The 110,563-nt window shown below is 61.1% G+C and carries 115 protein-coding genes, 2 pseudogenes and 1 riboswitch (1 of these 118 cut by a window edge); of the genes and pseudogenes, 35 read left to right on the top strand and 82 right to left on the bottom strand.

The features are described 5' to 3' along the window. Nucleotides 1-95, bottom strand: partial view of a DMT family transporter gene (locus V6S97_RS00585; protein ID WP_020809591.1) — the start only. 841 nt of this gene lie to the left of the window's left edge; only the first 95 of its 936 coding nucleotides appear in the window; it begins with the start codon at nucleotides 93-95; the stop codon falls past the left edge of the window. A gap of 407 nt (nucleotides 96-502) precedes the next feature. Here V6S97_RS00585 and V6S97_RS00580 point away from each other — a divergent pair, with 407 nt between their 5' ends. The 4 genes from V6S97_RS00580 (at nucleotide 503) to V6S97_RS00565 (ending at nucleotide 9,500) form a co-directional block, all read left to right on the top strand. Then, nucleotides 503-3,334: a beta strand repeat-containing protein gene (locus V6S97_RS00580; RefSeq protein ID WP_080866030.1), complete on the top strand. Its 2,832-nt coding sequence runs from the start codon at nucleotides 503-505 to the stop codon at nucleotides 3,332-3,334. Between the two features lie 485 nt (nucleotides 3,335-3,819). After that, nucleotides 3,820-6,468, top strand: coding sequence for an aminopeptidase N (gene pepN / locus V6S97_RS00575; RefSeq protein ID WP_334425879.1), 2,649 nt, complete (start codon nucleotides 3,820-3,822; stop codon nucleotides 6,466-6,468). A 135-nt stretch (nucleotides 6,469-6,603) separates the two neighbouring features. After that, complete coding sequence (locus tag V6S97_RS00570; protein ID WP_113082644.1) at nucleotides 6,604-6,924, top strand: carboxymuconolactone decarboxylase family protein; 321 nt, start codon at nucleotides 6,604-6,606, stop codon at nucleotides 6,922-6,924. Between the two features lie 239 nt (nucleotides 6,925-7,163). Continuing rightward, complete coding sequence (locus V6S97_RS00565; protein ID WP_334425878.1) at nucleotides 7,164-9,500, top strand: PAS domain-containing sensor histidine kinase; 2,337 nt, start codon at nucleotides 7,164-7,166, stop codon at nucleotides 9,498-9,500. 394 nt (nucleotides 9,501-9,894) lie between these two features. Here the strand turns inward: V6S97_RS00565 and V6S97_RS00560 are convergent, their stop codons facing one another. Then, the gene (locus V6S97_RS00560) at nucleotides 9,895-12,864 is read right to left on the bottom strand and encodes a bifunctional [glutamine synthetase] adenylyltransferase/[glutamine synthetase]-adenylyl-L-tyrosine phosphorylase (protein ID WP_334425877.1); all 2,970 of its coding nucleotides are present in this window, start codon (nucleotides 12,862-12,864) and stop codon (nucleotides 9,895-9,897) included. Between the two features lie 291 nt (nucleotides 12,865-13,155). Here V6S97_RS00560 and V6S97_RS00555 point away from each other — a divergent pair, with 291 nt between their 5' ends. Further along, the gene (locus V6S97_RS00555) at nucleotides 13,156-14,019 is read left to right on the top strand and encodes a MipA/OmpV family protein (protein WP_035213545.1); all 864 of its coding nucleotides are present in this window, start codon (nucleotides 13,156-13,158) and stop codon (nucleotides 14,017-14,019) included. A 121-nt stretch (nucleotides 14,020-14,140) separates the two neighbouring features. Here V6S97_RS00555 and V6S97_RS00550 read toward each other — a convergent pair whose 3' ends face one another. The 21 genes from V6S97_RS00550 to V6S97_RS00450 all read right to left on the bottom strand — a co-directional run bounded on the left by V6S97_RS00550 (nucleotide 14,141) and on the right by V6S97_RS00450 (nucleotide 33,900). Further along, nucleotides 14,141-14,566, bottom strand: a complete 426-nt coding sequence (locus tag V6S97_RS00550; protein WP_003509795.1) for a thiol-disulfide oxidoreductase DCC family protein — start codon at nucleotides 14,564-14,566, stop codon at nucleotides 14,141-14,143. Between the two features lie 183 nt (nucleotides 14,567-14,749). Continuing rightward, complete coding sequence (locus V6S97_RS00545) at nucleotides 14,750-16,159, bottom strand: sensor histidine kinase (RefSeq protein WP_003509796.1); 1,410 nt, start codon at nucleotides 16,157-16,159, stop codon at nucleotides 14,750-14,752. 9 nt (nucleotides 16,160-16,168) lie between these two features. Further along, the gene (locus tag V6S97_RS00540; protein ID WP_020009721.1) at nucleotides 16,169-16,927 is read right to left on the bottom strand and encodes a response regulator transcription factor; all 759 of its coding nucleotides are present in this window, start codon (nucleotides 16,925-16,927) and stop codon (nucleotides 16,169-16,171) included. A 205-nt stretch (nucleotides 16,928-17,132) separates the two neighbouring features. Further along, entirely contained in the window at nucleotides 17,133-18,701 is a 1,569-nt protein-coding gene (locus V6S97_RS00535; protein ID WP_020809582.1) for a Do family serine endopeptidase, read from the bottom strand. Nucleotides 18,702-18,857: 156 nt separating this feature from the next. After that, nucleotides 18,858-19,325: a cytochrome c-type biogenesis protein gene (locus tag V6S97_RS00530; protein ID WP_020009719.1), complete on the bottom strand. Its 468-nt coding sequence runs from the start codon at nucleotides 19,323-19,325 to the stop codon at nucleotides 18,858-18,860. Next, the gene (locus V6S97_RS00525) at nucleotides 19,322-21,313 is read right to left on the bottom strand and encodes a heme lyase CcmF/NrfE family subunit (protein ID WP_003509804.1); all 1,992 of its coding nucleotides are present in this window, start codon (nucleotides 21,311-21,313) and stop codon (nucleotides 19,322-19,324) included. The genes V6S97_RS00530 and V6S97_RS00525 overlap by 4 nt, the downstream gene beginning before the upstream one ends. Then, a complete protein-coding gene (gene ccmE, locus V6S97_RS00520) occupies nucleotides 21,310-21,822 on the bottom strand; it encodes a cytochrome c maturation protein CcmE (protein WP_003509807.1) in 513 nt (170 codons plus the stop codon). The genes V6S97_RS00525 and ccmE overlap by 4 nt, the downstream gene beginning before the upstream one ends. Beyond that, nucleotides 21,819-22,982: a c-type cytochrome biogenesis protein CcmI gene (gene ccmI / locus V6S97_RS00515; RefSeq protein ID WP_334425874.1), complete on the bottom strand. Its 1,164-nt coding sequence runs from the start codon at nucleotides 22,980-22,982 to the stop codon at nucleotides 21,819-21,821. The genes ccmE and ccmI overlap by 4 nt, the downstream gene beginning before the upstream one ends. 160 nt (nucleotides 22,983-23,142) lie before the next feature. Further along, a complete protein-coding gene (locus tag V6S97_RS00510; RefSeq protein WP_031233662.1) occupies nucleotides 23,143-23,571 on the bottom strand; it encodes a membrane protein in 429 nt (142 codons plus the stop codon). A gap of 105 nt (nucleotides 23,572-23,676) precedes the next feature. Continuing rightward, nucleotides 23,677-25,077 carry a sensor histidine kinase gene (locus V6S97_RS00505; protein ID WP_003509813.1) on the bottom strand — a complete coding sequence of 467 codons (1,401 nt, stop codon included), beginning with the start codon at nucleotides 25,075-25,077 and terminating at the stop codon, nucleotides 23,677-23,679. Continuing rightward, nucleotides 25,067-25,738, bottom strand: a complete 672-nt coding sequence (locus V6S97_RS00500) for a response regulator transcription factor (RefSeq protein ID WP_003509815.1) — start codon at nucleotides 25,736-25,738, stop codon at nucleotides 25,067-25,069. Before V6S97_RS00500 ends, V6S97_RS00505 begins: the two co-directional genes overlap by 11 nt. Before the next feature lie 93 nt (nucleotides 25,739-25,831). Beyond that, on the bottom strand, nucleotides 25,832-26,086 hold the full coding sequence (locus V6S97_RS00495) for a hypothetical protein (protein ID WP_003497070.1): 255 nt from the start codon (nucleotides 26,084-26,086) through the stop codon (nucleotides 25,832-25,834). A 137-nt stretch (nucleotides 26,087-26,223) separates the two neighbouring features. After that, the gene (locus tag V6S97_RS00490; protein WP_003509816.1) at nucleotides 26,224-26,430 is read right to left on the bottom strand and encodes a hypothetical protein; all 207 of its coding nucleotides are present in this window, start codon (nucleotides 26,428-26,430) and stop codon (nucleotides 26,224-26,226) included. Between the two features lie 34 nt (nucleotides 26,431-26,464). Continuing rightward, the gene (locus V6S97_RS00485) at nucleotides 26,465-30,262 is read right to left on the bottom strand and encodes a baseplate multidomain protein megatron (protein WP_334425871.1); all 3,798 of its coding nucleotides are present in this window, start codon (nucleotides 30,260-30,262) and stop codon (nucleotides 26,465-26,467) included. A gap of 16 nt (nucleotides 30,263-30,278) precedes the next feature. Continuing rightward, the gene (locus V6S97_RS00480; RefSeq protein WP_060723973.1) at nucleotides 30,279-30,713 is read right to left on the bottom strand and encodes a C40 family peptidase; all 435 of its coding nucleotides are present in this window, start codon (nucleotides 30,711-30,713) and stop codon (nucleotides 30,279-30,281) included. Continuing rightward, complete coding sequence (locus V6S97_RS00475) at nucleotides 30,710-31,594, bottom strand: DUF2163 domain-containing protein (protein WP_334425869.1); 885 nt, start codon at nucleotides 31,592-31,594, stop codon at nucleotides 30,710-30,712. Before V6S97_RS00475 ends, V6S97_RS00480 begins: the two co-directional genes overlap by 4 nt. Then, nucleotides 31,591-32,229, bottom strand: a complete 639-nt coding sequence (locus tag V6S97_RS00470; RefSeq protein ID WP_111817284.1) for a TIGR02217 family protein — start codon at nucleotides 32,227-32,229, stop codon at nucleotides 31,591-31,593. The genes V6S97_RS00475 and V6S97_RS00470 overlap by 4 nt, the downstream gene beginning before the upstream one ends. A 48-nt stretch (nucleotides 32,230-32,277) precedes the next feature. Continuing rightward, entirely contained in the window at nucleotides 32,278-32,859 is a 582-nt protein-coding gene (locus V6S97_RS00465) for a phage tail tape measure protein (protein WP_020809574.1), read from the bottom strand. A gap of 68 nt (nucleotides 32,860-32,927) precedes the next feature. After that, nucleotides 32,928-33,137: a rcc01693 family protein gene (locus V6S97_RS00460; protein WP_087743628.1), complete on the bottom strand. Its 210-nt coding sequence runs from the start codon at nucleotides 33,135-33,137 to the stop codon at nucleotides 32,928-32,930. Continuing rightward, nucleotides 33,134-33,493, bottom strand: coding sequence for a gene transfer agent family protein (locus V6S97_RS00455; protein WP_112277700.1), 360 nt, complete (start codon nucleotides 33,491-33,493; stop codon nucleotides 33,134-33,136). Before V6S97_RS00455 ends, V6S97_RS00460 begins: the two co-directional genes overlap by 4 nt. After that, nucleotides 33,493-33,900, bottom strand: a complete 408-nt coding sequence (locus V6S97_RS00450) for a phage major tail protein, TP901-1 family (RefSeq protein ID WP_262514297.1) — start codon at nucleotides 33,898-33,900, stop codon at nucleotides 33,493-33,495. The genes V6S97_RS00455 and V6S97_RS00450 overlap by 1 nt, the downstream gene beginning before the upstream one ends. A gap of 90 nt (nucleotides 33,901-33,990) precedes the next feature. Here V6S97_RS00450 and V6S97_RS00445 point away from each other — a divergent pair, with 90 nt between their 5' ends. Then, on the top strand, nucleotides 33,991-35,190 hold the full coding sequence (locus V6S97_RS00445; RefSeq protein WP_174066931.1) for an MFS transporter: 1,200 nt from the start codon (nucleotides 33,991-33,993) through the stop codon (nucleotides 35,188-35,190). 7 nt (nucleotides 35,191-35,197) lie between these two features. Here V6S97_RS00445 and V6S97_RS00440 read toward each other — a convergent pair whose 3' ends face one another. The 11 genes from V6S97_RS00440 to V6S97_RS00390 form a co-directional block, all read right to left on the bottom strand. Next, the gene (locus V6S97_RS00440; protein ID WP_334425867.1) at nucleotides 35,198-35,593 is read right to left on the bottom strand and encodes a DUF3168 domain-containing protein; all 396 of its coding nucleotides are present in this window, start codon (nucleotides 35,591-35,593) and stop codon (nucleotides 35,198-35,200) included. After that, entirely contained in the window at nucleotides 35,590-35,925 is a 336-nt protein-coding gene (locus V6S97_RS00435; protein ID WP_020809569.1) for a phage head closure protein, read from the bottom strand. Before V6S97_RS00435 ends, V6S97_RS00440 begins: the two co-directional genes overlap by 4 nt. Nucleotides 35,926-35,928: 3 nt before the next feature. Beyond that, nucleotides 35,929-36,498: a head-tail connector protein gene (locus tag V6S97_RS00430; RefSeq protein WP_334425866.1), complete on the bottom strand. Its 570-nt coding sequence runs from the start codon at nucleotides 36,496-36,498 to the stop codon at nucleotides 35,929-35,931. Between the two features lie 188 nt (nucleotides 36,499-36,686). Then, on the bottom strand, nucleotides 36,687-37,955 hold the full coding sequence (locus V6S97_RS00425; RefSeq protein WP_112978024.1) for a phage major capsid protein: 1,269 nt from the start codon (nucleotides 37,953-37,955) through the stop codon (nucleotides 36,687-36,689). 30 nt (nucleotides 37,956-37,985) lie between these two features. After that, entirely contained in the window at nucleotides 37,986-38,594 is a 609-nt protein-coding gene (locus V6S97_RS00420; RefSeq protein WP_113076204.1) for an HK97 family phage prohead protease, read from the bottom strand. 28 nt (nucleotides 38,595-38,622) lie between these two features. Continuing rightward, a complete protein-coding gene (locus V6S97_RS00415; protein WP_003509186.1) occupies nucleotides 38,623-38,943 on the bottom strand; it encodes a DUF6107 family protein in 321 nt (106 codons plus the stop codon). Nucleotides 38,944-39,138: 195 nt separating this feature from the next. Beyond that, nucleotides 39,139-40,305: a phage portal protein gene (locus V6S97_RS00410; RefSeq protein ID WP_334425862.1), complete on the bottom strand. Its 1,167-nt coding sequence runs from the start codon at nucleotides 40,303-40,305 to the stop codon at nucleotides 39,139-39,141. A 255-nt stretch (nucleotides 40,306-40,560) separates the two neighbouring features. Next, the gene (locus tag V6S97_RS00405; protein ID WP_031233658.1) at nucleotides 40,561-40,869 is read right to left on the bottom strand and encodes a Dabb family protein; all 309 of its coding nucleotides are present in this window, start codon (nucleotides 40,867-40,869) and stop codon (nucleotides 40,561-40,563) included. Between the two features lie 59 nt (nucleotides 40,870-40,928). Then, on the bottom strand, nucleotides 40,929-41,567 hold the full coding sequence (locus V6S97_RS00400; protein WP_334425860.1) for a hypothetical protein: 639 nt from the start codon (nucleotides 41,565-41,567) through the stop codon (nucleotides 40,929-40,931). Between the two features lie 446 nt (nucleotides 41,568-42,013). Then, nucleotides 42,014-43,273 carry a DNA-packaging protein gene (locus tag V6S97_RS00395; protein ID WP_162687221.1) on the bottom strand — a complete coding sequence of 420 codons (1,260 nt, stop codon included), beginning with the start codon at nucleotides 43,271-43,273 and terminating at the stop codon, nucleotides 42,014-42,016. Between the two features lie 3 nt (nucleotides 43,274-43,276). Further along, nucleotides 43,277-43,789 carry a hypothetical protein gene (locus V6S97_RS00390; protein WP_129564541.1) on the bottom strand — a complete coding sequence of 171 codons (513 nt, stop codon included), beginning with the start codon at nucleotides 43,787-43,789 and terminating at the stop codon, nucleotides 43,277-43,279. A gap of 448 nt (nucleotides 43,790-44,237) precedes the next feature. Between V6S97_RS00390 and V6S97_RS00385 the strand changes: the two genes are divergently transcribed. Continuing rightward, nucleotides 44,238-45,878, top strand: a complete 1,641-nt coding sequence (locus V6S97_RS00385; protein ID WP_334426546.1) for an alpha/beta hydrolase — start codon at nucleotides 44,238-44,240, stop codon at nucleotides 45,876-45,878. A 23-nt stretch (nucleotides 45,879-45,901) separates the two neighbouring features. On the opposite strand, the gene V6S97_RS00380 is transcribed toward V6S97_RS00385, so the two are convergent. Beyond that, nucleotides 45,902-46,741 carry an SDR family oxidoreductase gene (locus V6S97_RS00380; RefSeq protein WP_060726107.1) on the bottom strand — a complete coding sequence of 280 codons (840 nt, stop codon included), beginning with the start codon at nucleotides 46,739-46,741 and terminating at the stop codon, nucleotides 45,902-45,904. 142 nt (nucleotides 46,742-46,883) lie between these two features. Between V6S97_RS00380 and V6S97_RS00375 the strand changes: the two genes are divergently transcribed. Then, complete coding sequence (locus V6S97_RS00375; protein WP_003509204.1) at nucleotides 46,884-47,252, top strand: winged helix-turn-helix transcriptional regulator; 369 nt, start codon at nucleotides 46,884-46,886, stop codon at nucleotides 47,250-47,252. A 115-nt stretch (nucleotides 47,253-47,367) separates the two neighbouring features. Here the strand turns inward: V6S97_RS00375 and V6S97_RS00370 are convergent, their stop codons facing one another. Further along, nucleotides 47,368-47,799, bottom strand: coding sequence for an Lrp/AsnC family transcriptional regulator (locus V6S97_RS00370; RefSeq protein WP_003509206.1), 432 nt, complete (start codon nucleotides 47,797-47,799; stop codon nucleotides 47,368-47,370). Between the two features lie 145 nt (nucleotides 47,800-47,944). On the opposite strand from V6S97_RS00370, the gene V6S97_RS00365 reads away from it, so the two are divergent. Further along, entirely contained in the window at nucleotides 47,945-49,045 is a 1,101-nt protein-coding gene (locus V6S97_RS00365) for a saccharopine dehydrogenase family protein (protein WP_080866011.1), read from the top strand. 170 nt (nucleotides 49,046-49,215) lie between these two features. Here the strand turns inward: V6S97_RS00365 and V6S97_RS00360 are convergent, their stop codons facing one another. After that, nucleotides 49,216-50,676 (bottom strand): protein adenylyltransferase SelO, encoded by a 1,461-nt coding sequence (locus V6S97_RS00360; protein ID WP_334426545.1) that lies wholly within the window; start codon nucleotides 50,674-50,676, stop codon nucleotides 49,216-49,218. 169 nt (nucleotides 50,677-50,845) lie between these two features. On the opposite strand from V6S97_RS00360, the gene V6S97_RS00355 reads away from it, so the two are divergent. Beyond that, nucleotides 50,846-52,561: a glycoside hydrolase family 32 protein gene (locus tag V6S97_RS00355; protein WP_107675294.1), complete on the top strand. Its 1,716-nt coding sequence runs from the start codon at nucleotides 50,846-50,848 to the stop codon at nucleotides 52,559-52,561. 67 nt (nucleotides 52,562-52,628) lie between these two features. Next, nucleotides 52,629-52,802 (top strand): hypothetical protein, encoded by a 174-nt coding sequence (locus tag V6S97_RS00350; RefSeq protein WP_020009686.1) that lies wholly within the window; start codon nucleotides 52,629-52,631, stop codon nucleotides 52,800-52,802. Between the two features lie 80 nt (nucleotides 52,803-52,882). On the opposite strand, the gene V6S97_RS00345 is transcribed toward V6S97_RS00350, so the two are convergent. After that, nucleotides 52,883-54,271 carry an MFS transporter gene (locus tag V6S97_RS00345; protein ID WP_334426544.1) on the bottom strand — a complete coding sequence of 463 codons (1,389 nt, stop codon included), beginning with the start codon at nucleotides 54,269-54,271 and terminating at the stop codon, nucleotides 52,883-52,885. A 176-nt stretch (nucleotides 54,272-54,447) separates the two neighbouring features. Between V6S97_RS00345 and V6S97_RS00340 the strand changes: the two genes are divergently transcribed. Further along, nucleotides 54,448-54,696, top strand: a complete 249-nt coding sequence (locus tag V6S97_RS00340; RefSeq protein WP_003509215.1) for a hypothetical protein — start codon at nucleotides 54,448-54,450, stop codon at nucleotides 54,694-54,696. Here V6S97_RS00340 and V6S97_RS00335 read toward each other — a convergent pair. From V6S97_RS00335 to V6S97_RS00300, 8 genes are all read right to left on the bottom strand, one after another. Further along, nucleotides 54,693-55,058 carry a hypothetical protein gene (locus tag V6S97_RS00335; RefSeq protein ID WP_003509216.1) on the bottom strand — a complete coding sequence of 122 codons (366 nt, stop codon included), beginning with the start codon at nucleotides 55,056-55,058 and terminating at the stop codon, nucleotides 54,693-54,695. The genes V6S97_RS00340 and V6S97_RS00335 overlap by 4 nt on opposite strands. Further along, a complete protein-coding gene (locus V6S97_RS00330) occupies nucleotides 55,048-55,317 on the bottom strand; it encodes a ribbon-helix-helix domain-containing protein (protein ID WP_003509217.1) in 270 nt (89 codons plus the stop codon). Before V6S97_RS00330 ends, V6S97_RS00335 begins: the two co-directional genes overlap by 11 nt. Before the next feature lie 76 nt (nucleotides 55,318-55,393). Beyond that, nucleotides 55,394-55,594, bottom strand: a complete 201-nt coding sequence (locus tag V6S97_RS00325; RefSeq protein ID WP_003509218.1) for a heavy-metal-associated domain-containing protein — start codon at nucleotides 55,592-55,594, stop codon at nucleotides 55,394-55,396. Between the two features lie 52 nt (nucleotides 55,595-55,646). Continuing rightward, nucleotides 55,647-56,069 (bottom strand): Cu(I)-responsive transcriptional regulator, encoded by a 423-nt coding sequence (gene cueR / locus V6S97_RS00320; RefSeq protein WP_003509219.1) that lies wholly within the window; start codon nucleotides 56,067-56,069, stop codon nucleotides 55,647-55,649. Then, a complete protein-coding gene (locus V6S97_RS00315) occupies nucleotides 56,066-58,645 on the bottom strand; it encodes a heavy metal translocating P-type ATPase (protein ID WP_003509220.1) in 2,580 nt (859 codons plus the stop codon). The genes cueR and V6S97_RS00315 overlap by 4 nt, the downstream gene beginning before the upstream one ends. A 174-nt stretch (nucleotides 58,646-58,819) precedes the next feature. After that, the gene (locus tag V6S97_RS00310) at nucleotides 58,820-59,428 is read right to left on the bottom strand and encodes a class I SAM-dependent DNA methyltransferase (protein WP_003509222.1); all 609 of its coding nucleotides are present in this window, start codon (nucleotides 59,426-59,428) and stop codon (nucleotides 58,820-58,822) included. 41 nt (nucleotides 59,429-59,469) lie between these two features. Further along, on the bottom strand, nucleotides 59,470-60,294 hold the full coding sequence (blaOXA, locus tag V6S97_RS00305) for a class D beta-lactamase (protein WP_003509224.1): 825 nt from the start codon (nucleotides 60,292-60,294) through the stop codon (nucleotides 59,470-59,472). Between the two features lie 168 nt (nucleotides 60,295-60,462). Continuing rightward, nucleotides 60,463-60,942, bottom strand: a complete 480-nt coding sequence (locus V6S97_RS00300) for a YcgN family cysteine cluster protein (RefSeq protein ID WP_003509227.1) — start codon at nucleotides 60,940-60,942, stop codon at nucleotides 60,463-60,465. 254 nt (nucleotides 60,943-61,196) lie between these two features. Between V6S97_RS00300 and V6S97_RS00295 the strand changes: the two genes are divergently transcribed. After that, a complete protein-coding gene (locus V6S97_RS00295; protein ID WP_003509229.1) occupies nucleotides 61,197-63,389 on the top strand; it encodes a transglycosylase domain-containing protein in 2,193 nt (730 codons plus the stop codon). Nucleotides 63,390-63,639: 250 nt separating this feature from the next. On the opposite strand, the gene V6S97_RS00290 is transcribed toward V6S97_RS00295, so the two are convergent. Then, the gene (locus V6S97_RS00290; protein WP_334425853.1) at nucleotides 63,640-64,539 is read right to left on the bottom strand and encodes a LysR family transcriptional regulator ArgP; all 900 of its coding nucleotides are present in this window, start codon (nucleotides 64,537-64,539) and stop codon (nucleotides 63,640-63,642) included. A gap of 373 nt (nucleotides 64,540-64,912) precedes the next feature. On the opposite strand from V6S97_RS00290, the gene V6S97_RS00285 reads away from it, so the two are divergent. The 3 genes from V6S97_RS00285 (at nucleotide 64,913) to V6S97_RS00275 (ending at nucleotide 66,759) form a co-directional block, all read left to right on the top strand. Further along, entirely contained in the window at nucleotides 64,913-65,521 is a 609-nt protein-coding gene (locus V6S97_RS00285) for a LysE/ArgO family amino acid transporter (protein ID WP_334425852.1), read from the top strand. A 109-nt stretch (nucleotides 65,522-65,630) separates the two neighbouring features. Continuing rightward, entirely contained in the window at nucleotides 65,631-66,218 is a 588-nt protein-coding gene (locus V6S97_RS00280) for a DUF1214 domain-containing protein (protein WP_003509240.1), read from the top strand. Further along, nucleotides 66,211-66,759 carry a DUF1254 domain-containing protein gene (locus tag V6S97_RS00275; protein ID WP_003509243.1) on the top strand — a complete coding sequence of 183 codons (549 nt, stop codon included), beginning with the start codon at nucleotides 66,211-66,213 and terminating at the stop codon, nucleotides 66,757-66,759. Before V6S97_RS00280 ends, V6S97_RS00275 begins: the two co-directional genes overlap by 8 nt. 19 nt (nucleotides 66,760-66,778) lie before the next feature. Here the strand turns inward: V6S97_RS00275 and V6S97_RS00270 are convergent, their stop codons facing one another. Continuing rightward, complete coding sequence (locus tag V6S97_RS00270; protein WP_003509245.1) at nucleotides 66,779-66,967, bottom strand: hypothetical protein; 189 nt, start codon at nucleotides 66,965-66,967, stop codon at nucleotides 66,779-66,781. 561 nt (nucleotides 66,968-67,528) lie between these two features. Between V6S97_RS00270 and V6S97_RS00265 the strand changes: the two genes are divergently transcribed. Further along, complete coding sequence (locus tag V6S97_RS00265; protein ID WP_031233926.1) at nucleotides 67,529-68,464, top strand: DUF2336 domain-containing protein; 936 nt, start codon at nucleotides 67,529-67,531, stop codon at nucleotides 68,462-68,464. A 74-nt stretch (nucleotides 68,465-68,538) separates the two neighbouring features. Here V6S97_RS00265 and V6S97_RS00260 read toward each other — a convergent pair whose 3' ends face one another. The 3 genes from V6S97_RS00260 to V6S97_RS00250 form a co-directional block, all read right to left on the bottom strand. Then, nucleotides 68,539-68,892 carry a DUF1491 family protein gene (locus tag V6S97_RS00260; protein WP_003509247.1) on the bottom strand — a complete coding sequence of 118 codons (354 nt, stop codon included), beginning with the start codon at nucleotides 68,890-68,892 and terminating at the stop codon, nucleotides 68,539-68,541. A 260-nt stretch (nucleotides 68,893-69,152) separates the two neighbouring features. Continuing rightward, entirely contained in the window at nucleotides 69,153-70,061 is a 909-nt protein-coding gene (locus V6S97_RS00255) for a peptidoglycan-binding domain-containing protein (protein WP_334425850.1), read from the bottom strand. After that, the gene (locus tag V6S97_RS00250) at nucleotides 70,033-71,565 is read right to left on the bottom strand and encodes a sensor histidine kinase (RefSeq protein WP_087743597.1); all 1,533 of its coding nucleotides are present in this window, start codon (nucleotides 71,563-71,565) and stop codon (nucleotides 70,033-70,035) included. Before V6S97_RS00250 ends, V6S97_RS00255 begins: the two co-directional genes overlap by 29 nt. A 488-nt stretch (nucleotides 71,566-72,053) precedes the next feature. On the opposite strand from V6S97_RS00250, the gene V6S97_RS00245 reads away from it, so the two are divergent. After that, nucleotides 72,054-72,479, top strand: coding sequence for a DUF5330 domain-containing protein (locus V6S97_RS00245; protein ID WP_003509252.1), 426 nt, complete (start codon nucleotides 72,054-72,056; stop codon nucleotides 72,477-72,479). Between the two features lie 197 nt (nucleotides 72,480-72,676). Further along, entirely contained in the window at nucleotides 72,677-73,093 is a 417-nt protein-coding gene (locus V6S97_RS00240; protein ID WP_087743595.1) for a SufE family protein, read from the top strand. A gap of 4 nt (nucleotides 73,094-73,097) precedes the next feature. On the opposite strand, the gene V6S97_RS00235 is transcribed toward V6S97_RS00240, so the two are convergent. The 10 genes from V6S97_RS00235 to V6S97_RS00190 all read right to left on the bottom strand — a co-directional run bounded on the left by V6S97_RS00235 (nucleotide 73,098) and on the right by V6S97_RS00190 (nucleotide 81,512). Beyond that, complete coding sequence (locus tag V6S97_RS00235; protein WP_112355912.1) at nucleotides 73,098-73,952, bottom strand: DUF6456 domain-containing protein; 855 nt, start codon at nucleotides 73,950-73,952, stop codon at nucleotides 73,098-73,100. Further along, nucleotides 73,945-74,367, bottom strand: a complete 423-nt coding sequence (locus V6S97_RS00230) for a helix-turn-helix domain-containing protein (protein WP_087743591.1) — start codon at nucleotides 74,365-74,367, stop codon at nucleotides 73,945-73,947. The genes V6S97_RS00235 and V6S97_RS00230 overlap by 8 nt, the downstream gene beginning before the upstream one ends. Before the next feature lie 335 nt (nucleotides 74,368-74,702). Then, entirely contained in the window at nucleotides 74,703-75,131 is a 429-nt protein-coding gene (gene ros / locus V6S97_RS00225; RefSeq protein WP_003509257.1) for a MucR family transcriptional regulator Ros, read from the bottom strand. Nucleotides 75,132-75,564: 433 nt separating this feature from the next. Continuing rightward, the gene (gene mnhG, locus V6S97_RS00220) at nucleotides 75,565-75,897 is read right to left on the bottom strand and encodes a monovalent cation/H(+) antiporter subunit G (RefSeq protein ID WP_020812975.1); all 333 of its coding nucleotides are present in this window, start codon (nucleotides 75,895-75,897) and stop codon (nucleotides 75,565-75,567) included. Then, complete coding sequence (locus tag V6S97_RS00215; protein ID WP_003509260.1) at nucleotides 75,894-76,280, bottom strand: cation:proton antiporter; 387 nt, start codon at nucleotides 76,278-76,280, stop codon at nucleotides 75,894-75,896. Before V6S97_RS00215 ends, mnhG begins: the two co-directional genes overlap by 4 nt. Next, entirely contained in the window at nucleotides 76,277-76,756 is a 480-nt protein-coding gene (locus V6S97_RS00210) for a Na+/H+ antiporter subunit E (protein ID WP_020812977.1), read from the bottom strand. The genes V6S97_RS00215 and V6S97_RS00210 overlap by 4 nt, the downstream gene beginning before the upstream one ends. Beyond that, on the bottom strand, nucleotides 76,753-78,330 hold the full coding sequence (locus V6S97_RS00205; RefSeq protein ID WP_334425849.1) for a Na+/H+ antiporter subunit D: 1,578 nt from the start codon (nucleotides 78,328-78,330) through the stop codon (nucleotides 76,753-76,755). Before V6S97_RS00205 ends, V6S97_RS00210 begins: the two co-directional genes overlap by 4 nt. A gap of 19 nt (nucleotides 78,331-78,349) precedes the next feature. Continuing rightward, nucleotides 78,350-78,727: a Na+/H+ antiporter subunit C gene (locus tag V6S97_RS00200; RefSeq protein ID WP_003509263.1), complete on the bottom strand. Its 378-nt coding sequence runs from the start codon at nucleotides 78,725-78,727 to the stop codon at nucleotides 78,350-78,352. Beyond that, nucleotides 78,727-79,146, bottom strand: a complete 420-nt coding sequence (locus V6S97_RS00195) for a Na(+)/H(+) antiporter subunit B (RefSeq protein WP_003509264.1) — start codon at nucleotides 79,144-79,146, stop codon at nucleotides 78,727-78,729. Before V6S97_RS00195 ends, V6S97_RS00200 begins: the two co-directional genes overlap by 1 nt. Continuing rightward, entirely contained in the window at nucleotides 79,143-81,512 is a 2,370-nt protein-coding gene (locus tag V6S97_RS00190) for a putative monovalent cation/H+ antiporter subunit A (protein ID WP_003509265.1), read from the bottom strand. Before V6S97_RS00190 ends, V6S97_RS00195 begins: the two co-directional genes overlap by 4 nt. 203 nt (nucleotides 81,513-81,715) lie before the next feature. Between V6S97_RS00190 and msrB the strand changes: the two genes are divergently transcribed. Next, a complete protein-coding gene (gene msrB, locus V6S97_RS00185) occupies nucleotides 81,716-82,123 on the top strand; it encodes a peptide-methionine (R)-S-oxide reductase MsrB (RefSeq protein WP_003509266.1) in 408 nt (135 codons plus the stop codon). A 117-nt stretch (nucleotides 82,124-82,240) separates the two neighbouring features. Continuing rightward, nucleotides 82,241-82,867, top strand: coding sequence for a LysE family translocator (locus tag V6S97_RS00180; protein WP_003509272.1), 627 nt, complete (start codon nucleotides 82,241-82,243; stop codon nucleotides 82,865-82,867). 19 nt (nucleotides 82,868-82,886) lie between these two features. Here the strand turns inward: V6S97_RS00180 and V6S97_RS00175 are convergent, their stop codons facing one another. From V6S97_RS00175 to V6S97_RS00160, 4 genes are all read right to left on the bottom strand, one after another. Beyond that, nucleotides 82,887-83,384, bottom strand: a complete 498-nt coding sequence (locus V6S97_RS00175; protein ID WP_003509274.1) for a GNAT family N-acetyltransferase — start codon at nucleotides 83,382-83,384, stop codon at nucleotides 82,887-82,889. Between the two features lie 118 nt (nucleotides 83,385-83,502). Beyond that, nucleotides 83,503-84,171 (bottom strand): PAQR family membrane homeostasis protein TrhA, encoded by a 669-nt coding sequence (trhA, locus tag V6S97_RS00170; RefSeq protein WP_003509275.1) that lies wholly within the window; start codon nucleotides 84,169-84,171, stop codon nucleotides 83,503-83,505. Between the two features lie 283 nt (nucleotides 84,172-84,454). Next, entirely contained in the window at nucleotides 84,455-84,775 is a 321-nt protein-coding gene (locus tag V6S97_RS00165; protein WP_003509276.1) for a TraR/DksA family transcriptional regulator, read from the bottom strand. 61 nt (nucleotides 84,776-84,836) lie between these two features. Beyond that, nucleotides 84,837-85,247: a universal stress protein gene (locus tag V6S97_RS00160; protein ID WP_003509277.1), complete on the bottom strand. Its 411-nt coding sequence runs from the start codon at nucleotides 85,245-85,247 to the stop codon at nucleotides 84,837-84,839. A gap of 278 nt (nucleotides 85,248-85,525) precedes the next feature. Here V6S97_RS00160 and V6S97_RS00155 point away from each other — a divergent pair, with 278 nt between their 5' ends. Both V6S97_RS00155 and V6S97_RS00150 read left to right on the top strand, forming a co-directional pair. Then, nucleotides 85,526-86,386 carry a VOC family protein gene (locus V6S97_RS00155; RefSeq protein WP_031234474.1) on the top strand — a complete coding sequence of 287 codons (861 nt, stop codon included), beginning with the start codon at nucleotides 85,526-85,528 and terminating at the stop codon, nucleotides 86,384-86,386. An 84-nt stretch (nucleotides 86,387-86,470) separates the two neighbouring features. Continuing rightward, nucleotides 86,471-87,667: an AI-2E family transporter gene (locus V6S97_RS00150; RefSeq protein ID WP_020812983.1), complete on the top strand. Its 1,197-nt coding sequence runs from the start codon at nucleotides 86,471-86,473 to the stop codon at nucleotides 87,665-87,667. Nucleotides 87,668-87,695: 28 nt separating this feature from the next. On the opposite strand, the gene V6S97_RS00145 is transcribed toward V6S97_RS00150, so the two are convergent. The 4 genes from V6S97_RS00145 to V6S97_RS00130 form a co-directional block, all read right to left on the bottom strand. Then, on the bottom strand, nucleotides 87,696-88,775 hold the full coding sequence (locus tag V6S97_RS00145) for a bifunctional transcriptional activator/DNA repair enzyme AdaA (RefSeq protein ID WP_065694908.1): 1,080 nt from the start codon (nucleotides 88,773-88,775) through the stop codon (nucleotides 87,696-87,698). A 198-nt stretch (nucleotides 88,776-88,973) separates the two neighbouring features. After that, a complete protein-coding gene (locus V6S97_RS00140; RefSeq protein ID WP_087743572.1) occupies nucleotides 88,974-89,699 on the bottom strand; it encodes a polysaccharide deacetylase family protein in 726 nt (241 codons plus the stop codon). Nucleotides 89,700-89,750: 51 nt separating this feature from the next. Next, a complete protein-coding gene (locus V6S97_RS00135) occupies nucleotides 89,751-90,659 on the bottom strand; it encodes a dihydrodipicolinate synthase family protein (RefSeq protein WP_334425841.1) in 909 nt (302 codons plus the stop codon). Nucleotides 90,660-90,764: 105 nt separating this feature from the next. Beyond that, nucleotides 90,765-91,166: a DUF930 domain-containing protein gene (locus V6S97_RS00130; protein WP_003509289.1), complete on the bottom strand. Its 402-nt coding sequence runs from the start codon at nucleotides 91,164-91,166 to the stop codon at nucleotides 90,765-90,767. Between the two features lie 223 nt (nucleotides 91,167-91,389). Between V6S97_RS00130 and V6S97_RS00125 the strand changes: the two genes are divergently transcribed. After that, entirely contained in the window at nucleotides 91,390-93,489 is a 2,100-nt protein-coding gene (locus tag V6S97_RS00125; protein ID WP_112355919.1) for a S9 family peptidase, read from the top strand. A 214-nt stretch (nucleotides 93,490-93,703) separates the two neighbouring features. Here V6S97_RS00125 and V6S97_RS00120 read toward each other — a convergent pair whose 3' ends face one another. Further along, the gene (locus V6S97_RS00120) at nucleotides 93,704-93,964 is read right to left on the bottom strand and encodes a hypothetical protein (protein ID WP_162692770.1); all 261 of its coding nucleotides are present in this window, start codon (nucleotides 93,962-93,964) and stop codon (nucleotides 93,704-93,706) included. 18 nt (nucleotides 93,965-93,982) lie between these two features. Between V6S97_RS00120 and V6S97_RS00115 the strand changes: the two genes are divergently transcribed. From V6S97_RS00115 to V6S97_RS00100, 4 genes are all read left to right on the top strand, one after another. Next, nucleotides 93,983-94,993: an ABC transporter substrate-binding protein gene (locus V6S97_RS00115; protein ID WP_334425840.1), complete on the top strand. Its 1,011-nt coding sequence runs from the start codon at nucleotides 93,983-93,985 to the stop codon at nucleotides 94,991-94,993. Between the two features lie 246 nt (nucleotides 94,994-95,239). Then, complete coding sequence (locus V6S97_RS00110; protein ID WP_065694905.1) at nucleotides 95,240-96,148, top strand: ABC transporter permease; 909 nt, start codon at nucleotides 95,240-95,242, stop codon at nucleotides 96,146-96,148. Then, nucleotides 96,141-97,247: a quaternary amine ABC transporter ATP-binding protein gene (locus V6S97_RS00105; RefSeq protein WP_060723933.1), complete on the top strand. Its 1,107-nt coding sequence runs from the start codon at nucleotides 96,141-96,143 to the stop codon at nucleotides 97,245-97,247. The genes V6S97_RS00110 and V6S97_RS00105 overlap by 8 nt, the downstream gene beginning before the upstream one ends. Before the next feature lie 386 nt (nucleotides 97,248-97,633). Next, nucleotides 97,634-97,921 (top strand): hypothetical protein, encoded by a 288-nt coding sequence (locus V6S97_RS00100; protein WP_020009640.1) that lies wholly within the window; start codon nucleotides 97,634-97,636, stop codon nucleotides 97,919-97,921. A gap of 10 nt (nucleotides 97,922-97,931) precedes the next feature. Here the strand turns inward: V6S97_RS00100 and dmeF are convergent, their stop codons facing one another. Together dmeF and dmeR are read right to left on the bottom strand one after the other, a co-directional pair. Then, nucleotides 97,932-98,951, bottom strand: coding sequence for a CDF family Co(II)/Ni(II) efflux transporter DmeF (dmeF, locus tag V6S97_RS00095; RefSeq protein ID WP_060723932.1), 1,020 nt, complete (start codon nucleotides 98,949-98,951; stop codon nucleotides 97,932-97,934). Nucleotides 98,952-99,004: 53 nt separating this feature from the next. Further along, nucleotides 99,005-99,277, bottom strand: a complete 273-nt coding sequence (gene dmeR / locus V6S97_RS00090; protein WP_003509296.1) for a Ni(II)/Co(II)-sensing transcriptional repressor DmeR — start codon at nucleotides 99,275-99,277, stop codon at nucleotides 99,005-99,007. Between the two features lie 129 nt (nucleotides 99,278-99,406). On the opposite strand from dmeR, the gene V6S97_RS00085 reads away from it, so the two are divergent. The 4 genes from V6S97_RS00085 to V6S97_RS00070 all read left to right on the top strand — a co-directional run bounded on the left by V6S97_RS00085 (nucleotide 99,407) and on the right by V6S97_RS00070 (nucleotide 101,562). Further along, nucleotides 99,407-99,757 carry a hypothetical protein gene (locus tag V6S97_RS00085; protein WP_003509302.1) on the top strand — a complete coding sequence of 117 codons (351 nt, stop codon included), beginning with the start codon at nucleotides 99,407-99,409 and terminating at the stop codon, nucleotides 99,755-99,757. Between the two features lie 110 nt (nucleotides 99,758-99,867). Continuing rightward, the gene (locus V6S97_RS00080; RefSeq protein WP_026363493.1) at nucleotides 99,868-100,281 is read left to right on the top strand and encodes a MerR family transcriptional regulator; all 414 of its coding nucleotides are present in this window, start codon (nucleotides 99,868-99,870) and stop codon (nucleotides 100,279-100,281) included. A gap of 204 nt (nucleotides 100,282-100,485) precedes the next feature. Continuing rightward, nucleotides 100,486-100,974, top strand: a complete 489-nt coding sequence (locus V6S97_RS00075) for a GNAT family N-acetyltransferase (RefSeq protein ID WP_111784559.1) — start codon at nucleotides 100,486-100,488, stop codon at nucleotides 100,972-100,974. Nucleotides 100,975-100,995: 21 nt separating this feature from the next. Next, nucleotides 100,996-101,562 (top strand): type 1 glutamine amidotransferase family protein, encoded by a 567-nt coding sequence (locus V6S97_RS00070; protein WP_003509305.1) that lies wholly within the window; start codon nucleotides 100,996-100,998, stop codon nucleotides 101,560-101,562. A 172-nt stretch (nucleotides 101,563-101,734) separates the two neighbouring features. On the opposite strand, the gene V6S97_RS00065 is transcribed toward V6S97_RS00070, so the two are convergent. From V6S97_RS00065 to V6S97_RS00040, 6 genes are all read right to left on the bottom strand, one after another. Further along, a complete protein-coding gene (locus tag V6S97_RS00065) occupies nucleotides 101,735-102,049 on the bottom strand; it encodes a hypothetical protein (RefSeq protein WP_334425834.1) in 315 nt (104 codons plus the stop codon). A 4-nt stretch (nucleotides 102,050-102,053) separates the two neighbouring features. Beyond that, on the bottom strand, nucleotides 102,054-102,767 hold the full coding sequence (locus V6S97_RS00060; RefSeq protein WP_003509307.1) for a CbtA family protein: 714 nt from the start codon (nucleotides 102,765-102,767) through the stop codon (nucleotides 102,054-102,056). A gap of 11 nt (nucleotides 102,768-102,778) precedes the next feature. Further along, nucleotides 102,779-102,961: a CbtB domain-containing protein gene (locus V6S97_RS00055; protein ID WP_111793803.1), complete on the bottom strand. Its 183-nt coding sequence runs from the start codon at nucleotides 102,959-102,961 to the stop codon at nucleotides 102,779-102,781. Between the two features lie 162 nt (nucleotides 102,962-103,123). Continuing rightward, nucleotides 103,124-103,357, bottom strand: a riboswitch (cobalamin riboswitch). Between the two features lie 48 nt (nucleotides 103,358-103,405). Further along, on the bottom strand, nucleotides 103,406-104,326 hold the full coding sequence (locus tag V6S97_RS00050) for a c-type cytochrome (protein WP_080864297.1): 921 nt from the start codon (nucleotides 104,324-104,326) through the stop codon (nucleotides 103,406-103,408). Nucleotides 104,327-104,416: 90 nt separating this feature from the next. Further along, entirely contained in the window at nucleotides 104,417-104,851 is a 435-nt protein-coding gene (locus V6S97_RS00045; protein WP_003509310.1) for a c-type cytochrome, read from the bottom strand. Nucleotides 104,852-104,970: 119 nt separating this feature from the next. After that, complete coding sequence (locus V6S97_RS00040) at nucleotides 104,971-105,600, bottom strand: LysE family translocator (RefSeq protein ID WP_112355923.1); 630 nt, start codon at nucleotides 105,598-105,600, stop codon at nucleotides 104,971-104,973. Between the two features lie 133 nt (nucleotides 105,601-105,733). Here V6S97_RS00040 and V6S97_RS00035 point away from each other — a divergent pair. Beyond that, nucleotides 105,734-106,330: pseudogene (locus tag V6S97_RS00035) on the top strand (helix-turn-helix transcriptional regulator); the annotation flags it as partial. Here V6S97_RS00035 and V6S97_RS00030 read toward each other — a convergent pair. Then, nucleotides 106,292-107,245 (bottom strand): metallophosphoesterase, encoded by a 954-nt coding sequence (locus V6S97_RS00030; RefSeq protein ID WP_334426542.1) that lies wholly within the window; start codon nucleotides 107,243-107,245, stop codon nucleotides 106,292-106,294. The pseudogene V6S97_RS00035 and the gene V6S97_RS00030 overlap by 39 nt on opposite strands. A 111-nt stretch (nucleotides 107,246-107,356) precedes the next feature. Then, nucleotides 107,357-107,959 carry a superoxide dismutase gene (locus tag V6S97_RS00025; protein WP_003509319.1) on the bottom strand — a complete coding sequence of 201 codons (603 nt, stop codon included), beginning with the start codon at nucleotides 107,957-107,959 and terminating at the stop codon, nucleotides 107,357-107,359. A gap of 220 nt (nucleotides 107,960-108,179) precedes the next feature. Here V6S97_RS00025 and V6S97_RS00020 point away from each other — a divergent pair, with 220 nt between their 5' ends. After that, complete coding sequence (locus V6S97_RS00020; protein ID WP_003509321.1) at nucleotides 108,180-108,536, top strand: hypothetical protein; 357 nt, start codon at nucleotides 108,180-108,182, stop codon at nucleotides 108,534-108,536. 53 nt (nucleotides 108,537-108,589) lie between these two features. On the opposite strand, the gene V6S97_RS00015 is transcribed toward V6S97_RS00020, so the two are convergent. Then, entirely contained in the window at nucleotides 108,590-109,132 is a 543-nt protein-coding gene (locus V6S97_RS00015) for a GNAT family N-acetyltransferase (protein ID WP_031234489.1), read from the bottom strand. 96 nt (nucleotides 109,133-109,228) lie between these two features. Here V6S97_RS00015 and V6S97_RS00010 point away from each other — a divergent pair, with 96 nt between their 5' ends. After that, entirely contained in the window at nucleotides 109,229-110,116 is an 888-nt protein-coding gene (locus tag V6S97_RS00010; protein WP_003509324.1) for a LysR family transcriptional regulator, read from the top strand. Between the two features lie 201 nt (nucleotides 110,117-110,317). Here the strand turns inward: V6S97_RS00010 and V6S97_RS00005 are convergent. Next, a pseudogene (locus tag V6S97_RS00005) lies at nucleotides 110,318-110,563 on the bottom strand (methyl-accepting chemotaxis protein); the annotation flags it as partial.

Here is a 110,563-nt window from a genome sequence, read left to right as displayed (position 1 = left end):
GCGGCCTTGATACAGGTCTGCATGACAAGAAAAAAGCCGACCGAAATCAGCTTCATGCTAATCCCGCGAAAGGGATTCATCGGTTCGGCGTTCATTGGCAGTTACTCATATCGGCTGCGCAAACACGCCATCGGGAGATTTTCATGCGGGAGAGGACGACGCACAGAAATTATAAGAAGAAGTGAGTTTTCACAAGGCTAGTGGATTGGATTTGACATTTTGGCACGCATTTGCATCCACCCTTATGGCCAACTGCCAGATTCCCAAAATCCACTACAACACAAGTTGCCCGAAGTCTTAATTGCTCTGGCCGCAACCCCCAAAATCATTGCAAGCAACGGAATACAAAAATCAATACCTTAGCAATAATTAGTAAAATAACAAATTTTACTATAATAAAAAATATTAAAATACAAATGAAATCTGGAAATACATTCGACATAATACCAAACTATACTAATCACACCGTCGATGGATAATTTCCAACTCTCAGGAGGATAACATGCCAACTATTACCGGAACATCCGCAATAGACCGCCTTATCGGAACAAGCGAAGCCGACATCATCTACGGCTTAGAGGGCGATGACGTCTTAATTGGCGGATCAGGCTTCGACAGGTTAATAGGTGGCCCTGGAGCGGATCAGTTGATTGGAGGAGACGGAGGGGCTGAGGCGGATTATTCAGGGTCCGGCGCGGCGGTCAATATCAACCTTGTGGCAACCAAAACGGGGACCGGCACGGGCGGTGATGCACAAGGTGACACCTTGACGGGGATTCATAAGATTATCGGCTCGGCCTTCAACGACACCATCACAGGCGATGCCGGTTTCACCTTCGAAGGCGGCGCAGGCGACGATATTTATATCGTCCCATTCTCCACGGTGATCATCGAAGCACAAAACGGCGGTAATGATGAAATCCGCACCACAAACAATAGTTATTCAATCATCGTCAAGGATAATATCGAGCGTCTGACCTATATCGGTACCGGGAATGCTCGCCTTATCGGCAACGCCCTCGACAATGTCATCACCGGCAGCAGCGGCGACGACCAACTGGATGGAGCCGGTGGCGCGGACCATATTGTTGGGGGGGCCGGGATTGACACCGTAAGTTACGGCTCATCTCCGGTGGGCATTACATTGAACTTTAAAACGGGAATTCACTCAGGATATGCCGCTGGCGATACGTTCGACGGCATCGAAATATTCGCTGGTAGCAGTTATCCAAACACCTTTATTAGTGGGAGTGAAGCCTCTACATTCAGTGGAGGAGACGGTGGTGGCACCGTTGATTATTCCGGTTCACCGGCAGCCGTTAATATCAACCTTGTGGCGACCAAAATGGGGACCGGCACGGGCGGTGATGCTGAAGGTGACAAATATTACAGAATTAACAAAGTCATCGGCTCGGCCTTCAACGACACTATCACGGGCGATGCCGGCTTCACCTTCGAAGGCGGCGCAGGCGACGATATTTATATCGTCCCATTCTCCACGGTGATCATCGAAGCACAAAACGGCGGTAATGATGAAATCCGCACCACAAACAATAGTTATTCAATCATCGTCAAGGATAATATCGAGCGTCTGACCTATATCGGTACCGGGAATGCTCGCCTTATCGGCAACGCCCTCGACAATGTCATCACCGGTGGGCAAAGTAATGATCAGTTATACGGTTATACAGGCGACGACGTACTAGTCGGAAATGGGGGTGGCGACCTACTCGATGGAGGAGAAGGCTTTGACGCCGTTTCTTATATTAACTCAAATGATGGCGTCGCGGTCAACTTAGCTTCGAACACATCGAGCGGTGGTCATGCCACTGGCGACGTGCTGAGAGGAATTGAGAGTCTACTAGGATCCCAATATGTTGATGTTTTGACCGGAAACTCAGACAAGAATCGTTTGGAGGGCTATGCAGGCAACGACATCTTGGATGGAAAAGACGGCAACGATATTTTGGTCGGCGGCGCAGGTGCCGACATACTAAATGGCGGCGACGGATTCGACGCGGCTTCATACGCTACTTCCAGCACAGGGATCGTATTTAATTTTCGCTCCGGAACGTTCACAGGTGATGCAGCCGGAGATGTTTTCAACAGTATTGAGAAATACGTTGGATCTAAATTCGACGATACTTTCTATTCTACCAATACCGCGGACAACTTCGACGGTGGCGATGGAACAGACACGATAAGTTACGCCAATTCCTTATCCGCAATCACTGTCAACCTGCTGAATGGGGTTAACACTGGGGGAGACGCCACTGGTGATGTGCTTACCTCGATCGATCGCATTATAGGCTCAGCTTTCGCTGATCATCTGACCTCTTCCAAATCAGGACAGTTTCTTCAAGGAGAAATGGGAGATGATACTTATGTCGTCGACACTCGATTCGTCACAATAACCGAGACCGTTAACAATGGGATCGACACGGTAAGAACGTCACTATCATCTTATACTCTACCTAGTAATGTCGAAAATTTGACTTTCACAGGAAGTGGTATCTTCTTTGGGACTGGCAACTCGATGGACAATGTCCTGAATGGAGGTAATGGAAACGACACCTTGCGAGGTGGAGCGGGCATGGACATTCTGAACGGCGGCACGGGTATCGATATTGCAAGCTACAGTGATGCCATCAGTGGGGTGACTATCAACATGGCCAACGGCAACCACACCGGTGATGCAACAGGTGATTCTTTTGGCAGTATAGAGGGTGTGCTGGGATCAAACCACGACGATACGTTTGTTGGCGGAAGCGGATTATTTCAATTTTCTGGCGGAGCGGGAAATGATACTTACATAATTGACTCGACTGAGAGTACTATTGTTGAGCTTGCAGACAATGGTATCGATGTGGTTCAAACATCTCTCACCAACTATCGGTTGACCGTGCATGTGGAGAACCTAGTATATACTGGAAATGCTTCGTTCACAGGAATTGGCAATGATGGCGACAATATCATCGTCGGTGGAAATTCGAACGATGTACTGAATGGCGGCGCTGGGATAGACACGCTTTTCGGAGGAGCAGGGAGCGATACATTTGTCTTTGATAGTATCGCAGACAGCCCCTCTTTATTTGCGATTGATGTCATCCAAGATTTCTCAAATCTCCAGAACGATAGGATAGATCTCACCGCTCTGTCTTTGTCTGCCTTCATTGGCACGAATTCTTTTAGCTCTACGGCTGGAGAGGTACGTTTCGAGGCTGCTGAGAATGCGACTTTCATATCGGGAGACGTTGATGGGGACAGTCTCGTCGACTTCCAAATCTTCCTGGCAGGAACAATTTTCATTTCGGAAAACAGTCTGCTGTTGTGATGCAAGTGGCGATCGAAATGAGCAGCTTTTAAAAAGCTTTTTGTTTCAAAATATTCTGCAACACCACAGCGTGTCTCTGTGCATGCTGTGGTCGTTTTTTGTGTATACGATAGTGAAAATTTAAGCTCGACACCCTCGGGCCTTGGTGGTCACGCTATCAACGGCAATATACAGCTCGCATATCTGAATTGCCTTTGACTGCACTGGCCGATGGAGAGTTCCCCATTTTTCCCAGGCAGATGCCAGCTAGCTAAATAAATCTTCAATAAAATTAGAAACACTTCAGCAATCGTTCAACATTTGCTGCCATGGTCCACGGGTCCGGCGGCGGGAGGATTGTCTGCATGGCCGGCAAAGCTTTCCATCGCGGGACAGAACGTCCTCCGACGCGCACATGAACGTGACGAATACTCTACCCATTTTACATCCGGGACTTATGGCGACATGATGCCGGGAAGACCACGCCAAGTTATTCAGGGACAGTCATGCGAACAGACACGGGCCAGATCGTTCACCTGGCAGATTACCGCCCCACCGATTTCGTTCTGGAGCGGGTGGATCTCACCTTCGAACTCGACCCCAAGAATACCAAGGTCGAAGCCCGTTTGATCTTTCACCGGCGCGAACGCGCTGAGCGGCAGGCGCCGCTCGTTCTTGATGGCGACGAGCTGAAGCTCTCCGGCCTGCTGCTCGACCAGGTGGAGCTTCCCGCCGGCCAATATGAGGCGACGCCCGACAGCCTGACCATCCGCGATTTGCCGGCCGAATCTCCCTTCGAGATCTGCGTCACCAATTACATCAATCCGCAGATCAATACGCAGCTGATGGGGCTTTACCGCACCAATGGCGTTTATTGCACGCAATGCGAGGCGGAAGGTTTCCGCCGTATCACCTATTTCCCCGACCGGCCGGATGTTCTGGCGCCCTATACGGTGACGATCATCGCGGCGAAGGAAGGCAATCCGCTGCTGCTCTCGAACGGCAATTTCCTCGGCGGCGGCAATTACGATGAAGGCCGTCACTTCGCAGCCTGGTTCGATCCGCATCCGAAACCCAGCTATCTCTTCGCGCTTGTCGCCGGCGATCTCGGCGTGGTGGAAGATACCTTCACCACCATGTCCGGCCGCGAAGTGGCGCTGAAGATTTATGTCGAGCACGGCAAGGAGCCGCGCGCGGCCTACGCCATGGATGCGCTGAAACGTTCGATGAAATGGGACGAAGAGCGTTTCGGCCGCGAATACGACCTCGATATCTTCATGATCGTCGCCGTGTCCGACTTCAACATGGGCGCGATGGAGAACAAGGGTCTCAACGTCTTCAACGACAAATTCGTGCTGGCCGACCCGGAAACCGCCTCCGATGCTGACTACGCCAACATCGAGCGTATCATCGCCCATGAATATTTCCACAACTGGACGGGCAACCGCATTACCTGCCGCGACTGGTTCCAGCTCTGCCTGAAAGAAGGCCTGACGGTCTATCGCGATCAGGAATTTTCCGCCGACATGCGCTCGCGGCCGGTCAAGCGCATCGCCGATGTGCGCCACCTGAAATCGGAGCAGTTTCCCGAGGATTCCGGCCCGCTGGCGCACCCGCCGCGCCCGGATACCTATCGCGAAATCAACAATTTCTACACGACCACCGTTTATGAAAAGGGCGCCGAAGTCACCCGCATGATCGCCACGATCCTCGGCGCTGATGATTTCAAGAAGGGCATGGACCTCTATTTCGAGCGCCATGACGGCGAAGCCGCAACCGTCGAGGATTTCGTCAAGAGTTTCGCCGATGCGAGCGGCCGCGACCTCTCGCAATTTTCGCTCTGGTACACGGAAGCGGGCACACCGCTCGTCTCCGTCTCATCGGCTTATGATGCGGGCAATGCCACCTTCAGACTGACGCTGGAACAGACCGTGGCGCCGACGCCCGGCCAGCCGGTGAAGCAGCCGCGCCATATTCCGCTGTCGCTGGCGCTGATCCTCGACAATGGCCAGATCGCCGAACCGCAGGCCGTCGAAGGCGGCGAGTATCGCAATGGCGTGCTGCATCTGACCGAACGCAACCAGACCTTCTCCTTTACCGGCATCTCGTCGAGGCCGGTGCTGTCTATCAACCGCAGCTTCTCGGCACCGATCAATCTGGATTTCGAGCAGAATGCGGCCGATCTGGTGCAGATCGCCCGGCATGAGACTGACATGTTCGCCCGTTTCCAGGCGCTGACCGATCTCGCCCTGCCGGCGCTGATTGCCGCCACCAAGGCGGTGCAGAAGGGCGAAGAAATACAAGCGGATGCGGCTCTCTCCGCCACGCTCATCGAAATCATCGGCAACGACGCGCTGGAGCCGGCATTCCGGGCGCAGGCGCTGGCCTTGCCGAGCGAGACGGATATCGCCCGCGAACTCGGCGGCAACACCGATCCCGATGCCATCCACAAGGCGCGCAATGCCACGATCAAGGCGATTGCCACGTCCGGCCTAGAAACGCTGCGGCAGCTTGCCGATAGTGCTGCCAATGGCGAGGCTTACAGCCCCGACGCCGACAGCGCCGGACGCCGTTCACTGCGCAATGGCGCCCTGAGCTTCCTCGCCTTTGCCGAGGGAACACCGGAGCGGGCGGCGAAGGCCTTTGCCGACGCCACCAATATGACCGATCTCGCCCATGCGCTCAGTGTCCTGACCCAGCGTTTCCCGGAAAGCACGGAAACAAAGGAAGCGCTTGCCGCCTTCGAAAAACGCTTTGCCGACAATGCACTCGTTCTCGACAAATGGTTCTCGCTGCAGGCAGCCATTCCGGGCGAAGGCGCGCTGGAGCGTATCAAGGGGCTGATGAAATCGAAACATTTCATCGCCACCAATCCGAACCGGGTGCGCTCGCTGGTCGGCACGCTTGCCTTCTCCAACCCCACCGGCTTCCACCGTGCCGATGGCGCGGCCTATCGTTTCCTTGCGGAACAGATCATCGCCATCGACAAACGCAATCCGCAGCTGGCCGCCCGCATTTTGACCTCCATGCGCTCCTGGCGATCGCTGGAGGCAAGCCGTGCCGAACATGCGAAAGCCGCGCTTTCAACCATTGCCGAGGCGAAGGACCTGTCGACGGATGTAAGCGACATCGTCGGGCGTATCCTCAAGGGCTGATCGTCCGCCGAAGCTCCACCATTCTGATCCATGCCGCGACGCCGTCTTGATTTCCATCAAGGCGGCGTCGCGCATTGCGCAGCATCTTTGTGTGCGAAGGGCCGACGTTGGCTCGGGATCAGATGGGAACTTCAGATGACGGACATGTCCAGAACCAGCGCCTCGTTTCAACGCTTCATGACCGACGCCCCGGCTCACAAGGCGGCATGGCTTCAGGCCGTGCGGGGTCTGGGCGCGGCCTCCACACTCGATGTGAAGACGCAGAGCCTGATCTATATCGGTATTCTGGCCGCCCTGCGTCTGGAAAGCGGCATCGCTTTTCATGTGACGGAAGCCAAGGCGCACGGCGCAAGCCGGGAGGATATCATCAGCGCGGTGCTGACCGGTCTTCCCGCCGCCGGCAATGGCGTGATCAGCGCGCTTGGCCCTGCTCTCGATGCCTTCGATGGAAGCTGAAACCCGTTCCACGCGGCATCTCGAAACCGCCGGAATTGAAGTGCCGGCTCACTGTTTTTCTTCATGAATCCCGCTTTTCCCGAAGCGGCAACAGATTGTCCCGAAAAAATACGGAGTCGGTTCAAGGGGTTAAAATTCTTTTAACTTTTGCCTCTGGACACGGCGAATCGCATTTGATTCATTAGAGATATTCAAGCGGCGGCGCTTCGAATCACTGGGGACATCTAAAAGGCGGGACAATGACGAACGTGCGGCGGGCGACTGCGGGCGATGAGCGGCCGTATGCCAAATTTTCTGATCTTGCGGCCTGGGGCGAAAGGCTTTCCAGCGACCTGATGGGTTTGATGAATGGCTCCGACCGCCCGGCGCCGCAGGTCGAAACCCTGCTGAAACGTCTGATCCCCATTCTCATTCTCGCCTTCCTCGTTGTTGTCGCTGCCTCGCGCATGCTTGGCATCGTTGCCGAATACAGCCGCATGGAAGAGGCCGCCCGCCACTCAACCGCGCTGACGGCGCTGACGGCGAAAGCGGCCCTTGTTAACAACGGTATCGTTTTCACCGGGCAGGACCGGACCCGCGCCGAGGCGAGCCTTGTCGCCGCATTGCCGTCGGGCAGCCTTGCCGATGGCACCATGGTACTGCTGTCAGGCAGCAATGGCCGCATCTTCGCGGGCGCCGGCAAGGAGGCGATGCTTTATATCGGCACCTCGCTGCCCGCCCTGCTTCCCGAAATCGCCATCGTGCAGCGTTTCCCCGGCTCGCCCGGCACCATCGAGACCAACATCGATGGCCAGCAGCATTATGCGACGATGATCCCCTTCGGTGATGATGGCGCCATGGTGATCGCGGCGCGCTCGCTGCAGCCGATCCGCTCCTTCTGGCGTAGCGAAATCGCCATGAACGTGACGCTGTTCGCCGGCATCTCCTCCATCCTGCTCGTCGTGCTCTACGCCTATTATATGCAGGTGAAGCGCGCCCGCGACGCCGACGACATCTTCGCCGAATCCAACCTGCGGGTGGAGACGGCGCTGTCGCGCGGGCGCTGCGGCCTCTGGGATTTCGATCTTTCCAGCCGTCGCATGTTCTGGTCCGGTTCGCTTTACGAAATTCTTGGGCTTCCGCCGAAGGCAGCACCGCTCTCCTTTTCCGATGCGGCCCGCATGATGCATTCTGAAGACGGCAATCTCTACGAGCTTGCCCGCGCCGTCGGCTGCGGCAACCTGCGCCAGATCGACCAGATTTTCCGCATGCGCCATTCCAAGGGTCATTATGTCTGGCTGCGCGCCCGCGCCCAGGTCATCCGCACCAATAACGGCCCGCGCGTCATCGGCATCGCCATGGACGTCACCGAACAGCACCGCCTCGCCCAGCGTTATGCCGAGGCGGACCAGCGCCTTGCCGACGCCATCGAATCCACCTCGGAAGCCTTCGTGCTGTGGGACAAGAACGATCGCCTCGTGATGTGCAACACCCACTACCAGAAGGCCTATGGCCTGCCTGACAGCGTGCTGGTGGCCGGCACGGAAAAAAGTACGGTCCATGCCGCAGCAGCCCGCCCCGTGGTTGAACGCCGCGTTGCCGATCCGGACCAATCCGGCCTGTCGCGCACCATGGAAGTGCAGCTTGCCGATGACCGCTGGCTGCAGATCAACGAGCGCCGCACCCGTGACGGCGGCCTCGTCTCCGTCGGCACCGATATCACCCTTCTGAAGCGCCATCAGGAACGGCTGCGCGATTCCGAACGCCGGCTGATGGCAACGATCGGCGACCTCTCCGCCTCGCAGCACAAGCTGGAACGGCAGAAGACGGAACTTTCCGACGCCAACGCCAATTATCTCGCCGAAAAAGAGCGTGCGCAGGCCGCCAACCGGGCGAAATCCGAATTCCTCGCCAATATGAGCCACGAGCTGCGCACGCCGCTCAACGCCATCCTCGGCTTTTCCGAAATCTTGCAAAACGAGATGTTCGGGCCGGTCGGCTCGCCGAAATATTCCGAATATGCCCGCGATATCCATGACAGCGGCAAACACCTGCTCAACGTCATCAACGATATTCTCGACATGTCGAAGATTGAAGCGGGCCATATGCGCATCAACCGCGAGACGATCGATCTTGCGCCGCTGATCGAGGAGACGCTGCGGCTGACCGCCATTCAGGCCCAGCAGAAGAACATCACCGTGCAGCAGAAGGTCTGCGCCGGGCTGACCATGCAGGGCGACCGCCGCGCCATGAAGCAGATCATGCTCAACCTGCTCTCCAACGCGGTCAAATTCACCGGCGACGGCGGCCGTATCGCGCTGCGCACCCATGTGCATGAGGCCGCGATGATCCTCACCATCGCCGATACCGGCATCGGCATCCCCGCGCAGGCGCTCAACAAGATCGGCCAGCCTTTCGAGCAGGTGCAGAGCCAATATGCCAAGAGCCAGGGCGGCTCCGGCCTCGGACTTGCGATTTCCCGCTCACTGGTGAAGCTGCATGGCGGCACGATGAAGATACGCTCATGTGAGGGTCGTGGGACGGTGGTGACGATCATTATTCCGCATACGGCGGGGGTGTGTGGGACGGTGCATTGAGCGTTGGACGATGTTCGCGCCCAACCGACAAAGGCCTAAATTATAGGGAAATTGGCTCTTCCATCATTTACTTTTGGTCTCAATTCTTAGCAGGGCATATCGCAATATTAGCAATAGCCAGATGAAGAAAAACATCGCCGCGATCAGGGGCACAAAGAACAACAATCGCAGTGCCAATAAGCAGATATCTAGTGCAAAAGCAGCTACAATGGGGACGGAGGCGTCTCCTGCGGAACACTTAATCTCGTCGAGATGGATTTGGCATCCATACGCGTATGCAATGATATCCGCCGATATATTTAAAATAAGAGGTAAAAAAAAGAACAATAATATTGCAGGCAGTATATAGAAATACACCTTCATGCTCAGCTTCTTCTTTCTATGATCCGATTCACTAATTACCGTTCTTCACCACCGCCACAAACGCCTTCCGCACTGCTTTCGCCAGCCGCTTCACCTCTCCCTCAAGCGTTGAAATATCCGGGCAATCCCCCGCCCGGCACACGAGGTCGATCAGGCCCGCCGGCGCCTCTTTCGGATTGAACGTCCCATCAATGCACAGCCGCACGATCTGCGATATTTCGGTATAAAGCCCCATCGCCGCCATGCAGTCATCGAAAGCCTGCGGCTCCATGACAGGCGCGGCGAGCGCCTGCAACGCCTCGGCCGTATTGCGACCCGGTTCGTGCGCAGCAAGCCCTTTCACCGGCCCCACCAGCGCCAGATATTGGGCGATGAATTCGAGGTCGATCAGGCCACCGTTGATGAGCTTGAAGTCCCAGTTGTTTTCCGGCGGTTTTTCCTGCTCGATGAGGTTGCGCATGTCCAGCACGTCGACGGAAACCTTGGCCGCATCGCGCTTTTGCGAAAGGATGGAAGCGATGATGCGGCGCGCATCTTCCATCAGCGAGGCATCGCCGCAGATCAGGCGGGCGCGGGAGAGCGCCATGTGTTCCCAGGTCCAGGCCTCCTCGCGCTGGTATTTCTCGAAAGCAGAGATGCGCGTCGCCACCGGCCCCTTGTTGCCGGAGGGGCGAAGCCGCATATCCACCTCGTAAAGCACGCCTTCGGCCGTCGGGGCCGATAAGGCAGCAATCAGCCGCTGGGTGACGCGAGTGAAATAGCGCACCACATCGAGCGGCTTTGCGCCGGTGGATTCATGGGCGGCATCGTCATAGTCGTAAAGCAGGATGAGATCGACATCCGAACCGGCCGTCAGCTCGAAGGAGCCGAGCTTGCCCATGCCCATGACGGCGACACGGCCGCCAGGATAGAGCCCATGCGCCGCTTCCATCTCCGCCAGAACCGGATTCAGCGCCGCCTCGATCACCAGATCGGCCAGGTGGGTGAAAGCGCGGGCGGCGACTTCGCCGCGGATTGCGCCGGTCAGAAGCCTGACACCGATCAGGAAGCGCTGTTCGGCGGCAAAGATACGCAGCCGGTCGAGAATATCCTCGTAATGGCGGGCGTTGGAGAGGAAATTGCCCATGCGGTGGGCGAGATAATCGCGTGTCGGGATGTCGCTCATCAGCGCCGGGTCCAGCATGCCGTCAAAGACATGCGGGCGGGCGGCGATGATTTCGGCAAGGCGCGGTGCTGATGACATGATGGTCACCAGCAGGTCGAGCAGCGCCGGATTGTTGCCGAGCAGCGAAAACAGCTGGATGCCGGCCGGCAGGCCGGAAAGGAAATTATCGAAACGCAGGAGCGCCTCATCCGCCCGCTTGCTTTCACCGAAGGCGCGCAGCAGGTCCGGCGTCAGCTCCGTCAACCGCTCGCGCGCCTCGACCGATTGGGTGGCCCGGTAACGGCCATTGTGCCAGGTGCGGATGACGCGGGAGATATCCTCCGGCCGCTCGAAGCCGAGGGCGGAGAGTGTTTTCAGCGTATCGGGATCGTCCTTCTGGCCGGTGAAGACCAGATTGCCAGCCTCGCCGGAGAGTTTCGTTTCCTGCTCAAACAGCGCGGAATAACGCCGCTCCACCAGCCGCAGCACTTCTTCCAGCTTTTCCGAAAAAGCCTTGGTGTCGTCAAAGCCGAGCATGAAGGCAATGCGCTTCAATTCCGCTTCGGTATCGGGCAGCACATGGGTCTGTTCATCGCGCACCATCTGGATGCGATGCTCCACCTCACGCAGGAACCAGTAGGCGTCGGTCAGGCTGTCGCGCGTTTCTGCGTCGATCCATTTCGCCTCGGTCAGAGCCGCCAGCGCCTCCTGCGTTGCTCGCACCCGGAGCGCCGGCATGCGGCCGCCGGCGATGAGCTGCTGCGTCTGGGCGAAGAACTCGATCTCGCGGATGCCGCCGCGCCCGAGTTTGACATTATGACCCTTCACCGCAATCGCGCCATGGCCCTTATGGGCGTGGATCTGCCGCTTGATGGAATGAATATCGGCAATCGCCGCGTAATCGAGATATTTGCGGAAGATGAAAGGCGTCAGCTCGCGCAGGAAGTTCTCGCCCGCCTTCATGTCGCCGGCCACCGGCCGCGCCTTGATATAGGCGGCGCGTTCCCAGTTCTGCCCCCTGCCCTCGTAATAAAGCAGCGCCGCTTCCACGGGAATGGCGAGCGGCGTCGAGCCGGGGTCGGGCCGCAGCCGGAGATCGGTGCGGAAGACATAACCATCGGCGGTGCGCTCCTGCATGATGCGCACCAGACGGCGCATCATGCGTCCGAAATTCTCCGTCGCATCATAGGGATCGTCCATGATGCCGGCGGAGGGTTCGAAGAACACCACGGCGTCGATGTCGGAGGAATAGTTGAGTTCGCGCGCACCGAGCTTGCCCATGCCGAGCACGATGAGGCCCGATCCTTCGCTCGGGGTTGCGACATCCTTCAGTTTCAGCTTGCCGGGCTCATGGGCCGACAGCAGAAGGTGATCGATGGCGGCGGAGAGCGCTGCATCCGCCATGTCGCTCAGCCAGCGGGTCGTATCACGCGCGGTGAAGATGCGGGCGAGATCGGCAAGTGCGGCGATAAAGGAAAGCCGCCGCTTGGCTACTCTCAGCCGCGACATCACCTCGTTTTCGCTCGGTATACCGCCCTCGTTCCCGGGCTTCCAGCAATCGCGCGCCTCGCGGACGAGACCGGTCAGCAGCGGCTCAAGCGGTTTCGAAATCGCCAGCGACAAAAGCCCTTCATCCGCCGACGCCATGTCGCGCAGATAGGGAGACAGCGTGAAAGCCGCAGCGATAAAGTCTTTGAGCGCGCTTTCCCCGGCAAGCAGCGCGGCCACCGCCGGCTCGCCCTTGCCGATATCCTTCAGCGTCGAAAGAACGGATTTCAGTTCCGTCTGCGTATAGGGGCGGATCATCCCCGGCAGAACCTCGCTCAGCCGCCTTTCGGCGGTTTCCCGTTTCGTCACTGTCTCTCTCCCTCTTCCGCCTATTCTCTCGCCGCTCTTCGCCCGTGCCCGGCTTTCAGGACCGGATGCACCGCATCCGAAACGTTCCTGCCGCCGCACCTTTGCCGAAGCCTCCCGGCGCATGCATGTGGCGTTGTAACAAATGCGGGCCGCTTTGCGATCAGAAAACCGCCGGTGGCGATGTTTTCCAAAGCGCCGCACCGCGTAATGTCTCCGCAATTGTGCCCGCGTAGCGTCATCCTCAACGAAACCCGACTCCCCGGTTTTCCAACGCTCGATGCTGCAACGGATATGATCATGAAACAGATTTTTACAGTGAAATGGCAAAAGAACCTGCGCGCGATGGCCCTTTGCCTGACGACGCTGCCCGCCGCGCAGGCGATCTGCACACCGGTCTTCGCCGCCGATATCGGCAAATCGGACAGGTTGGCCGATCCGCAGGGCAATTTCGACAATGCCCGCTACAGCAGTTCCAGCGAGTGGAAGATCACGCTCGGCGCAGGTGCGGCCTATGCCCCGAAATATGAAGGTTCGGACAAGCTGGAAGTGGGCGCCGTCCCGCTGGTTTCCGTCCAGTATGGGGAAACGCTGAGCATCGATTTCAGCGGCGTTACCGTCAATCTTCTGAACCAGAACGGCTTCCGGCTGGGCGTCAAGGGTGGATGGGAAGCGGGGCGCAAGGAAAAGGACGACAAGAAGAACCTGCGCGGGCTGGGCGACATCAAGGCCGGCGGCGTGGTCGGCGGCGTCATCGCCTATGGCGTCGACCCCTTTGAAATCTACGCCAAGGTGGACAAGACCATCGGCGGCAGCGAAGGCCTCACCGCCACTGTCGGCGCAAGCGTCTCGCACAAAGTCGACCAGTTCATTCTGGGTGCGGATATCTCCGCCACCTGGGCGGATGACAACCACATGAAATCCTATTTCGGTGTCACCTCGGCCCAATCCGCCCGTTCCGGCCTGCGCCGTTATGACGCCAAGGCAGGCTTCAAGCGCATCGACGCCAGCGCCTCGGTTTCATATCTCATGACGGAGAACTGGATGATCACCGGCACCGGCGGTGTCGGCTTCCTGCTGGGCGACGCCAAGGACAGTCCGGTGGTGAAAAAGGATATCCAGCCCTTCGCCATGATCGGCGTGGCCTACACGTTCTAAACCGCGCGGGAGAAGTACGCGACCGCGAACCCGCCCACCATCCCCATGAGGAAAGGCGTCCCTGCCCTCACGCCTCCTCATCCAGTGAAACGCCGCAAGGCGTTTCACTGGGCCGCCATGCTCAAAGAATCCTGTCCCTGTATTCCGGCGGCGCCACCCAGCACTCTTCATGCTTTCCGAACCAGCGGTAGCGATTGCGGGCGACAAAGCGATAAACGGGATCGCGCAGAAATGCGGGAATGATGCGCAATACGGTAACAAGCCGCCAGGGCATGCCCAGCGCCTCATATATGCTCAGCACAGCATCGCTGTCCTGCCGCACCCTGCCGCCATCCACGACCAGCATGCTGACGGGATCTTTCGGGTCCATATCGTAACGACGGTAAATTTCAGCGCCGATCTCGCTCTGCATGGAGGCCAGGCGGAAATATCCGGCCCTGTCATGCCGCAGCACGAATTGCGCATTCACGGAACACAAGACACATTCCGCATCGAACAGAATGATCGGGCCATGCCCGTCGTCGGTCAAGGGAACCGTAGCTGCCACCCGTCACACATCCTTTCGTCCATCGCACGCGATCTCCGAACAGAGCCATTGCGTCAATCAACGGAACCGTTCTCCAGATTATCTTTCAATGTATTCTTGAAGAACAGTCATTTCCCGGCAAGTCTTGCTCATCCGCAGAACTCACCGGTGTGAAGACCCACTGGCATCACCACCCAGCGATGCTTACGCCTTGGGGATGGGAAACACCATCGAAACCGTCAGCCCCGGGCAGGCCGCATTCGAGGCATCCGTGTCCGATAGCACCAGCGATCCGCCGTGCAGTTCCATGACGGCCTCCACCAGCGACAGGCCGAGCCCGGTTCCCGGCTTGGAGCGGCTTTCATCCAGCCTGACGAAACGTTTCAGCACCTCGCCGCGCTTGTCGGCGGGAATGCCGGGACCGCTATCGGCGACGGAGAGCACGATGGCCTCCGGCTCTCTTGCCAGACGGACGACGAGTTTCTTGTCGCCCTCGCCCTCGCAGGCATATTTCATGGCGTTGTCGATGAGGTTGGAGAGCGCCTGGCCGATCAGTTCGCGGTTGCCCTTTACCGAAAGGTCAGCCTCTATTTCGGCTTCCAGAGCAAGCCCGGCATCCTCGGCGACAGGCTCGTAAAGTTCGGCGCTGTCGGCGGCAATTGCCGAGACGTCGACATCGGTCATTTCCGCGGCAATCGAACCGGCCTCGACGCGGGAAATCATCAACAGCGCGTTGAAGGTGCGGATAAGCTGGTCTGACTCGGCGATGATGCCTTCAAGGGCCGCGCGCCGTTTCGTCTCGTCATTGTCGTCAAGGGCGGCGGCCGCCTTGTTGCGCAGCCGCGTCAGCGGCGTCTTCAGGTCGTGGGCGATATTGTCGGAGACCTGCCGCAGGCCTTCATTCAGCTTCTCGATGCGGCCGAGCATGGCGTTCAGCGAGCCGGACAGGCGGTCGAATTCATCGCCGGATCGGCCCTGCGGCAGACGCTGGGAAAGGTCGCCGGCCATGATCTTCTTGGTCGCCGCAGACATGCGGTCGATGCGTTTCAACGCATTGCGGCCGATACCGAACCAGATGAGCAGCGCGCCGCCGCCCATGATGGCGAGCGCCACCATCAGCGCATTGCGCACCAGCGCCCGGAACTTGGTCGGCTCGCCGAGATCGCGGCCGATCAGGATGCGCAGGCCGTTGTCCAGCATGAAGATATTGGCGGTGGCGAGATGCTGCACGCTGTCGCCGCTTTCGGAATAACGCTCGTAACGGAACGGGAAGCCCGTCCAGCCCTCCTTGTCGAAGACACCTGGCTGAACGGAGGCAACGTTGCCGGCAAGGATTTCGCCATTCGGCCCGGCGATGACATAAAGACTCGCGCCCGGCTGGCGGGCGCGGCGCTCCATCATCCTGAGAAGCGGGTTGATGCCACCGCGATTATAGATCCGCTGCACATCCGAAACTTCCTGCAGCACCGCATCACGCGTCTGCTGGTTCAGCAGCCTTTCGGAAAGGGCGGTGACATAAAAGACGAGGAAGGCGGCGCAGAGCGCGAACAGCAGGATATAGAGCGCCGAAAGGCGCACCGCCGTCGACCGGAACACTATTCTGAGGCGGGCCATCTTCGCCAATCAGCCCTCGTCCTTCATCATGTAACCGGCGCCGCGGATGGTCTTCAGAAGCGGCTTCTCGAAGTCCTTCTCGATCTTCGAGCGCAGGCGGGAAACATGCACGTCGATGACATTGGTCTGCGGATCGAAGTGATAGTCCCAGACATTTTCGAGAAGCATGGTGCGGGTCACCACCTGGCCGGCATTCTTCATCAGATATTCCAGCAGGCGGAATTCGCGCGGCTGCAGCAGGATTTCCTTGCCGTTGCGGCGCACATCATGTGACAGCCGGTCGAGTTCGAGATCGCCGACCCGGTAGATCATGTCCTGCTCGGGCTTGCCCTTGCGGCGGCCCAGCACCTCGATGCGGGCGAGCAATTCGGAAAAGGCGTAAGGCTTCGGCAGATAATCATCGCCGCCGGCGCGCAGGCCGGTCACGCGGTCATCCACCTGCCCCAGCGCGGAAAGGATCAGAACCGGCGTCTCGATACCGCGGCGGCGCAGCTCGCTGATGACGGAAAGCCCGTCGCGGCGCGGCAGCATGCGGTCGATCACCATCACGTCATAGGCATTCTCGCAGCCCATGAACAGGCCGCTCTCACCGTCGCTCGCGTGATCGGCGACGATCCCGACTTCGCGGAACGCCTTGGTCATATAGGCCGCAGCCTCTAGGTCGTCTTCAATGACTAGAATCTTCATGTGCGGGACAATAGCGCCCTCGCCCTTTTCCGCACAACCGGAAACAGATGCGGGAGAGACTTCCTGAACCTTGTTTTCCATGGAATTTCCTCCGAAGATCGGGCCTTAAGCACCGTCGCGCTTCCAGGCAGAACAATCGCCTATGGATCAGGCGGGTGCCGCTTGTTTCTTCTCCCCGGCGGGGAGAAGAAAAGGGCCATAGCGCCCTGCCATACTCAACCGCCCCGTCTCAAGAGCGAGATGCGATGCCGGGTCCCAAAAGAAGCCGGCATCGCGTTTCAGCGTATCAACCCTGGTCGATATCCAGAGCGATGAAGCGGCTGCCATCATCCGTCTGGATCTGGAACAGCGCCTTGGAGCGTCCGTCCTTCTTGGCCTGCTCGAGAATCTTCTCGATATCGGCGGCGGAAGCGACCTGCTGGTTGTTCACCGAGGTGATCTTCTCACCCGTCTTCAGGCCACGGGCAGCGGCATCGCTGTCGGGGTCGACATCGGTGATGGCAAGGCCGTTGCCGTCATCGGCGGGCGAAACCGTCAGGCCGAGGCTGGACAGGACCTTCTCGCTGGAAGACTGGTCGCCCTTGTCGTCGTTCTGGGTCGGCGTCGCCTTGGAGGCGTCGTCGCTTGTAAGATCACCCAGCGTCACTGTGACCGACTGCGACTTGCCACCGCGCCACAGCGAGATTTCAACCTTGGCGTTGGGCGCCATGCCACCGATGCGGCGCGACAGGTCGCGGGCATCCTTGACGGGCTCGCCATTGACGGCGGTGATGATGTCACCCTGCTTGATGCCGGCCTTGTCGCCCGGCGAGCCGGACTGCGGCGAAACGACGAGCGCGCCGCTTGCTTCAGCGAGGCCAAGCGATTCGGCGATATCCTTGCTGACCGGCTGGATCTGCACGCCGAGCCAGCCGCGTTCGACCTTGCCGTCCTTCTGCAGATCGGCAATCACGTCCTTGGCGACGGATGCCGGAATGGCGAAGGCGATGCCGACATTGCCGCCCGACGGCGAGAAGATGGCGGTATTGATGCCGACCACTTCGCCATTGAGGTTGAAGGCCGGGCCACCCGAGTTGCCACGGTTCACGGCGGCGTCGATCTGCAGGTAATCATCATAGGGGCCGGAGCCGATATCGCGGCCGCGGGCCGAAATAATGCCTGATGTCACCGTGCCGCCGAGGCCGAAGGGGTTACCGACGGCGACGACCCAGTCACCGACGCGGATCTTGCTGTCATCGGCAAACTTCACATAGGTGAACTTGCGGTTCACATCGACCTTCAGGAGCGCAAGATCGGTGCGCGGATCACGGCCGACGAGCTTGGCTTCGAGTTCGGTACCGTCATTCATCACGATCGTATAGGCGGAGCCGTCATCGACGACATGGTTGTTGGTGACGATGTAACCATCTTCGGAGATGAAGAAGCCGGAGCCCTGAGCGACGGGACGAAGCGGACCCTTGCCGTCACGGTGGCGATTCGGACCACGTTCGGAGCGATCCTGGTTCGGACCACCGAATTCCTTGAAGAAGCGCTTCAGCGGATGGTCATCAGGCAGCTGGTCGAGGCCACGGCCGCCAAAATTGAAGGAGAAATTGCTGGAGTCATCGGAAGCGGGCTGCACGTTCGACTGTACGCGAACGGAGACGACGGCGGGCGATACCGCATCGACCACGTTGGCGAAGCTTGGAACCTGCGGCGCATTCACCTCGACGGGAGCGGCGAACGAGTGGAGGATCGGGGCGGCGATGCCGGTGGAAAGCATCAGCGCCGCAAGGCCGCCAACGGTCGTGGCCTTCAGAGCCGTCTTCAGCGAGGCCGTCTTCAGCGAGGAATGGCCGTTTTGCGAATGAGACATGGTGTACCTTCTTTCTTCATTCAGACTGGGGCCCGTTTGACCGGGGGAGAAGCGGTGGATGATGAAGATATAGGAGGCGACACCTTACGGCGAAGTGTCTGACGAATGAAAAATCCGTAATGTTGAAAAAGAACCGGGGACTGAAATGGAAACCGGTTATTTTTCAATGAGATTGCGGATTCGCTCTTCTTCGTCCGCGCTCAGCTTCTGTGGCTGTTCCTGGCTTGCGCGGCGGCGGGAAAACACGAAGACGGCGAAAATCCCGGCAAGGGTGAGACCAATGGGCGCGCCCCACAGAAGCACGGTGCGAAGGCTGAGGCGCGGTTTCAGGAGCACGAACTCGCCGTAGCGCGACACGACGTAGTCAATGACAGCCTTGTCGCTGTCGCCTTGAACCAGCCGCTCGCGCACCAGGACCCGCAGATCGCGCGCCAGTTCGGCATTGCTGTCGTCGATCGACTGGTTCTGGCAGACCATGCAGCGGAGCTGAGACGTCAGGTTCCGGGCGCGCTGTTCCAGCACCGGGTCTTTGAGGACTTCGTCGGGGTTGAACGCGAAGGCTGGAGAGGCCGCAGCGAAGATGAGGGTGAGAAGAAGCCCGAGCGCTGCCACAAACTCCCTCATTCCGCCGCCTCCGGCATTGCAGCCCGCACCGGCTTCGCCTTGCGATTCGGCGCACCGACCCGCAAACGCCTGTCCGAGAGCGAGATGAAACCGCCCGCCATCATGAACAGCGTGCCGCCCCAGATGCACAGGATGAAGGGTTTCCACCAGATGCGCACCACCATGCCGCCATCGGTCATGGGATCGCCGAGCGAGACATAAAGCTGGCTGAGGCCGAAGGTCAGGATACCCGCTTCCGTCGTCGGCATGCGCCGCGCGGTATAGAGCCGCTTGGAGGACCACACATCGGCCACTTCGACACCCGCCTTGCGGATGGTGAAATGGCCGCGATCCTCGGTGAAATTCGGACCGACGGCGTGGCGGATACCGTCGAAGGTGAGGCTGTAGCCGCCCGCTTCCGCCACCATGCCCTCTTTCATCTCCAGCACCGTTTCCGTCTCGAAAGTGGTGACGATGACGATGCCGAGCACGGTGATGCCGAGCCCCATATGCGCCAATGCCGTGCCGAAGGCCGAACGCGGCAGGCCTTTGAGGCGGCGAAATGCGATGCCGAAGGCCAGCTTGCCGAAATTGGCGCGATACCAGAGATCGGCAAGCGCCCCGAAGATCAGCCAGAAACCGGCCGCGATGCCGAGTGCGGCCAGCACCGGGCCGCCATTTTCGATGTACCAGAGCGTCAGACCCGCGAGAGCGGCAAGCGCAGCCGCCACATAAAGCCGCTGGAATGCGCCGAGCAGATCGCCGCGCTTCCAGGCCAGCATCGGGCCAAAGGGCGTGACGATCAGGATCGGGATCATCAGGAGGCCGAAGGTGAGATTGAAGAAGGGCGCGCCGACCGAGATTTTTTCGCCCGTCAGGGTTTCGAGAATGAGCGGGTAAAGCGTGCCGATCAGCACGGTTGCCGTGGACACCGTGAGGATGAGGTTGTTGAGAACCAGCGATCCCTCACGCGAAATCGGCGCAAACAGCCCCCCGGCCTTCAGCGAGGGAGCGCGCCATGCAAAGAGCGCGAAGGCGCCGCCGATGAAGACGGTCAGAATGCCAAGAATGAAGATGCCGCGGCTCGGATCGGTGGCGAAGGCATGCACGGAGGTCAAAACGCCGGAGCGGACAAGGAAGGTACCGAGCAGCGACAGCGAAAAAGTCATGATCGCCAGAAGCACGGTCCAGATTTTCAGCGCCTCGCGCTTTTCCATGACAAGCGCCGAATGAAGCAGCGCGGTTCCGGCAAGCCAGGGCATGAAGGAGGCGTTTTCCACCGGATCCCAGAACCACCAGCCGCCCCAGCCGAGTTCATAATAGGCCCAGTAGGAACCCATCGAAATGCCGGCGGTCAGGAAGGTCCATGCGGCAAGTGTCCACGGCCGAACCCATCGCGCCCAGGCGGCATCGATGCGCCCTTCCAGCAGCGCTGCGACGGCGAAGGAAAAGCAGACGGAAAAGCCGACATAACCGAGATAAAGCAGCGGCGGATGGATGGCGAGGCCGAAATCCTGAAGGATCGGATTGAGGTCCTGCCCCTCGGCCGGCACCGGCTCCAGCCGCAGGAAGGGATTGGAGGTGAGCAGGATGAACAGCAGGAAGGCGACCGAAATCCATGCCTGCACCGCAAGAACATTGGCTTTGAGCGTTTCCGGCAGGTTGCGGCCGAAGGCGGCGACGAGCGCGCTGAAAAACACCAGAATGAGCAGCCACAGCAGCATGGAGCCTTCATGGTTGCCCCACACGCCGGTCAGCTTGTAGATCATCGGCATCAGCGAATGGGAGTTTTCCCAGACGTTGCGCACGGAAAAATCCGAGACGGCATAGGCCCGCGTCAGCGCCGCAAAGGAAAAACCAACGAGCAGGAACATCATGACCGAGCCGAGCGAGGCGACATCCATCAGCGCCCGGTCGTTGCGGCGCGCGCCGATAACCGGCAGCGTGGAAACGATCAGCCCCACCCCAAGCGCCAGCACCAGAACGTAATGGCCGATCTCGTTGATCATTTGGTTGCTCCGGTCTTGTCGGGCGACGTCGCACTGGGCGAGGGCGTCGCGGCGGCGGGTTCCTCACCCTCTCCGCCATGTTGCCACAGGCCCTTGTCCTTCAGCCGGTCTGCCACTTCCTTCGGCATGTAATTCTCGTCGTGCTTGGCCAGCACGCTGTCGGCCACGAAGCCGTGAGTGGCGGCATCGAACATGCCTTCGGTCACCACGCCCTGCCCTTCGCGAAAGAGATCGGGCAGAATGCCGGTATAGCTGACCGGCACATTGGCCTCGCCATCCGTCACCGTAAAGCTCACCGTGCGGCCCTCGCCGCGCTTGATCGAGCCTTCCGCCACCAGCCCGCCAAGGCGGATGCGGGTGCCGGGGTTGACGGGCGTCTTCTCCAGATCGGCGGGCATGTAGAAATAGGCAATCGACTGGCCAAAGGCGAACATGACGAGCAGCACGGCTGCAACGATGAAGCTCATGCCGCCGCCGATGATCGCGAGACGTTTCTGTTTGCGGGTCATTGCGTCACTCCCTGCGGCGCAGCATCCTGTTGCCCGTTCGTACGGATCGGCCCGGCGGAAACGCCAAGTTCCTTCGCCAGCGCCAGAAGCTGCCTGCCCTGTTCACCCTCCGGCGGGAAAGCCTTCAGCCCCGCCCGCAGGGCCTCTCCGGCCTTGGCTTCGTTCTTCAGCACCGAATAGGCGCGTACAAGCCGCACCCAGCCTTCAAAATCGGCGGGGTTTTCCTTGAGCTTGGCATCAAGGCTCGACACCATGCCTTCGATCATCGCCTGCCTGTCGGAAGCCGTCATATCGTTGGCCGCCGCCATATCCTCAGCGTTCGGGCCGGGCGCGGCAGGGTTCGCCGCGCCGCCGGTGCGGGCGATATGCTCTTGAACCAGCGGCAGCCACGGCGCGCCGGCCGGCGCATCGGCCGCCAGCGCTGCAAAGGCCGCGCGTGCTTCCTCCGCCTTGCCAGCCTGCTCCAGCGAAAGCGCCAGATAGAAGCGGGCGCGCGGATTGCCGGGTTTCAACTGTTCGGCCTGCGCAAACGCATCGCGCGCGGCCTCTATGACGATGCCGTCATTGCCGGCAACCAGCGTTTCGCCAAGGCCCGTCAATCGTTCGGCGCTCGGGCCCAGAATACGAAGCGCATTGCGATAGGCAAGCTCGGCGTCGCCAAGCCGCAATGTCTTGAAATAGATCGGCGCGAGAATGTCCCAGCCCGCGCCGTCATCCGGGTTCTGCGCCAGATGCCTTTCGGCCCGTGCGACCAGCAGGTTCATGTCGTTACCGGGCTTTTCAAGACGTGCCTCGAGCGGCATGTCCGGCACCTCCGGACTGCCGTTCCAGATGTAAAGACAGAGGCCGAGCGCGGGCAAGAGAATGGTGATGAGGCTGGCGGCGAGATTGTGCCGCAGCGGACGCGCCTCTTTGCCCGGCTGCTCTTCCCTCTCGGCGGCAGCGAGAAGCCGGCGGCCGATTTCGGCGCGGGCATAATCCGCTTCGGTTTGCCCGATCAGGCCGGCGGCGCGTTCGCGGTCCAGCTCGGCCAGCTGGTCGCGATAAACGGCAACCTCACCGTCGCGGCGCGTCTCGGGCGCCTCGGTCTTCCGCATCAGCGGGTACATCAGGACGATGGCAACAGCCGCCGTCAATATCGCAACGACAATCCAGAACATAAGGCTCAATTACTCGAATGCGCGGCACATGGAAACATGAAGCGCGGGGATGACGCGAATTTGAGACATCACGCCGCACCGCAGGCCATCTCCCGGCTGCACCGCTATGCCTCTTCTTGTCATCGCAAAAGGCCCGTGACCTTGATTTACGTCAAACTGGTTACGTCAGCGGCGACCAGCTTCCATCGGCATTGCGGCAGGCTGCACCGCGCGCCCTGGTTTCCCGTCCGTCGACCGTCAAGGTATGCGAATATTGCCGGCAATTCTGATTGCCGACCTGATAGGGCGCATTGGCGACCACCTGGCCCTTGGCGTCATCGCCCGTCCAGGTGACAGGCGTGCCGACCGGGGCTGTTTCCAGCGCCTTATATTCGGCTTCCAGCGCCTTGGTCTGGTCACCCCTGTCAAGCTCAACGCCGCTTCGCCCGACAATGCCGCCTTCCAGATTGGCAAGAAAGGGCGTCGAGGGCTGCGCAGAGCGGCCAAACAGGCCGCCGCCCGCCGGGCGGGTGCCTGTGGTGGTGCAGGCGCTCAGCATCGATACGCACAGGATCGAGAGAAGTGCCGGGCGTGACACCAGCGAACGCATTGTCACGGAGCGGCAGCCATCATACACGTCAACCAAACCCTGTCCTCTTTCCTACCGCATTGCACCTAATATACCGGCATTGAATTTCTTGCCTTTTTTCTTGCCTCACGCAAGCTCTTTCGAAAGGCCCGGCAAAATCAGATCGGCTTTAAGGCCGCCGATGGCGCTGCGCGACAGCGAAAAGCGGCCATGGTACTCTGACACCACCTCGGAAACGATCGACAATCCGAGACCCGTGCCCGGCCGGCTCTCGTCCAGCCGCCTGCCGCGCTTCATCGCTTCGCTGATCTGTCCCGGCTCCAGCCCCGGCCCGTCATCCTCGACAGTCAGCTCCACCCAGGAGCGACGGGCGATTTCGGCGTCGGACGATGGGTGCGTGCCGGTCGCAAGCGTGATGACCACGCGCGTCTGCGCAAAACGCGCGGCATTTTCCAGAAGATTGCCGACGACCTCCTCCAGATCCTGCTGCTCCATGCCAAGCACGGCGCCGGCCTGCTCGAAATTCAGGACAAACTGCTTGTCGGGGTTCAGGCGACGCATGACGCGCACCAGCCGTTCCAGTGCCGGTTCCGCTTCCACGCGGGCAAGGATAGAACCGCGCTGGGCGGCGATGCGGGCGCGGGAGAGATAGGATTGCACCTGCGCCTGCATGGCATCGGCCTGCGCCCGCACCAGATCGCCATGCTGCGGGTCCAGCGTGCGCGCTTCGTTGAGAAGAACGGCGATCGGCGTCTTCAGCGAATGCGCGAGGTTGCCCACCTGCATGCGGGCGCGCTCCACGAGGCGGCGATTGCTGTCGATGAGCGCGTTGACCTCATTGGCCAACGGCTGGATTTCGCGCGGGAATTCACCTTCTAGGCTTTCCGCCTCCCCGCCCCTGATCTTGCCAAGCGCGACGCGAGCCTGATCGAGCGGCCGCAGACTGTAGAGAATGGCGAGGCCATTGACGACCAGACTGCCCACACCGAAAACGGCGAGCGCCAGATAGAGGCTGTTGGAGAAATCGCGCACATCGTCTTCCACGACATTCAGATTGCCGGAAACGCGGAAACGCGCCGCACGCCCTTCGCCATCCAGCACGACTTCGGTTTCCGCCACACGCACCTGATTGCCGGCCTCGTCGGTCACGGCATAAAAGCGCTCATAGCGGTTGTCGAAGGGCGCATCGAGAATGCTCGGCACCGGCAAGGTGGAGACGCCCAGCGACGAGGAAACCAGCGGCGCGGTCTGGAAATTGCCAAGCGGCTCGACAACCCAGTACCAGCCGGTATCGGGCTGCGAAAAACGCAGGTCGCCGAGCTGCGGGCTGCCGGCCAGCGTATTCTCGTTGGAAATCGTCACGGAATTGATGACGTTATAGAGCTGCGCCCTGAGAAGATCGGTGAAGCTGCGCTCCACCCCCTGCCGGTAAAGCGTCGAGATGACGACGGCGATCACCACCAGCGCCAGCGCCGACCATAGCGAGGCGAGCAGCAGAACGCGGGCGGTGAGAGAATTACTTCGCATCTGCCGGTGCTTGCATCCGGTAACCGAGACCACGGATCGTCTCGATCAGATCAACCCCGAGCTTCTTGCGCAAACGTCCGACAAATACCTCGATCGTATTGGAATCGCGGTCGAAATCCTGATCGTACATATGTTCGACCAGCTCCGTGCGCGACACGACCTCGCCCATGTGATGCATGAGATAGGACAACAGCCGGAACTCATGCGAGGTGAGCTTCAGCGTCGTACCGTTGACGGTCGCCTTGGAGGATTTGGTGTCGAGCCGGACCGGGCCGCAGACGAGTTCGGAGGAGGCATGGCCGGCGGCGCGGCGGATGAGAGCGCGCACACGGGCGAGAACCTCTTCGACATGGAAAGGCTTGGTGACGTAGTCATCGGCTCCGGCGTCAATGCCGGCGACCTTGTCGCTCCAGCGGTCGCGGGCGGTGAGGATGAGAACAGGCATGGCCTTGCCGGCCGCACGCCATTTTTCGACGACGGTAATGCCATCCAGCTGCGGCAGGCCGATATCGAGAACGATCGCGTCATAGGGCTCGGTATCGCCGAGATAATGCCCTTCCTCGCCGTCAAATGCCTGATCGACAACATAACCGGCTTCTTTCAGCGCGTCGGTCAGCTGCCGATTGAGATTGGCATCGTCCTCAACAACGAGAATACGCATTGTCAGCCCTTTCCTTCCGTCCCGGCCCGCGCGCGGGGTCGGTCATGCTAAATGTTTCGGATTGTTTTCCGATATTTCGGCGATGCGGGCAAGCTACATCGGCACGCGCATCGTCACCTTGCGCGGGCGCTCGCCATTACCCTGGACGAGAACGGTGACGACGCAGGACTGACCATCGCCGGAAGGATAGACCGAAAGCAGCTGACCACCGGTTTCGCGCACGACGCGGGCAACGGCTGCGCCGCAGTCGCTCGCCGCCAGTATGTAATGGCCCTGCAGATCAGCCTCGGGCGCCGTGAAACCGGAAAGCCCGGCTGCAAGCGTCGCGATGATGAGAGGTGATGCCATTGCACAAACTTCCAAAAAACCGGGTGCGTCTCGAACCGTATTGTGACCGAATATGTAGCGCAAAGCGTCTGAATGGCAAATGAATGCCGCCCCCGCCGCAAGGGCGTAACGCGGGAGCGGCGTCTTTGCATGTGCTGTCAGCGAATGGCGCTGGTCGCCGAAAGGCGGCCGTAAAGTGCGATCAGGCCGCCAATTCCGCCCGCAACCGTCACCAGCCCGTCCGCAAGTTCGCCTTGCAGACCGGCGGGCAGCTCAACGCCGGCAATGCTGAAAAGCGGTGCGAAAACCGCGACCAGAGCACCCCAGATCGTGCGCGATTGATACCATGCTTTGGTACTGTCCATAATCTCATCCTTTGCGTTGTTTTTCAGACACATGTCAGATCGGCAGAACGGCCTTGGCCGCCACGCCCGAGGGCACCGCGCGGCCGAGCTGGCGGACACGCACGGAAATGTGATCCCGCAAGGCCGGGAAATCTGTGAGTTCGTCTGCGGCGGGGTAAAACCACACGGGCTCTGAAACCTCCGCCACGCGCCGCACCGTCTCGCCGTCCAGCACCTCGACGCGATAAAGCTCGAAGGGCTCGTCCAGCGGGATCTCGCTCGCATCCCAGCCGTCGGCCTCCACCCGGCCCCGACGTTTCCACCTGAACAGCACGCCATCCCCGCGCCGTTCGGCGGAAAGATGGACCGGCGCGAGCGGCGTCAGCGCCCGCAAGCCTCCCTCGAAGGCAAAAGGCCCGCTCATTGCGCCCGCCATTCCCGCAGCTTCCGCGATCCAGCTCAGGCGTCGTCCGCGCTCGCTCGCGGCAAGACCCAGCGGCTGCACCGCCTGATCCAGAACCACCACCGGCGCACCCTTTGGCGCGCCTGCGGCCAGTGCGTCTTCCGTGCCAGCCAGTCCCCGCAGGAGAGAGGAAAGCCGCCAGCGCGAGGGTGCGATTTCTTCGGCCTTTGCGAAAGCGACGATTTCCCACACGCCGTTTGCGGCCTTGATGGCGAGACGGTTCTCGCCGTTCAGCACCGAAAGCTCCGCGGCCGACGACACCTCGCCGAAGGGCAGATCGACGAGGATGGTGTTTTTCCGGTCGAAACGGCCGGGAGGGCCTGATATCAGCGGCATCGCCAGCGTGCCGATCATCGCCGGCCGGTCAAGCAGCACGCGTTGCCGGTAACCCTCCGTACCCGGCGACGCGGAAATGATGATGGGCCGCCAGGGCTTTGCTAGGGCGGCAATCCGCGCCGAATCCTCCGGCGCGGTGCCGTCATGGCAGGGCAGATCGAGGAATAGCACCTCGGGCACGAACCCTTCCGCACCGCTTGCGCCGTTGCTGCGCCGTTCCTCCGCACCACCAGCGAAAACCGAAAAGGCGGCGGAAAAGGCCCGCGCCTCCACCTGCCGCACCGCGCCGTCCTCAATGCGGCTCACCAGAAACCGCCCGGAAGGCGCTTGCGGAAAGGCGTCTTCCGGCAGGCGGATGCAATCGCCGGGTTCGAGGGTGATTTCGGAGGGCGGCAGGGCAAAGCGCAGGCTACGCCGCGCCTGCCGGTTGTCGCGCAACAGCGCCTCGACCGCCGCCTCCGCAGTTTCCGCAGGCAGGGCGGCGTTGAGATCAAGCCGCATGACCCGGCTACCGGCATTGTCGATGCGGCGGGACCTTGCACTCCCCTGCTCGTAATCCAGCGCCGGGTTGAAAGACGTCAGCACGGCCTCTGCCGCAAAATCGCTGTCATGGCCGCGACTTTCCGACCAGAGCGGCTCGTCCTCCAGATCGGCCAGCACGGCAATATCGCGGACCGGCAAAACCGCCGTGTTACGGGAGCGGAAGCGCAGGGTTCCGCCATCTTCCACCACATCCACCTGGAAAGCCGCCATCAGCGGCTCCAGGAGGTTGCGGGCCGAGGTCACGTCGCCCTGCACATAACCGGTCAGATCGCCGCTGACGGCGGACACGTCGAAGGCGGAAAAGCCGTGATCGGTGAGGATGGCGGCGATGGTATCGGCGAGTGTGGCCGTTCCCAGCCGGCCATTCAGCCAGTGGCCAGTGCGCCAGTTCGCCCCATCGCTCCATGCCGCGCCATTCTGCGGGAAGGCGGGAAAAGGCCGTGCATCCCAGGTCCACAGATAGACCCTGTCTGCATCGACCATCGCTGCGGCCTCACGCCAATGGTCGAGATGCGCCTCGAGAAACCGCCGCTGCTGGCTGTCGGCGCGGCTTCGGCGGGAGAAATAGGGGAAGGCGTTTTCCGCCGATTTCGGATCGGGAAAGACATTGGGGCGTGTCGCGCTCTTGTCCACCGCCGGGCAGCCGAGTTCGGTGAACCAGATCGGCTTCGAGCCCGGCACCCATGCGGTCGGGGCGGATTTCTCCGTTCCCCGCAGCCGGTCGAAATGGAGATTGCCCCACCAGTTCCTGATGTCCTTGTAGCGGAACACCCATGGCTTGGCCTTCAGCCCGTCGGTTATGGGCGTGCGCTGCCGCGCCGCGCGGCCGGCATCGCTTGCATAATACCAGTCGAAGCCCTCGCCTGCCGTGATGGCATAACGGAATGCGGCGGCATCATCCGGGCCGGTCATGCCATCGGGATTGCCGTTCGCGGCATCCTCGTCACGCCAGTCGGAGAGCGGCATGTAATTGTCGATACCAACAGCATCGATATCAGGGCTCGCCCAGAGCGGGTCGAGGTGGAAGAACACGTCGCCCGAACCATCTGCCGGCTGGTGGCCGAAATATTCGCTCCAGTCCGCCGCATAGGTCAGCTTCACCGCCGGCCCCATCACGGCCCGTACGTCGCCCGCTAACCGCACCAGTTCCTCGACAAAGGGAAAGGCATCATTCTCGTCTCTCAGCGCCGTCAGCCCGCGCAGTTCCGAGCCGATCAGGAAGGCATCCACCCCGCCCGCCCGAGCCGCCAGCGCCGCATAATGCAGCACCATGCGCCGGTAACCTTCATGGCGATTGCAGAAGGCGGAAACCTGCGTCCGTGCGCCAGCGCTGCGATCCGCAGAACCGGCCCTGCCGGGTGCGGGAAAGCAGGTGATGCGCCCGCGCCAGGCATAAGCGTCCTGCTCGCTTTTGCCATAGGGGTCGGCAAGACCGTTATCGACGGGAACATCCATCATCACGAAGGGATAAAGGCACACTCGCAAACCCCGCGCCTTGAGATCGGCGATGGCCTGCAACACGCTTTCGTCGTTGGGTGTACCGCCATAGGCGGGACCGTCGCCGTGATGGCTGACGAGATGCGCCTCGCCGCGCGAAAGGCCGGCGACGGACCATGGCATCGTTTCCCCATCCCGGCCGTCCACCTCCACGCCGGGCAGAATGCGGCATTCACCCACCCGCATATCCGTGCCGAACCAGCTCACCACCAGCGCCACGCTCTCAAGATTGGGGCAGAGCGCCTGCAATTCGTCGATTGCCGCCTGCCAATCCGTCGCGGCGGTCAAACCATTGCGGTTCATGATGCGGCTTTGGCCGATGCCCGTTCGTTCGGAAACCTGCACGGTGGCGTAACCATGCTCCGTTGCGCCGGGGATGACGGTGATGGCGCGGATGGCTTTTTCCAGCCGTCCGACAGGCCGCACCACTTCGAACTGCATCAGCGGAATGCGGTTGCCATAAGTATCGAGCGGCAGACGTTCGAACACGACATAGGCCAGTCCGCGAAAGGCCGGCGCATTGCCCGCCCCCTGCTTCGCCTCGATCAACGGATCGGGCAATTGCGTCTCGCTGCCGGGATAAAAACGCATCTCGATGGCGCTCAGGTCCAACTCCCGCCCATCGGCCCAGACACGCCGCACCATGGCCGCCTCACCTTCGCACAGGCCGATGGCGACATTGGCAAAATAGCGAAAGGTTTCGACCTTCGGGCCACGGTTGCCCTTGCCGCCGCGGCGCTCCACCTCGATGCTTTCTTCAAAACGCGTCGCCCAGATCAGCGTGCCGCCGATCCTTGCGGTGCCATAAAGCCGGCTGATCGCCGCCCCCTCATCCGCCCCCGGAATGCGCGCCGTCGAAAGACGCGCGCCCGTTACCGTCCGCCCGTTCGAAAGCAGCGTGCGGTCGATGGCATTGCCCGCCAGCGCCCCGGCCGCCCGGCCGATCATTGCGCCCAAAGGACCGAAAATGCCGCCGAGCGCCGCACCCGCCGCCTGAAAAACGATTGTCGCCATGCTCGCCTCGAAAAACTCAGGGATCGGGAAAACGGAAGATACCGGCAATGCGCCGCCTCCAGCCCGGCACCAGCGCCGAACGCACCACCGCCGCCTGTTCATAGGCATGGATGAAATGCTGTGACCCGGCCAGAATGCCGAGATGTTTGGCCGCCGCATCGGCCCGCCAGCGAAACAGCAGCAAGTCTCCCGACCTTGCCTCTTCCATGCGCGGAACCGCCAGAAAATGGCGTTCCGCCGCCGCCATCAACCGGTCCTCGCCGCCGCGTTCAGCCCAATCGGGCGCATAGGGCGGCGGCAATTCCGGTTCATGGCCGTAAACGCCGCGCCAGATGCCGCGAATGAGGCCGAGGCAATCGCAGCCGACACCCTTCAACGAGGCCTGATGCCGATAGGGCGTGCCGATCCAGCCTCCGGCGAGCGCCAGCACTCTTTCGCCGGTGTCGCTCATGAAAACAGCGCCCCACCGTCATGGCTCTCACCGCCGCTCGCATAGGAATAGGCGAAATCCGCCCCCGGCAGATGCGGGAAGCCCCGGAAATTCAGATGATTGGTGAATTTCGCCCGGCAAGTGGTGAAACTCTTGTCGCAGCCGGCGGTGACAGAAAACGTGTCCCCTGGCGAAGGCAGCTGTTCCGGCGGCAGCCAGAAGGACAGATGCACGCCGCCGTCACGCCGCTCGTGGCCATCGAGGTCGAAACTCTTGGCCGCCAGCAGGCCGGCCAGAAAGCGGAGCTTTCCCCGGCTGAAAAAACCATCGGCAAAGGCATCGAGCCCTGACACGAGCAGGCCGCCCGAGGCATCCACCGCCGCTAGGCTGCCATGACCGCTGAGCGGCCCGAGATCGACACCGCAACGCCTGTCCCCGAGTGCGGCATCGCAGCGACGCCCATAGACCCTGCCCTGCGGCTGGCCGAGGCGATGGGCAAGGCTGCGCAGCTCGGCGCGAAACGCCCCGCCAGCCCGTGTCACCTCGCCAATCTCGCGCATGTTCAGCAGCATATGCTGGTCAGGCGCCTGCCAGTTGACGAGGAAAAGCTCCACCCTCGCACCATCGAAACGCCCGGCGGCCAGATCGTCTTCCGCAATCGCCTCGCTCGAAAAACCGCCCGCCACCTCCCCGGCACTCGCGCCCAGCCCCGTTTCGCTGTCGCTGTCGCTGGCCGAAAAGCCGCTGGCGGCAAGGTAGGAGGTGCCGCCGAACACGATCATCTCATCATGATCGGTAAAACCAATCGTGACGCCATCCTTCAGTGTCACCTTCCAGCAATGGCATGTGGTCGTCGCATCTCCCTTGAGATGCTCGGCAAGGGCGGCGGGAATGGTTTTCATGGCAGGATTTCCATCAGTGGAATGGAGGGAATGCGGCCCGCCTCGAAAGCGGTCAGGTTTACGTCGATACGGTCGATCGCGAAACGAACCGGCACGTCGAATTCAAAACCGGCACGGATTGCAGCGCCGGCGGGCGGCACGCGCCCCGCCCGGAAGAGCACCATGCCGGTGGCGTGATCGACCGAAATATCGGCCGCTTCCGCCTTCACCCCCTCGACCGAAACAATGACCGAACCCTCCGCGGGTTTATCGATCCGCCGCGTGAAGGAGCCGCCGGCATCGGCATAGGTCTTCAGCAACTGAAAACCCGCCGTCACCCCATCGCCGGTACCAATCCTCTGATCGGTCGAGGCAGGCGTCTCTCCCGGCGGGCAGGATTTGAAATCCACGGGATCGCGAAAACGAAAGCCGTAAAGCTCACCGCGCCGCGCCTCGAAAAAGGCGAGCACCTCATAGAGATCGGCGACGGAGCGGATGCCGGATCCGGCGTCATAGCTGCGTCTGGCGTTCCTCCAGCGCTGGTTGCGACTCTCCCGGCCATTGGACAGGTTGACGATATCCGTCCGCCTCACCGGCCCGCCGCTGACGCCGAGCGCGAGCCGCAGCGGAAAGCGCACTTCATGAAATGCCGCCATGTCGTTGTTCCTGGATTCTTTTCAATGGTCTGGGAAAGTGAGCGCGCGTCACAATCCGCGCTGGCCGCGCCCGACGCTGCGCGCCAGCATGGCGGCGATCTGGCCTTCACTTTTGCGGAAGCTCGCAGCATCCGTCGCCGTCACGTTAAAAACGATCTGCGCCCCGCCGCCGCCCGCAGGTGCGGCAACACCGAGGGCGCCATCCGAACCGCGCTTCAGCGGCAAAATCGCTTCCGCCCCCGCCTCGCCCATCAGGCCAAGCCCGCCGCCCATCGGAAAAAAGGCGGGGCTGGAGACCACGCCGCCATCGGCAAAAGGCGTGATGCTGCGCCCCGGCACCCCGCCATCGGCAAAGGCGAACAGCGAACCGCCGCCGTTCAACAACCCGCCGACGGCATCGCCAATCATGCTCTCCAGCGGTTTCAGCCCGGCCGAAAGCGCGATGCCGGACAGCCGTTGGCCAAGCCCGCGCAACACATCGTCCAGCCCCTTGCCGCCGGTCGCCGCCGCCTGCAGGGCCGAGGTCAGGGCCGCACCGAACCGCTCGGAACGCCGCTCGAGATCACCCATCACCTCCGAGAGCGCCTCCGCCTCTTCCCGGTTCTCCGCAATCGATCTTTCGCCCGTCATCGCGCTTGCCTTTCTGATTCAAACCGGAGCCGCAAAATTTTGAAATGCCATTCGTTTTTGAGATCAACTCACCCATCCGGAAACTGCCGCATCATCCCCTCCATGGCCTGACGGTCAGGGCCGCGCGAAACGGCGTTGCCGCCCGTCATCGCGAAAAATTCGCTCGGGGTCATCAGCCAGAAGGTTTCCGGGGAAAGCCGCAGCAGGAACAGGCCGGTATGGATCACCGCGTCCCAGGGGAATGGGCGCGACGTCGCTTCGCCTGCTGCGGCATTCAAGGGTCCGGCGGCGTCCCGCCTTTCAAACCGCCGAAAGTCGCGGTCAAAAGATCGGCGACGATCGCGGCATGGCCGGCAATGCCGCCTTCCACCGTGGCGGCGGCCACATCCTCGTCGGAAAAGACGTTGCCCGCGCCGCGCAGTCCCGCGCCGATCACCCGGATCATGTCCGCCGCCTTCATGCGCCCGCTCGCGAAACGTTCAGCGAGCGCGGTGAGGTCATCGGCTTCAAAGGCGGTTTCGAGTTCGGCAAGAGCCCCGAGCGTCAGGCACAGGATGCGCCTTTCGCCGTCTATCAGCGCTTCTATCTCGCCGCGATGGCGGTTCGCCCGCCCGTAACGTAACCCTTGCGGCATCACAGCGCTCCGAATGTTAGAAGACCGGCCGATTCCAGCGCGATTTCGAATTGCACTTCGCCATCGTGGCGGCCGGAATATTCGAGCGCGACGATCTGGAAGGGGCCGGCAATGGCGCCGAAATCGGGAATGACGATCTGCCAGCCGGGAATGCTGCCCGCAAAAAATGCGCCGCGCACCAGCGCATCGCTCGCCTGGTCCTTGAAGATGCCGGAGGCCGTGAGCGATGCCCGCTGCACGCCCGCGCCGGCGAGAAGCTCGCGCCAGCGCCCGGCGCTTTCGGCATCCGTCACGTCGACCGCCTGCGCATTGAAGGCCAGCCGTTTTGTTCTGAGCCCCGCCACGGTCGCAAAGACACTGGCATTGTCGATCTTCAGCAGCAGGTCCTTGCCCTTCTGCGCCACCATGTTGTTTCCTTTCATTTAAATTGCGGTTGCGGGGGTGCGGCGGGCCTGCTACCAAATGGTTTCCCGCACCTCGCACCCCGCGATCTCACCATGTCCGACGCCGCCTCCATGACGTCCCGCGTGCGCCTTATCGGCGTGCTGGCGCTTGGGCAGATCATCAGCTGGGGCAGCGGTTTCGACATGCTGGCCATTCTGGCGCCACGGATCGGCGGCGAACTGGCGATCGGCAACGAGATCGTTTTTGCCGGCCTCACCATCATGATGCTGATCAGCGCGCTTTGCGGCCCGCTGCTGGGAAGAATGCTCGTCCGTCGCGGCGCGGCGCCCGTGCTGGTGGCCGGCTCAGTCCTCTTTGCCGCCGGCTTTGCCGTGCTCGCCTTTTCGGGCGGTGTCACAAGCTATCTTTTCGGCTGGGCCGTAATGGGTCTGGCCGCAACCTGCGGGTTGACGACGGCGGCCCATACCGCCGTGGTGGAGCGTGTGGGTGCGGAAAGCGGCCGGTTGCTGACGCTTCTGATGCTGTTCACCGGGCTTTCGGGCGCGGTTTTCCTGCCCGTCACCGCGCTGGCGGAACAACATCTCGGCTGGCGCGGCACACTTCTGCTCTATGCCTGTCTGCAGCTCTTCGTGCTTCTGCCGCTCTATTTCTTCATCCTTCCCGACCGTCCGCCCCGCAAGGAAGCGAAGCGGCAGAAAGCCGACGCCCTTTCATCCACGCCAGTCGATACACGCCGGGCTTTTCTGCTTCTGGCGGCCATGACGACGATCAGCGCCTTTACGACCTTCGGCCTGTCGCCGCTCCTGCCGCTGCTGCTCGTTCAGGCGGGCGCAACGCAATCGCTTGCCGTCCAGCTGGCATCGGCGCGCAGCCTGCTGGCAATTACGGCGCGCGGGCTGGATTTCCTGCTTGGGAAACGCGGCAGCCCCTTCCTCACCGCCATGATCGGCTTCTGTCTTCTGCTGCTGTCGCTGCTGCTGTTGCTTGGCTTTGCCCCGGCCATGCCGGCTTTCATCGGTTTCATCATTTTTTTCGGTTTCGGCGCCGGTGTGCTCACCGTCAGCCGGGCCGTGCTGCCGCTGGCGGTATTTTCCCCGGAGGAATATGGGCTGCAGGCCGCGCGTATCTCCCTGCCGCAGAACCTCGCAATTGCCGTTGCACCTGTTATTTTCACGCTGGCGCTCGACCGCGGCGGGGTGGCGGCCATGCTTGGCGTCGCCGCCGTGCTGATCGCCATTTCGTTTGTGCTCCTGATCGTCCTGTGGAAAACCGTGCGCAGGCAGAACGCCTGAAACGGCACTACTCCGTCACCGCCCTGAAGCGCATCTCGACGATGAAATTCCGGGTCTTCGCCTCGCGGCGCGAACGGCTGGAGAGAAGATGCAGATTGACGAGAGAGACCCCGGCAATCGGCAGCGTCGCATCGTCGAGCAGGCTCGTCACACGAGCGGTGATCTCTCCCGCACCCTTGCGGCCATTGGCATCGCTCCAGATCTGCAGCGAGAGGAGATGCTCCTCGGCCTTTTCCGTGGCGGTCGAATAATCCCTGCTTTCAAGATCGCCGATAACGATGCACGGCACAGCCGCACGCGGCAGAAGCCGGTCGACAATGCCGCCGGGGATGAGCGCCGTCAGCACCGCATCGCCCGTCAGCCGTGCGAAAATCGCCTGAAGAAGCGGGTTTGCGGCGCTCATCGGCTTTCCTCCTCGCAGCGGCAGACGATAAAGCGACATGTCTCATCCGGGTCCATCACGGCCCGGATCGCCAGAATGCGACGGCCCTTGCGAAAGCGCATGCCAGCGGTGATGTCATCGCGGTAAGCCAGCCAGACGCGGTGGGTGATCGTCACGCCCTCGGCCGAGGCCCGTTCATGGGATGCCTCCGAAACGGGTTCGATCGCGGCCCAGAGCGACCGCAGGAAATTCCAGCTTTCTGCAGCACCACCCTGCCCGTCCGGCGTTTCGGTCCGCACGTCCAGTTCCAGCCGCGCCGTCAGCTTGCCGGGATCGAGAAAAACAAGGTTCATGTCTCAAAGCCCCACACGGCAGAAGGGCGCAACCAGCCGCTCGTAGCCGGCGGGAACGGCCGCGGGCTGGTTTTCCGGGGCGACAGCACCGCGAAAGGCGAACATCTGTGCCACATGCATCAGCATGGCGCGTTTCAGCGTGTCGGGCACATCCGTTCCCGCTTCGCCGTAACCGGCAATGAAATCGATCTCGATGCCGTTCATCGCCCGGCCGGGAGCCGGCGGATCGCGCAGCCACAGCCTTGCCGGACGCGCCGCACCGTCGAGCAATTTCTCCCCGGCGGTGATATCCGCCGAATGCCCCTCACCGTCAAAAACCAGAATCGTTTCGATGGCTTGCACCGGTGTCCTGCCAATCAGAATCACGCCCGTCTGCGGCCACCGGTCAAGATAAAGCCGCCAGATCTGACGGAGGAGGCAAAGCCCGGTCGTGCGTTCCAGATGCTCGCGGGCGGTGCGGATGAGCGCGGCAAGAAGCGCGACCTCGTCGTCGCCGTCGAGGCGCAGATGCGCCTTGACCTCGGCAAGCGTCAGCGGCTCCGCCTGCGGCGGATGAATGAGGGCATAGGTCATGGGGTCTCCGGAAGAAAGGTAGTCGCATTAGCGAGCGGGCACCGCTTGTTTCTTCTCCCCGCCGGGGAGAAGTCCGCGGCAGCGGGATGAGGGGGCAAGGGTAAAGATATCCGACAACGTTGCCCCCTCATCTGCCCTTCGGGCATCTTCTCCCCGGCGGGGAGAAGAAAGGGCCACAAGGTCCGCGGTCAATTCACCCCGAATTTCACCAGCTTGATCGCCTCGAAGTTCTGCACGCCGCCGCCCACGCGTTTAGTGGTGTAGAACAGCACATAGGGTTTGGCCGAATAGGGATCGCGCAGGATGCGCACGCCCGTGCGATCAACGACGAGATAGCCGGCGCGGAAATCGCCAAAGGCGATGGCAAAGCTGTTGGCCGCCACATTCGGCATGTCCTCCGCCTCCGTCACCGGGAAGCCCATCAGCGAGGCCGGCTGGCCGGCGGCGGCGGGCGGGTGCCACAGATAGGCGCCGCTCGTATCCTTGAAGCGGCGCAGCGCCCCTTGCGTCTTGCGGTTCATCAGGAAGGTGCCGTTCTGGCGGTGGCCGGCCTTCAGCGCATAGACGGCATCGAGCAGCACATCCATCGGCCCGGCGGAAGCAAAGCCGGCCGAAACGCCGGTCGCGACATAACCGATGTTACCCCAGCTCCAGCCATCATTGGCGACGGTGGTATAGGAGAGGAAACCCTTGGGCTTGCTGGCGCCATCGCCGGCGATGAAAGCGGCGGCCTCCTGTTCGGCGAAAGCGATGTCCACCTCGGAGGCGATCCAGGCCTCGATATCGACTGCGGCGTCATCCAGCAGGCCCTGCGTGGCCGCCGGCATGGCGTAAAGCTCCATCGTCGGGAAGGAAAGCTCGGCAAGCTGCGGCGTTGCCGTCTGCGGGCGCGCCGCCGTTTCGGAGACCCAGCCGGTCGTCATGCCGCCGGGCGAGAAGGGTTTCTTCAGCACGGCGGCGGAAACCTGCCGCACGGTCGCCAGCGCGCGGATCGGCGAAATCGCCGTCATGCGCCGGCCGATCTCGCCATCCGTCTCACTCGGCAGCAGGAAGCCGCCATCGGCCCCGGTCGAACCGGCAAAAGCCTTGGCCTCCAGATCGCGCAGCGCGCCTTCCTCACCGCGGCGGATATAGGCCTCGAAAGCGGCCTTGTGCTCCTCGGCATCGTGGGAAAGCGCGTCCTTGCGGCCAAGCGCGGGGCGCGCCTTTTTCAGCGCCAGATCGTCCATGATCCGGCGGTTGTCGTCGAGCGCCCTGTCGATACGGTCGAGCTTGTCGCGGGTCACGACATCTGCCCCCATCTTGCGCTCGATATCGGCAAGCCGCTGGTCGTTGGTTTCGCGGAAGGCCTCGAAGGCCTCCATGAACTCATCGAAGGCGGCCGTCACCGTATCGGGCACGGCCTTCACCTGCGGTGCAACAGTCATCGGGGCCGGTTTCGTCATCTGTTCTGTCATGTCGTTTCCTTGTGGGTGATTGTCCGGAAGTCAGCGTTTGAATGCCGTGTCGAACAGCGAGCGGGCAGCGCGACGCATGTTGCGCACCAGTTCGGTATCGCGGTCGCGGAAGAAGCGGGCGTGCTTGACGTCGGAAACTCGCGCGGACGGCAGCATCGGGAAGGTCACGACCGAAATTTCCCAGAGATCGGCCTCCAGAATGCGCCGGACGCCTGAGCCCGCCGCCTTGCCGGAGCGCCCATCCTTACTGGAACGCCCCTCTTTACTCGAACGTACGGTGCGAAAGCCGATCGACAGCCCGTCCAGCGCGCCGGTCTTCATCAGCGAATGCACCTCGCGGGAGCGGGCGACGCCGGGTGCGAGAACGCCCTCCACATAAAGGCCGCGCTCATCCTCGCGGATGGTCCGCCAGGCACCGATCGGCTCGGCAGGGTCGTGCTGATAGAGCATGCGGATACCGGCCGCGCCCCGCTCTTCGATGGAGCGGCGGAAAGCCCCGCGCTCGATGACATCCTGACCGAGATCGATCTCGCCGAAGACGCTGGCATAGCCGGAAAAGGTGCCGTCGCTGGTAATGCCGCGCAGCTCCAGATTGGCGAATTTGCGCGTGGCGGGACGCGGCCCGCGATAAACGTGCATGGAAAACTCCTGCGATGTGAAGGAAGTGTCAGGCGCGCGGGCGGGCGCTGTAACGGTCGGCGATGCGCACCAGCACGCCCAGCCCCCACCACGCCCCCATGCTGGCGGCGGCGGACCCCGCCACCATGATTTCCCGCCCCGAAAGCGCGCCGGCAATATCGAGCTGCTGCACGATCCACAGACCTATCGGCCCGCCGAAGATCATGCCGCAGGACACGCCGGTGATGAAACGGCTTGCGGCCTCACGTTTGCTTTTCGGCAGGAGGTAAACGAGCGATACACCCGCGCCCGCCACGGCGCCGGTGATGCGGGCGGCCCAGATGCCGGCCTCATTGGCGAATTCAGACATGGGTAATCATTCCGTTCTAGGATGTTGTTATCGGGCGGACGCGCCGCGTCGCACGCAGGCGCTTTCTGCGCGCCTGCGATGGGGGGATTTTCCGAATCTTCGGAATCGCTTGGGCGGAAGACCTCACAGGGAGAATCCGCTTCTTCAGAAAATGATTGAACAGGAAACCGGGGCTTCGATCGCGCCAGGCGGCGATCAATAACCGACGGCTTCGCGCTTTTCGTCGTCGCTCAGGAACGAGGCTGCGCCGATTCTTGCCCAGAGCGCATCCCGCTCGCCGGCAAGCCCGGCAATCCGGTCGAGATCGGGTTCGAGCCTCAACCCCGAGCCTAAGATCGGAGAAAGCCAGCCGCAGAGCCTCGCCGCCGTGCGATAAACGAGCGGCAGGACGGTCAGACGATAAAAGGCGCGGTTCGCCTCCTGGTAATTGGCATAGGTATTGTCGCCGGGAATGCCGATCAGCATCGGCGGCACGCCGAGCGAGAGCGCGATATCGCGCGCCGCGCCGTTGCGGGCCTCCAGAAAATCCATGTCGCGCGGCGAAAGACCCATGGCCTTCCAGTCCAGCCCGCCTTCCAGCAACAGCGGACGGCCGGCATTCATCGCCCCCTGATAACCTTCCTCCAGCTCACGCTTGAGCCGCTCATATTGCTCGGTGGAGAGATTGCCGCCCTCCTTCGGCTGGTAGACCAGCGCCCCGGAGGGCCGGGCGGAATTATCGAGCAGGCGTTTGTTCCACTGGCTTGCGGCATTGTGCAGATCAAGCGCGGCCCCTGCGGAAGCGAGCGGTGCAAAACCCGCCCGATCATCCAGCGGATGAAAGAGTTTCAGGTGCAGCAGTCCCAGCCCGTCGCGCTCGGCGGCGATGCGCCGGGATGCCCGGCCCTCGGCACGGTAATCAAAGGCCACCGGCCAGCCGTCCGATCCTTCGACGATGCTCACCCGGTCGGGCCGCAGGAGATGCAGTTCACGCAACTGCCCACCCACCGTTAACGGCTCGATATAGGCATTTCCGGCCAGCATGAGGTGGCCATAAAGCGCCTCGAAAAAATCCGGCCCGCCCATATGGGCGCTCGGTTTTAAAAGCAGCGCCAGCAGCGGATGATCGGCCAGTTCCTCTTCGCCATCATAGAGCAGCCAGCTGACCGAGGCGGATGTTTCCGCCACCATGCGGGCGGCGCGGTGCGCCACCGGGTTTTTCATGAAACCTTCGCGGGCAAGTGCGGCATAGGACCGGCCGGACCAGAAGGCCTGCCCGCCCTGCACCGCCACCGCCATGAAGCCATCAGCCATTTTCCGGCTTTCAGGCGCGGCTCTGCCATCCGCCGGGCGCTTGCGCGGCAGGGAAAAGGGAAATCGCATGGAGTTGTCCTTGTTTTGATGGCCGCTCAGACCTCTGGTCGGCCCTCATCCCTGTGCTCGTCGCAGGGATCCAGCCAGCCCAAGTCTTTGGGCTGAAAAGAGTCCTCTCGTCGCGCAGAGGCGCCGACTGGATTCCTGTGACAAGCACAGGAATGAGGGAGACGGGGCCTCAGCCCCACGACAAAGGAAAGGTTTGCGCCCGTTATCAGTAGACTACGTGCGGATGCGCGCCACCTTCGCAGGCGGAAGCGGACGTTACCGGATCGGCGCTTTCACCGCCGTATCGCTGTCGAAATCTGCGGCAACGCGGGTCTCGCGCAGCGGCTTTACCGTGCGGGTCGAAAGATCATAGGCGGGATCGGCCTTGTAAGCCGCCAGCGCCGCCTCGTTTTCGAACTCGCCATAGACGATGAAATCGACCGAGTTGCCCCATTGGTCCTTCTTCACGTTCTCGCCGATTTCCAGCTTCAGCGAATGCGGTATCGCGGTGAGGCCGGAAAGCCCCTTGCGCACGGCGTCGCGGTTTTCCTCGGGAACGGTGAAAAAGACGATATGGCGGATCACGGTGTCACCTGTCATGCAAACTTAAAAAGGCGGCCTTTTCGGTACCGGGTATCGGGTTATCATCTGGCCCGCCCGGGTTCAATCCGGGCAGCGACAAGCGCGTGATGAAATGCGCGCCCGTAACCGCCTACAAGCCGCGCCCTGTCGCTGCCATTGATAATGGCCCGGGCACCATCCCAATCCTCGCGCCTGTCGCTGAAGAAATCGGCGAGCCTGCGGCCGGTGAAGCCGCCGCCCGACATGCCGTGGATCAGGATCGTGGTGGCCACCTCCGCCTCCATGGCCCGCTCCGGCCGCTCCAGGAGATCGACGCCAGTCAGCACCGACATGGCCTCGTAATTGCGCCGATGCGTCAGCTGCACGAAGCCGCGACCCAGCCAGCTTTTACCCTCCGTGTCCGGCCGCCAATAGGGCTTGCGCACCATGGGCAACCTGCCCGCCGCAAAGGCGCGTTCGAGCCTTGCCATTGCTTCCGTGTCGCTTACCGCCAGGGTTTCCCGCACGGGCTGCATGGTCGCCGCCGTCTCGTGAAAGGCCGTCGCCAGCATATAGGCGAGCCAGCGCGGATCGCCGCCCGGCATCGCCTTTTCGAACCCTGCCAGCATCGTTTTCGTGCCGGCAAGCTGGGCGGTGCGCAGGCGACCGCGAAAAATAGAAATCCGCGCCGACGCGAAGAATCGCGCCTCGTCATAAGCCATGACTGCTCCTGAAAATGATGGGCGATATGACGCCGGGTTTTTCCACATGACAGTCGCCGGAACTAAATCGATTTGAAAAAACCTTAATCGATTTTAATCCGCGCCCCGTGGTTTTGGGGTAAAAAATTCCTTGAATTCCGGAACCTTAGCGCGCTAACTCCATTCACCGCGCAATCCTGCAGCGTTAACCATTCAAGGAGGAATGCCATGACAGCGACAATCCCCCAGACCGTTTATGACCGGCTCGAAAACGAGTGGCGCCAGATGCGCGAAACCGGCTCCCAGCCGAAGCCGGCACAATCCCCGAAGAAGTAATATCCGCCAGACGCCCGAACTCGGGCGTTGACGGTACCCCGCTGTTCTTCTCCCCGCCGGGGAGAAGAAACAGGCGGAATCTGCTCGACCGGTAATTGGCTCTCATTCACGGGAGCCAATCGTCGCTGACCTCACATCCCCCGCACCTTCGGTTCACTCACCACCATGGTCGTCAACGCCGTGATCGCCCAGACGAGCGCATCCAGCCGGTCGGGCGAGCGTCCTGAAGAAAGACCATCCGGCCCGAAATCCGTCATCTGGTCTTCGAGCTTTTCAAACCGTGCGGCGTGGCACACCCTGCCCTGCTCGTAGAGTGCCGCAACCGGTTCGGCGCGGGTGAACTTGCCGCGGCTTGCCCGCACCAGTGTCAGCGGCAGGTTGGCGTCCACGCTCTGCAGCATGGCCCGAACCATCTCTCCGCCCTGATTGACTTCTGCAACGACCCGGTCCGCCTCGTGGCCGCGAAAGGCGGCGACCACGGCGCGGGCCCAGCCGGCCGGCGTTTCGCCCTCCACCGAACAATCCGCAAGCACGTTAAGACGCCCGGATATGCCGAGCCCGGCCACGACAATGCCGCAGCAGGAATGTTCACCGATGCCCGCGGGCGGATCGACAGCCACCACGATCCGCGCAAGCGGTTCATGTCCCGCATCGATGATCGCTTCCAGATCGGCGCGTTTCCACAGCGCGCCCTCGCGCTCATCGATCAATTCGCCGCCGATTTCCTGACGCCCCAGCCGCGTGCCGCCGTAACGGTCCTGCATGGCTTTCAGAAAACCGGGCGAGAGATTCCGCGCATTCATCGCCGTCGGCATTCGCGCCACCCGTGTCGAGGGATCGGCGAGAAGCGCCTTCAGCAGCGGAATCGGCCGCGGCGTGGTGGTCACGAGTTGCCGGGGGACCTCACCCAGACGCAGGCCGAATTGCAGCATGTCCCAGGTTTCCTGCGGATATTTCCATTTGCCGAGCTCATCCGCCCAGGCCATGTGGAATTGCGGGCCACGCAGGCTTTCCGGGTCTTCCGAGGAAAACACCTGCGCCATCGCGCCATTCGGCCAGAGCAGCCGCCGGCGCGACACCTCGAAGGCGGGGCGATGGCGGCGGGCGATGCGGCAGATGCCGGAAATGCCGTCGATCATCACCTCGCGGGCGTCGCCCAGCGTCTCGGCAACAAGCGCGATGCGCAAATCCGACTGCTTGCCGGCGGAGGCGACATGATGCACCCATTCCGCCCCGGCGCGGGTCTTGCCGGAACCACGCCCGCCGATCAGCAGCCATGTCCGCCAGTCGCCTTCCGGCGGCTGCTGCGGCAGGTTGCCGATGAAGCGCCAGTCGCGCAGGAGGTTGAAGACCTGCGCCTGAAGGCGCGCTTCGGTCAAAACGTCCGCCATGCCTCAATCAGACCCCACCGGAGTGCCGGACGCTGCCATCGCCTCCAGCCTCTCGCGGCATTTCTGCTCGGCCAGCTCGTCGATGCGTTTGAGGAAATGCGCCACCGCCGCCTCATAATCCTGCGTATCGTTTTCATCCTCGCCCATCAGCGCTTGCCGCTCTTCCGCCAGCACCCGTTGCAGCGCGTCGATCCGCTCCAGAGTGCGGACGATGAGCGACAGCTGATCCGTTGCAACTTTCACATCGGCACGGGCCTGCTTGCCTTCCGTGTCGTCGGCATCAGGCAAAAGCCCCGCCTCGCCCGACTGCCGAAGATTGCGATACATGCAGACTTGATCGCGCATCTCCTCCGTCAGCTCGTTCAGCAACTGCCGCAGACTGCCGTTGCGCGCCGCATCTTCGGCGGCCAGCCTGTCTGCCCGCGATTTGATCTCAGGCGCGGCCTCATCCGCATAAGCAGGCCTGTCCGGCCAGGCTCCGTAGAGCGCCGGGTCGCAATTATGAGCATTTGTCATCGGATTGGCCTGGGAGGGAAATGGAGATGAACATGGGCATGCGACGCGGTTCATTTGCGGGTGGCGCCTCCCCACAGCCCTCATTCCTGTGCTTGTCACAGGAATCCAGTCGACGCGCGTCCGCGCGGCGGAGGGAGGCTTTTCAGCCCAAGGACTTGGGCTAGCTGGATTTCTGTGACAAGCACAGGAATGAGGGAAGAGAGCAAAGCCTTGTTATTCGTAAAATCCAGCGCTCTGATATTTCTGAACCAACCGCGACCCAGCCGCAAATCTCCGACTGTAGCCAAACACTATCAAACCACCGTCACGCTGTAAAGGATTATTTTCCTATAATCGTGATTTTTATCCTCACCACAGGATTTGCACCCTCGTCCGCCACATATTACACTCGATGCCAGATGGTGAGCGGAAGGGGCAGGTCAAGTTGGTGAAACAATGGGTTGGGCGGTTGTTTGCGGGCCTTTCGGCAACCGGCATCGTCTTTGGCGCTATTCTGTTCTGCGCCTCACTTACCCCGTCGCTCCTGCCGCGAACCTGGCTGATGCAGGGTGTGCTGTGCGGCTTTTCCTTTGCCATCGGTTATTTGATCGGTGTCGCCCTGCATGCCGTCTGGGCCTATCTCGAACTGCCCGAGCCCTCGCGCCACAATATGCGCGGCATTCGCTTTCTCATCGCGCTCGCCGCCGCCATCACCGCAATCGCGTTTTTATGGCAGGCGAAGGACTGGCAGAATTCCATCCGCGTTCTGATGGAGCTCGATCCGCTGCCCAGCGCCCACCCCACCAAGACCGGCGGCCTTGCCGTGCTGGTCGCCGCCATCCTTATCGGCGCAGGCCGGCTTTTCCAGCTTATCCGCCGGTTCTTTGCGGCGCGCAGCGGTCATTTCCTGCCGCGCAGACTTGCCAATGTGCTTGGTATCGCAGCGGCAATCGTCCTCTCATGGATGCTGCTGAACGGGCTGATCTTCGATATCGGTCTCAGATTTGCGGATTCTTCGCTGAAACAGGTGGATGCGCTGATCGAGCCTGACGTGCCGCGCCCTTCCGATCCGCTCAAGACCGGCAGCAGCGCCTCGCTGATGGCGTGGGAATCGCTCGGCCGACGCGGCCGCGAATTCGTCGCCGAAGGCCCTGATGGCGCAGACATATCCGCCTTCACCCATCGCCCGGCAAAGGAACCGCTCAGGGTCTATGCGGGCCTCAACTCGGCTTCGACGCCGGAAGAAAGAGCGGCCTTGGCGCTGGAGGAATTGAAACGGGTCGGCGGTTTCGAACGCAAGGTGCTTGTGGTGGTCATTCCCACCGGCACCGGCTGGATCGATCCGGAAGCACTCGATACGGTCGAATATCTGCATGACGGCGATATCGCCAGCGTCGCCGTGCAATATTCCTATCTTTCCAGCTGGATCGCCTTGCTGACGGAGCCGGATTACGGTGTCGAGACGGCACGCGCTTTGTTCGAGGCCGTCTACGGCTACTGGACCACGCTGCCGAAGGAAACGCGGCCGAAGCTTTACCTGCATGGCCTCAGCCTCGGTTCGCTCAATTCGCAGAAATCTTCCGATCTCTACGATGTGCTGGCAGACCCCTTCCAGGGCGCGTTGTGGAGCGGTCCGCCCTTTTCCAGCCCGACATGGCGCATGGCCACCAATGGCCGGGTGAAGGGCACGCCGGAATGGCTGCCGCGTTTCCGCGATTCCTCCGTCATCCGCTTCGCCAACCAATATACGACAGCCCATATGCCCGATGCGGAATGGGGGCCGATGCGGATCGTCTATCTGCAATATGCCAGCGACCCCATAACCTTCTTCGAGGCCGCCTCACTTTACCGGCGGCCGCAATGGATGGTGCATCACGGGCCTGACGTTTCCACATCCTTCCGCTGGTTCCCGGTCGTCACCCTGCTGCAGCTCGGTCTCGATGTCGCCGCCGCCACCACGGCACCGATCGGTTACGGCCATGTCTATGCGCCGGAACATTATATCGATGCATGGACGGAAGTAACCGCGCCGGGTGGCTGGAGCCCTGAGGAAATCCAGCGGCTGAAGATGCTCTTCAAAGCCCGCCGCGGTTCCACCGATCCGGCGTGAGCGCGGCGGGCTCGCCTGGAGCCTCAGCCCTTCAGCCGGTCCAGATTGTCGGCGATATAGGTCTCCAGTGAACGCGGCGCATGGCCGGTCAGCGTTTCGACATCGCCAGTCACCACGGCTGTCCAGCCTTCGCGCACGGGATAAAAGATCGAGGCGAGGAACGAGGCGTAGTCCTGCGGCACGCCCGCGCCGGTGAGAATGCCGATGAAGACCTCATCCGAAACGGCAGCGTAAGAAACCGGCTTGCCGATCGCCTGCGAAATCAGCGCGGCCGCTTCGCCGTAACCCAGGGCTTTCGGACCCGTCAGGTTGAAAGCCTTGCCATTGAAGGCGTCAGAGGTCAGCGCGGCGGCGGCGCTGTCGGCGATATCGCGAACATCGATAAAGCTCGACTTACCCTCGCCCGCCGGAACGGCGATCTGGCCATGGTCGATGCCCGCCTTCCAGTAGCTGTGGAAATTATCGGCGAACCAGTTGGGGCGCAGGATGACGTGAGGCGTGCCCGACGCGATGATCTTCAGCTCGATCTGGCGATAGGGAATGGAATCATCGGCATCGACGCCGAGGACGCTGAGGAACACGATCTTCACCTTGCGGCGCGCGGCCTCCTCGACAACGGGCGTCAGCGCGTCGATGGCATCCAGACGACCGCCAGCCAGGATGAGGAACAGACGGTCAACGCCATCGAAGGCATCCGCATAAGTCGATGCGTCGGTATAATCGAAACGCACACCTTCCGCGCCGCCCGTGGCGTTGCCGCTACGCGAGGCCGCCTTAACGCTTTCGCCCTTGGAAAGAAGCGCTTTCACCAGCGGCGTGCCGATGGTGCCGGTGGAACCGATTACGAGTATCTTGCCTGCCATCTCAAATCTCCGTAGTATCTAATGGAAACCATGTTTCTAAAACACAGGTACTGCGTTTACGAAATCATGAAAAGAGAGCACTTTTCGGTTATCTGGTATCCTCGCGGAAACCGGCATGGCCCTGAAACGACGGAACAAACCCATGGAACGTATCTATGACGTCTATGAAGACCGCTGCCCCACCCGCATGGTGCTGGACAGGATCGCCGACAAATGGGCGCTGCTGATCCTCGACCGGCTGCGGGTGGAGGCGGTGCGCTTCAACCTGCTGCGGCGGGAGATCAAGGGCATTTCGCAAAAGGTCCTGTCGCAGACGCTCAAGAAGCTCGAACGCGACGGGCTGATTTCGAGGCAGGTCTTTCCGACTGTGCCGGTGACGGTCGAATATTCGCTGACGCCGCTGGGGCGGACGCTAACCGACACGGTGGCGGCACTTGCCCATTGGGCGGAGGGCAATATCGACGCGGTGATGGCGGCGCAGAGGGCTTATGATGAGCGGGCGGTGGTTTAGGGTAAGGTCACCGTCCTTTACTTCCCTCATCCCTGTGCTTGTCACAGGGATGAGGGAAGAAGAAAGTATCGCGCGCACCCACCGGGCTTTGCGCCTGTCGCACTCCCCAAAATCCCTACCGCGAAATCCGCGTCGAAAGAATGATCGACGACAACGTCCGCTCCACACCATCAAGCGCGCCGATCCTGTCGATCAACCGGTCGAGGTCGAGGATCGAAGGCGCGGCCAGAATGGCGATGAGATCGAAGGTCCCGCTCACCGAATGCAGCGTCGTCACCTCCTTGATGGCGGAAAGCGCGGCGGTGACGGCGGGTAGCGCCTTCGGCCCGATAGTGATCAGCACATGGGCGCGCACCAGCCCGGAAAGATAGCTTTCCGAAAGCCTCAGACCATAACCGGCAATCACCCCGTCCGCCTCCAGCCGCTCGATGCGGGCCTGCACCGTGGTGCGCGAAAGGCCGAGTTTGCGCGCCAGTTCCGCCACCGGCATGCGGGCATTTTCGGAAAGCAGGGCGAGCAGCGCCCGGTCCTTGTCGGCAATCGTCATAGTGACCAATCCTGTCGTCTAATTGCTCAATATTAATCCTCTATTCGCACATAGTGAAGCTGCGAATCGTCAAAAAAAGCTGGCATTCTGTCTTTTAAGCGCATCCGGTGCGCAGACATGCGAATTTACTGCGGGGAACAAAAACATGAAAAACATTGTGGTTATCGGCGCGGGCAATATCGGTTCGGCAATCGCCTGGATGCTGGCCGCATCAGGCGATTATCGCATCACGGTTGCCGATCGTTCAGCCGATCAGCTGGCCAATGTGCCGGCGCATGAACGGGTCGACACCGAAATCGTCGACATTACCGACCGTCCCGCTCTGGAAGCACTGCTAAAAGGCAAATTCGCCGTGCTCTCCGCCGCCCCCTTCCACCTGACGGCGGGTATTGCCGAAGCGGCCGTTGCCGTCGGCACGCATTATCTCGATCTCACCGAAGACGTGGAATCCACCCGCAAGGTCAAGGCGCTGGCGGAAACGGCCGAAACCGCGCTCATTCCGCAATGCGGCCTCGCCCCCGGCTTCATCTCCATCGTCGCTGCCGATCTCGCCGCCAAGTTCGACAAGCTGGACAGCGTGCGCATGCGCGTCGGCGCTCTGCCGCAATATCCGTCCAATGCGCTCAACTACAACCTCACCTGGAGCACCGACGGGCTGATCAACGAATATATCGAGCCCTGCGAAGCGATCGTCGAAGGCCGCCTCACCGCCGTTCCGGCCCTTGAGGAGCGCGAGGAGTTCTCGCTCGATGGCATCACCTACGAGGCGTTCAACACCTCGGGCGGTCTCGGTACGCTTTGCGCGACGCTGGAAGGCAAGGTGCGGACCATGAATTACCGCACCATCCGTTACCCCGGCCATGTGGCGATCATGAAGGCGCTTTTGAACGACCTCAACCTGCGCAACCGCCGCGATGTGCTGAAGGACCTGTTCGAAAACGCCCTGCCCGGCACCATGCAGGATGTGGTCATCGTCTTCGTCACCGTCTGCGGCACCCGCAACGGCCGCTTCCTGCAGGAAACCTATGCCAACAAGGTCTATGCCGGCCCGGTTTCCGGCCGCATGATGAGCGCCATCCAGATCACTACCGCCGCCGGCATCTGCACGGTTCTCGACCTGCTCGCGGAAGGCGCCCTGCCGCAGAAGGGCTTCGTTCGACAGGAGGAAGTGGCGCTGCCGAAGTTCCTCGAAAACCGGTTTGGCCGGTATTATGGCTCGCATGAGCCGCTGGCGCGGGTTGGGTGAGAAATATAAACCGGCGAGAAAATATCTCCTCCCATTCCTCCGTCATACCGGCCTCGAGCCGGTATCCAGCCAGCCCAAGTCCCTGGGCTGAAAAACCCTTCTCGCCGCGCAGACGCGCGGCGGCTGGATGCCGGATCAAGTCCAGCATGACGGCGAAGGTGACGAATCCATTACGTCCCGCAAAATGTCCTGAACACCCGCTCATGGCTCATCGGCGGTTGCATATAGACGAAATTATCCGGCCGCTCTTCGAAAGGCGTCGCTATCGCCTTCAGCATGGCGTGGAAGGGCTCGAAATCATCCTCTTCCACCGCCGCTTCGATCAGTTCCTCGATACGGTGGTTGCGCGGGATGATGGCGGGATTGGCAGAGAGCATCGCGCCTGACCTTTCGGAATCGGAAATACCCTCACGACCGGCTCTTTCCCGCCAACGGGTGAGAAATTCGTCCGCCCCCGCGATATCGATGAACATGCCGCGGAATGGCTCGGCGTCGCCATTGGCCGCATGGGAAAGACGCCGGAAGGTCAGCGTATAATCCGCTTCAGATGCCTGCATCAGCGCCAACAGCGCCTGCACCAGATCCATGTCGCCCTCTTCCTCGGTCGTCAGGCCAAGCTTTTCTCGCATACCGGTAAGCCAGCGTTGGGGAAAGGCGGCGGCGAAATTGGCGAGAACGGCATTGGCGAGTTCGGCGGCTTTTTCTACCTGCGGATCGAGCAGCGGCAGCAGGCATTCCGCCAGTCTTGCGATATTCCATTGCGCGATGCCCGGCTGATTGTTGAAGGCGTAACGGCCCTGCGCATCGATGGAGGAAAAGACCTTGTTGGGGTGATATTCATCGAGGAAAGCGCAGGGGCCGAAATCGATGGTTTCGCCTGACACCGCCATATTGTCGGTATTCATCACGCCATGGATGAAACCCACCATCATCCAGCGAGCGATGAGTTCGCATTGCCTCCCGGCGATGCCACTCAGCAGGGCGAGGTAAGGATTGTCTGCCTCTTTCGCCTCGGGATAATGACGGTCGATCACGTAGTCCGCGAGGTTTTTGATCGCCTCGTCATCCTCGCGCGCGGCAAAGAACTGGAACGTGCCGACACGGATATGGCTTGCCGCCACGCGGGTGAAGACACCGCCCGGCAGGCCGACTTCGCGCTGCACCCTTTCGCCGGAGAGGACAGCCGCCAGCGCCCGCGTGGCGGGGATGCCGAGTGCAAACATCGCTTCCGAAACGATATATTCGCGCAGCACCGGGCCAAGGGCCGCACGGCCGTCTCCCCTGCGTGAAAACGGCGTCGGGCCGGAGCCCTTGAGCTGGATATCGCGGCGGTTGCCGTTACTGTCGATCACTTCACCAAGCAGAATGGCGCGGCCATCGCCCAGCTGCGGCACGAAGCCGCCGAACTGGTGGCCGGCATAGGCCATGGCCAGCGGCTCGGCCCCCTGCGGCACGACATTGCCGGAAAAGATCGCCGCCAGCCTTTCATCATCAAGGCCGGCCACATCGAGAAGGAGTTCGTCGGCCAGCCCGCGATTGAAAGCGATGAGGCGCGGCGCCTTCACCGGCGTCGGCAGCACGGCGGCGCTGAAGCGTTCCGGCAGGCGGGCATAGGAATTGTCGAATTTCATCACGGATAAACTCCCTGCTTTGCCCCTATATGGGGCCGGAAGGCGACGGATGCGAGCGATAAATGCCGCGCCTCGTCCATGGCTTCATTCAATTTTGCGCAATGAACTTTCCCGCGCCATCATCGTTCCTATGCTTGACCAGCAGAATGCCGAACGGAAAGGAAAAGCAATGACCGTTGTTGAAGCCGCAGCCGAACCGGAAAGCGCCATCCGCACCCTCCACACCGAACTGCCTGTCAACGCCACCTTCCATGTCTGGCTGAAGGCGAAAAAAGACGCCGAGCCCGGCGCCGTCTCCTTTTCCAATCAGAATGGAAAATTCGCTGAAGTTTCAAGCGTCAACACGGAAGAGTTCGGTTTTCGAATCTATCAGGTCTTTGGCGGCGGCCATGTGGAGCTGAGTTACGACACCGTCACGACAGCCGTTTCCGTCATCTACTGGTTCACCGCGTCGGATGTGCTCGAGACCGGCATCACCGTTGTCCATACCAAGCCTGATAATGCCGCACCCGAACTTCCCGGCAGCTATCACTTCCGTCCGCCCTTTGGCTGGATGAACGACCCGAACGGCTTTGGCCGCTTTGAGGGCCGCCCGCATCTGTTTTATCAGCATTATTCTCACGGCCTGCGCTGGAACACCATGCATTGGGGCCATGCCGTCTCCTCCGATTACCTGCGCTGGCGGCACCTGCCGATCTTCCTCTTCCCTTCAGAGGATCTGACGACGCGGCCGGACAAGCGCGGCGGCGCCTATTCCGGCTCGACGATTCCGCTGGTGGAAGGCACCGGCATCCGCGTCTTCTTCACCGAGCAGGTGCAGGACCGCATTCCCGAGCAGCAGATACAGCTGACCGCCACCTCCTCCGATCTCATCATGGCTGGGCAGGCCGAGGTCATTCTCGGCACCCGGCCGGACGGACAGGGGCTGACACCGGATTTCCGCGACCCTTACGTCTTTCGTGGCCCCGATGGCCTGTGGAAAATGGTGCTTGGCAGCCAGAGCGATGGTGGCGGCGTCATTCTGCTCTACGAAACGCTTGACCCCACGGCGGCATCGGGCTGGACCTATGTCGGCAAACTCTGGGTGGAAACACGCTACAAGACAACGGCCATCGAATGCCCCTGCCTGCTGCCACTCGATGGTCCGGTCAATGCCCGCTCCACCCGCTGGGTGTTGATCTACGGGCTGATGCATTCGGAGGACCCGGAGACCGGCCGCAAGAACCTGACCATGGCCGATGTCGGCTGGTTTGACGGCAAGGCCTTCACCAAGGAATCCGGGCAGGAACTGGATTTCGGCACCGATAATTACGCCTTCCAGGCCTTTCTCGATGGCGACAGCATCATCGGCATGGGCTGGCTGGCAAACTGGGCGGATGCCAATCCGGAGATCGATTTCCCGACCTCGATGACGTTGCCGCGCCGGATTCATTATGTGAATGGCGAGCTTCTGACCCCGCCCATCGGCGCGGCGGAAAGCCTGCGCAGCCATATTCTCGACCGCACGCGGCTTGCCGCCGGCGAACGCGTCACCTTCATCAACGGGGCGGTGGAAATATTGTTCGAGCTTGCCTCACCCGGCGCGCCCTTCGAACTGGTGCTCGATCATCCGACGGTTAAGCTTGGCGTCGTTTCCGATGAAACGGGGCTGTGGATCTGCCATGAGGACGGGCGCGACGGCCCCTCGCCGCATTATATCGCCCGGGGAGCCAAGGCATCCCGCATCCGCATCTTTCTCGATTATGGCTCGATTGAGGTCTTCGCCAATCGCGGGCGATATGTGGGCACCAAGCGCATCGAAGGTTTCGAACCCGTGCGCTCGGCGCTGCTGAAGGCCGCCCCCGGCGCGGTGGTGCATGCCACCAGCTGGGCGCTGAAACCGTGAGGAACCTTTTGACGGATTGGGCGGTTGATAGACCGAAACCGCCCAATCCGCCGAAAGGAGAAACGGCATGACCAAAATCCGCGACACCAGCGATCCGATCCTGTTTCCAACCGAAGCCAATGAAAACAAGGCAGAGAAGAAACGCGCCGGCAAGGGCATCATCATCATTATCGGCGCAATCGCCATTATGTCCTTCGTCGTTTATCTGGCGGCGATCACCATCGCCGCCACCCAGTCCTGATCAAGGCCGCGAAGGGCCGTTCACTTTGTTGGGTCGCATTTCCGGACGGAAAACCCGGTTCCACTTTTTTTGGAAATGCTCTAGCGCCTTTCACCCCGCAACCCGCTGGCGGTCATGATCGCCAGCAGCGATATGACCACACCCAGCCCATAAAGATAAACCATCGGCATCGTCACATCCGCACGCTCGATCTGCGCCACGAGATCGCTGGCGGCGGCGACAGTGCCGCTTGCGCCAGCACCGGCCGCAGAGCCGAGCGTCGCGACCGTCGGCAAAAGCGCACCCGTCATCTTGCGTTCTTCTTCCGGCGCTGCTTCCATTGCCGCCTGGCTGATGCCGGCCCAGGACATGCCGAAGGCCGATCCGATCAGGATTTGCCCGAGCAGCATTTCTCCCCAGTTGCCGGTCGCCAGCCCCAGCCCCAGCAGGGCGCAGCCCGGCACCATCTGGTAGGGACCGTAATGCAGGCAAATCTCCCGCAGGCGGCTAGAGCGCAGGCTGCCGATCAGCATTGCCACGAAGCTCCAGGCAAGCGGCATCGTCACCACGATGAAACCGGCAAAGGTGGGCTCATGCTGCCAGAGATTGATAGCGACATAAGCGAGATAGACGCTGCCCAGCGCATGGGCATAGGACATCAGGAACAGCACCCAGAAACCGCTGCCGAGCACCGTCTTCAGCCGGAAGGAATTCTTCGGGAACAATCCGACGGAAGGCCGTGTGCCAGCCCGCAGCGACGCCCACAACAGCACCGCCCCCGCCAGCAGGGAAATCGCCCGCAGGCTCGCATCCTCGAAGGCGGAAGGAGCGGAAAAGGCCAATGCGCCGACAAGGCAGAAAACCAGCGGCACCAGCGGTTTGCGCGTCGCCGCCACCGGCCGCTCGGCGGAGACGGCAATGGTGGTATAGGCCAGAAGCAGCAGGATCAACGGCGCCGACAGCAGGAAGGTGGCGCGCCAGGAGATGTGTTCGGTGGCAAAACCGCCGGTCAGCGGGCCGATGAAGGAGGCGACCGCCCAGATCGCCGCCTCGATGGCGAAGACCTTCGGCAACAGGCCGGAGCGGAAACCGGCGGGAATGAGACTGTAGCACACGGCGACGATCAGCCCGTCCGCCAGTCCCTGCAAGGCCCGGCCGACGACGACCCACAAAAAGTCACCTGCAATTGCCGAGAGAACCGAACCGAAGGAAAAGATCAGGCAGCACAGAAGCAGGACGGCGCGCGCGCCAAAACGTTCGCGAAACAGCACCGCAGTCACGCCGCCCGCCACGGAACCGACGAAATAAAGACTATAGGCCCAGCTGTAAAAACCCGCGCCGCCGATTTCGTTCACGGCCACGGGCAAGGCCGTCACGACAGCGAACTGATTAAAAGCGTGCAGGCCGATACCGGAGGAGATGACGGTCAGTAGCGAGAGATTCGCCCCGCTCAGCAATTCGCCCCAGCCGTTTTTCTCCGCCATTTCGATACTCGACAAAGCCGTATCCTTTCCATTTTTGCGATACGGCGGGCAAACTAGAACCTCAAGCGCCATTGAGGTCAAGACGGCTTTTTCAGGTCATTTGTTCTGAAGGAATTCTCGCGCGGCAGGAACCCTCCGCGCGCCCGGCCGTTTGCCGAAGAACCGATAGAAAGGACACCGTCATGGACCGCAAGAAAATCCTGCCCCTTAACGAAGACGCCATGAACGAGGATCTGCTCGATCTCGACATCGACGCCCTTCCCGCCAAGGGAGAGATTCCGCAATCCATCGAACAGGAAATCGAGGAAGAAGAGGCCGAGAGCGAGGACGATCCCTATCAGGAAAGCGACGAGGCCCTGCCCGACGATGCGGAAGAACGGGTGATCAACCGCAATCCCTCGCGGGAAGGCGGGGCTTTCGACGAGGTTTAGGGAAGACTGACGGTGCGACCGGACACGAGGCGCGTGAGCATATAGCGTAGATGATCCTGCCCGCCGAAAAAGACCGCGAGAATACGCACGGTCTTTTCACCCTCATCGATATCGAAATAAAAGACAGCCTGATTTTTCGTTACCCGGCGTAGGCCGGGTAATATTTCGGGCAACAATGTTCCCTCGAAGGGCGCTTTGTGAAGCGCTTCCATATCCGCTTCAATCGACCCCACGCGTCGTACAGCGCGCGTGAAAGCTGCTGGCAAGGCGTCGCCGAGGTCGAGATAGGACTGGATGAGATGGTCGAGAATGCGGCCGAGGTCTTGATCTGTCTGTGTTGAACGCAGGACCTTATAGGCCATAGCCGGCCTTTCTGGCCGCTATCATGGCTGCTGTTCTTTGTTTACCTTCCTCAACGGAGACGAAGTCGTCCTGCTTACGATCTGCCAGCAGGTCGCGAAGCGCAGCAAGCTCGGCGTCCCTCAACTCGGTCTCCTGCCGAAGCAGTTCCAGCCCACGCTGGACGACGGCACTGAGGCTGGCGTAACGCCCTTCCTCCACCAGCCTGCGCGCGAAGCTGTCCTGTTGATCGGAGATGGAAACTGACGCCTTGACGGACATTGTGGCACTCCCTCGACAGGACAGATCATGCTACTCAGTAGCACATCTTTCCTGTTCATTCCAGCAACGAGATGCTTCAACCCGCCCTTTCCGGCGAATAACCGGCTTCGCGGATCGCCGCTTCCGCAGTTGCGGCATCGCCCGCTACCGTGAGCCGGTGGGCGGAAAGATCGATGCTGACGGCGGCATCGGGAAGCACCTCAGTGAGAGCGCCGCGCAGCGTCTTTTCGCAATGGCCGCAGGTCATGTCTGGAATGAGGAAGGTGGTTGCGCTCATAGTTTTCTCCTTTTGACCGGTAGCGATATTTTCGCGCCGGTTGTCATAAAGTTCAGTGGGTTCGCACAGGCCTGGCGTCGTTCTTCTCAGCGCCGGCGAGATCATCGAGGATGGGGCAGTCGGGCCGGTGGTCGCCGCCGCAGCAATGGGCGAGATGGGACAGAGTTTTCACCATGCTCTTCATCTCGGCGATCTTCTGTTCGAGATCAGCGATGTGGACGAGCGCAATTTCCTTCACCGCCGAACTCTCACGGCTTTTGTCCTGCCAGAGTTTCAGCAGCGTCTCGGTCTCCTCCAGCGAGAAACCGAGCGTGCGCGCCCGCTTGATGAAGCGCAGATTGTGCACATCCTGCTCGCCATAGACCCGGTAATTATTGCCGGTGCGGGCGGCGGGGGTGATGAGGCCAATCTGCTCGTAATAACGGATCATCTTGGCGGAAACGCCCGATGCTTCCGATGCCTGGCCGATATTCACAATCTCACCTCCCGATGGGCCACCTTCGCCCTTTTCAACCGCAGCGCATTGGCGAGAACGAAGACGCTGGACAGCGCCATTGCCCCCGCGCCGATCATCGGCGACAGCGTGATGCCGAAGGCCGGATAAAGCACGCCCGCCGCAACCGGTATCAGCGCCACGTTGTAGCCGAAAGCCCAGAACAGGTTTTCCTTGATGTTGCGGATGGTCGCCCGGCTCATCTCGATGGCGTTGACGGCGCCCATGAGATCGCCGCCGACCAGCACCACATCGGCGCTTTCGATGGCGACATCCGTTCCCGTACCGACGGCGATACCGATATCGGCCTCGGCCAGCGCCGGCGCATCGTTGATGCCGTCGCCGACAAAGGCGAGCACCTTGCCGCCTGCGCGCATCTCGTGGATCGCCTTCACCTTGCCCTCGGGCAGCACTTCCGCCACCACGCGGGAAATGCCGACCTGCCGGGCGATTGCATTGGCCGTGCGGGCATTGTCGCCCGTCACCATGGCCACTTCGATGCCCATCGCCTGCAGCGCCCTGATGGCGGCAACACTCGATGGTTTCAGCGGATCGGCGACGGCGATCGCAGCCGCCAGCCTGCCGTCGATGGCGGCATAAAGCGGCGTCTTGCCCTCGTCACCCAGCCTTGCCGCCGCATCCGCGAAGATATCGACGGAATGGCCGAGTTTCGCCATGAAGCGATCCGCGCCAACTTCGACCCTGCGGCCATTGACGTTGGCGGCGATACCGTAACCCGTGACGCTTTCGAAATTTTCAACGGTCGGAGGTTCAAGTCCCTCTCCCGCTACCACACTCCGGTCTTCCGCAGCCCGGACGATGGCTTCGGCAATCGGATGCTCCGAGCGGCCCTCGACGGCGGCGACGAGCGCCAGAACCTCGTTTTCGGCAAATCCTTCCGCCACCACGAGGTCCGTCAGTTCCGGGCGGCCCTTGGTCACAGTGCCGGTCTTGTCGACCACAACGATTTCAGCCGAACGCAGCTCCTGCAGGGCCTGTCCCTTACGGAACAGCACGCCCAGCTCCGCCGCCCGGCCGGTGCCAACCATGATAGAGGTGGGCGTGGCGAGACCCATGGCGCAGGGGCAGGCGATGATGAGCACCGCGACCGCATTGACCAGAGCGAATGTATAGGCGGGTTCCGGGCCGAATATCGCCCAGACGATGAAGGTCAGCACCGCAATGGCAATGACAACGGGCACGAAGAGCGCAGTGACGCGGTCCACCAGCAGCTGGATTGGCAGCTTGGACCCTTGAGCCTCCTCCACCATGCGGATGATCTGCGACAGCATGGTGTCCGCGCCCACCTTGGTCGCCTTGAACTTGAAGGCGCCAGTCTTGTTGATGGTGCCGCCGACGACCGTTGCGCCGATGGTTTTTTCCACCGGCACCGGCTCGCCTGAAATCATCGATTCATCGACATAGGACGAGCCTTCGACGACTTCGCCATCCACCGCCAGCCTTTCGCCGGGACGGATGACGACGATATCGCCGGCCACCAGATCATCGGGGGAAATATCGATGGTGGCGCCGTCGCGCTCCACACGGGCGGTCTTCGCCTGCAGGCTCATCAGCTTGCGGATGGCGTCTCCCGTGCGGCCGCTGGCGCGGGCTTCGAGAAGCCGCCCGGTCAGGATCAGCGTGACGATGACGGTTGCCGCTTCATAATAGACGAACTGTGCCTCTTCCGGCAGTAGATCGGGCGCGAAGGTCGCCACGACGGAATAGGCGTAGGCCGCCGTCACGCCCAGCGCCACAAGAGAATTCATTTCCGGCGCACCGCGCAGCAAAGCGGGAAAACCGGTCTTGAGAAAGCGCAGGCCCGGTCCGAAAATCACCGCCGTCGCGAGCACGAAGTAGATGTAATAGAGGTTCTGCGTCTCGATGAGACCCATCAGCCAGTGATGCATCGGCTCATAGAGATGGCCGCCCATTTCCAGCACGAAAAGCGGCGCGGTCAGGATGGCGGCAATCGTCAGGTCGCGTTTCAGCGCGCCCTCCTCACCCGCATGCTGCATATGGTCATGGCCGCCGGTTTCGCCCGCCATCTGACCATGGCCCTCATGATGTCCCTGGTGCTGGTTATGATTGTGATGGGCGGAATGATCGTGCGGTTTCGGTGTCTTCAGCGCGAACCCGGCAAGCTTTGCCGTTTCCACCAATGCGTCCCGTTCGCGCCGGCCGCCGATCGTTTCCACCGAGACCTTGCCTGAAGCCGCGTCTACCTTGACGGCGATTGTGGTGGCGACCGCTTCCAGAACGGCCTTCAGCCGCCCGGCCTGCGCCTCGTCCTGCAAGCCTTCCACCGTAAATTCCTGCCGCTCCGGCGCGATATCATAACCGACCTTCTTGATGGCGGCGCCAAGCGTGCGCGCCGAAAAACCCTCGGCGGGCTCGACGGTAAGCTTCTTCGTGGCGAAGTTCACGGAACTCGACATGACACCGGGCACCTTGGCGGCAGCCGTTTCCACCCGCCGCACGCAGGAAGCGCAGGTCATGCCCTCCACGGGAATGGAAACCGGTTCATTTCGATGGGCGTGTTTGACTGTCTCGTTCATGGGAAATCCCCTTTCGAGACCCTATGTAGAGATTCCCATGATGGGAAGGTCAAGGGAAGGGAAAGGTTTTTGTTGAACACACAATCGTGAGCGCAGCCACCCGTCCGAAGCAGGGCGTTCGCCACGATCATACGACCTATGGACCCACTATCGAGCGAGGCTTCCCAAGCGCGTTCAGACCGCCACGAGTCTTGCCAGATAAACCGTTGCGCCGCCGCATTCGGGATCGTTGACGGTTTGATAGAGAAGCCGGAAACCATGTGCGGCAAGCAGGCTTTCATACTCATCGCGAGCGAGGCTCGCGTGATAAAGCGGCCGCCCCTGAAAGCTGCCGATCGCTTCCCCGTAATCGGGTCCGGCCGTGAACATCAACGCCGCGCCATCATTGGCATGCTGGCGGAAAATGCCGAACATGCGGCGCTGATCTTCCACCGTCAGGTGGAAAAAACTGTGCCACGCAATCAATCCGTCGAAGCGGCGGTCGAGGGCCAGCTTTCGCATGTCCGCAACCGCCCAGAGGTTCTGGGGAAATCTCGCCCGGCAAAGCTCAACCAGCGGCAGGGACGCATCGATGCCAGTGACGTCATAGCCGTTGGCAATAAAGTAGCCGGCGATCGGCTCCCCGGAACCGCAGCCTATGTCGAGAATGGACGCGCCATTCGGCAAGAGCGAGGTGAATCTGTCGAGCCAAGGTTTTTCGGCAAGCGAACGGCCCCGCAAACTGTCGAAATCGGCCCCGTGTTCATTGTAGATCGCGATGACGTTGCGAGAGGCATCCGACATGTGCTTATCCTCTTCAGGCAAAGGTCATGCCGGCTGCGCAATCACCGGTGCACGGCCAGCCGCGGAATATCGCGCAGGAATGCATCGCGCACGGCGGGGCCGAGCGGCTCGTCGGACGGTTTGTCGGAAACGCGCAGCCTTGCGAAGACGATGTGCTGGCCTTCGCGCTCCGCCCAGCCGACAAACCAGCCGAAGGGACGGTTGCGGTCGGGGTTGCCCTTTTCGTCACGCATGTAGCCGGTGCCGGTCTTGCCATGCACGGCCCAGCTTTCCGGCGCATCAAAGACCGGAACGATTGCCCTTGTCTTCGCCTGCGCATCACGCGAGACCGGCAGATTGCCGGCCAGGAGGCGGCGGAGGAAGCCGACCTGCTCCACCGGCGAAACCGTCAGCGACGATCCGAGCCAGGAATGGGTCAGGCCGTTATTCTTGCCCGGCTCACCGGAAACATCGGCATTGCCGTAACCGAGACGCTTCACATAGGCGGCGAATTTATCCGGTCCAAGGCGACGGGTGATTTCACGCGAATACCACAGGACCGAATCCTGTTCCCATATCGAGGGATCGACCGTCTTGCGGTCGGAGGCGCGCGCCTCCGTGCCGGGTTTCCAGTCCCAGGCGGGCGTCTTTTCATCCTGAAGAATGCCGGCATCGTAACCGATCAGCGCCAGCGGCACCTTGAAGGTGGAAGCCGGCGCCACGCGCTGGTCGCAGGCGCCCTGCTGGTTGATGATCGCGCCGGTCTCGATTGAGGTGACGAGCGTGCATTCGAAGGCCTGGGGCTGTTGCTGGGCATCAGCGGAAAACGGCAGGAGCCCCGGAAGGGCAAGGCATGAAAGAACGATGGCGGGCAGCCGGTAGCGCATGCGTTTTGATGTCCCTCGTCCGCTTTGCGGATCATTTGCCGGAATGGCCGGAAGCTGTCTTTGATTTCAGACAAGTCGATCCCGAAACCGTGACACGCTTTCGGACGACATGCCTTTAGGAGACTGATGGGGCAGGAATAGGACCAAAACGAAAATCGACGTTTTCCGTCACATCCGCTCCTTTTCGCCCGCCCTCTCGCCGACCGTCAGCGGCCAGTCGACCACATAATCCTCGAAGTCGTCAACATCCACATCGGCCTCGCTGACCGTGCGGCCGCGTGCGGAAATGCCCGCCTCATGCACCGTTTCCGTATCGCCGGAAACAAGATAGTGCCACCAGTAGAGATCCTTGCCATCACGCACCAGCGCATAGGCGCAGGTGGGCGGCAGCCAGCCGATCTCATGGACCTTCTTGAGGTCCAGCTGGATACAGTCCGGCACGGTGGCGCGGCGGTTTTCGTAGTCGGAGCATCGACAGCTCTCGCCATCGAGCAGCACACAGCGAACCGAGGTGAACGCCACTTCGCCGGTGTCCCAGTCCTCCAGCTTGTTGAGACAGCAGAGGCCACAGCCGTCGCACAGGCTTTCCCATTCCTCACCGGTCATCTCGGTCAGCGATTTGGTTTTCCAGAACGGCGCGTCATTCATCGTTAACATTTCCGTTTCATTTTGATCACTTGGACAGGAGTGTTTAACCGGTCCCTAATCCTTTATATCGTATCGCCAAGGGCTGGTTTGTACGATATTTTAGCATATTGGCAGGCGGCAGAGGGGTCATTGGCCCGCGAACTGCCGCCACGTCAAGCAATTCCGACATAACCATGCCACGGTTTTGCGTCGGGAATGGGTTGAACCGCAGAATATCGACGATCGCGTTGCGTTGAACAGGAACACATCGGCACGTGCAGGAAGAAAAAGACGATAAGAACGGCCGTAAAAAACGGCACATCCTGCTCCGGATCGATAGCTTCATCGACTCCGGCCTGTGGACGGCTGCGGCAAGGCTGGTGGATTTCTGGGAAGACGTCACCATCGCCTCGCGCAAATTGCATGTGCGCGGCTGGAAGAAGCTTCTCGTCAACCTCACCTGCGACGCGCTGACCTTCGGAACGGCGGGTTGCGTCGTGCTTCTGGCGCTCGCGATGCCCGCCTTCGAGGAAACCAAGAAGGACTGGCGTTACCGCGGCGATTTCGCCGTCACTTTCCTTGATCGTTACGGCAACACCATCGGCCATCGCGGTATCATTCATGAAGATTCCGTCCCGATCGACCAGATGCCTGACCATTTCATCAAGGCGGTACTGGCGACCGAAGACCGGCGTTTCTTCGACCATTTCGGCATCGACTTCATCGGCCTTGCCCGCGCCATGAGCGAAAACGCCCGCGCCGGCGGCGTGGTGCAGGGCGGTTCGACGCTGACGCAGCAGCTCGCCAAGAACCTGTTCCTTACCAATGAGCGCTCGCTGGAGCGCAAGATCAAGGAAGCCTTCCTCGCGCTGTGGCTCGAGACCAACATGTCGAAGAAGGAAATCCTCAGCCTTTATCTCGACCGCGCCTATATGGGCGGCGGCACCTTCGGGGCGGCGGCGGCGGCGCAGTTTTATTTCGGCAAGAACCTGACCGATGTGACACTGGCCGAATCCGCCATTCTGGCCGGCCTGTTCAAGGCGCCGGCCAAATATGCGCCGCATGTCAACCTGCCCGCCGCGCGTGCCCGTGCCAACACCGTGCTTTCCAACCTGGTGCAGAGCGGATTGATGACCGAGGGCCAGGTGATCGGCGCGCGGCGCAATCCGGCCACCGTCATCGACCGCGCCGATGTGAAGGCGCCGGATTATTTCCTCGACTGGGCTTTCGACGAAGTGCAGCGGCTGGCCGCCGAAGGTAAATTCAAGGACCATACGGTGGTCGTGCGCACCACCATCGATACCGGCCTGCAGCAGGCGGCCGAACAGGCGATGGAAATGGGCCTGCGCGAATATGGCGAAGGTTACCGCGTCAAGCAGGGCGCGATGGTCATGATCGAAAATGGTGGCGGCGTGCGCGCCATGGTCGGCGGGCGTGATTATGGCGAAAGCCAGTTCAACCGCGCCACGGCGGCGCTGCGCCAGCCCGGCTCCTCCTTCAAGGTCTATACCTACTCGGCCGCCATGGAAAAGGGCATGAAGCCGGAGACGCTGATTTCCGATGCGCCGGTGACCTGGCGCGGCTGGTCGCCGCAGAATTATGGCCGCTCCTATGCCGGCAAGGTGACGCTGCAGATGGCGCTCGCCAAATCCTACAATACCGTGCCGGTCCGGCTCGCCAAGGATGTGCTCGGCACGCAGGTCATCGTCGACACGGCCAAGGCCATGGGTGTCGCAACACCGCTTCGCAGCGACAAAACCATTCCGCTCGGCACTTCGGAAGTGACGGTTCTCGACCAGGCCACCGCCTATGCCGTGTTCCCGGCCGATGGCATGCAGTCACGCCGCCATGGCATCGAGCAGGTGCTGGATTACGAGGGCAATGTTCTCTACGATTTCAGCCACAACGAGCCGCCTGCCAAGCGCGTGCTCTCCGAAGACGCCAATTCCAAAATGAACCAGATGCTGGTGACCATTCCCGTCATGGGCACGGCCCGCCGCGGCGCGCTTGACAATGGCATCGTCTCCGGCGGCAAGACCGGCACCTCGCAGGCTTACCGCGACGCCTGGTATGTGGGTTTCACCGGCAATTATACGACCGCCGTCTGGTTCGGGAATGACGAATTCACACCGATGAACAACATGACCGGCGGCGCGCTGCCCGCCATGGCCTTCAAACGGCTGATGGATTACGCCCATCAGGGCATGGAGCTGCGCCCCATCCCCGGCATCCAGAACCCGTTGCCGACAGGCGCGCGCCCGCAGCCTTCGGCGGAAGTGGCAGCCGCAGCCACCAGCACCCCGGCCCTGCCGGCCCTCACCCGCCCACGCTCGCTCTCTGCCGAGGCCACCCGCGTCATTCGCTCCATCGCCAAGAAGATGAAGGATGCTTCGGCCTTGAGTGTGACGACGCAGAAGGTGGCGGATGCGTCTTTGCGTGACGGCGCGGAGGATGCGGCGCGGCGGTGAGGTTGCGGGCAACCGGCCAGGATTTCTGGCGGAGCGTGCGGCTTCCCCCCCTCTGCCCTGCCGGGCATCTCCCCCTCAAGGGGGGAGATCGATATGCGGCGAGGTCTCGCCCGTCTCAACGTTAGCGAATGAAGTGGTGGTAGCACCGCTCGCCGATCTCCCCCCTTGAGGGGGAGATGCCCGGCAGGGCAGAGGGGGGGAAGCCACTCACTCTACGGCTCCCGTCTCTCCAAATCCGGCGTCAGTCATCTCACCGCAACAACACCGCCCTCGCCGTTTCCACCATATGTGATGTCAGCGCACCGAGACGCTCCGCCGCAAGCCGGTTCACCTGCCAATAAAGCGGAATATCAAGCGGCGTGCCGGGAACGACCTCCACCAGCCTCCCCGCCTCGAGATGCTCCCTCACAAGCTGCACCGGATTGAGCCCCCAGCCCATGCCGGCAAGGCTTGCCTTCACGAAACCGTCCGTCGAAGGCAGCCAGTGGGTGGGATAGGAGACATCCTCGCCCAGCGCCTCCCTGATCCAGCTCGCCTGCAACCGGTCCTTCTGGTTAAAGGTCAACCCCGGCGCCCGGGCGAGTGTTACGGGCGTCACGCCATCCGCGAAATGGCGGGCCATGAAATCCGGGCTGGCGGTGGCGTGATAGCGGAGCACGCCGAGCGGCGTTACCCGACAGCCCTGCACCGGCTTGGCGTGGGCCGTCACGGCGGCAAGCACCCTGCCCGCGCGCAGCCATTCCACCGTATGATCCTGATCGTCCACTGCGATGTTGACGAGATAATCGCTGCCGCCGGTGAATCTTGAAAGCGCATCCAGAAACCATGTGCCGAGGCTGTCGGCATTGGTGGCGATATTGAGCGTCACACGCTCCGCCGCCGCACCTGTCTCTGCGAGCGCCGGAAGCTGGCGGAACAATTCGCTTTCCAGCATGCCGACATGATCCATGTGCCGGCAAAGCCACTCCCCCTTTTCCGTCGCCACACAGGGGTTGCCGCGCACGATCAGCACCACACCCAGCCGCTCCTCCAGCTGCTTGATGCGCTGTGAGACGGCCGAAGGCGTGACACACAGCACCTGCGCCGCCTTTTCGAAACTGCCGGTCTGGGCAACGAGCGCCACGGCGCGCATGGCAGGGTAGTCGAGCATTATGGCACCTGATGTAGGGGGTGGTGGGGGTGGCGCGAGGCTCTTCGAGGCGATGGGCGACACCCTCTCCCGCCCTCATTCCTGTGCTTGTCACAGGGATCCAGTCGACGCGCGTCTGCGCGGCGGGAGAGTCTTTTCAACCCAAGGACTTGGGCTGGCTGGATTCCTGTGACAAGCACAGGAATGAGGGTTGAGAGATGGCAACGTCGTGGAAAATCGAAAGGTTGAAGAGAGAAGTGCGCCATTAGCTCAGCTTATCCGAGTTGAGTTTATTTAACTGGATTAAATCATCTGGCGGAAATATCCAAGCACTCGGTCCGGATGCAACGCCTTCGGCCATTCCACATGGACAGAGGCAGGGGCCGCGACGCGCATGGACATCCAGATCTTCTTCACCGGCCTGACGATGGGCCTCAGCCTCATCGTCGCCATCGGCGCGCAGAATGCCTTCGTCCTGAAGCAGGGTCTGGCGCGCTCGCATGTGTTTGCCGTCTGCGCCACCTGCGCGATATCAGATGCGCTGCTCATCACCGTCGGCGTGTTTGGCTTCCAGCGGATCAGCGCCATCATGCCGGCGCTCGATCCCATCATGCGTTATGCGGGCGCCGCCTTCCTCATCTGGTATGGCGCGAAAAGCCTGCATTCGGCGCTGCGTTCCTCCGAAACGCTTTCGGTGAGCGAGCGGCAGGAGGCGAGCCTGTGGCAGACGCTCGCTATTTGTCTGGCGCTGACCTTCCTCAACCCGCATGTCTATCTCGATACCGTCGTGCTGCTCGGCACCATTTCCACGCAGTTCCCCGGCTTTGAGAAAACCTTTGCGGCGGGCGCGGCCACCGGCTCGCTGGTATTCTTCTTTTCGCTGGGTTACGGCGCGCGCTGGCTGCGGCCGATTTTCGAAAAACCCTCCGCCTGGCGCATTCTCGAAGGCGTCATCGCCGTCACCATGTGGGCCATCGCCTTCAAGCTCGTCATGGGCGCATAGGCAAGGAATTTCGCGCTCCAGTCACTTTCACGAGGACTAAACAGGCCGCGCCATTTTCCAAACGGGGAATCAGTGATAGTCCTCGACCTGTTCAAAACGGGAAAACAGCGTGTTCCGAGTTCCATTCCTTGTCGGCATCGCCCTTCTGATCGCCTTTGGCGGCGGTATTGCCGCAACACTCGCAGCACTTGAGGCGACATCCGGCTTTGGATCGATCCGCATCGGCTCGTGGGATGCCTTTCCCGAAGCGCAGACGATCGAGGCCGACCCTTACGCCAAATCGCACCGCGCCGATGCCGGCAAGCTGCTTTACGGAACGGCCGAGGGGCTGGCCTTCACCGCCTCCGTCGACAGCGATGGACAGCGCCTCAGCGGCGAGTGCCGATACCGGCTGGCCGGCGCCGTGCCGCCCGCCCGTTTCTGGACGATTTACACCGCCGACCAGCAGGGAAATGTTCTGGCTGAAGATGCCGGGCGGCCCTTCGCGCTGAATTCCCGCACGCTTCTGCGCAGCGCCGATGGCGGCATCGACATCACCATCGCCCCTGACGCCCAGACCTATAACTGGCTGTCGGTACCGCAGGGCCAGACCTTCAAGCTCGTCATGACCCTGCTCGACACACCGGTTGCCGGCAGTTCCGGCCTGATCGACATATCCATGCCGCAAATCCGCAAGCTGGGGTGTGGCAATGCTTAGGGTCCTGCTCGCCATCCTCACCGGTCTCGTCGGCGCAGCCGTGCTGCACGTCATCATCCTTCTCGCGATCCCGCATTTCAGCAATCGCGACGCCAATACGCGCGCGGTTGCGGAAGGAAAACCGCATCTGTTTCATCTTCTCGAGGAGACGACGGAGAAAAAGACGCTTGGTAGCGGCGATCCCTTCATGCGGGTGGCCGTCTGCACCTTTAACATCGAGGAACAGCCGATCCGCTTGACCGCCGTCGGTGCGGTACCCTTCTGGTCGGTCGCGGTTTACGACAAGGCCTCGAATGAGGTGTTCAGCATGAATGACCGCACATCCGCCGCCGGGGTGATGGATATTCTGGTGGCTGATGCGGTGCAGATAGCCGCCATCCGCAAGGCGCAGCCGCCCTCGCTTTCGCAGGCCATTCTGGCGGAATCGGATCAGACGGAAGGATATGTGGTTTTGCGGACCATGGTGCCGCAGCCGAGTTTCGGCGAAGAGGCGGAACGGTTCCTGAACGAGGCGAAATGCCAGCCGACGCCGTGGAAATAGCGTCTGGCATCATCGGCAATCAGGATTTGAGGGCGGTTTCCACTGCGGATTTGCCCTTGCGCGCGACTTTGCCGGTCGGCTCGGTATCACGTTTTTCATAACGCACGCCGGTAAACAGCACGACCTTCGCCGGGCCGATCAGCTTTCCGACAACGCCGGCGGGACGCAGGCTTCGTCGGGCGTCGCTGATTGGAATAATCTCTGCCATGCTCATCTCCTCTTCGGGACATGATTGTCAATGTTGCCCATGGGAACCGCGCAAGCCTCATCTTGCGTCGGGAATTTCATCACCATCACATTGCGCATAGGCCAGCCCACAGACTGGTTTTCGCACGATCCAAAAATCCAAAAAGATTCTTATAAGGGGATCGTGCGCAGATTCAGGCTTCGCATGCCATTTTTGCATTTATTCCGTCGATAAGAATAACATGGAATCCTAATACTGCCCATGAAATTACAAACAGACAGAGGTTAATGATCCGTTAACCCTAATTGCCGGGCCGTCACTTATTCCTCCCGGCACCACACCCCTTGAAAACAAAGGCCATGCGGTAAAGTTCCACGGCATTTCGTCCGTTGTGAAGGTTTTAAAATTTCCTTGTTGATAGAGGCAGATTCCCTCTTGCTACCCCCCATAGTTAACAGGACGTCAACGCATTTGCTCTAATTTGAACCGATATTGTGTTTGCGTTTGTTGGGTAGTGCGTTGACCGACCGGTTTCGAGAACTTGAGAGGCCAAGAGCCGTGAGGAAGAAAGATGTGGTGCTGATGGCCACCGTGACGAATTTCGAGACTGTTTCGCATCCGTCAAAAACGGACCTTCGGCAGTTCGCCGAACTTTTCATGCCGCTTTTCAACGCCTCCACCGACGAAGCCAAACGGGAGGCGATCGCCGCACTCTCGCAGCATCCGAGCGTGCCGTCAGCCGTCGCCTTCTTCATCGCCTGCCAGCCGATTTCGCTTGCAGCGCCCTTTCTCATCTCCTCGAAATGCCTCGATGACGACACGCTGATCACCATCGCCCGCACGCAAGGCGCGGCGCATGCGCGCGCCATCGTCCGGCGCGAGGATCTCTCCCCCACCGTCATCGACGCGCTTGTGGGTCTGCGCCACGCGGAAGATCTGAAACGGCCGGAAGAGGAAACGACTGCCGCCGAACCGCAGGTGGCGGCAAGCCCCGAAGAACCGAAAGCGGAAGAAAAGACTGACAACATCGCCGCCGCTTCCGCACTCGAAGAAGAAATGCGCCAGCGGATCAAGCAGATGGCGCATCACCTCAACCGCCCGGAAAGCGACGTCCTCGGCCTTCGCCGCCTGAGCGAAGTGCAGGAGGCGCTGCTGGTGCGTTTCGCCCGCGAGCGCAACGCCCGGCAATTCGCGGTGGCGCTGGCGGATTCGCTGTCCTCCAGCTACTGGCTGTCGGAGCGCATCATGCTCGATATATCAGGCGCGCAGCTGGCGACGACGCTCACCGGTCTTGGCATGGAATTTTCCGAGGCGGCCTTCGTGCTGCAATGCTTCTATCCGCATCTCGCCGCCGCCGAAGGCGACATGAGCCGCGCCGAAGCCCTGCTCGACCGCCTCGACATCGTGGAATGCGAAGAGCGGCTGGAAAGCTGGCGGCGTGCCGACAGCTATACGCATGGCCGCGAGCGGCCGAGCCGCAGCGCACCGGCTGTGCAGAGAACTGGCACGCAAGGGTAAGCAAGGCCTGGCCTTGCGTCTTTTGCGACGCGAGGCCCTTCGCGGACCGAAAGCCGGGTCTGCTTTTCCTGCCTCTAGGCCTTGGGCTGGTCCACCAGCGTCAGCAGAGTTCCGATCTCGTCGGTTTCGATCTCCACCACCCAAAGGTCGCTGTCGAAACGCCGTTCCCTTTCCAGAAGAGCGGCACTTTCCTCGCCATCCGCACCCGCAAGACGCGTTTCGAAACGGCGCTCGGCACGGATTTCCTCATCATCGGCGAAACTTTGCGGCGCGGGCCCATAGAGGTTCTCGCGGCCATCGCGCAGACGCTGGCGAACAAAGATCGCCCCCGCCTCCTCTGCCCCCTTCTTTTCGACGGCGGCAAATCCGCCGGCGGCGAAGACGCGGCGGATGAGGGCTGAGACGAACATTTCGGATTTGAGGCGCATGGGGTGCTTTCGATGGAAACGGTGGGCGGGCTCTCACTGCTGGGTTACGCGGACGAAGGTGCGTGGGGCTTACCCCCCTCTGCCCTGCCGGGCATCTCCCCCTCAAGGGGGGAGATCGATCCGCGGCAGGCGCTCGCCCACCTCAACGCTTGAGAATGGAGCAGTGAAAGAGCCTCTTGCCGATCTCCCTCCTTGTGGGGGAGATGCCCGGCAGGGCAGAGGGGGTAAAGCCCCACGCACCCTCGGCTGCTGTCAAAACCTCAAAGCGCCCCGATCGACTTCAGCTTCTTCAGCACAACCTCGCTCGGCTCGCCGGTTTCCGGCAGGCGGTAATGTTTCTCAAACGCGCGGATGGCATTGCGGGTCTGCTGGCCGGCAACGCCGTCCACCTTCACATCGGCATAGGCGATATTGATCAGCCCCTGCTGGATCCTGGCGATCAGCTCGCGGTTTGCCGGCTTGGCGGCATTGGCCGAACTGTTGAGGGAGGCCGGTTCGGCCTTCAGGCGCGGCGCTTCCGCCTTGCGGATGGCGGCGGCGACGGGGTCGATCTCGACGCCGCCGGTGCTATCGGCAGGCCGATCCCTGGGGATCGCGGCAACCGTTGCGCCATCGATCCGGAGTGCCGCCAGCACGCGGGTCGTCGGCTCGCCGGTCTGCTCCATGCCGAGCGTTTCTTCGAAGAACATGATGGCGGCGGCGGTGCGTGGACCCATGCGGCCATCCGCCTCGCCTTCGTAAAGTCCGCGTTTCTTCAGTTCGGCCTGAATATCGGCAACGATCTGCTGCGGTTTCTGGCTTTCGGCGGCGGGTTGCGCCGGCGTTTCGGCCGCTGGCTGTTGCGCCGTTTCCGTCTCTGCCGGTCGTTCTATGCGAAAGGTGGTGACGTTGCCGTGCGTGCCGAGCGGCTCGGCCGGGCGATAACCGGCAATGCCGTTCGGGTTTTCCGCATCGCGCGTGCGCAGGAAGGGCGACGGGTGCACGCCCGGCTGATACCAGAGCGCATTGGCGGCGACAAAACCGAAAACGACCGCGAAGGCGCCGCAGCTGCCGACCATTTTCGGATGGCGCAGGATTTCGCGCCCGATGGCCGAAACCACCAAGGAAACAATCCCGGCGCCAATCTGGGCCGTTGTTTTCTTAGGCGATTTTCGCTTTCGCGGGGCCATCGTCACCATCCTTTTTCATCATTGCGGCCATGTCACCGAGCTGCCGGATGCGCGGCGGAAATTCCACCATGCTTTCGGCTTCGGCACCTTCGCCCTCACCCGCCATGCCGGAACCGTCGGCAGGCAAAGTGATCGTTACGACCGTTCCCTCGCCGGGCTTGCTGGTGATGGCGAAAGTGCCGCCATGCAGTGCCACAAGCCCCTTGACCAGGGACAATCCCAGACCCGTGCCCTCATAGCGACGGGTATATTCATTCTGAACCTGCATGAAGGGCTGGCCCAGGAGTTCAATCTTGTCGGAAGCGATGCCGATGCCGGTATCGCTCACCGTCAGCTTCAGCATCGCGCCTTCGCGCGCGGCGTCGATCGACACCACACCACCCGTATCGGTGAATTTTATGGCGTTGCCGGCGAGATTGATGAGAACCTGCCGGATGGCGCGCTGATCGGCCGAGATTTCGCCGATGCCGCGCTGGATGCGGCTGGTCAAAGTCAGGCCTTTTTCCTTCGCCTGCAGGCCGAGCATGGCCTCGCAGGACGAGATGGTCTCGGCAATCGGGAAGCTTTCCATCATCAGCTCGTAACGGCCGGCTTCCAGCTTGCTCATGTCAAGCATCGTGTTGACGACCGACAGGAGATGGGCGCCGGACTGGCGGATGAGGCCGACATATTCCCGCTGGCGATCGTTCTCCAGCCGGCCGAAATATTCGCCGGCGAGAATATCGGAAAAACCGAGGACGGCATTGAGCGGCGTGCGCAGCTCGTGGCTGACGGCGGCAAGGAAACGCGACTTGGCGTCATTGGCCGATTCCGCCTCCGCCGCCTTGCGGGCGACATCGCGGCGCAGGCGTTCCATCTCGGTAACATCGGAGAGCTGGGCGACGATGCGGCGCAGCCGGCCACTGGCGCTGCGGATCGCCGTCATCTCTATACGCGCATGCATGAACTGCGCCTGACGCGACTTTGCACCGGTCTCGAAGCGGAGTTCGGCGGTTGCCCTGTCCTCGCCCTGCCGCAGCAGGTCGAAGGCCTGCATCAGCTCGATACGGTCGGAGACATAGACATATTCAACGAGGGCATGGCCCTGGCTGGCCTGTAGATCGGCCGGGAAGGTCGCGAGATCGCGGCCGGAGACGTGTTCGACGAAGCCGGTATCACCGATCATGAGCACGAGGCCCGGCACCTGCGTAGCGGCGATCAGGTCGTTATCGCCAGACGAGGCGGAAAAGGAGGACGCACCGCGCGCGGGACGGGAAAAGGCGATCAGCAGCGCTGCGGCGGCCAGAAACAGCGCCAGCACCAGAGCGGCGCCAATGGGCAGCGCGATGGCGGGGCTGATGACAAGGCTGAAGAGGGCGGGCACCACGAAAAGACCAACAGTGCTGAAGGCAATCAGCCGGCGCAGGCGCGCAACGGTTCCGGCGCGCCTTTCGGCGTCCTCTTCCATGCGCGCAAGCCATCTGCCTGCGGCATGGTCGACCAATGCGACCGCTTTTTCTCTCATATTACGCAATACCAACACCGAATCCCTGAGGCGGTTCTAACGGCTCCGACAATAGAAGGCGGCGGCTTAAGGAATGGATAAAAAGAATGGCGTCAAAGGCCTGCCAAAGGCGTCGCAGTCCCATTACGGGGCATTTATTCCAAGCTTTGCCAATCATGGTTAATGACGGGTAAGCGACGGATTTCGCTTCATTTTTGCCATCATGTTAACTTTTGTGGCAAGGCGGACCACAGCTTTCGCCCGGAACGCGCGGCCTTTGTCGCAATTATGCTTAACATGGACTGTTAAAATGCGAATGAATTGATGGCGGGCGTCCCGATACGAGGAGAATAGATACAATTTGAATTAAATTGCGTCGCTTTTTGCAATCGGCTGTTCGCCGGTCGCGTGTAGCTTCTTCACAAGCCCGAAAAACGGGACAAAGGCCGATGACCCGGAACCGGGCGGGGCTTTAGAAAACAAAGATCATCTGGCAGGGTAGTCTGACAATGTGGTTTCTGATCAAAGGAACATTCTGGTTTTCACTGGTGCTGGTGGCGCTGTCCTATTTCGGCAGCAGCAACGATCCGACCAAGGAACCTTCGGCATTTGATCTTCCCAGCGCCGTTTCGGCAGCCGGTGAAGCCTATCGTTATGTCAGCGCCATCTGCATCGAAAAGCCCGATGTCTGCGTCAAGGGCGCCGAAACCTTCCATGCGCTCGGCGAACGGGCAAAGGAAGGCGCGAAGGTTGCCTATGAACTGCTGGACAAGCAGCTTGCCTCCGGTGAAAAATCCGCTCCCGCCGCTGAAGTCGCAGCAGAGATCGAAAAGCTGGCTGACGCTCCTGTCGTCAGCGTCGAATTTCCCGGCAATACCGACATGCTGAAGACCGGCACCGTCATTCCCCTGCCGCAGAAGCGCCCTGCTCCCTGATCTTGCAAGCCCCTGATCTTGCAAGCACCGCGCCGCAACTTTTTTGCGGACGGAGATTTCCGTCCGCCGACTGCCTGCCAAACTTGCCCGCGGAAACCTGTTTTCCGTGGGCTTTTTCGTGGCCCATGGTTCAAAATCGGCCGCACTTCGCCTATATCCTAGCAAAGACCTGCAATAACGGATGATACGGCGCGCAAATGGCCTCTCTCGAAACGATCCTTGACGATTTCGCTTTCCTCGACGACTGGGAGGACCGCTATCGTTATGTCATCGAACTCGGCAAAGCGCTGCCCGACCTGCCGGAGGACAAGCGCACGGCCGAAAACAAGGTGCATGGCTGCGCCAGCCAGGTCTGGCTCGTCAGCCATAGCGACGGCGCGGAAGACCCCCTGCTGACCTTCGAGGGCGATTCGGATGCGCATATCGTGCGCGGCCTCGTCGCCATCGTGCTCGCCGTCTATTCCGGCAAAAAAGCCTCCCACATCGCCGATCTCGACGCCATCGAGGTGTTCGACAAGATCGGGCTGGTGGAGCATCTGTCGTCGCAGCGCGCCAACGGCCTGCGCTCGATGATCAAGCGTATCCGCGAGGAAGCGCGGCTGCTGGCCGCCTGAGCGCTTATCCCGCCGTCATCCCTGTTGTCATCCCTGCTGGCATCGAAGGGCGATAATCCGCATCGCCCCAATGGTGATTGTTGCCACGGGCCCGAACGGCTGGCGGCGCATAATGGCGGGCAAGCGCCAGCAATGCTGCGCGCAGCAGCAGTTTTGCCGAGCGCGCCGGCCATTGCCTCTCCCGCTCCACCGTCTCCAACCCCTTTTCGAAGCAGCAGACATCGATGGCGACGCCCGACAGTTCGGGTCCCATCGCATCCGCCGCGCGGGAAAACCGCACCCGCGCCGCCATCGCCGCCTCGGTAAGATTGAGCAGGCCCCCCGCCTCCCCCTTGGTGCGGCTGACTACTTTCGGCTCCCATGTCGCCGTCACCTTCGGATTGAGGTGACCGCGATGAAAATCGGCGGCGAGGCGCTCGCCTGCCGCCAAAGCATCCGCCGGGAAAAACACCGCGCCATCCCGCTCCTTCAGCCTTGAAAGGCTGGTCAGCGGTGAGGTGTTGAGGTTGCGACGGGCCGGTTGCTTCGCGTCATCGACATCCACAACAACAGTCTGCATATCCCGATGCTGTTCCTGAAAAACCTCATCGCGGTCTTTTGCCATTGCGCGTTTCAGATAAGAGGCGAGCGGCGGCGCGGCGAAAAGGGTGTTTTCCCGCTGTTCCGCCAGTCCGGAAGAAACGGCAAGCTGCACCGTCGCCGCCGGAAACCGCAGCGGGGGATGCCCTGCCCGCGCCCGGTGCACGACAATATCGCCGCCCTCCAGCGAAATCTCGGCCGCGCCCGCAGCGATGCAACGCAGCAAGCGCAGGAGGTGAGGATTTGAAGAGGCAGCCGGGACGCGTTTCACCTCATTCATCCCGGCCCCCTTTCATCACGTTGAAAATACTGCCGGTGAGCCGCTCGAGCGTGGCGACGAACTCATCGAATGCCGGTTCGTCACGTCGGTCCTCGACCACCTGGCAGGCATGGCCCACCGTCGTCCTGTCCCGGCCGAAGCAGGGCCCGATATCAGACATGGGAATGCCGAGCTGTACATGGCACACATACATGGCGATCTGGCGAATATGGCACTCCGTGCGCCTGATGTCGCGGCGCACCAGCGTTTGGTCACCCGTCAATTGCACCATCTCACCGGTGAGCTGTCGTACCAGACGGCAAAGACGGGGAATCTCATCCCGCCCGGCCGCAGACGGCCAATGACGAAAAGGACGATTACCGACCCGCACGCAAGGCCGCGCGGCGGCAGACAGAAACACAGTATCCGACGGCATATGCAACTCCTCTACGAATAGGAATTAATTCATACACCTGAGAACGGCTGTGGGGAAGCGTAAATTTTGCGGGGAAGAATATGCGGTTGATATGGCTATATATTTGCAGAAATGACGAACACAATAAAGGATTTTTTTCCTCAACGGAAATTGCACGCGACAATAAAAAAGCCGGTCTGCGGACCGGCTGAACATTCATGTGAAGGTAGAAAAAGCTTCAGAGCAGCATAGGGAGCGGGCAAGTTCGCCTTGCCGCCTTCTCCCGGGTGGGGAGAAGGTGCGGCAGCGGGTTGAGTGGCGAGGGAAGAACAAGCCCCGCCGACCCGTCGTTACAATCAGCGGCTGGCCTTGCGGCGCTGGCCGAGACCCATTTCCTTGGCGAGCCGCGAACGGGCTTCGGCATAGGCGGGCGCAACCATCGGATAATCGACCGGCAGGTCCCATTTTTCGCGATATTCTTCCGGCGTCATGCTGTGATGCGTCGTGAGATGCCGCTTCAGCGACTTGAACGAGCCGCCGCATTCCAAACAGACGATATGATCGTCCTGAACCGACTTGCGGACAGAGACGGCAGGCTTCTGCTTTTCGACATTGACCGCCACCGATGCCGGTGCCGATGTTCCGCTAAGTGCCGTGTGAACATCCGAAATAAGGCCGGGAAGCTCAGTTACCGGAACGACGTGGTTGCTAACATAGGCAGCCACAATATCCGCAGTCAGTTCGACCAGCAGATCCTGGGCGTTACCGTATGCAGTTTCCGTCATTTAAGTATCTCCTGTTTATTAATCCCCTGAAGCGGGCGAACGCCGCATCGAGCGATGTGAAGTTACCCGGTGCCCCACCTTCGCCTTGTTGAAACCAACATGAAACCTACCCCTAGATTTCGAGCGAAAACCGGAAACGAATTGGTCCGAGATTCAACTTATGGCCCGCGACATGGGCAGCAATGGTCCGACGGGCCATAGATTAGACATTAATAAAATGCCTATGCCGACTATGAAGAGGCTAGATGCAAATCGCGATTAGCAACTTTACACTTAATTTGGATAACAGCAAAACAGCAAAAGTCAAATTCCTAGTGTCAATTTTTCAGTTCAAAACAGTCTAATTGGAATACAAAAAATTACGGGTAATAAAATACTATGCCTAGTAGTAATTGAAAATGAAGACCCCCATTTATTAGGGGGATTTTCAACTTCAAATTTTCTTGATGTCATCAACTACCGATTTAACGGCAAGCGGATAACCTGCCTTGTGAGCGGCCATGGCAAGAAGATGTGCAGAGACCGGCGCGGTGAGGACAAAAAAGAAAAAGCCGGCCAGCGCCCGCGCCAGCGTCGGGATTTCCATGGAATGAATGCCGACCGCGAGAAGCAGCAGGCCGGAGCCCACCGTTCCCGCCTTGGAGGCCGCATGCATGCGTGTATAGACATCGGGCAGCCTATTCAGCCCGATTGCCGCGATCAGCGAGAAAATGGCGCCTGATATCGTCAGCGCCGCAACGAGAATAGCCACGATCCAAGCCATCATCGCCTGCCCTTTCCTTTTTTGCCGTCGGCACCTGTTTCCATTGTTTTTTCAATGGCTTCAGATGCCCTCTCGCCATCGAGAACCGCCGTCGGCCTGCGCCGGCCGTCCGGGCCGCGCGACAGGACAAAGCGGGCAAAGGCCACCGTTGCCAGAAACCCGACCAGCCCGAGCGCAATGGCGATATCGACGTAAAGATTGAAGCCGGTGCGGATGGCGATAACAGCGATAAAGCCGATGGCGATGCCCACCAGCATGTCGAGCGCGACGATGCGGTCCGGCAAGGTGGGGCCGACGACGACGCGATATACTGTCAGCAAAAAGGCGGCCGACAGAACAACCGATGCAAGTATAGTTGCAAATGAAACTGTCTGTTCTGGCGTCATATCTGAAACGCCTCCATGATCTTTCTTTCGAAGCCATTTCTGATGTCGTTTTTCGTGGCTTCGATATCGCTGCAGTCGATCGCGTGCACGTAAAGCGTTTTCCTGTCCGCGGAAACATCGACGGAGAGCGTGCCGGGGGTGAGCGTGATGAGGTTGGCGAGCAGTGTGATCTCGAAGTCCGTCGTCACCGTCAGCGGATAGGCGAAAATGCCGGGCTGCACGTCGAGCTTGGGCCGCGTCACCAGCACGGCGACCTTCCAGGCCGAGAGCGCCAGCTCCTTGAAGAACAGCAGCACCAGCGACAAGACGCGGGTAAGCCGCAGCCAGTGGTTACGTCCGCCGGGCAGCTGGTGGCGGATGAGGCCGAGCGCCAGTGTCGAAACGATCAGGGCGAAGATGATGTTCGCCAGGGTGACGCTGCCCGTCACGGCGAGCCATACGGCAACGAACAGCAGTTGCACGAGATAGAGGCTCATGGTTTGCCTCCTTCGGAAAAGACCGACTGGATATAGGCCTGCGGGTTACCGAGGCCTGCGGCCGCCTGCTGGCTGAGATTGAGCAGGCTTTCCGGAAACAGGCCGAAGAAGAACACGAGTAAGGTCAGCCCCACCAGCGGCGCGAAAGACGGAGCCGCCGACGGCGACGCGTGCGGGAAGGAAGGCTGACCGGGGGATGCCGCAGCGGGACGCCAGAAACACAAAAGGAAGATCCGCCCGAAAGCGATCGTGGCAATGAAGCCGGAGGCGAGGATGGCGCCGGCGAGCCACCAGGCGCCGATATCGATCGCCGACTTGACCAGCACCGCCTTCGGCCAGAAGCCGGAAAAGGGCGGCAGGCCGGAACCGGCGAAAAACAGGGCGAGCGCCAGCGCCGAAAACCACGGAGCCTGCCGGTAAAGCCCCCTGAGTGAGGTGAGGCTGAAGCTGCCGCCGAGACGGGCGGCATGGCCGGCGGCGAGATAAAGCGCCGTCATCAGCACCATGGAATGCAGCGCGTAGAAAATGGCGCCTGTGACACCGGATGGGGTGCCGATGGCGATGCCGGCCATCATGTAACCGATGCCTGATATGACGATGTAACCGAGCATGCGACGGATATCGTTCTGGGCGAGCGCGCCCATGGCCCCCAGCACCATGGTGAGCGCCGCGGAGATGGCGATGACGATGCTGAGTTCTTCCCGCTCGACCGGGAACAGCATGACCATGACCCGCAGCAGCGAATAGATGCCGACCTTGGTGAGCAATCCGCCGAAAAGCGCGGAAACGACGATGCGCGGTGTGTGATAGGAGGCGGGCAGCCAGAAATTCACCGGGAAGGCCGCGGCCTTCATGGCGAAGGCGAGTGTAAAGAGGCTCGCAAGCGTCATCAGCGGCGCGGTCTCCCGCAGAGCCGTCGCCTTCTGCGCGATATCGGCCATGTTGAGCGTGCCGAAGATGGCGTAGAGATACCCGACCGTGATCAAAAACAGCGTCGTGCCGATGAGGTTCAGAATGGCGTATTTCAGCGCGCCGTCGATCTGCTCGCGCGTCGAACCGAGCACGATCAGGCCGAAGGACGAGATCAGCAGCACTTCGAACCAGACATAGAGATTGAAGATGTCGCCGGTCAGGAACGCGCCGGTGACGCCGGCCATCAACAGCAGCAGGAAAGGATAAAAACCGTATCGCCTGCCGCTGGCGTCGATATCCGCACCGGCGTGGATGGCGCCCGCAAGTGCGACGATGGCGGCCGCAAGCGACAGCAGCGCCCCCGTCAGGTCGGCGGTAAAGGCGATGCCGAAGGGCGGCAGCCAGCGGCCCATCACCATGGTGAACGGGCCTTTAGTGGCGACCTTCCATAAAAGTGCTGCATCGAGCAGGACCAGCAGGAACAGCGCCGCGATGGCAACGGTCGCATGATGGCGGATGGCGTGGCGCATCATCATCAGCACCGCGCCAGCGCCGATGCAGAGCGCGATGGGGAGAATGATCAGCCAGTCGGCAAGAGGCACAGGCGTCGTGACGAGCGCTGCCGAGAGATCAGTGACTGCTGTTGTGGTGGTGGATGCCATGTTGTCTCAGCCTCGCCGCTCAATAACCGAGCGGCGGCAAGGGCTCGCCTGCGGGTTCTGCGGTGCGCATCTCGTCCGTGTCGTCGGTCTGCAGTTCCTGAAACGCACGCCAGGTCAGCACCAGAAGGAAACAGAAGAAGGAAAAGGAAATGACGATTGCCGTGAGAATGAGCGCCTGCGGCAAAGGATTGGCCGCCCCTGCGGGCAGCGTGTCCATGCCGGGCGGAATGATCGGTGGCACCTCGCGCGTCAGCCGGCCGGCGGTGAACAGCAGGAGGTTCACCGCATTGCCGAGAATGGCGATGCCGAGCAGCATGCGGATGCTGTGGCGCGACAGCATGAGATAGATCGCCACCGAAAAGAAGATGCCGACGAGAATCGAGAAGACCGCTTCCATCAGTCGCTTTCCCTTTCTTCCAGCGCCAGCGCAATGGAGGTGATGGCGCCGACCACCACGAGATAGACACCGATATCGAAGGACATGACGGTGGAGAGCGGCATTTCGACACCGAACAGGCTCGGATAGACCCAGAGCCCGGTCATGAACGGCACGCCGGCGGCCATCGAGACGAGGCCGGAAAGCATGGATAGCAGCAGCCCCGCCCCGGCAATCGACAGGGGATGAAACATGATGGCGCGCCTGACTGCCGTGACGCCATAAGCGATGCCGTAGATCGCCAGCGCCGAGACCGCGATCAATCCGCCGATGAAACCGCCGCCCGGCTCGTTATGGCCGCGCAGCAGCACGAAGATGGAAAACAGCACCATGAGGCTGGTGACGACAGGAGTGACGGTGCGCAGAATGAGCGTGTTCATGCCCGCGCTCCTTTCTTCTTCGCGGTTTTGGCCGGTCCCTTGAGCGCGGCGGCCGGACGGATGCGGATCAGCGCGAGGATGGCAAGGCCCGTTATCATCACGACAGCGATTTCGCCGAGCGTATCCGTGCCGCGGAAATCAACGATGATGACGTTGACCACATTGGCGCCGTGGGCGATGACCTTGGAATAAGTGTTGTAGAAGTCCGTCAGGCGGTTGTCGAAGCTCGCTTGCGTCGCGCGCATCAGGAACAGGGCAAAGCCGGTTCCGCAGGCAATGGCGATGGTGCTGTCGAGAAGCTTCTGGCCAAGGCCGCGATGGTCTGACGGTGACAGGCGAAGCCGCGTCATCACCAGCGTCAGGATGACCACCGACAGCGTCTCGACCATGAATTGCGTGAACGACAGATCGGGCGCGCCGAATAGCAGGAAGATGACCGCCACCGCAAAGCCCTGAATCCCGAGCGCGATGATCGCAGTCAGCCGGCTCGACGCCGTCAGGACAGCGACAAGGCCCGCCACAGCAATGGCGATGAAGGTCAGCTCATGGACCGGCATGTCACGCGGCCATGACGGCATGGACGGCAATTCGCCATAGAGGAACAGCGGCACCAGCAGCACGGCGGCGATGACGGCGAAGGTGGCGGTGACGTAGAACTCCAGCCGACCGGGCTGGATGAGCCGAGTGATGTGGAACGAGACTTTCACCAGCATTTCGATGAAGACGTCAAAGCCCCTGTCAGGTCCGGCCCCCAGCGCCGTGAAGGTGCGGACCATCAGGCTGCGGACAGCGGAAAGCTGCGTATAGAGGACGATACCGAGCGCGATGGTGAGCAGCGACAGGCCGAGCGGCACGCCCATATGGGGAATGAGCGAGATTTCCACCGGGCGCGCCTCGCCGGCGATGGCGCTCGCCATGGGTGTCGAAATGTAGAAATGCGCAATGCCGGAAAATAGAGCGATCGTCAGCCCCTTCAGAGCCAGCAGCGCCGGGCCGAGCCAGAGCAGCAGCGGACCTTCATGCGCGGGTTTCGGCGTTTTCACCGGCTTGCCGAGGAAGGGTTTCAGCCCCACGGCAAAGGCGACGGCGAACATCAGCCCATTGCCGAGGATGGCGATGCCGGCAAACAGCACGGCACGCGGGTTGCCATGCGCCAGCGCATAATAAATCTCCTCCTTGGCGAGAAAACCGAAGAAGGGCGGCAGGCCGGCCATGGAAATCGCAGCCGCCAGCGCTGCCGCAAAGGTGATGGGCATGGCTTTTCGCAAGCCGCCGAGCTTCGTTATGTCGCGGGTGCCGGCCTCATGGTCGATGATGCCGGCGACCATGAAGAGCGCGCCCTTGAACAGTGAATGCGCCACCAGATAAAGCACCGCCGCCTCGATGGCATGGTCAGAGCCAAAGCCCGTCAGCATGACCAGCAGGCCGAGCGACGACACCGTCGTATAGGCAAGCATCAGCTTGAGATCGGTCTGGCGCACGGCGAGAAGTGCGCCGGTGAGCATGGTCAGCCCGCCGAAGAAGGGCAGCAGGATCTGCCAGGCGGCGGTATCACCGAGCACCGGATTGAGGCGCATCAGCAGATAGACGCCGGCCTTCACCATGGTTGCCGAATGCAGATAGGCGGAGACTGGAGTTGGCGCTTCCATGGCGTTGGGCAGCCAGAAATGGAAGGGAAACTGCGCCGATTTGGTAAAGGCGCCGCCGAGAACCAGAAGCAGCGCGGCCAGATAAAACGGGCTGTCACGCAATATATCGCCGCCGCGCACCAGCATCGACAATTGCGTGATGCCGCTTATATCCCAGATGAAGATCAGCCCGGCGAGCAACAGAAGGCCGCCACCGCCCGTCACCACCAGCGCCTGCAGCGCGGCACGGCGCGAAGCTGCGCGCTCATGGTCGAAGCCGATCAGCAGGAAGGAGGTGATCGAGGTGAGTTCCCAGAAGACGAACAACATCAGCAGGCTGTCGGAAACGACGACGCCGAGCATCGCTCCCATGAACAGAAGCAGGAAGGACAGGAAACGGCCCTGCTGCGGATGGCCTTTCATATAACCGCCCGCATAAAGCACGATCAGCAGCCCGATGCCGGTGATGAGCAGCGCAAAGGTGAGCGACAGGCCGTCGATGAACCAGGAGAAGCTGAGATTGAAGCTCGGCACCCAGGCATAACCGCCGGTCACCACGCCGCCTGCCGCGATCTCGGGCAGCATCAGCGCAAAATGCACGAAGGCGAGAGCCGGCGCGATCGCCAGAACCCATGCCGCATTGTGACCGAACCTTTTCACCAGGGCCGGCGCGGCAAGCGCTGCCAGAAACGGCAGAAACAGCGACAGGAATGTCAGCGGCGTGACATCTGATGTCATTCACATCTCCCGGGATGTCCCCCATCCCTGCGCGCCACTGAATGGCGTTCTTCTTTCAAATCGGCTTTTCAGTTAAGGCATAGACACGGGCATCTCAACCCAAATCGGTACGCCCGGCCCATAACGAACGCGTTATGACACCCATCCCCTTTCAATCCGCCTCAGTGATGATTATTTGAGGCGGGAACAGAAAGGATCATTCCATGAGCGATCTGACATCCCCCAAATTGACCAAGACCGATGCCGAGTGGCGTGAGCAGCTGACGCCGGAGCAATATCGCATCCTGCGCGAACACGGCACCGAGCGCGCCTTCACCGGTCCCTATTGGGATACATTCCAGAAAGGCCTCTACCGCTGTGCGGCCTGTGACGAGCCGCTGTTCCTCTCCGACACGAAATTCGATGCCGGCTGCGGCTGGCCGAGCTATTTCGAGCCGGTGAAGCCGGGCGCCGTGACGGAACATCGCGACGCGAGCCACGGCATGGTGCGCACCGAAATCCGCTGCGCCAATTGTGGCGGCCACCTCGGCCACGTCTTCCCGGACGGCCCGCCGCCCACCGGCCTGCGTTATTGCATCAATGGCCATTCGATGGTGTTCGAGCCGGTCTGATAAAGCTCAGGGTGAAAGGCCGGCTGCCCTTGCCGGCCTTTCACCCTGAAAAGGCTGTCTCGACAGCCGGACCGGAGAGTGAGATCATCGCCGTCTCATTCCTTCCGGATCACCGCCATGACACTCGAAACCATCCTCATTTTCATTCCCGCCTGTTTTGCCCTGAACATGGCTTTCGGGCCGAACAATCTGCTGTCAATGACAGTGGGTGCGCGCTACGGCATGGCGACGGCGGTAATGGCGGCAAGCGGCAGGCTGGTCGCTTTCGCGGGCATGATCGCGATTGCAGCACTGGGCCTCGGCGCACTTTTGATGGCCTCCGAGATGATGTTCTCGCTGATCAAATGGATCGGTGTTCTTTATCTGCTGTGGATCGGCTTCAAACTCATCCGCTCAAAGGCTGAGGTTACCGCCCCTGACGTATCCTCGGGCAACGGCAATGTTCTCAAAACCTATCTGCGGCAGGAGTTTTTCGTCGCCTCCGGCAACCCCAAGGCTATTTTGATCTTCACGGCCTTTTTCCCGCAATTCATCCAGCAGGACGCCTATTGGCAGAGTTTCGCCACGCTTGGCGTGATTTTCCTGCTGCTCGAGGTGGTGGCGATTGCCGTTTATGCCTTTGTCGGTTCACGACTGTCCGGTCTCATGCGCAATGCGCGCGCCTTGAAGCGCGTCAACCAGATCAGCGGTTCCATGATGATGGCCTTTGGTGTCATGCTCGCCTTCGCCCGGCGTCCGGCCTGAAGGGAAACCGCCTAGCCTGCTAGCCTAATTTCAGCTCCATGCAGGTCAGGTCCAGCCAGCGGCCGAACTTGATGCCGACTTCCGAAAACCGGCCGACGACCCTGAAACCAAGGCTTTCATGCAGGCGGATGGAGGCGATGTTTTCCGCCTCGATGGCGGCGATCAGCACATGCACGTCGTTGCCCGCGGCATGATCGATCAACGCCTGCATCAGCTTTTTGCCGATGCCGTGGCCGCGCGCATCCTTTTGCACATAGACCGAATGTTCGCGGGTATGGCGATAACCGTCGAAAGCGCGCCAGTCACCGTAGGAAGCGTAGCCTGCGACCTTGCCGTCGAGGATGGCGACGATGACGGGAAAGCCGCGTGACTTGCGGGCGGCGAACCATTCCTTGCGGTTTTCCAGATCGACCAGCACGTCATTCCAGATCGCCGTCGTATTCAGCACCGCGTCGTTATAAATCTCCATGATGCCGGAGAGATCGTCCACGGTCGCATCGCGCAGTTCCACCGTCATTTTATCTTTCGCCCTCGTCGTTCCCGAAAGCGTCACTGCCTGACGCGATCCCCACGACCCTTAAGCGATGAGGTGGCGCAATGTCCAGCGCCTCGCTCGCCTGTCGAAAACGTGGGCTTCAGGATGCCAGCGGAACGAGGCTGAACGAGGTGACCACGGCGAAATAGTGAACCGCGGCGGCGGAAACCACGAAACCGTGCCAGATGGCATTCTGGAACCGCAACTTTTCCCAGACATGGAAGATGACGCCGAGCGAATAGATGACGCCGCCGGCAACGATGAGCCAGAGCGTGACCGGCGAAAGATGTGTCGACAGGGGCTCGACCACCATGATGCCGCTCCAGCCCATGGCGAGATATAGGCCGATGGCGACCCGGTCGTAACGGCCGGGAAACAGGCATTTGAGCAGGATGCCGCAGAGTGCCGCAAGCCAGATCAACCCCAGCATGACGGCAATCAGCGGATCGTCGATACCGCGCATCAGAAAGGGCGTATAGGTGGCGGCGATGAGGATGAAGATCGCCGAATGATCCAGCCGGCGCAGGAACCATTTCACCCTGGAGTGCGGCCAGATATTATAGGTGAAGGAGACGGAAAGACAGGCGACAAGGCCGAGACCGTAAATCCACGCGGCGGCGATCGCGCTGAGGCTGCCCCACGCCATCGCGTAAAAAATCAGCGCCGTCGCGCCGATAAGCGCAAACACGATGCCGACCCCATGGACGATGCCATCGGCGACAATCTCGTGAAAATCATACTGGCGCCCGAACCGCCACATCTCGCTCATGGTCCATTCCCGTCTGCGTGCTTTCATCAAAGCATGGAGCCAATATTAGACAGGAACAAGACAGCGGCCGGTTAACGGCAATCAAATTGCGTTCGAGACTGTCGCGAAAAGAGAGGTCCGCCGTTTCCCTCATTCCTGTGCTTTCACAGGAATCCAGCCGACGCGCGTCTTCGCGGCGAAAGGACTCTTCTCAGCCCAAGGACTTGGTCTGGCTGGATCCCTGTGACAAGCACAGGGATGAGGGTGAGAAAGGGCGGACGCAACATGTCACCACAAAAATATTTCACAACGCCGCAGCGCATTCCTGACAAAACGGCGTGTAAGGCACCGCCTTCAGCCGATCCTCCGAAATCTTCTTGCCGCATTTGACGCAGGTGCCGAAGGTGCCGCTCGCGATGCGGTCGAGTGCTGCGTCGATGGCGCGCAACTCGTCCTGCCCCACCTGCCCCAGCTCGTCCAGCACCTCGTCATTGCTGCGTTCACTGGCGCGATCCTCGTCATCGGGATTGCGAGGCTCTTCGAAATCGGCCTCGATCTTGTGCAGGCGGCGATAAAGCTCGCGCTGGCGGTCACGCAGGATTTTCTCGTAAGTTTCGACATTCATGGTCTTTTCCTCCAGCCGGCGCGGGCGGAAAACCCGCCCGCAACCCAAAAACGTCAAGCCTTTATCGATCCACCAGCACCGAGCATTTGGCGTGGCGCACGACGCGGTCGGCGGTGGCGCCGATGAAATAATTGCTGAAATCAGGCGTGTGCGACGCGATGATGATGAGGTCAGCCTTATGTTCCTCGGCGGCGGCGATGATCTCGCGCGCGGGTGCGCCGCTTCTGATTTCCTGGCTGCCCTTGAAACCGGCCCTGGTCTTGAGGTCCGAAAGCTTGGTCTTGGCGTCCTTGATGGCGTTTTCGATCAGGTCGACAGGCAGATCGATCGCCATATAGCCCGGCAGTTCCTCGACAACGTTGATGAGAACGATCTCGCCGTCCGGATCCAGCAGCGCCTTGGCCTTTTCGAGAATCTTTTCCCCCTTGTCGGTGGCGCTGAGGTCTACCGGTACGATGATCTTCTTGTACATGGCTGTCTCCTTTGGCTTGATCCGCCGTTTGGCGTGTCGGGCTAGACTTATATTTCCCCGCCCGCGCAGCCTTCACCTTGATCGAAGTCAAAGCCGGAGCCGGGCCCGAACGGGGCATTGTCAACGAATAGTGGACAGTCAATCGCCAGACGGTGATCTTTGCTGAACGACGAAACCAGCCCATATTCGCCTTCGACAAACGCCGCAAAGCGGCGTCGGCCGATAGTTTCGGCGACCGATCCGCCCCGGGGCGCTTCGGATTCAATATGGAGATCATGATGAGTGAAATCAAACAATTCGCCCTGACGCGGCCGGCCTATGTCGGCCAGGCGCATCTCGTCGTTCACGATCTGCCGCGCGTTTCGGATTTCTACCAGAAGATCATCGGTCTTTCCGTTCTTGAAAAGAACCCGAGCGGCGAAGTGCTTGGTATCGGCGGCCAGCCGCTTCTGACACTTTCCACCTCCAGCACGGCGGAACGCGCGCCGCGCAATGCGGCAGGCCTGTTCCACACGGCCTTCCTGATGCCGAGCCGGAACGACCTGGCCCATTGGCTGGCGCATGCCGCCCATAACAATATCCAGTTTCAGGGCGCATCCGACCATCTGGTGAGCGAGGCGATCTATCTCGCCGACCCGGAAGGCAACGGCATCGAGGTCTATCGCGACCGTTCGCCTGATGAATGGACCTACCAGCCTGATGGCACGGTTGAGATGGCCACGCTCGGCCTCAACCTTCAGGCGCTTTATGACAGCGCGCCGAAGACCGCATTCACCGGTGCGGCGGAGGGAACCGCCATCGGCCATATCCATCTGCAGGTCGGCAATATTCCGCAGGCGGATGAGTTTTATCAGGGTGTGCTGGGGCTGAAGATCATGGCGCGGTATCCGGGTGCGAGTTTCTTCGGCTCCGGGGCCTATCACCACCATGTGGCCGCCAATATCTGGAACAGCCGCGGCGCTGCGGCCCGCAAGGACAATATGACCGGCCTTTCCGGCTATTCGCTGAAATTCAACGAACAGGCCGCGCTCGACACGGCTGTTGCCGCACTCGACCGGCTGGAAATCGCCACCGAAAGGCAAAGCGACGGCATCGTCCTCAGAGATCCCTGGGGAATTGGGCTAAAGCTTTCCGCCTAAAGCAAAAAGGGGCGGCAGAAATTTCTGCCGCCCCGGAACCGCCACATTTTTCGAACGTTTGTCACCTTATTGGGGGACCGTTCGATGAATGAAAATGCCAGGCCGGAGAAGACCGGCAGCTTGGTCAGCACCGGGGCAAACGCCGGCGCCACCGCCGGAAGCATTCCGGCAACAAGAGCGGACCCGCTGGAAGTACCGGCTTCCGCCCCACGCCGTGACGATGCGCGCAGCCAGCAGCCGCTTGGCCGCGAAGCGCTGGATGTGGTCGGCGCCTGGTCGGTGATCGGCATCTTCCTCATCATGCTGATGGCGGTCATCCACGAATTGTCGCTCATCCTCATTCCGGTGGTGATGGCCATCGTGGTCGGCATGATCCTCGGCATCGCCGCTGAAAAACTCGGCTCCTACGGCATTCCCGGTTTCGGCGTTGCGCTTATCCTGTCGAGCCTCGTGGCGGCGGTGATGTTTTTCGTCATCAATTCGCTGACCGAGCCGCTCTCGCTCCTCGCTTCCGAAGGCCCGGCGCTGATTGAACGCAGCATCGATCGTTTCCTGCCCTATCTGCAAAGCCTGCGATGGCTGAATATTTCGGCGGCCAGTTTCAGCATGGGGTCAATGTCGATGGAATCGCTGATTTCGCGCAGCGGCGAGATCATCTCCGTGCTCGGCTCCAACATCACCCCCGCGGTCATTCAGGGCCTGATCTTCCTCGCTGCGCTGCTGATGTTTCTCTATAGCCGGCTGCGGCTGCGCAAGGCGATCATCATGGCCTTTCCGGCCCGCCACCAGCGGCTTCGCACCATCCGCATCATCGGCTCGGTGGAAGAGGTGCTCGGCACCTATTTCGCCACGGCGGCGCTGATCTATGCCGGGCTTGGGGTGACGATGGTGGTCATCGCCTATTTTGGCGGGCTGGCCATGCCGCTGCTCTGGGGGCTGTTTGCCTTCCTCTCCAGCTTCGTGCCGTTTCTCGGCATCACCGCCATGACGATTTCGCTGACGGTGGCAGGCATCATCACCCATGACAACATCGTCCTGGCGCTTCTGCCGGCGGCGATCTTCTTCACCATTCACCTGCTGATGGAAAACCTCGCCTTTCCGGCGGTCGTTGGCCGCAACATGGAGATCAACCCCTTCCTCGTCTTCGTGATGATCATCTTCTGGACGTGGATGTGGGGGGCGGCCGGCGCCATGCTCGCCCTGCCGCTGTCGCTGATCGCGATGACGGTGACGCGGGAGCTATTCCCCTCGCGCCGGGTTGTGCCAAACTTGCCTGCCTAGCCTTTTCCGAAAGGCGCATCAGGGCCGCTCAGGAAGCGAGCGGCATACCTTCGCGGGTTGCCATGCGGCGCTCGTGCTCGATCAGCCATTTCTTGCGCCACAGCCCGCCGCCATAACCGGTCAGGCTGCCATCCGCGCCCAGCACCCGATGGCACGGGACGACGATTGCGATCTGGTTGGCGCCATTGGCGCGGGCCACCGCGCGCACGGCAGACGGCCTTTCCATGGTGGTTGCAAGCGAGGAATAGCTGACGATCTCCCCCGCCGGAATTTCCCGCAGGCTGCGCCAGACATCGCGCTCGAAGGGCGTGCCGTGGCCAGCAAGCCTTGTCTCGAAGGCGGCAGAATGCCCGGCGAAATAAGCCTTGAGTTCCGCTTCAATCTGGCCGGTCACCGCCGTACGGCCCAGCACCATATCCGCGCCGGTGCGCGTCTTCAGCCGCTTCAGCTCGGCGGGAAGCGCCGGCCGGTCGGCAAATTCGAGGAGATGCAGGGCATGATCGTCGGCGACGACGAGCATCGGGCCGATCGGCGTATCGATCCAGTCGCCCTTCAGGAAGCCCTTGCCCTTCATGGCCATGGGTGAAGCGCCGAAGAACTGGTTGATGGCGGCGCGGAAACCGCTGCCGGAATCGTAACCGGCATCGATCTGCGCACCGATCACCGCTTCGCCGGAAGCAATGCTCTCCGCCGCATCGCCCAGCCGGCGCAATCTCGCGATTTCCAGGAAGCTCATGCCGAAACGGCGCTTGAAAGTGCGGCGCACGGTGGAAGGATCATGGCCGAGCGCCACCACATCCTCCTCGCGCCAGCGCCGCGCCGGTTCGTTTTCCAGCGCCGTCAGCAGCGAGGTGACGGTCTCATCGGCGGTGCCGTAGGACAACATCGGCTTGCAGCGTTTGCAGGGGCGGAAACCCGCCTCCAGGCATTCGGCGATGGTCTCGCGGAACCGGCAGTTCTCGATCTTCGGTTTGCGCGCCGTGCAGGTGAAACGGCAGAAGATCTTCGTCGAGGTCACGCAGACATAGGCCACGCCCTCATAGGCGGGGTCCTTGTTCACAAGGGCTGAATACAGGGTTTCGGTGTCGGGGCGTTTGAACAGCATCATGGGGAGGATGCTAGCGCAAATTTAAGCGGCATGCCGCCGAAAAACGGGCGTGGATGTGGCTCATCTCCCTCTTTCCTGTGCTCGTCACAGGAATCCAGTCGGCGCGCGTCTGCGCGGCGAGGAAAATCCTTTCAGTCCAAGGACTTGGGCTGGCTGGATTGCTGTGATGAGCACAGGAATGAGGAAGAAGCTTCCCCTTCAATTCCCCGGCGGCGCAAAGGACGGGTCGTCCAGCCTTGTGAAAATCACGCCGCGCGCCTTCAGCGCCAGCAGGCCTTTCACCACGCCCTCACCCGCTTCATGGGTGGGCTGGTTGATATGGGAGATGATGACATCGCCATCCCTGGCGGAAGCGATGTGTTTCGCCGTCGTGGCCGCACCCAGCAGCGAGCCGCCATCGCCATTGACGGAATAACCCGCGACCCGCATGCCAAGCCGGTTGATGGTGGCCATGGACGAGCCTGTGTATTTCGCCGTCGCACCCCGGAACCATTGCGGCTGGATGCCGGTAGCGGCGACGATCGCCTGACGGCCGCCCTCCACTTCCTGCTCGACCGCCGCTTGCGAACCCGCAGCTGCGATGCCGTAGATGGAAACCGGCTTGTCCACCGCCGGCACATGGTTTTCGCCGTGATTTTCGATCTCGAACAGATCTGGATGCGCCATGAGCGTGGCCAGCGCCTCGCTGTTATGTTTCAGCCAGCGGGCGGTGACGAAGATCGTCGCGGGAATGCGCTCGCGCACGAGCGTATCGAGGATGCGGTGGTCGGTCTTGCCCATGCAGGCATCCAGCGTCATCGCCACCCGCACCCGGCCGTCATGCTGCGGCGTCATTTTCAGCGTCGGCTCGACAAGCCCCGTTCCCGCGAAAGCGGCTGAAGAGGCGGAGAGAAACAGGGCGGCAATGAAGAGGCGACGCAGCATTTTATATTCCGGAGTGTGAAGAGGTGGCAATCCGCCTGCAAAGCGCCCGAATTATGGCGCGGTTTCCAGCACGGACAGGGCTTCCAGCGCCTCTTCCACCCGCTGGCGTTCCGCGCTGGTGAGCGGCAGGATCGGCCGCGGCGGTTCACTCACCGTCAGCGACAGGATATTGGCGGCGGCGTAAACAACGCGGATGCTGCCGAATTCCCTGAACAGCGCCCAGAGCGGCTGGAAGGCCGCATCGATCCGTTTCGCCTCTTCCGCATTGCCGGCCTGAGCCGCCCGCATTAGCCGCAGGGCCGGAACCGGCAGCAGGCCGGCAACGACGCTGTACCATGTGTCGCCGCCGGCAAGTGTGGCGTCGGCACAGCCCCAGTCGCCGCTGTAACCAATGGCGAAATCCTCCGACAGCTTGGGGCGCAGCCGCGCGAGCTCGCCGGCATAATCGGAATCGGCCGGCAGCGGCATCTTGATGGCGCGGATATTCGGGATATAGGCGAGCCGCACCAGAAGCTCGTCGCTGAAGGTGAACCGGGTGGTCGTCGGGTTGTTGTAGATGGCGAGCGGCAGGGCCGTCGCGCCAGCCACGGCGGCGAAATGGTGATAGGCCTCTTCCTGCGTCAGCGGCGTGTAGGACACGGGTGCCAGCAGCAGCGCATCGGCGCCAGCGGCTTCCGCATCCGTGGCAAGCGCAACGGCCTCATCGGTGCGCAAAGCGCCGACACCCGCCATCAATATGCGCCTGCCCTTAAGGATGGCGGCGGCGGCCTCGATGGCGCGACGTCTCTGTTCCCGCGTGAGATACATGTAGATGCCGGTGCTGCCGAGAATGCCGACGGAATCGACCGCGGCCGTATCCAGCCGCTCGATCAGGGCCGAGAAGGCTTCAACATCGACCCGCCCCGCCTCGTCGGCCGGCGTAATCGGAAAAGCCGAAAGTCCCTTGAATCGTCTCGTCATGTCTATGCCCCTCACTTCGATCGGAAGTCAGGGTTACAGAGCCGACCGCGCGGCCGCAACAAAAGCGGCGGCTAAACGCTGGCCTGAAATCGAAAAATTCCGTGCTCAGTCATAAAGATACAACTTCTTCCACTGCTCTTCGGGAATCTTGTCCCCCACACGGTAGTCGAAGGACTGGATGCTGAGGCTGTCGCTCTTCAGCTGGCACTTGTATTTGAGCTTGTACCATTCGCCCGCGCTTCTGAAGACCGCACCCGGCGCCTTGATGGAGTTCTTGCCCACTTCCGGGTCGCCGAACGTATAGGCGATGACCTTGTCCGGCCGCATGCCCTTTTGCTCTGTCGCTATCCTCTCCATCGCCTCGATATCGCAGCGCTGCTCCAGGCGTTCTTCGGGGGCCAGCGCATTCAGCTGCCGCATGACGCTGGCGTCGATCGCGAAAGCGGGGGTGAAGGCCTGCAGGCTGAGGAAAAAGGCAGAGAGGGCAGCGGGAAGAAGCTTTCGCATGGGGTCCTGTCAGTTTTTTCGTTTGTTCTTGTCGATCGCGGCAGGCCGGACGGCCGGCGCGCATCATCGCCGATTTGCCGGATATTGCCAAAATGTGATCGAAAGCTGACGAAATTGTGCCCGAGCCGCATTCCGCCTGTGGAGATTTGAAACTTGATCGGCCGCAAGCCGCACTCTACATCTTGGTGCCGCCCAAGAATTTTTACAGGAAAGCGAGTTTCCCTTGCCGATTTTCAAGAACCTGCCCATTGCCCCGACCGCCGAAAAACGGCCCGTCCAGGATACGCATCACGGCATTACCCGCACCGACGATTACGCATGGTTCCGGGCCGATAACTGGCAGGCCATGTTCAAGGACCCCACCCTGCTCGACCCGGCCATCCGCGCCCATCTGGAGGCGGAAAACGCCTATATGGAAGCGGCCATGGGCGACACCAAGGCGCTTCAGGAAAAGCTGTTCGAGGAAATGAAGGGCCGCATCAAGCAGGATGATTCCTCCGTTCCTGTTAATGACGGGCCTTACGCCTATGGCACGCTGTTCGTGACCGGCGGTGAGCAGCCGCATTATTTCCGCACCCCGCGTGATGGCGGCGAAAAACATGTGCTGTTGAACGGCGACAAAGAAGCGGAAGGCAAGGATTATTTCCGTCTCGCCGGTCTCGACCAGTCCTCCGATCACAGTCACGGCATCTGGGGGTATGACGACAAGGGTTCGGAATATTTCACCCTGCGCATCCGCAATCTCGAAAGCGGAGAGGACCTTGCCGACGTCGTGGAAAACACCGGCGGCGGCGGCGCATGGGCGCCCGATGGCAAGAGCTTTTTCTATACACTGCAGGACGAAAACCACCGTCCTTCAAAGGTCTTCCACCACATCATCGGCGAGCCGCAATCGGCCGACCGGCTGGTTTATGAGGAAAAGGATCCCGGCTTCTTCATGGGCGTCGGCGCGTCGGTGCTCGACGATTTCATCTTCATCGACATTCACGACCACGAGACCAGCGAATACCGCATTCTCTCCACCAAGGACCTGACGGCCGAGCCCGCTATCGTGGCGGAGCGCGAAGAGGGCATCGAATATTCGATGTGCGAAGGCGGCGACGTCTTCTTCATCCTTACCAATGACGGCGACGCCAAGGATTTCCGCATCGTGGAAGCGCCGGTCACCGCGCCCGGCAAGGAAAATTGGAAAGAGGTGGTTCCGCACGAGCCGGGCCGCCTGATCCTCTCCGTCGACGCCTATGCCCGCCACCTGATCTGGCTGGAACGCCGCGACGGCCTGCCGCGCATCGTCATCCGCGACCGCCGCACCGGCGAGGAACATTCCATCGCCTTTGCCGAAGAGGCCTATTCGCTCGGCCTGCATGGCGCGGCAGAATATGACACCGACGTCATCCGTTTCTCCTATTCCTCGATGACGACGCCGAGCCAGCTGTTCGATTACGACATGGTGACGCGTGAGCGCACGCTTCTGAAGACGCAGGAAGTACCATCAGGCCACAATCCGGATGACTACATCACCCGCCGCATCATGGCGCCTGCGCATGATGGCGAACTGGTGCCGGTCTCCCTGCTCTATCGCAAGGATGTGGCGCTCGACGGCTCCGCCCCCTGCCTGCTTTATGGCTACGGCGCTTACGGCATCACCATCCCCGCCTCCTTCTCCACCACCACGCTGTCCTTGGCCGACCGTGGTTTCATCTATGCCATCGCCCATATTCGCGGCGGCAAGGACAAGGGTTTCGAGTGGTACGAAACCGGCAAGATGGAAGCCAAGCAGAACACCTTCAACGACTTCATCGCAGCGGCTGACCATCTGGTTCAGGAAGGTTTCACCTCCTATGAGGGCATCATCGCCGAAGGCGGCTCGGCCGGCGGCATGCTCATGGGGGCTGTCGCCAATATGGCGCCGGAGAAATTCGCCGGCATCATCGCCGCCGTACCCTTCGTGGACGTGCTGACGACAATGCTCGATGACACGCTGCCCCTGACCCCGCCGGAATGGCCGGAATGGGGCAATCCGCTGGAATCGGAAGAGGAATACGGCTGGATCGCCGCCTACAGCCCCTATGACAATGTCGGCGCCAAGGCCTATCCGCCGATCCTCGCGCTTTCCGGCCTTACCGATCCGCGCGTGACCTATTGGGAGCCGACCAAATGGGTGGCGAAGCTGCGCGAAAGGACAACGGGAGAAGCGCCCATCCTGCTGAAGACCAACATGGCGGCCGGCCATGGCGGCAAATCGGGCCGTTTCCAGCGGCTTGAAGAAATTGCCTTCGAATACGCCTTCGCGCTGAAGGTGGCCGGCAAGGACGCCGTGTGACGGCCTGACATTAAAACGGGCGGCGATTCCGTCGCCGCCCGACCCATGAGAGATAAAAATACCCACAAAAATCATCTTTTCGAACATTTATTCCAGAAAATATCGATTGTATCTTTTCTTTAAATTTCACTTGTCACATCATTGGATTTTTATTTCTAGTTATTGCAACTAATAATATATCCAACTTAAATCAGAATAACTCTCATGTATTATTTTAAATAAAGAAATGTTCCAAAAATCGAATGCATGGCTGCGATGCGTCATTTCGCGTTGCAATATCACTTTTTGGCCGTATTATGCCGGTCGTTGACATATTCATGCGCCTTTTCGCCGCTTTTCTTGCGGCAATGCCGCAGCGTGTTCTGCGGATATTCTTCTCGCCGTAATTTTTCGGCTTTTCCACGCGCCATGTCAGTTCGCCCTTGGCAATCCGGGCTTTGCAGTGCTCCCGCTTCGCCAACTGAAAACACTGCATCAGACTTGGAGGTCTCCTATGAAGAAACTCCTGGCCTCGACCATTCTCGTAACGGGCTTTACCATCGCTGCCGGTGCAGCACATTCCGCCAAGGCCGCCGATAGCTGCGGCAGCATCACCATCGCCGAAATGAACTGGGCATCCGCGGGTGTCGCGGCTTACGTCGACAAGTTCATCATGGAAAACGGCTATGACTGCACGGTCAATGTCGTCACCGGCGACACCATGCCGACTTTCGCTTCCATGAACGAAAAGGGCCAGCCGGACATGGCGCCCGAATTGTGGGTCAATGCCGTGCGCGAGCCGCTCGACGCCGCCGTCAAGGACGGCCGCATGATCGAAGCGTCGAAAATCCTCAGCGAAGGCGGCATCGAAGGCTGGTGGATTCCGAAATTCATAGCCGATGCACACCCCGACATCAAGACCGTCGAGGATGCGCTGAAACATCCCGAACTCTTCCCCGCCCCGGAAGACGCCAGCAAGGGCGCCGTGCATAATTGCCCGTCTGGCTGGAACTGCCAGGTAACGACCGCCAATCTCTACAAGGCGCGCGAGGGTGACAAAAAGGGCTTCACCCTGGTCGACACCGGCTCGGCCGCCGGTCTTGACGGCTCTATCGCCAACGCTTTTGAAAAGAAGCAGGGCTGGCTCGGCTATTACTGGTCGCCCACCGCCATTCTCGGCAAATACGAGATGGTGAAGCTGGACGACGGCGTCGAACTCGACCGCGCCCATTTCGACGAATGCACGGCGAAGGTCGATTGCGCCGATCCCAAGGTCAACGCCTATCCGGTGGCGGATGTCTTTACGGTCATCACCAAGGACTTCGAAGGCAAGGCCGGGGTGACGATGGATTACATCAAGGCCCGCAGCTGGGACAACAAAACGGTCGCCGAAATCCTTGCCTGGATGGATGAGAACCAGGGCACCAACGAGGACGGCGCGGAGTATTTCCTCGAAAACCATGAGGACATCTGGACGAAATGGGTTCCGGCCGAGGTGGCGGAGAAGATCAAGGCTTCGATGTGATTGGTTGGTGGGGGGAAGCTTCGGTTTTTATCCGTGGCTTTACCCCCCTCTGTCCTGCCGGACATCTCCCCCACAAGGAGGGAGATCGGCTGGGCGCACCCTTCTCCCAAATCCGCAACGTGTGTCATGGGCGAGACCTTGCCGCAGGTCGATCTCCCCCCTTGTGGGGGAGATGTCCGGCAGGACAGAGGGGGTGCCCCAGCCGCCGCCCGCCGCCCCCCACAACCCAAAGGGAAAACAACAATAATGGCCCTCTGCAATTACCTGCCGGACATGCTCTGCAAGTTCCCGGCCATCGACAACTCCACGATGCGTGTGGCACGCAAAACCATCGATGACGGTTTTCGCGACATCGTGCGCAATTATGGCGATGCGATCGACGTCATCGTGCATCCTCTGCAGCTGTTCCTCAATGCCTCGGAGCGGCTGTTCATCCAGACGCCGTGGATCATCACGATGCTGGTCATTCTGGCCATCGTGCATCTGGCCGGGCGCAGCTTCAAGATCACTGGCGGCACCGCCATCTCCCTGCTCATGATCGGCGCCGTCGGCCTCTGGCGCGACGCCATGACGACGCTCTCCATCGTCGCCATTGCCACGCTGATCGCCATCGTCATCGGCCTGCCGCTCGGCATTTTGATGGGACGCTCGGAACGCCTGCAACGCCTCATCAATCCCGTGCTCGACGTGATGCAGACCCTGCCGAGTTTCGTTTATCTCATCCCCGTGGTGGTGATTTTCGGCATCGGCAAGGTTCCGGGCCTGATCGCAGTGGTGATCTACGCCATTCCGCCCGTCATCCGCCTCACCAGCCTCGGCATTCGGCTCGTTGATCGGGAAGTGCTTGAGGCGGCCGACGCCTTCGGCTCCTCCAATGGCCAGAAGCTGTTCAACGTGCAGCTGCCGCTGGCGCTGCCGACCATCATGACCGGCATCAACCAGACCATCATGATGGCGCTCGCCATGGTCGTCGTCGCCTCCATGGTTGGCGTCGGCGGGCTGGGCAAGAACGTGCTGCAGGCCATCAACAACCAGTTCTTCACGGTGGGCTTCCTGAACGGTTTCGCTCTGGTCGCCATCGCCATCATGTTCGACCGGGCGAGCCAGGCTTTCGGCAAGCGCCTGCAGAAATACCGCGAGGTTTCCCATGGCTAAAAGCATCGAAATCAGGAATCTTTACAAGATCTTCGGCAGGCATCCCGAGAAATACCTCCAAGCTGTGCGATCAGGCATGGACAAGGTCGAGCTGAACGACAGACACAACCACGTCCTCGGCCTCAACAACATCAACATCACCATGCCGGGCGGCAAGATCACCGTCGTCATGGGGCTTTCCGGCTCCGGCAAGTCGACACTGATCCGCCACATCAACCGGCTGATCGACCCGACGGCGGGTGAAGTTCTCTATGACGGCGAGGATATCTGCGGCATGAGCGCCTCGGCGCTGCGGCAATTCCGCCGCCACAAAACGGCGATGGTATTCCAGAAATTCGGCCTTCTGCCGCATCGCACCGTGCTGGAAAACAGCGTTTACGGCCTCGATATTCAGGGCGTGCCGCGCAAAGAGAGCGAGGAGAAAGGCCGTTATTGGCTGAATCGTGTCGGCCTGGAGGGGTATGAGGATTATTATCCGAACCAGCTTTCCGGCGGCATGCAGCAGCGTGTGGGCCTTGCCCGCGCGCTTGCCAATGACGCCGATATTCTGCTGATGGACGAGGCCTATTCGGCGCTCGATCCGCTGATCCGTGTCGATATGCAGACCATGCTGCTCGATCTGCAGCAGGAGTTGAAGAAGACCGTGGTGTTCATCACCCACGATCTCGACGAGGCGCTGAGACTCGGTGACCACATCGCCATTCTCAAAGACGGCGAAGTGGTGCAGCAGGGCGACGGCCAGAGCATTATCCTTTCACCGGCGGATGGCTACGTCACCGACTTCGTGCGTGACGTCAATCGCAGCCGTGTGCTGCAGGCAACCACTGTCATGGAACCGCTCGAAAGCCGCCCCGAAGGCATGGCCGTGCCGGAAAACGCGACGCTGGAAACAATCGCCCGCGACATGTCGGAAGCCAACGAGACGACCGCCCATGTGGTGGACGAGGACGGCAAGCCCGTCGGCAGCATCGGTCTCGACACGCTGGTGGCCGCTATGGTGACGCCCGCGCCGCAGGAGGCGGAGGTTAAGGTGGAAGCGGCGGAGGAGCCGGAGAAGCCCGGGGAAACGGTTGTTCCGGTGGATAAAGAAACGGCTTGATCCGGCATTCCGGGAGCTGACTAGCCTTGCCGCACACTCCACGTCATCCTCACCCTTGAGGCGAGGATCCATTTTGCGCCAGTAAGTCCCCGGTTATGAATCCTCGCCTCAAGGGTGAGGATGACGTGGAGTGTGCGGCAAGGCGTATTTCAGTGCCAACCTTGAGCCCAGGTGTCAGCGTCCAAGTGCCAGCGCCCACATGCTCTCCCTCGCCGCCGTGCGAAATCAGGAGATAACTACCCCAGTACCGCCTTCAGTCATGCAAAAACGAAGCACTACTTCGCCGGCTGTCAACCCTCGGCGATCGCTGCAGCGCAGCAAGCGCAAGTTTCGGACAAGTCCCCGCCGTTAACTATTCGTTAACTTTTGAACGCGGAATCACCGACATGCAGATTGAAAGCAATATCGGCGGATATAATTACCAGGGGCGTGTTCGCGAGCTTGAAAAAGCCGGCGGCGCGCAGAATGCGGCTGAAGAACAGGCCGTCAAACGCAGCCCCGGCAACCCGACCGTTTCCAGCACCATTCTTTCCCAGTCGCTGGCCAACGTGCTGTGGGCCGTCGGCAATGGCAGCGCACCTGCCTATCAGGATCCGGCGGCGGCCTCCGCCGAGGACAAGGCGGAAGCACAGGCGGAATGGGTGCGCAGCGCCTATTCGGAATATACCGAATAAACGATTCCAATCAGGCCCTTGCCGGGCTCACTTCCACCGTCACATGGGACAGTTCATGTATGGCGGCAAGTTTCTGCTTGTAGAAAGCCGGCGCCTTCGGCGCCTGCGAATGGATCGCCACGATGGCGGCGTGATGCCCCGGCCCCACCTGCCAGACATGCAGGTCGGTGATGCGATCCTCTTCCGTCTCCACGCTTTCACGGATTTCCTGCGGCAAATCCTCCGCCGGCGGCAGCGCGTCAAGCAGGGTCGTCGCCGTGGAGCGGATCAGCCCCCATGACCAGCGGGCAATGACCAGACCGCCTACGATACCCATGGCCGGATCAAGGAACGACCATCCGTTCCATTTGCCAAGCAGCAGCGCGACGATGGCGAGAACCGAGGTCAGCGCATCCGCCAGCACATGCAGATAGGCCGCGCGCAGATTATTGTCCCTGCCGCCCTTTGCGCCGGGGTCAGCATGGTGACCGGCATGCGAGCCATGATCATGATGGGCGTGGCTGCCATGGCCGTGATGGGCATGCGAACCGTGGGTGTGGCCATGTCCATGCCCATGATCGTGGTGATGATCATCCTTCAGCAGCACGGCGCTGAGAAGATTGACGGCAAGGCCGATGATGGCGACGAGGATAGCCTGGTTGAAATCGATTTCGACGGGATTGAATAGGCGCATAGCGCTTTCCACGGCAATCAGCAGCGCCACCACCGCCAGCACGATCGCGCTGGCAAAACCCGCGAGATCGCCGAACTTGCCGGTGCCGAAGGTGAAGCGCGGGTTGCGCGCCTCACGACGGGCATAAAGATAAGCCAAGGCCGAAATCAGCATCGCGCCCGCATGGGTGGACATGTGCCAGCCATCCGCCGTCAGCGCCATGGAGCCGTACCAGTGGCCGGCAACGATTTCCGCCACCATCATGGCCGCAGTCAGCGCAATGACCATCCAGACGCGCCTCTCATTGCGCTCGTGGTTCTGGCCGAGGAAAACATGGTCGTGACCGGCTGCTGCGCGGTGTTCGGATGTCGTCGTCATGTCGCTCAATCCTGTTTGCTACTGGCCTGCCTGATCTGCTGGCCCGTTCGATTTCACCGGATGTAGGTCTTCAGCACCTGGGCCAGCTCTTCCGCCGCCCGGGCCCGTTCGTCTTCGTTTTCGGCATGCACCACATGCTCATGCAGATGCTCCTGCATCACCTCCCCCGTCAGTCCGGAAAGCGCGCCGCGCACGGAAGCGAGCAATTGCAGCACCTCGCCGCAGGGCTTGGCATCATCAAGCGCACGCTCCACCGCTTCCATCTGCCCTTTCAGGCGGCGGATGCGGGCGAGAAGCTTCTCCTTGTTGCGGATCGTATGGGACATGGGGACCTCATATACTATAGGGGGGTATACTATATGAGCGAGATTTTCCGTTCAAGCCCCGCTTGACGCAATCTTCGCGAATGTTTCGACCCTTAAAAAATCTCCCCATGAAACTTAGGGGACTCAGTCATGACGACTATCGCAGCAACCATCAGCAGCTATCATCCCACTCCGCTCCGGAGCCTTGAGCCGGCGAGAGGCAAGGAAACCCATTCCACCACCGAAGCCCTGCTGGAGCTGACCCGCGCCGCGCATCGCACCATTTCGAGCGTCGAAACCGCTGCCACCGCGATCACGCCGGCCGCCGCCAGTGCTTCCTTCGGCCTCGCCACAGCACTCTGGAATCTCGACAGCGGTACTTCCACGACAACACCCGCCCTGGACATGGCCGCATCGGCACAGCCAGAAGCCGCATCCGGCATCGAGAACGATGTCATCAAAGCGCTCGCCCAGGCGCTTGGCGTGGATGACGCCGCCTGAGACCCATTGAATGGCGGGCTGAAAAGCAATATCTCTAGAGACTAGAGCATCGACTCTGAACGGCGGAGCCACCCCGTTCTCTCGTCTTTGCCCGAGATATGGAGAAAGTCATGCTGTCCATCGGTGAACTGTCGAAACGTACCGGCGTCAAGGTGCCGACGATCCGCTATTACGAGCAGATGGGCCTCATCCGCGAGGCCGATCGTTCGGAGGGCAACCAGCGCCGTTACGAAAAGACCGACCTCGACAGGCTGGCCTTCATCCGCCATGCGCGTGATCTCGGGCTGAACATCGACGCCATCCGCGAATTGATCGCGCTTAGCCAGCACCGGCAGATGCCATGCGAGGGCGCGGACCGCATCGCTGCCGAACATCTCGCCCATGTGCGAGAAAAGATCGCCAGCCTCAAGAAGCTGGAACATGAGCTGGAGCGCATCGTCTCCCACTGCCACGGCCATTCGATCGAGGATTGTTACGTCATCCGCGCGCTTTCCAATCATGACATGTGCGAGGGCGAACATTGATCGGAAAACCGGGCTTGACAGATTACGGATTCGGGCGCATTGCATTTCCCATGATCAACGAACGCGCACCCATCTCCTGCTCGTACTTTTGGGCCTACCTCTAAGGGCGGCTCGACAGATCATGTTGTCAACAAGCCGCCGTCAGGCGGCTTTGTTGTTTCTCAAGCGTCCTGACGGCACCGATAAGACCAAAGGACCGAAAAAATGACCGAAGATAGCTCCCTTACACTCGAAAGACCGCCCGTCGTCATCATTCGTGGCGCACGCAAGACGGACTTGCCCGAACTCGACGAGATGATCACGCTGCTTGCCTCCTACCACGGCGATGCGGCGGCGATCACGCCGGCGAAACTGGAACGCGACCTGTTCGGCCCGCTGCCCTGGGTGCATGGCCTCGTGGCCGAAGCCGATGGCGCGCTGATCGGTTACGCCCTGCTTCTGCCGCTCTACAGGGCGCAGGAAGGCCGGCGCGGGCTTGAGCTGCATCATCTCTTCGTGCGTGACGGCCATCGCGGCCATGGCACCGGCCAGCATCTGGTTTCCCGCGCCCGCGATATCGCCAAGCGTCTCGGCTGCGACTATCTTTCCGTCAGCGCCACAACAGGCAATGTCGCGGCGCATCGCTTCTACGAAAACATGGATTTCGCGCCCCGGCCGGTTACCGGCATGCGCTACATGCAGTCAATTGCCTGATTGGCATCAACGGAGACGACCATGACACGGATCGCCATTGCGCTCGCGCAGGATTTTGCTGACTGGGAACCGGCGCTGCTTGCTGCCGCAGCGCGCGGCTATCTCGGCGTCGAAATCATCTATGCCACGCCTGATGGCCGGCCGGTAACGTCCATGGGCGGGCTGAATGTAACGCCTGACACATCCTATGACGCGCTTGATCCTGTTGGCATCGATGCGCTTGTCATTCCCGGCGGTCTCAGCTGGGAAAAGGGAACGGCTGTCGATCTTGGCGGGCTGGTGCACCGGTTTCGCGACAGGGACCGGCTGGTGGCCGGCATCTGTGCGGCGGCGAGCGCGCTCGGCGGCACGGGCGTTCTGAACGATGTCGCCCATACCGGCAATTCGCTGGCATCGCACAAGGCCTATGCCGTCTATAGCGGCGAGGCGCTTTATCGCGACCAGCCGAAAGCAGTCAGCGATCGCGGCATCATCACGGCCGCCGGCAGCGCGCCGGTGAGTTTTGCGGTGGAAATCCTGAAACACCTCGGCCTCTTTGGTCCGGAAGCCGAGGCGGAACTTCAGGTTTTTGCGGCGGAGCATCGCTGAGGCGCAGCCGTCTCGGTTGTTTGCACTCCCTCCACTCCCCGTCATTCCGGCCCTTGGGCCGGAATCCAGCCGACGCGCGTCTGCGCGGCGAAAAGAGTCCTCTCAGCCCAAGGACTTGGGCTGGCTGGATCCCGGCTCAAGGCCGGGATGACGGAGGTGAGAACAGCGATGATTATCGCTGATCCAGCACCCGGCAAACACGTGCTGCGTGATCGCCGCCCTCCCCGGCAATCGCCCGGCGAATATCGCGGCTGTTCAAATGCAGGCTTCGGCCGGCGGGTAAATTTGCACGTTTTATCTTGGCAAGTGCCGCCGCCACAAAGGCGACCTCATGGTCGTGGAAAAAGGCAAGAGCCGCCTCTTCTGTAGGGCTCGGCCCCAGCACCGCCTTGAAGGCAAGGCGGTGCACGGCGCAGAAAGCGCCGTGACCGGAAACGGCAAAACGCAGCGCATCGAGTTCCTCACTCCATTCCGCTGCGTCCTGCATGGATTTACGCCTGCTGGAAGCGCTTCAGGAAAAACGCGCTCAATGTTCCGAGCAAAGCCCAGAAAACGAAGCTCGTGATCGTGGCGGCGACGATGAACTGACGCTCCAGCGGCAGCGGCGCCAGCGCATGTTCACCTTCCGGAGGCAGGGGTGCGCCCACCACATGCGGCGCAACGATCAACACCAGCGCCAGAACGATGGCCCAGGGTTCGCGGCGGAATGCGATCAGCGCAATGCCGCCCGCGGTTGCGGCAACCGTGGAGAGCCACCAGATCTGCCGCGCCTCAAGTGCGGCGGCCGGGCTGCCCGGCAGTTCCGGCGGCAGGCCGATCATCGGGGCCAGCATGACGGCGGCAAAACCGGCAACGCCCCAGAGAAGGCCTTCGCGCCAGCCGCCATTCGTGCCGCGCAGCGAAATAAGGCCGGTCAGGACAAGCGCATAACCGATGGCGGTCAGGACATTGGCGGCAACGGTATAGGCGGTGCGCTCGAAGCCATCGGCCGGAGCCCAGGCCTCGTCATTGTGCTCATGGGCGGGAACCGCAGCACCGGGCGCCGTCGCATCATGGCTGTGAGGCGCCTCGCCACCGGCGCTCTCATAGGTTTCCGCCTGAAGGATGAGCGGCGTGGTGCCGAAAGCCTGCATGGCAGACACGGCAAAGCCGCCGAGAATGCCGACGAGAACGGCGGTAAAGACGATATTGCGAAAAGATGACATGCCGTTTCCCCTCAATGGCAGGGGAAGGCATTGGCATGACGCGTGTCATGCGCGGCATTGTGAACGGCTTCCACATGGGAAAAGCCGACAAAACCGACAACGAACAGGCCAAGCACGATCGCCGTCAGCGATTGCGCGAAGCTGCCCGTTTTTGCGGAAACGGCTGAATTGGCCGCATTCTGCTGGATGGACATGGTGACCCCTCTCCCGGCGCGACCCCGCGCCTTTAGACACGGCCGAACGGCGGGAGCCGCAAGACCGCATGCGATACACTTCACCACGGGGATACGAGACTGACACAGGGAGGCATTGATCTCGCCACCCTGAAATTCCGCTCTTCCGGACACCCCGCCGGCATGGACATTTCCGTGATGGCAGGTCTCCTGGCTTACGGGTCAAAACCTGAAACACCTTCCCGGCATCGCCCTCCCTGGAAACCTCGGTTCCCGGAAAATGGCTTGCCAGTGGCACTTCGTTTCAGGCTCTCCGCTCACAGTTGCGGGGGCAGCCACGAATGAGGATTTCTCCCTATCGTGTTCCCTTTTCACCTTCCGGAACGCCCGGAAGGAACCATCACAGGATTGTTATCCGATGGGTGGCGGCGGGAGTCAATGGGCGCGCATGCGCCCAGGGGCACCCTACCGCGCCGGAATGGCCTTCAGATAGGCGGCGATCGCATCGCGGTCATCCGCCGTCAGATGCGCCATGTTCTGCTGCACCTTGACCATGGAACCGCCGACGCTGTCGAATTCCGGGGTGAAGCCGGTTTCCAGATAGCTGGCAATATCGGCCTTGGCCCAGCTTCCGATGCTTTGCGAGCCGGGGGTAATGTCAGGAATGCGGCCTTCGCCTTCCGGATTGGGGCCGCCAGCCAGCCACTTATCGGCAAGGAAGCCGCCAAGCGCGTTGCGCGGCGTATGGCACTCGCCGCAATGGCCCGGCCCTTCCACCAGATATTGACCGCGCAGCAATTCGGCATTGGCATTGGCAAGCTCGACGCGCGGCGGTGCGGAGGGGTCGAAATAAAGGAACTTCCAGCCGCCCAGCGCCATGCGCAGGTTGAACGGGAACGGCAGTTTGTGATCCGGCGCATCGTTCTGGCTGGCCGGCAGGGCTTTCAGATAACCGAAGAGATCGTTGATGTCCTTCTGCGTCATGCGGGCATAGGAGGCATAGGGAAAGGACGGGTAAAGGTGCTCACCGTTCCTGCCCACACCACGCGTCATCGCATCGCCGAATTCCGCCAGCGTCCAGCCGCCGATACCATGCTGCGGATCGGAAGAAATATTGGGCACATGAAAGGTGCCGAAGGGGCTTTTCAGCGCCTGCCCGCCCGCAAGCGTCAACAGCGCCTCACCCTTCGCATCGGGTGCGGCATGACAGCTTGCACAGCCGCCCGCCCAGAACAGCGTTTCGCCATTGGCCAGATCCGGTTCGCCAAGGCTGACCCAATGGCTTGGCGCCTGACGTTCCGGCGCGGTGACCCAGGCGAATATGCCGTAGCCGGCAATCGCCGCGACCACGGCCCCGCCAGCGAGTTTCGTCCAGATGGAGGACATACCCCTCTCCCCATTCTCACCTGACCCGGTCAGATGCCTTTCGAGCGTGAGAAAACGCCGCCGGGAAGCGGCGTTTCCAGAATCATTCGATTATTTCTTCAGACGATAGGTCTGGTGGCAGGTGCCGCAATCGGCGCCGAGCGTCTTCATGGCGGTGGCAACACCCGCCTGATCGCCGGGGAGATTGGCGAGAACGATGTCCGCATCCGTGCCGAGCTTGGCGGCCTTGGCCTTGAAGTCCTCGAAATTTTCCCAGATGGCGGGAGCAGCCGCGCTGCCGGTCTCGGTGCCGGCGGGGAACTGCTCCGGGAAGGCCTTGGCATTGGTGCCGATGGTCGTCACGGCGGCCTTGACGGTATCAGCATCAAAGGGCTTCTCGCCCTTGGAGATGGCGGCGAGCGAACCCATGGCGCCGCCGATCTGCTTCATCATGCCTTCACGTTTTTCGACTTCGCCGGCAGCGTAGACCGCTCCGGCGCAAAGACAGCCGAAAAGCATGGCCGCCGTGATGGTTTTCAGTTTCATGCACACTCTCCTTGATTCCGGCTGGGACACCGGGCGCTAGATGGAACGGCGCGAGGATGCCCTTTCCGGATGGCGAAAAGAAGTCACATTGCGGTGAATTCCATCGTGAAAACAGAAGCCTAAGACAAGGCCTCCCAGAGCGTGAGAAGCGCTGCGGCAATCAGCATGAAACCGGCGGCGCGACCGATGAAGATCGTGGCGGCGGGCGAGGAAACAAGCCATGCCCGGCTTTTATCCGCCGTCAGCGCCAGCGCGCCGTAGACGGTGAACTGCGTCACCGCCACCATCGCGCCCATCACCAGCCCCTGCATCCAGATCGGGCCATAGGCTGGTTTGAGGAATTGCGGATAGATCGCCATCATGAACAGATAGGCCTTCGGATTGGAAAGGCAGGTCAGCACCGCCCGCCAGAAGGCTTTTCTGACCGAAGCGCTCGCCTCTGCCTCATCGCCATTCACCACGATTGCGCTGCGCATCAGGCCGATGCCGATCCAGACCATGTAAGCAGCGCCCCCAACCAGAAGCGGCAGGAACAGCGACGGCATCCAGGCGGCGAGCACGCCGACGCCCAACGCGCCGTAAAGCGAATGCACGATGCCGCCCGCGCTCATGCCGCTTGCGGCGGAAAGGCCGGTTCTCTTGCCACCCGTCAGCGCACTTGCCAGCACAAACAGCATGTCCATGCCCGGCAGAATGATGATGCCGAACAGGACCAGAAAGAAAAGCCAGAGATTTTCGGCGTAACTCATGTCAGTATCTCCCAAAACGGTTCATGGCACATTCGGGAAAGCCCATGTTTCTCAATGTGTTTCTCCGTTTATAGGAAAGACCAACTGACAGCGTTGTGTCAGTTGCGTGGCGAAGCAACCGGGAAAAACGGCAATGCGCAAGGCGTCGAGACTGTTCGAGATCATCCAGATCCTGCGGGTGGCGCGCAGGCCGGTCACCGCACAGACGATTGCCGAGGCGCTGGAGGTGACGGTGCGCTCGGTCTATCGCGACATAGCCGCCCTTCAGACCATGCGCGTGCCGATCGAAGGGGAACGCGGCGTCGGTTACATCCTGCGTCCCGGCTTCAACCTGCCGCCGCTGATGTTTTCCATCGAAGAGACGGAAGCGATCGTGCTGGCGCTCGCCATGGTCGCCCGCACCGGCGATACCGAATTGCGGCAGGCGGCCAGGCAGGTCAGCGACAAGATCGCCGCCTCCCTGCCCGACCCCCTGTCGAAAACCCTCTCCGCCAATGCCCTGCACGCCTGGGGCAGCATCGCGCCGGCGCCAGCAGGCGTCGATCTTGCCACGGTCAGGCGCGCGGTGCGCGACGAGGAGAAACTGGAGATCACCTATCGCGATGAAGCCGGCGCGGAAACGCAACGGCGGGTTAGGCCGATTGCGGTGATCTATTATTCCGAAACGGTGAATATCGTCGCATGGTGCGAACTACGGCAGGCGATCCGCAATTTCCGCTCGGACCGGGTGCTGAGCTGCGAAACGACCGGCAGTTTCTTCAAGCTGGAAGGCGAGAAGCTGCGGCAATTGTGGATGAGCGGCTGGCAGAGCAATCAGCCGATCCTCGCGCCCGAAACCGCGAATAACGATCCGGTCGGAAAAGACATCGGCAATCGCGAAGGTGTTCTGGTCGGGCGTATCCACCATGCCCTTGAAATTCACGAAGTGGGTATTGCCAGATACGCCGTAATTGCCCTCGTGATTATGGCCGTTGAACCACGCGACGACCGAAGGATGCGCGCCGAGAAGCTCGAGGATGCGCGGCGCGTCCCACATGTTGTGGGCGTTTTCCGGATAGACAGGGTAGTGGCAGAGAACGATCACTTTTTCGCCTGCCGCATCCGCCTTTTGCAGAACCGTCTGCAGCCATTCGAACTGTTCATCGCTGAACGAGGCGTTCCAGTCCTGCGCATTGATTGCGCCCGCATCCGCCAGACGCTTCAGCCGCTCTGCAGCAAGCGCGCGACGCGGATCGCCGGGCGGCGGGGCGAAAAGGCTGACCTCGTTGCCGTCAAGCACGACGAAGCGAACGTCGCCGATGGAAAAATCATGCCAGGGGGCGGACATGCCGAGGCGGTTATGGATATCGGGCAAATGCTCAGCGGCGACGGCGAAATCGTGATTGCCTGGCAGCAGGACTGACCGGTGGCGAAGCTTGTCGTAAACGGCAAGGATCGCATCGAAATTTTCAAAGCCGCGGTCGATGATATCGCCCAGCGTCACCACGAAGGCCAGATCTTCGCGGTTGAAGGCGTCGATCGCGTCTGCGAGCTTTTTCGGGCTTTCAGCGTAATATCGGCCCATCTCGGGGCGCGGATCGGCATCGGCATATTGGGGATCGGCGACAATGCCGAAGGAGAAGAGAGGCGTGGTTTTTTCAGTCATGATGCGCCGCGATAAACCCGGCGGATGACAGGCTTGTGACAGAGAACGACATCCCAAAAGCAGAACACCCGGCGCGAGGGCCGGGTGTTCGAAAATTCCGTTCCGCAAGCCTTACTTGGCGGCGGCTTCGTAACGCTCCAGGACGTAGTCCCAGTTGATGAGATTATCAACGAAGGCTTCGAGGTACTTCGGACGCAGGTTGCGGTAATCGATGTAGTAGGAGTGTTCCCATACGTCGACGCCGAGGATCGGTTCTGCGCCATGAACCAGCGGGTTTTCGCCGTTCGGGGTCTTGGAGATTTCGAGCTTGCCGTTCTTGACGGAAACCCATGCCCAGCCGGAGCCGAACTGCGTGGTGCCGGCAGCGATGAAATCAGCCTTGAACTTGTCGTAACCGCCGAGATCGGAGGCAAATGCCTGTTCGAGCTTGCCCGGCAGCTTGTTGCCGCCGCCGTCCTTCTTCAGCCACTTCCAGAAATGGACGTGGTTGTAATGCTGGGCAGCATTGTTGAAGAGACCGGCATTGGTGCCAAAGGACTTCTTCACGACTTCTTCGAGCGACAGGTCAGAAAGACCTGCTTCCGCCGCCAGCTTGTTGCCGTTGTCGACATATGCCTTGTGGTGCTTGTCGTGATGGAACTCGAGCGTCTCGCGCGACATGTAGGGTGCAAGCGCGTCGTAGTCGTAGGGGAGTTCAGGAAGTTCAAAGGCCATGGTTTTTACTCCTTTTTGCAGCGGGTTACCGCTCCTAGAAACCGTGTGAGCGGACCATAGGAGCGAAGCTCTGTTTGGGCAACCTGTGAAATATCAAAATGTTCCGCCAAAAGAGAAAATTCGTCTCGCGCCGGCCACCACCACATTTGTTTCACAACCCTGGCGTACCGTTTTCCACCCTATCGGTTCGGTTTTGCCGAGATTGCAGGAAGGAAATTCCATGACCCGCCCCAACTCCCGCTCCTTGATCCGCTCCATCCTCCTCTTCACCGCCCTATCATCGCTGGCACTCCCCGCCGCCGCATCCTCGGACGATGCCTGGAAAGAATTCGTGGCGGATGTGCAGACGGCCTGCCTTGCCGGAGCCAAGGACATGATCGAGGACGCCAAGGCGGTGGTCGATCCGGTCGGCAGCGAAAATTACGGCCTCGCCATCCTGACCGGCAAGGCCAAGGGCGCGGATGCGACGGTCAGCCATATCTGCGTCTACGACAAGAAGACCAAGGCGGTGGAACTGGGCAGCGAGCTTGCCGGGGATACGCTGAAGGTGGAAATTCCCGGCTCCACCAAGCCCTGATTCTATATTGAGAGCGGGACCGCTCGCACTTTTCGCCGTCCCGCTCTGACGCCTCAGAAACGTGGCGTGGTGTCACCCTCGCCCAGCGCGCGCTGCATCAGCACCGTATCCAGCCATTGGCCATGTTTCCAGCCGATGGATTTGAAGGTGCCGACATGCTCGAAACCGGCGGCGCGGTGTACGCCGATCGACGCGGCGTTGGCGCTGTCGCCGATAACGGCGATCATCTGCCGGAAGCCGCGCGCGGTCGCCTCCTCGATCAGTGCATCGAGCAGCTTGCGGCCGATGCCCATGCCCTTCATGGCCGGATCGATATAAACGGAATTCTCCACCGCCGCGCCATAGGCCGGGCGCGGACGATAAGCACCGGCATAGGAATATCCGGCTATCTTTCCATCGCATTCGGCGACGAGATAGGGATAATTACCCTCCACCATGAGGCGACGGCGCTCGAGCATCGTCTCCGCGCTCGGCGGATCGATCTCGAAGCTGGCGCGGCCATGGAGCACGGCATCCCGGTAGATTTCGGTAATGGCTGGAATATCGGCCTCTTCACAGGGGCGGATCAAAAGGCTGGAAACGGTGGAAGGGGTCATTCTCTTGTCCTGCGGATCATTCACGCCATCATTGTGCATTGCGGCGCAGCCAAAATAAAGATTATCTATCTTATACAAACGATAAGGTTTTCTTTGATGATGGACCTCGATCTGCGGCAGGTGCGCAGCTTCATGGATGTCGCCGATCTCGGCAGCTTTTCCGCCGCTGCCGACAAGGCGGGGATGACACAGCCGGCCATCAGCCTGCATATCAGGCTCTTGGAAAAGCAGCTCGGCGTGCGGCTGATCGAAAGGGTCGGCAGGCGCGCGCAGCCGACGGCGGCGGGCCGGGATTTTCTCATCCATGCAAGGCGGATTGCGGAAGAAGTGGCGCATGCGATCGATACCGTAGCACCTCATCGCAGCGGGGTGACGGGACGCCTGCGCATCGGCACGGGCGCAACTGCCTGCATCTATCTGCTGCCGCCCGTGCTGGCCAAAATCCGTCAGGCCATGCCGGGTATCGAAATCGTCGTGCAGACCGGCAATACGCACGATATTTTGCGGCTTCTGGAGGCCAATACGATCGATGCGGCGGTGGTGGCCCTGCCCGCCAGTGGCCGCAGCCTCGATATCAGCGACATCCATCTCGATGAACTGGTTGCAGTTTTCCCGCATGGCGCCGTCACCGACAGAACGGTACTGAACGCCGAAACGCTTTCGACGCGGCCGCTGCTGCTTTACGAGGGCGGCAATACGCGCAGGCTGGTGGATCAATGGTTTTCGGCGAGCGGCCGCACCGTGCAGCCCGCCATGGAACTGGGCAGCGTCGAGGCCATCAAGAAGCTCGCGGGTGCGGGCCTTGGCCTCGCCATCGTGCCGCGCATGGCGATGGAGCATGAAAGCGCAACGTCGGGGCTTGAATGGCGCTCGCTGGAGCCGCCGCTGGAGCGCCGGATCGCGCTGGCGATGCGGCGAGACAAACATATGACCGCGCCGCTGCGGGCGCTTGCCGCTGCGCTGCCGAGCTTGCAGAAACGATAAAGCCCGCGCCGGTTTCGGGCGCGGGCTTTATGACACTTTTCTTCCGTCATGCCGGACTTGATCCGGCATCCAGCCACGGCGCGTCTGCGCCGTGAGTAGAGTCTCTCGCGATCAAGGACTTGATCGCCCTGGACCCCGGATCTAGTCCGGGGTGACGGAGTGCGGATGCTGGCTCCTCACCATATCCAACCTGGATTGTCTTCAGAACTCCGTCCAGTCGTCGCCCTTCACGGCCAGCGCCGCATTGCCGCGTGAGGCAGCGACCGGGCGGGCCCTGGAAGGTGCCGCGACGGGTGCGGCAGGCGCGCGGGCGGGGCTTGCGGCCCGCTGCATGTGCCTTGCCGTCTCCCGCAATGCGGAGGTCTGCTGGCCGAGCTGGAATTGCGCAAGCAGGGCGTGGAGGTTGGCGCATTCCTGCGCGAGACCCGCACCGGCCGCGTTCATTTC

Origin of the sequence: Agrobacterium sp. CCNWLW155 (assembly GCF_036888815.1) — a bacterium.
Taxonomy (GTDB): domain Bacteria; phylum Pseudomonadota; class Alphaproteobacteria; order Rhizobiales; family Rhizobiaceae; genus Agrobacterium; species Agrobacterium radiobacter.
This window is presented reverse-complemented; position numbering and strand designations above follow the sequence as displayed.

Excerpts from the sequence above, each read along its gene's own strand:
- V6S97_RS00580 (WP_080866030.1), top strand. The coding sequence starts at position 503 with ATGCCAACTATTACCGGAACATCCGCAATAGACCGCCTTATCGGAACA.
- pepN (WP_334425879.1), top strand. The coding sequence starts at position 3,820 with ATGCGAACAGACACGGGCCAGATCGTTCACCTGGCAGATTACCGCCCC.
- V6S97_RS00570 (WP_113082644.1), top strand. The coding sequence starts at position 6,604 with ATGACGGACATGTCCAGAACCAGCGCCTCGTTTCAACGCTTCATGACC.
- V6S97_RS00565 (WP_334425878.1), top strand. The coding sequence starts at position 7,164 with ATGACGAACGTGCGGCGGGCGACTGCGGGCGATGAGCGGCCGTATGCC.
- V6S97_RS00555 (WP_035213545.1), top strand. The coding sequence starts at position 13,156 with ATGATCATGAAACAGATTTTTACAGTGAAATGGCAAAAGAACCTGCGC.
- V6S97_RS00545 (WP_003509796.1), bottom strand. The coding sequence starts at position 16,159 with ATGGCCCGCCTCAGAATAGTGTTCCGGTCGACGGCGGTGCGCCTTTCG.
- V6S97_RS00540 (WP_020009721.1), bottom strand. The coding sequence starts at position 16,927 with ATGGAAAACAAGGTTCAGGAAGTCTCTCCCGCATCTGTTTCCGGTTGT.
- V6S97_RS00535 (WP_020809582.1), bottom strand. The coding sequence starts at position 18,701 with ATGTCTCATTCGCAAAACGGCCATTCCTCGCTGAAGACGGCCTCGCTG.
- V6S97_RS00530 (WP_020009719.1), bottom strand. The coding sequence starts at position 19,325 with ATGAGGGAGTTTGTGGCAGCGCTCGGGCTTCTTCTCACCCTCATCTTC.
- V6S97_RS00525 (WP_003509804.1), bottom strand. The coding sequence starts at position 21,313 with ATGATCAACGAGATCGGCCATTACGTTCTGGTGCTGGCGCTTGGGGTG.
- ccmE (WP_003509807.1), bottom strand. The coding sequence starts at position 21,822 with ATGACCCGCAAACAGAAACGTCTCGCGATCATCGGCGGCGGCATGAGC.
- ccmI (WP_334425874.1), bottom strand. The coding sequence starts at position 22,982 with ATGTTCTGGATTGTCGTTGCGATATTGACGGCGGCTGTTGCCATCGTC.
- V6S97_RS00510 (WP_031233662.1), bottom strand. The coding sequence starts at position 23,571 with ATGCGTTCGCTGGTGTCACGCCCGGCACTTCTCTCGATCCTGTGCGTA.
- V6S97_RS00505 (WP_003509813.1), bottom strand. The coding sequence starts at position 25,077 with ATGCGAAGTAATTCTCTCACCGCCCGCGTTCTGCTGCTCGCCTCGCTA.
- V6S97_RS00500 (WP_003509815.1), bottom strand. The coding sequence starts at position 25,738 with ATGCGTATTCTCGTTGTTGAGGACGATGCCAATCTCAATCGGCAGCTG.
- V6S97_RS00495 (WP_003497070.1), bottom strand. The coding sequence starts at position 26,086 with ATGGCATCACCTCTCATCATCGCGACGCTTGCAGCCGGGCTTTCCGGT.
- V6S97_RS00490 (WP_003509816.1), bottom strand. The coding sequence starts at position 26,430 with ATGGACAGTACCAAAGCATGGTATCAATCGCGCACGATCTGGGGTGCT.
- V6S97_RS00485 (WP_334425871.1), bottom strand. The coding sequence starts at position 30,262 with ATGGCGACAATCGTTTTTCAGGCGGCGGGTGCGGCGCTCGGCGGCATT.
- V6S97_RS00480 (WP_060723973.1), bottom strand. The coding sequence starts at position 30,713 with ATGAGCGACACCGGCGAAAGAGTGCTGGCGCTCGCCGGAGGCTGGATC.
- V6S97_RS00475 (WP_334425869.1), bottom strand. The coding sequence starts at position 31,594 with ATGAAAACCATTCCCGCCGCCCTTGCCGAGCATCTCAAGGGAGATGCG.
- V6S97_RS00470 (WP_111817284.1), bottom strand. The coding sequence starts at position 32,229 with ATGGCGGCATTTCATGAAGTGCGCTTTCCGCTGCGGCTCGCGCTCGGC.
- V6S97_RS00465 (WP_020809574.1), bottom strand. The coding sequence starts at position 32,859 with ATGACGGGCGAAAGATCGATTGCGGAGAACCGGGAAGAGGCGGAGGCG.
- V6S97_RS00455 (WP_112277700.1), bottom strand. The coding sequence starts at position 33,493 with ATGCCGCAAGGGTTACGTTACGGGCGGGCGAACCGCCATCGCGGCGAG.
- V6S97_RS00450 (WP_262514297.1), bottom strand. The coding sequence starts at position 33,900 with ATGGTGGCGCAGAAGGGCAAGGACCTGCTGCTGAAGATCGACAATGCC.
- V6S97_RS00445 (WP_174066931.1), top strand. The coding sequence starts at position 33,991 with ATGTCCGACGCCGCCTCCATGACGTCCCGCGTGCGCCTTATCGGCGTG.
- V6S97_RS00440 (WP_334425867.1), bottom strand. The coding sequence starts at position 35,593 with ATGAGCGCCGCAAACCCGCTTCTTCAGGCGATTTTCGCACGGCTGACG.
- V6S97_RS00435 (WP_020809569.1), bottom strand. The coding sequence starts at position 35,925 with ATGAACCTTGTTTTTCTCGATCCCGGCAAGCTGACGGCGCGGCTGGAA.
- V6S97_RS00430 (WP_334425866.1), bottom strand. The coding sequence starts at position 36,498 with ATGACCTATGCCCTCATTCATCCGCCGCAGGCGGAGCCGCTGACGCTT.
- V6S97_RS00425 (WP_112978024.1), bottom strand. The coding sequence starts at position 37,955 with ATGACAGAACAGATGACGAAACCGGCCCCGATGACTGTTGCACCGCAG.
- V6S97_RS00420 (WP_113076204.1), bottom strand. The coding sequence starts at position 38,594 with ATGCACGTTTATCGCGGGCCGCGTCCCGCCACGCGCAAATTCGCCAAT.
- V6S97_RS00415 (WP_003509186.1), bottom strand. The coding sequence starts at position 38,943 with ATGTCTGAATTCGCCAATGAGGCCGGCATCTGGGCCGCCCGCATCACC.
- V6S97_RS00410 (WP_334425862.1), bottom strand. The coding sequence starts at position 40,305 with ATGCGATTTCCCTTTTCCCTGCCGCGCAAGCGCCCGGCGGATGGCAGA.
- V6S97_RS00400 (WP_334425860.1), bottom strand. The coding sequence starts at position 41,567 with ATGGCTTATGACGAGGCGCGATTCTTCGCGTCGGCGCGGATTTCTATT.
- V6S97_RS00395 (WP_162687221.1), bottom strand. The coding sequence starts at position 43,273 with ATGGCGGACGTTTTGACCGAAGCGCGCCTTCAGGCGCAGGTCTTCAAC.
- V6S97_RS00390 (WP_129564541.1), bottom strand. The coding sequence starts at position 43,789 with ATGACAAATGCTCATAATTGCGACCCGGCGCTCTACGGAGCCTGGCCG.
- V6S97_RS00380 (WP_060726107.1), bottom strand. The coding sequence starts at position 46,741 with ATGGCAGGCAAGATACTCGTAATCGGTTCCACCGGCACCATCGGCACG.
- V6S97_RS00375 (WP_003509204.1), top strand. The coding sequence starts at position 46,884 with ATGGAACGTATCTATGACGTCTATGAAGACCGCTGCCCCACCCGCATG.
- V6S97_RS00370 (WP_003509206.1), bottom strand. The coding sequence starts at position 47,799 with ATGACGATTGCCGACAAGGACCGGGCGCTGCTCGCCCTGCTTTCCGAA.
- V6S97_RS00365 (WP_080866011.1), top strand. The coding sequence starts at position 47,945 with ATGAAAAACATTGTGGTTATCGGCGCGGGCAATATCGGTTCGGCAATC.
- V6S97_RS00360 (WP_334426545.1), bottom strand. The coding sequence starts at position 50,676 with ATGAAATTCGACAATTCCTATGCCCGCCTGCCGGAACGCTTCAGCGCC.
- V6S97_RS00355 (WP_107675294.1), top strand. The coding sequence starts at position 50,846 with ATGACCGTTGTTGAAGCCGCAGCCGAACCGGAAAGCGCCATCCGCACC.
- V6S97_RS00350 (WP_020009686.1), top strand. The coding sequence starts at position 52,629 with ATGACCAAAATCCGCGACACCAGCGATCCGATCCTGTTTCCAACCGAA.
- V6S97_RS00340 (WP_003509215.1), top strand. The coding sequence starts at position 54,448 with ATGGACCGCAAGAAAATCCTGCCCCTTAACGAAGACGCCATGAACGAG.
- V6S97_RS00335 (WP_003509216.1), bottom strand. The coding sequence starts at position 55,058 with ATGGCCTATAAGGTCCTGCGTTCAACACAGACAGATCAAGACCTCGGC.
- V6S97_RS00330 (WP_003509217.1), bottom strand. The coding sequence starts at position 55,317 with ATGTCCGTCAAGGCGTCAGTTTCCATCTCCGATCAACAGGACAGCTTC.
- V6S97_RS00325 (WP_003509218.1), bottom strand. The coding sequence starts at position 55,594 with ATGAGCGCAACCACCTTCCTCATTCCAGACATGACCTGCGGCCATTGC.
- V6S97_RS00315 (WP_003509220.1), bottom strand. The coding sequence starts at position 58,645 with ATGAACGAGACAGTCAAACACGCCCATCGAAATGAACCGGTTTCCATT.
- V6S97_RS00310 (WP_003509222.1), bottom strand. The coding sequence starts at position 59,428 with ATGTCGGATGCCTCTCGCAACGTCATCGCGATCTACAATGAACACGGG.
- blaOXA (WP_003509224.1), bottom strand. The coding sequence starts at position 60,294 with ATGCGCTACCGGCTGCCCGCCATCGTTCTTTCATGCCTTGCCCTTCCG.
- V6S97_RS00300 (WP_003509227.1), bottom strand. The coding sequence starts at position 60,942 with ATGAATGACGCGCCGTTCTGGAAAACCAAATCGCTGACCGAGATGACC.
- V6S97_RS00290 (WP_334425853.1), bottom strand. The coding sequence starts at position 64,539 with ATGCTCGACTACCCTGCCATGCGCGCCGTGGCGCTCGTTGCCCAGACC.
- V6S97_RS00285 (WP_334425852.1), top strand. The coding sequence starts at position 64,913 with ATGGACATCCAGATCTTCTTCACCGGCCTGACGATGGGCCTCAGCCTC.
- V6S97_RS00275 (WP_003509243.1), top strand. The coding sequence starts at position 66,211 with ATGCTTAGGGTCCTGCTCGCCATCCTCACCGGTCTCGTCGGCGCAGCC.
- V6S97_RS00270 (WP_003509245.1), bottom strand. The coding sequence starts at position 66,967 with ATGGCAGAGATTATTCCAATCAGCGACGCCCGACGAAGCCTGCGTCCC.
- V6S97_RS00265 (WP_031233926.1), top strand. The coding sequence starts at position 67,529 with ATGGCCACCGTGACGAATTTCGAGACTGTTTCGCATCCGTCAAAAACG.
- V6S97_RS00260 (WP_003509247.1), bottom strand. The coding sequence starts at position 68,892 with ATGCGCCTCAAATCCGAAATGTTCGTCTCAGCCCTCATCCGCCGCGTC.
- V6S97_RS00255 (WP_334425850.1), bottom strand. The coding sequence starts at position 70,061 with ATGGCCCCGCGAAAGCGAAAATCGCCTAAGAAAACAACGGCCCAGATT.
- V6S97_RS00250 (WP_087743597.1), bottom strand. The coding sequence starts at position 71,565 with ATGAGAGAAAAAGCGGTCGCATTGGTCGACCATGCCGCAGGCAGATGG.
- V6S97_RS00245 (WP_003509252.1), top strand. The coding sequence starts at position 72,054 with ATGTGGTTTCTGATCAAAGGAACATTCTGGTTTTCACTGGTGCTGGTG.
- V6S97_RS00240 (WP_087743595.1), top strand. The coding sequence starts at position 72,677 with ATGGCCTCTCTCGAAACGATCCTTGACGATTTCGCTTTCCTCGACGAC.
- V6S97_RS00235 (WP_112355912.1), bottom strand. The coding sequence starts at position 73,952 with ATGAATGAGGTGAAACGCGTCCCGGCTGCCTCTTCAAATCCTCACCTC.
- V6S97_RS00230 (WP_087743591.1), bottom strand. The coding sequence starts at position 74,367 with ATGCCGTCGGATACTGTGTTTCTGTCTGCCGCCGCGCGGCCTTGCGTG.
- ros (WP_003509257.1), bottom strand. The coding sequence starts at position 75,131 with ATGACGGAAACTGCATACGGTAACGCCCAGGATCTGCTGGTCGAACTG.
- mnhG (WP_020812975.1), bottom strand. The coding sequence starts at position 75,897 with ATGATGGCTTGGATCGTGGCTATTCTCGTTGCGGCGCTGACGATATCA.
- V6S97_RS00215 (WP_003509260.1), bottom strand. The coding sequence starts at position 76,280 with ATGACGCCAGAACAGACAGTTTCATTTGCAACTATACTTGCATCGGTT.
- V6S97_RS00210 (WP_020812977.1), bottom strand. The coding sequence starts at position 76,756 with ATGAGCCTCTATCTCGTGCAACTGCTGTTCGTTGCCGTATGGCTCGCC.
- V6S97_RS00205 (WP_334425849.1), bottom strand. The coding sequence starts at position 78,330 with ATGGCATCCACCACCACAACAGCAGTCACTGATCTCTCGGCAGCGCTC.
- V6S97_RS00200 (WP_003509263.1), bottom strand. The coding sequence starts at position 78,727 with ATGGAAGCGGTCTTCTCGATTCTCGTCGGCATCTTCTTTTCGGTGGCG.
- V6S97_RS00195 (WP_003509264.1), bottom strand. The coding sequence starts at position 79,146 with ATGAACACGCTCATTCTGCGCACCGTCACTCCTGTCGTCACCAGCCTC.
- V6S97_RS00190 (WP_003509265.1), bottom strand. The coding sequence starts at position 81,512 with ATGACATCAGATGTCACGCCGCTGACATTCCTGTCGCTGTTTCTGCCG.
- msrB (WP_003509266.1), top strand. The coding sequence starts at position 81,716 with ATGAGCGATCTGACATCCCCCAAATTGACCAAGACCGATGCCGAGTGG.
- V6S97_RS00180 (WP_003509272.1), top strand. The coding sequence starts at position 82,241 with ATGACACTCGAAACCATCCTCATTTTCATTCCCGCCTGTTTTGCCCTG.
- V6S97_RS00175 (WP_003509274.1), bottom strand. The coding sequence starts at position 83,384 with ATGACGGTGGAACTGCGCGATGCGACCGTGGACGATCTCTCCGGCATC.
- trhA (WP_003509275.1), bottom strand. The coding sequence starts at position 84,171 with ATGAGCGAGATGTGGCGGTTCGGGCGCCAGTATGATTTTCACGAGATT.
- V6S97_RS00165 (WP_003509276.1), bottom strand. The coding sequence starts at position 84,775 with ATGAATGTCGAAACTTACGAGAAAATCCTGCGTGACCGCCAGCGCGAG.
- V6S97_RS00160 (WP_003509277.1), bottom strand. The coding sequence starts at position 85,247 with ATGTACAAGAAGATCATCGTACCGGTAGACCTCAGCGCCACCGACAAG.
- V6S97_RS00155 (WP_031234474.1), top strand. The coding sequence starts at position 85,526 with ATGAGTGAAATCAAACAATTCGCCCTGACGCGGCCGGCCTATGTCGGC.
- V6S97_RS00150 (WP_020812983.1), top strand. The coding sequence starts at position 86,471 with ATGAATGAAAATGCCAGGCCGGAGAAGACCGGCAGCTTGGTCAGCACC.
- V6S97_RS00145 (WP_065694908.1), bottom strand. The coding sequence starts at position 88,775 with ATGATGCTGTTCAAACGCCCCGACACCGAAACCCTGTATTCAGCCCTT.
- V6S97_RS00140 (WP_087743572.1), bottom strand. The coding sequence starts at position 89,699 with ATGCTGCGTCGCCTCTTCATTGCCGCCCTGTTTCTCTCCGCCTCTTCA.
- V6S97_RS00135 (WP_334425841.1), bottom strand. The coding sequence starts at position 90,659 with ATGACGAGACGATTCAAGGGACTTTCGGCTTTTCCGATTACGCCGGCC.
- V6S97_RS00130 (WP_003509289.1), bottom strand. The coding sequence starts at position 91,166 with ATGCGAAAGCTTCTTCCCGCTGCCCTCTCTGCCTTTTTCCTCAGCCTG.
- V6S97_RS00120 (WP_162692770.1), bottom strand. The coding sequence starts at position 93,964 with ATGCAGTGTTTTCAGTTGGCGAAGCGGGAGCACTGCAAAGCCCGGATT.
- V6S97_RS00115 (WP_334425840.1), top strand. The coding sequence starts at position 93,983 with ATGAAGAAACTCCTGGCCTCGACCATTCTCGTAACGGGCTTTACCATC.
- V6S97_RS00110 (WP_065694905.1), top strand. The coding sequence starts at position 95,240 with ATGGCCCTCTGCAATTACCTGCCGGACATGCTCTGCAAGTTCCCGGCC.
- V6S97_RS00105 (WP_060723933.1), top strand. The coding sequence starts at position 96,141 with ATGGCTAAAAGCATCGAAATCAGGAATCTTTACAAGATCTTCGGCAGG.
- V6S97_RS00100 (WP_020009640.1), top strand. The coding sequence starts at position 97,634 with ATGCAGATTGAAAGCAATATCGGCGGATATAATTACCAGGGGCGTGTT.
- dmeF (WP_060723932.1), bottom strand. The coding sequence starts at position 98,951 with ATGACGACGACATCCGAACACCGCGCAGCAGCCGGTCACGACCATGTT.
- dmeR (WP_003509296.1), bottom strand. The coding sequence starts at position 99,277 with ATGTCCCATACGATCCGCAACAAGGAGAAGCTTCTCGCCCGCATCCGC.
- V6S97_RS00085 (WP_003509302.1), top strand. The coding sequence starts at position 99,407 with ATGACGACTATCGCAGCAACCATCAGCAGCTATCATCCCACTCCGCTC.
- V6S97_RS00080 (WP_026363493.1), top strand. The coding sequence starts at position 99,868 with ATGCTGTCCATCGGTGAACTGTCGAAACGTACCGGCGTCAAGGTGCCG.
- V6S97_RS00075 (WP_111784559.1), top strand. The coding sequence starts at position 100,486 with ATGACCGAAGATAGCTCCCTTACACTCGAAAGACCGCCCGTCGTCATC.
- V6S97_RS00070 (WP_003509305.1), top strand. The coding sequence starts at position 100,996 with ATGACACGGATCGCCATTGCGCTCGCGCAGGATTTTGCTGACTGGGAA.
- V6S97_RS00065 (WP_334425834.1), bottom strand. The coding sequence starts at position 102,049 with ATGCAGGACGCAGCGGAATGGAGTGAGGAACTCGATGCGCTGCGTTTT.
- V6S97_RS00060 (WP_003509307.1), bottom strand. The coding sequence starts at position 102,767 with ATGTCATCTTTTCGCAATATCGTCTTTACCGCCGTTCTCGTCGGCATT.
- V6S97_RS00055 (WP_111793803.1), bottom strand. The coding sequence starts at position 102,961 with ATGTCCATCCAGCAGAATGCGGCCAATTCAGCCGTTTCCGCAAAAACG.
- V6S97_RS00050 (WP_080864297.1), bottom strand. The coding sequence starts at position 104,326 with ATGTCCTCCATCTGGACGAAACTCGCTGGCGGGGCCGTGGTCGCGGCG.
- V6S97_RS00045 (WP_003509310.1), bottom strand. The coding sequence starts at position 104,851 with ATGAAACTGAAAACCATCACGGCGGCCATGCTTTTCGGCTGTCTTTGC.
- V6S97_RS00040 (WP_112355923.1), bottom strand. The coding sequence starts at position 105,600 with ATGAGTTACGCCGAAAATCTCTGGCTTTTCTTTCTGGTCCTGTTCGGC.
- V6S97_RS00030 (WP_334426542.1), bottom strand. The coding sequence starts at position 107,245 with ATGACTGAAAAAACCACGCCTCTCTTCTCCTTCGGCATTGTCGCCGAT.
- V6S97_RS00025 (WP_003509319.1), bottom strand. The coding sequence starts at position 107,959 with ATGGCCTTTGAACTTCCTGAACTCCCCTACGACTACGACGCGCTTGCA.
- V6S97_RS00020 (WP_003509321.1), top strand. The coding sequence starts at position 108,180 with ATGACCCGCCCCAACTCCCGCTCCTTGATCCGCTCCATCCTCCTCTTC.
- V6S97_RS00015 (WP_031234489.1), bottom strand. The coding sequence starts at position 109,132 with ATGACCCCTTCCACCGTTTCCAGCCTTTTGATCCGCCCCTGTGAAGAG.
- V6S97_RS00010 (WP_003509324.1), top strand. The coding sequence starts at position 109,229 with ATGATGGACCTCGATCTGCGGCAGGTGCGCAGCTTCATGGATGTCGCC.